The sequence below is a fragment of the Chelatococcus sp. YT9 genome (assembly GCF_018398315.1).
Lineage (GTDB): Bacteria > Pseudomonadota > Alphaproteobacteria > Rhizobiales > Beijerinckiaceae > Chelatococcus.
Window position 1 is genome coordinate 1,285,292 of the sequence record NZ_JAHBRW010000001.1, and the last position, 114,511, is coordinate 1,399,802.

Sequence of the window (114,511 nt, forward strand, 5' to 3'; positions counted from 1 at the left end):
GCGCAACAAATGCCGAGCGCGCCTGCGGCGAGCTGCCGCCGCGCTATCTCTGCTGACTTGTGTGACTTGGCATGGGGCCGCATGCCGACACCCGCCCGCCGGCACGTCTCCGCCAGCGTTGCGAGGTTGCGCTCAAAGATCGGCAGGTCGAGCACCGCGGCCGGGGTTTCAAGATTTGCGCGGCTCGCCCCAATCCCCAATTTCGGCGCGTTCAACGCCGCTGCACCCACGCTGTTCATCACGATTGTCGCTCCTGTCGGAGACGCCTTGTTGCGGCTGCGTCTACGGAGAGATCATCGTCGACGATGACCCCGTAGTCACGCAATGCCCCCTCACGGGTCACCTTGCCCTCGCGGATGTCGTCGAGGACGCGCGACGCTTCCCGCAGGAACGGATTGCCATAACCACCGCCGCCAGCGCCCGTGAGGCGAAAGACATCGCCGGCCTTAGCCGTGAAGCTCTCCATCGGCATGGTCGGCAGATTGTGTGTGGTGCCGTCCAGCCTGATCAGGAGGTGCTCGGACGAAGAGCCCGTACCGCCACCCTCGACGCCGTAGGGCGGATGCGCACGCCGATCCCCACGCAAGGTGAAGCGCGCGTCTGTGAGAAACTTGAAGCTGCGCACGAAGGCAAGGCCGCCTCGGAACTCGCCTGGCCCGCCGGAGTCCGGCACCAGGCCGTAATCGAGCACCTCGATCGGCATGTCCGTCTCGATCATCTCAACTGGCTGGTTCGAGAGATTGGCGGCGGGGTTCGAAATACCCTCGATGCCATCCTTGGTGGCGCGGGCACCCCAGGTCCCGACGACCATCTCATTGAGCACGAACGGCCGGCCTTGGTGTATGCCACCCGATGCGAGCAGATACGGCCCGCCTTCCGAGCCACCAATGGCGCGTTCGGGCACCACCTGCGCCAGCGCCTGCATGATCGCATCGAAGACACGATAGCCGACGACCCCGCGGGCGCCGCAGGCCGCGGGATAGCGCGGATTGACCAGACACCCTTCCGGCGCGTGCACGGTGATAGGCCTGAGATAACCCTCGCAATTGGGAATATCCTGCTGCGACAGGCAGCGAATGGCGCTGAAGGCCGCCGATTCGGGAAGCGAAATCGGACAGTTGATGCTGGCAGCCACCTGGTCAGCCGTGCCGGCAAAGTCGATGTCGATCGTATCATCGTTGACGGTGACGGTCGCCACGATGGGAAGCGGCGCCGGGTTCTCGCCCACGCCGTCAATATAGTCCGTCGCGCGATAGACGCCGTTCGGCAGATCGCGGATCGTCTCGCGCATCATTGCCTCGGCATGGTCATGAAGGGCCTCGATATAGCTGTCGAGTTGCGCTTGCCCGTAACGGGCAACGAGGGCTTTCAGTCCCTCCTCCGCCACGTTGCATGCGGCGATCTGCGCGCGGATATCTCCGAGCACCTCGACCGGCGAACGCGTGTTCGCCTCCAAGATGCCGAGGACGGCTTCATTTGGTTTGCCGGCTTCATAAAGCTTGAGCAGTGGAAGTCTCAACCCTTCCTGCTGAATCTCTGTGGCATAGATGGCTACACTCCCGGGTACAATTCCGCCGAGGTCGGTGTGATGAGCGACGGTCGCCGCGAAGCCGGCCAGCACGCCGTCGGCGAAGATCGGTTTGAGAATATAGACATCCGGGAGATGTTGCCCGCCCGACCCGTAGGGATCGTTGGCAATGAGCACATCGCCCTCCTTGAGCGAGGCGCCGAAACGCTCTCGCACGAACTGCATGATACGCGGGAATGAACAGAGCTGGATCGGCAGCGTAAGACCCTGCGCGATGACCCTGCCCTTCGCGTCGCAAAGGCCGGTCGAATAATCCATGATGTCGCGCACGACCGGGGAATAGGCGCTGCGCATGATGATCAGCGCCATCTCGTCAGCGGTGGAGGCGAGCGCGTTGCGGATGACCTCGAGGGTGATCGGGTCGATCGCGCAGGCAGCGCGCGCCCCGGCAGCGCTCATGTCAGCTTCGCTCATGCCGCGTCTCCACTGAGCGTGATGGCAATGTTGCCTGCCTCGTCGAGGCTCGCCGCCTGGCCCGGCCCGATGACACAGGTGCTGTCGTAGTCCTCGATCACGAAAGGTCCGCGCCGGGGCGTAGCGTCCAGGTCGCCGCGGCCGATGACCGCAACGGTCGCGGGTGTGCTCTCGGCGGCGAAGACGACGCTTCGATCGGCCCGCCGCAACGGCGTGTCAGGATGGAAATGCGGAGGCGGCGCGACGAGCGGCAGGCGCACGGTGAGGCGCGCATTGACGAGATGCACCTCATCACCTGCGGAGCGATGACCGTAGGTGCGCTCATGCTCGCGATGGAACAGCTCCCTCAGCTCATTCACGGCAAGTCGTTCAGCCGGCACGGTGAGCTCATAAGCTTGCCCGACGTAGCGCAGATCGGCGGCCCGATGAAACGTCGCGGCCGCCTGATCATAGCCTTCCAGCGTCATGATGCGGCGGGCGTCTGCCACGAGCTCGTCGAACAAGGCTGCAAGCGCCGCGTCATCGATCTCCCCCGGCCGATGTCGAGACGGCCGCACGAATTCCTGCTCCACATCGGAGCGCAGCAGCCCGAGCGCGCTGAACACACCGGCGCCGCGCGGAATGATGACGCGCCGGATCCCGAGCGCCATCGCAACCTCCGCTGCCACTACCGGCCCGTTACCTCCGAATGCCACAAGCGTCGACTGACGGGGATCTCGACCGCGATAAGTGGACACGGCTTTGACAGCCCGCGTCATGGTGGTGACCGCGAGGGTCAGAACACCACGCGCCGTGCGCGACAATTCCAGCCCGAGCGGTCTCGCGACCTGATCGTTCAGCGCCGCGCGTCCAGCCTCCGCCTGAAGCGGAAAGGTGCCACCCGCGAGCGCCTCATTATTGATGTAGCCAAGCGTGAGAAAGGCGTCAGTCAGCGTCGCCCGTGTGCCACCAAGCCCGTAGCAGACAGGCCCGGGATAGGCGCCGGCGCTCTGTGGGCCGACCGAGACCTGATTCATGCGGTCGATCGCAATAATGCTGCCGCCGCCGGCCCCGATCTCCGAGACATCGATGAACGGCATCTTGATGGGGTAGCCCCCGCCCTTGACGAGCTTGCTCGACAGATTGATGCCGGCGCCCACTTCGTATTCGGTTGTGCGCGCGGGCTGGCCGTCCTCCACCAATGCGGCCTTGGCCGTCGTGCCTCCCATGTCAAAACTGATGATGCTGGGTTCAGCTTGGCCCGGAAAGAGGCGGGCACAGGCGATGACGCCGGCAGCCGGCCCCGACTCCACGAGCGACGCGGCGCGCCGGACCGCCGATTCCAGCCGCATGATTCCGCCGCCGGAATGCATCATGTCCACCGCGCAGGTGACGCCGATAGAGGCGAGCCGCGCGGTCAGGGCGCTGGCGTAGTTGCGAACCACCGGGCCGATATAGGCATTCACGACAACCGTGCTGGTACGCTCGTATTCTCGAATCTCGGGAAGGATCTCCGATCCCCGGCAGATGTAGACATCCGGGCCGAGTTCGCGCCGGAGGATTTCCTCTGCCGCGATTTCGTGAGCGGGATTCGCGTAGGCATGCAGGAAGCTGATGGCAACCGCCTCAGCGCCGGCTTCGCGGAAGTGCCGCGCGGCGGCAACGACATCGTCCTCCGACAACGGCAGCCTCACGCCGCCGTCGGCGCTCAGTCGCTCGCGCACTTCAAGCCTGAGCCGCCGCGCCACGAGCGGTTTCGGCTTGTCATACTGAAGGTCATAGAGCACGGGGATGCGCAGCCGGCGCATCTCCAGCACGTCGCGGAAGCCGGCCGTCGTCAACAGGCCCGTGCAGGCGCCCTTGTATTCCAGGATCGCATTGGTCGCGACGGTCGTCGCGTGGACTATGCCGGTGATACGATCGGGCGTGGTCTGAAACTCCTCGACCAGCGCCTTGATCGCCATGGCGATACCACGACTATAATCGTCAGGCGTTGAGGGCACCTTGCGCGTTTCTATCAAACCATCGTTGCGCGCAACAACCACATCGGTGAACGTGCCGCCGATGTCGACGCCTATCCTATAACTATGTTGGGACATTGATGTCGTCTCGACATTCCATTGATCTGTATTCAGATGCGTTCAGCCAACCGACGGCTGGTAAAGATCTCAGGCTTCAAATCCGGCGATTTCTGCCGGCGAGTGCTTGCGCCAAGGCTTGAACCGGGAGCTCCGGAGCGACGTCCCGCAAGCCCCTTCGGCACAGCCGCAATCAGAAGCCGTGTGTAGTCGTGTTGCGGATTGTCCAGCACCTCACGGCATGCGCCCTGTTCCACGATGGCGCCATTGCGCATGACGATAAGCCGGCTACATAACGTGCGGACGAGCGCGAGGTCGTGGCTGATGAACACAAGCGTCAGGCCGAGCTCCCGCGTGAGCCGCGCCAGGAGATTGACGACCTGCGCCTGCAGCGAGACATCGAGCGCCGACACCGGCTCATCGGCAAAGAGGATGTCCGGCCGCATCGCGAGCGCCCGCGCGAGCCCGACGCGCTGTCGTTGGCCGCCGGACAGCTCGTGCGGCAAGCGTGGCGCAAGTTCCGCGCCCAGCCCGACCAGCGCGAGCAACTCATAAGCCTCCGCGGACCGCTCGTCGCGCGGCACACCCCGCAGAGCCAGGGTCTCGGTAAGGCAGAGCTCCACTGTCTTGCGCGGATTGAGCGCGCTGCTCGAATCCTGGAACGCCATCTGAACGCGCCGACGCCATGGCCCCGCATGGTCGCGCATCAGGTCGGCGAGGTTCTCACCGTCGAGCAGGATCTCGCCCGACGTCGGCGCAATCAGCCCGACCGCGAGGCTCGCCAGGGTCGATTTGCCCGATCCGCTCTCGCCAACGATGCCTACCACGTCGCCGCGATGAATATCCAACGACACATTGTCGAGCGCGACAAACGGCTTGGCGCGGGTGAGCACCCTGTCGATCAGGCCGCCGCGCGGATAGGATTTGGTCACGCCTCGAAGGGACAGAAGGGCCGCGCTCATTGCGGCCTCCAGCAGGCCAAGCGATGCGCGGTACCGGCCACCAGCGGCGGCATGTCCGTCGCGCACACAGCGTCGGGGTGCGGACAGCGCGGCTGGAAAGGACAGCCGGCCGACATGCGGCCGAGACGTGGTGGCGTCCCCTCGATGGTCGCGAGGGGTCCGACCGGTCCGTCGAGCCGCGGCACGCAGGAGCGCAGCAATCGGGTATAAGGATGGCGCGCGCCGAGCTCGATGGTTTCAACGGGCCCGTCCTCGACGACCTTGCCGCCATACATGACAACGACGCGGTCCACGATTTCCGACACGAGTTGCAGGTTGTGGGAGATGAAGACAACGGCGAGACCCAGATCCCGGCGCAGTTCCGCGATCAGGTCAACGATCTGCGCCTGCACCGTGACGTCAAGCGCCGTGGTGGGCTCATCCGCGATCAGAAGGCGTGGGCGGCAGGCGATCGCCATGGCGATCAGCGCGCGCTGGCGCATGCCACCCGAGAATTCATGGGGATAGGCATCGAGCCGCCGCACCGCATCACGAATGCCGACCCGTTCCAGCGCGTCGGCGGCCACTCTCCGCGCTTCGGTTTGTCCGACCCCACGATGGGCACGGACCACGTCCGTGATCTGCCGACCAATGGTGAGTGCCGGATTGAGCGAACTTTGCGGATCCTGGAAGACCATCGCCAGCTCCCGGCCGCGAAGGCTGCGCATCTCCGCCTCGCTCATCTCCGTCAGATCGCGGCCGTCGAACGTGATGCGCCCGCCGGTGATGCGGGCCGTACTGCCGAGCAGGCGCATCGCCGCTAGCATGCTGAGGCTCTTGCCGGAACCCGATTCACCGACGATGCCGACAGCCTCGCCGGGCGCCACCCTGAGATCCACCCCACGCACCGCCTCGATCACGCCCCCGCCGGCGGCACGGAAGCCGACACGCAAGCCTTCGATGGCAAGAAGCGGAGCGTTCATGGCAACCGCACTCATGCGACCAATGTCCTTGTTTCACTGCGCGGATCGAACAGATCGCGCACGGCGTCGCCCAGCAGGTTGAAGCCAACGACAGTGATTGATATCGCGAGCCCGGGAAAAACCGGCAGCCACCACTCACCGGAATAGATGGCGCTTCGAGCATCGGAAAGCATGGTGCCCCAGCTCGGGCTCGGCGGTTGAACGCCCAACCCCACGAAGCTAACAGATGCCTCGATGACGATGCCGATCGCGACGAGCAGCGTCGCCTGGACGATGATCGGCGACAGGCAGTTGGGCAGGATGTCGCCGAGCACGATTTCCCTGTGGCTTGCACCCTGGAGCAGACGCGCCTTGACGAAATCGGCGCGCACCACCCGTTGCGCCACCGCATAGGTGACCCGGCCAAACACAGGCGAAAAGAGAACTCCCACGAGCAGCACGATCTTCGCCTCGTTCGGCAGGGCGAGAGGCCCCAGGTGCAGGGGCCCCACCCCCAGGATGCCGACAATAGCGATGGCCCAGACGAGGAGCGGGATGGCCGCGATGCCATCGATGATGCGCATCACCAGCTGATCGCCCAGGCCGCCCTTATAAGCCGCGAACAGACCTGCGGACACGCCGATGAGGGCGCCGATGAGGACCGCCCCAATTCCCACGGTGAGCGAAGCGCGGGCACCATAGATGATGCGACTGAGGACATCCCGCCCCGCCTGATCCGTGCCCAGCCAATGCACGGCGTCCGGCGGCGTCAGCCTGTCCTCCAGGATCACCTCCACAGGATCGAACGGCGCGATCAGGGGCGCGAGCAGCGCGCTGCCAAGCATCAGCGCCACGAAAGCGGCGCCGAGCCAACCCGTCCAATCCACGCTGCGCAGGGCCAGGGACCAGCGGTTCATGCCGCGCTCCTCTGGCGCGGATCCAGCGTGCGGTTGACGAGGTCTGCAGCAAGATTGGCCATGACGAAGATGACCGTGAACAGGAAGACGATGCCCTGCAGCAGCAGGAAATCGCGCTGCGAGATCGCGTTCAGCAGCGCCCGCGACAGCCCGGGGATGTTGAACACCTGCTCGATGATCAAAGCCCAGCCGAACATGTAGCCGAAGGAAAGCGCAGCCAGATTGATGACCGGCGGCAACGCGTTGACGAGCGCATAAGCGACAACTTTCCACGCCGGCAGGCCCATGGCGCGCGCCGTGCGCACATAGTCTCCTCGCAACGCCTCCTGCAGGCTTGCCTGCGTCATGCGAGCAAGAACCGCGACATAGTAAACCGCCAGCGAGACAGCGGGCATCAGAATGGTCTGGAGGTGCAACATCAAGCCTGCGGAAGGCGGCGCATAGCCACCCGGGGGTAGCAGGCGCAGATCCACCGCGATGAAGCGTATAAGGATGATCCCCAGCCAGAACGCCGGGATCGACAAGCCGACGACGGCCCCCAGCCGCGCCAGCCTGTCGAACACACCCCCCGGTTGCAAGGCTGCCGCGATGCCAATGGCGAGGCCGAAGACCACTGCGATAACAAAGGCAAAAAGAACGATCGACAACGTAACCGGAAGTGAGGCCATGATTTCCCCCGCCACATCCCGCCCCGTGACGAACGATTTTCCGAAGTCTCCATGCGTGAAAACGTCGTTAAGCCAGGCGCCGTACTGGACCAGAACGGGCCTATCAAGGCCGTGGCTCTGCTCGAACTGGGCGATTTGCTGCACGGTGGCGTCCGTTCCCAGGACGACCCGGGCGGGGGAGCCCGGACCGGATCGCGTCAGGATAAACAACGCCAGCCCTACGAACAGCAACGTGCCAATAGAAGAGACTATTCGGCCGGCGATCAGGCGGAACATGGGTCCAGACCGCGTTTAAACTTTGGTCTCGCCGACATACATCGTCAAACCCTGGTTGACCTTGAAGTCTTTCACCCGGTCGCGCCAGAGATTCGATGCGTGCACGTAACCGAGCACGCCGATTGGCGCATCACGCGCGACGATAGACTGGATCTTGCCATAGATCTCCTTGAGCTTGGCCTGCTCCGTTTCGGCGAAGGCGGCTGCGAGCAGCCCGGTAAGTTCCGGGTTGTCATAGCCCGTGCTCTTTGACAGCACCTGACCTGGCGTCAGCGTCACCTGCACGATATAGCTCGCCTCGCCCGGCGACATGAAGACCTGCAGCGCCATCTGATGCTCACCGCGCGCGATCTGCTGGATGAGCACTGAGAATTCATAGACCTTCAGGTTGACCTTGATTCCAATTTTGGCGAGCTGCGACTGTACGAAGATCGCTGCGTCCTTGGTATCGAGCAGGTAAGGCTCGGCCTGGATGCTGAGATCAACCTCAGCGCCGTTCGGATACTTGGATTTCGCGAGAAATTCCTTGGCACGATCAAGGTTATACCCAAGCTCCTTGTCGGCCTCCGCGTTGTACCACCAGCCACGCGGCGGCGCCGGGACGGAGGTTGGATCAAGGAGCCCGTAGTAAACCTTGTCGCCGATGACCTTGCGATCCAGCGCAGCCGAAATCGCCTTGCGGAAATTTACATCGTCGAGCGGCGGCTTGAGATTGTTCGTGAACATGAGCAGCGCACCGCCCAAGGTGGGCCGTGAGGCGCCGGTGACGCCGGGCATATCCTTGAGCTTGCTGAACTCACGTGGTGGGGGCGCGCTGATGATATCCACCTGCCCCGTCAGGAGATAGGCGACACGCGTCGCATCCTCCTGGATCATCTTGACGACGAGCCGGTCCCAATGTGGCAGCCCCTTGCGCCAGTAATTCGGATTCTTCTTGAAGCTGATGTAGTCGTTCGGCTTCCACTCCTCGAAAATGCCGAAACCTGTTCCGACGCCGGCCGGCCGCGACTTGAAATAATCGTCGCCATGCTCCTTGCGCGATCCCGCCGGGAAAATCCCCATATACTTCGTCAGGAAGTAGAGCCAGGGCCCGTAGGGCTCGCTGAGCTCAAACTGCACCTTGTCCGGCGCAAGCGCCGTCACCTTGGCGATACGTGTGAAAAGCGAACGCCGCGCGGCCTTGTTCTCCGGATCGAGCAGATAATCGAAACTGTATTTCACGTCCTCGGCTGTCATCTTCTTGCCGTTCTGGAACGTGACGTCATCGCGCAGTTCGAAGACGTAGGTCTTCTTGTCAGCGGAAATCGTCGGCAGCGCCTTCGCGAGCTGCGGCTTCAGCACACCATCGACATCATACTCGACCAGGTTCTCGAAGACCGTCTGGCCGAGCACCATGGCGTCATGATTGAGCTGGTTGATCGGATCCATCGTGATCGGATTGCTCGGCAACACGATCGTCAGCGTCTTGCCCTCGTTGGGCTGCGCATGGAGCAAGCTGGCCGGGAGGAAGGAGGCCAGGGCACCCGCGGCGCCGCCGGCAAGCAAGCGGCGGCGGTCAGTCTGAAAACGATCCATCGAAGTCCCCCTCATTCTTGGACGCTGCCGCGCGGGACAGGAAAGCGCGGCAGATCAGGCGAGCGTAGCACCAAGAGCCGCTCGAATTAAAATAAGAAGCCTTGGCCACTTGATTGCATTTCGCTATCATCTTGGGTGTCGACCCATGTCGGCAGCAATAGGTCTCTACCGTCCCATGCGCTACACTTTCGGTCAGGCCGAAGCCTTCTATTGGGTTGCCCGTCTCGGTGGCTTCCGCGCGGCGGCGGCGCATCTCAACCTCTCCCAGCCGACGGTAAGCCTGCGGGTGAAAGAGCTCGAGCGCATTCTCGGCGGTGATCTTTTCGATCGCTCCCTGTATCGCCCGGTGCCGACCTCACTGGGCGCCAGCATCTACAGCGACGTGGAGCGCATGCTCGCCCACGCGGAGCTCGTGCAACGCCGCTCGAGAGAGGACATGCCCGGCCACGGCCTCCTGCGCATCGGCGCCGCCGATTCATTTGCGGCGCGCATCCTTCCGGATCTCCTGGCGGCGCTCGCGGCCCGCCACCCGAGCCTGCAGGTCGACGTGACCGTTGATTTCAGTACACGGCTGGAGCAGCTCCTGCTCGACCGGGCTATCGATATCGCCTTCCTGTCGCAGCCGCGCGCTCACGAGAAGATCGTGATTACCCCGCTGTGGCAGATCGATCTCGTCTGGGTGATCGGACGAAATTTGGCCTTCGATGGCGATATCGCCACGCCGGAGAAGCTTGTTGGGCTGCCCATCTTTACCAACAGCCCACCTTCCGGGCTGTTCACCACCATACAGATGTGGTTCGGCACCCGCGGTCTGAAACCGCTGAGACTGAATACGTGTAATCCGCTGACGGTGATTGCGCGGCTGGCGAACGCCGGCACGGGCGCGGCCCTGCTGCCGCGGGAGATTCTCGGCTTTTCAGGCGAGGGGCTCGATCTCAGGGTGCTGGAAGCAGACCCGCCGGTCGCGGGCCATCACCTCTGTGCCATGTGGTGGGAAGCCGAGACTTCGGGCGAATATGCCTATTTGGCCGACATGGCCCGGCAGATCGCGCTACGCAACTAGCGCGAGCCACAAGACAGGGCGTGGGGCAGCTGCGCGTCGGCGCGTGTCCCGCCTCTCTCACATGAGCGTGGCGCGTCAATCCCGATCGGCGGTCCCCGGCTGCGCTCTTGCCCGACGCACCTGCGAGCAACCTCAGCAGTCCAGGCCGAAGCGGGATTACGAAGTCGGGCGCTGGTCGGCGGCAGCCTTGACGATCTTCTGGACCGTTCGGAAAGACATTCCGGATGTGCGCGCCAGCTTCCGAATCGACCAATTCGTTCCTGACGCATCGGAATCCCGGTGCGAGAAACGCAGGCTGACGACCTGCTCGACAGTGTCCGCGCCGAACTTCGGCAGCCGGCCGCGGCGTGGCTCCTTGATGCCATCGAGGCCCATCTCGGCATAGCGCTTCCGCCATTTTCCGACGGCCTGCTGAGAGAGCTTCATGGTTTCGCTGATGGCGTTGTTGCGGGCTCCAGCGGCCGCCAGGAGAATGCACTGCGCTCTCAGCCGTTCATCCGGCGAGGCAGTCTGCATCCATTGTTCGAGTTCAAGGCGGGCGGCTTCAGACAGCGTGATCGGCTGCGCCTTCATGACTTCCTCCGGTGCGGGGATCGCCTGCGGCGACCGGTGCGGCCTCAATCGGAAAGTCGACATGCACGGTAATGAAAAATAGGACCCGGCGCGTACGCCGGGTCCCGAATGGCAGCCATCCAAGGGGATGGAGGATCTCCGACCGATCAGCCAGTGAAGACCAGATCGTCCTGAGAGATACCCGTGACGCCTGTCAGCTCGACAACATCAACGATGTTAAAGTTGTAAGCGGTGACTGGACCAGCCGACTCCGTAGCAACCTGGGCAAGGCTGATGTGGAAGTCGCCGCCGGTATCGCGCCAGCCGATCAGGAAGGCATCGCCGACATCAACGTCGTTGTCTGCGATGATCGCCTGCATGCTGCCGATGTTTAGCGCTGAAGCAACTGCGTTGTGATTGGCGAACGTGCCGGTCACATCGATGAAGGAAGGCGTGGACACGAGGCTCCCCAAGTTGCTGAGCACGTTGTCGAGCGTCAGGAAGTCAGCCTGGATATAGTCTTCCGTGTCGAAAGCCGAGCCGACGACATCACCATGGGTGTTGACGAGATCGCCCGGGAGGTAGTTGTTCATCGCGCTGATGTCGATGACAATCTTGTCGTTACCATCGTAATTGAAGTCGGTAATGACGTTGTGCGAGACAGTCTGGCCGCCACTGTTCGTCTGGCCGACGTTGTTGAGATAAACCCAATCGTTCCCAGCGCCGAGCGTGATCGAGTTCTTCCCGGTCGTCGCGGTAACGATGTAGTCGTTGCCAGCGCCAGCATCAACGACGTTGTTGCCGGCACCTGTGAAGACGAAATCATTGCCCCCACCGGCGTCGATGTTGTCGTTGCCAGAGCCAGCTTTGATCCAGTCACCGGTAACTTGACCGATGTGGTCGTCATTATCACCGAAGCCGTCTGCGCCTTCATTGTTGAAGTTGTAGAAATTCTCCGGCTGGCTGCCGTCGACATGATCGTTGCCGACCGGGCCAAGGCTCACGAAGCTCTGCGAGACATCGCTAATCGATGCATAATCTTCAACGTCGTTGTCCGTTCCGATGAAGTTGACACCGCCCTTGTCGTTAAAGAAGTCAACATGGACCGTATCTTCGGTAAGGCCGGAATAGTCCTGGTTCTTGATCGCCTGATTGGCAAACGTGAACCAGTGACCGCCGTCACCGCGATCGCTTTCCTGCCAATCACCTTCTTCGAAGATGCCGGCGCCGGACGCGGTCAACGTGCCGAGGCTGGAGCCTTCCGAAAGGTTGTTAGCGAGGATCCAGGTGCCGACACCGACCGAGCCGCCATTGGCGATCGTGATCGTGGTCTTCTCGACATCGCCGGCGCCGAGGTACCAGAGGTTGGTCTCGGAGTCGTTCTCTGCGGACAGCGTGATCTCCGAGATCGTAGCGCCATTCGAAAGAACCGGGCTGCTCAGATCGCCAAGAGCATTGATGAGGTTGACGTTGGTCGTGGAGCCCTGCGCCGAAGAGAGATGGATCTCGTCGAGGTAACGGGCCGCATCAAACGGAGGCGGGTTCTGGAAGCCCAGAGCAAGACCCACACCAACGGAGTTGATGTAGATATCGCCGCTCGCCGTCGCATGGGCGTCAAAACGCTCCAGCGCGTCAACGTTGCGGATGTCGCGCAGCATGATGTCGCCGGTGTCCTTGGTCTCGAAGGACATGTCGGTAACAGCATTGGTGCCGCCGATATCGGCAAAACCGCCCATATAGTAGTAGGAGTCGGAATAGTCACCACCCGCCCATTGCGGATAGGCACCCTTATAACCGAGGATCAGGTCGCCCTTGCCGCTGTTCTCAACAGTCAGAACACGCGTCACCGGGTGAGCTGCGTCGGTGATGTCAAACTGCCAGGCGTCGCCCGAAAGATCAGGCTGCTGGTTATTGAAGTACGTGTCGAACTGGCCTTTCGACTCGAAGTGGAACTCGCCGGCGCGCTTCACGCCGAGAGCACCCGCGTCGTCATTGGCCTTGTTGTTCGCCCAGGTGACCTTCAGGTTGCTGTCGGAGACACCGGGAGCGTACTCGATAAGGTGATAGGCGTTGGCCTGCGTGCCGAACACGTTCAGGTTCGCCACCGTCGAGTCCATGTTGATCAACGCGAAGCGGTTGCTGCTCTCGTTGACATTCACGGTCTTGACGTCATCGACCTTGGCGAAGTTGAGCGTCGCATTGGCCTTGAACGTGAGGTCGAAGGTCTCGATCTCGGTGCTCGTCGGCGCGCGCGTGCCACCCGTGGTGAAGGTCGCATAGAGCGTGTCGTTGCCGCCGTTCCCATCGAACACGTCGCCGTTGGAGAGCGTGTCGCCGGTGTAGAGCTTGTCGTTGCCCGCGCCGAGCTTGACATTGATGTCAGTGGTCGAGTCGGAGATGTTCAGCGACAGGTTCGACTTGGCAGCCGAGGCGTCGATGCTGGTGAGGCCAGCGTCGAGGGCGTTCTTGATGCGGAAGTCGAGGCCGGCCGTGCCGCCGTCGATCGTCAGCTTCGTGGTGCCCTGGGAGTGGAACGAGTTGACGTCCGACGTGAAGCCCGCCGTGTCGTTGATGGTCAGCGCGACCGTCTCGATCTTGGCACCGGCGTCAGCCGTCAATTCGACATCGCCGCGAACTTCCTTGAGGCCGAGCTTCACAACCTTGCCGGCACCGACAGCCTGAGCGTCAAAGTCGAGCGTGGTGTGCAGCAGGCCGTTCGACGAGACATCGTCGTCGATGCTGTAGACGGTGTCCGAGCTCTGCAGATTGCTGAGCTTGGTGTCGACACGCAGCGTGTCGAGAGCGATCGCGTCGATCTCGGTCCAGCGGCGGGTGTCAACGGTGACCGGGCCCGTGCCAGCGGCGTCGCTGGTGCCGACCGTGATGAGGTCGACGTTCTTGATCGTCTGGCCGTCATAACCACCCGAGGTGAACTCGAGCTCGACCGAGCCGGAATTGCCGGTGATGATGTCGCCAGCCGTCAGCGTGCCCGTGCCACCACGAACGACGTCGCCGTCATGGATGTTGAGGATGTCGACGCCCGAGGTCAGCGGAATGGTCTCCGGCTCCGGCTGCGGCTCCGGCGGCAGGAAGTCCGGATTGAACAGCGTGCCGGTGTAGACGGGCTCGCCATCAGCAGCGGCCTCGAGGAAGCCGGCGATGTATTCCTGCGCCGCGTCGGTAAATTCCGGCGACTGTGAGAACGACAGGACGAGGCGGGCGAGAGCTTCCTCGCGGCCGACTTCCTGGGTCCACTGGCCAAGAGCGGCGGTCCAGAACTGCACGCCAGCAGGCTCACCTTCGCGGCCGAGCACGTTGACATACATCTTCGCGACGACAGCTGCGTCGGGAAGATTGTCATACTGGTCCTGGAACTCCTGGCTGACTGCGAAAGCGGTCGACAGATTGCCGAGCGTAAGCGTGCCGCCGACGTTCGCCTGCGTGTAGTTCTGCACCCAGAAGTCGAGACCAGCGCTGTCCGGCACGCGACCGAACACAGCCTGGTAGAGCTGAACGACGGGGTTAACGCTGCCGCGAGCGGCGGTGATCAGAACATCCTGCAGCTCCTGCACGGTGTCGTAAGAACCGGCAAGCGCATTCACTTGGGACTGGGTAGGCGTAACACGAAGAATTGCTTTGTAGTTGGCAGCAACTACTGCGGGATCAAGAGCCATGGACGGATCCTCTCGAGACACAAGGGGCAGGCCAGGCCGTAAGCCGAGGCATCTGCCGTAGCCGGGGGTATACAGCGTTCTTCATACCCATACAAGCCAATAGTAAGTGTTTTTTATATCCACTCGCACCTCGGCACGTTCCCTTAGCTCTCAAAATTTTCTTTTAAATCAATATGTTAAGTGTCGTTAACCGCAAGAATGCAACACTCAATTCTGATTTGTAAGAAAAATCATTACGTACGGCGTACAGCAAATATTGCACCGTGCGTGTAAGTGCAGTACCTTCACGCCAGGCTGGAAACGTCGCATTTTGAGGCGCGTCATGTATGGAAATCCACAAAGACTTGATGATTCGGACGTTCAGTCACTCAGGCGCGACGCGGGACGGTGGCTGAAGGAACGGCGCGAAGCCGTGGGCCTTTCACAGCGTGAATTGGCAGGCCTAGTGGGCACTCAGTATTATACGTTCATATCCCAACTCGAACTGGGGCGCGGCCGCATCCCTCCGGACCGCTATCGCGCTTGGTCCAAAGCGCTCAAGGTCGACTTGAAGCTTTTTGTGCAGACCATGCTCAAGTTCTACGATCCTGTGACCTACGACATTCTCTTTGAGAGCGAAGGCGCTTAGCCGCCTACCGACTCGCGCTTGGCTGGGCTGGCCATGGCAAGCAATCCCATTACCAATCTTTACTTCTTCAGACGCAAATCCAGGGACTGGACCCCACAGGACTTGGCGGATCTTGCGCGCCTCGAAGCCGCATTGCGGCGTTGCGGTCTCAATATCGAAACGGAGCATGGATGTTCCGATGAGGGAGACCCGTGGTTCATTTTCACAAGCGTCGACACGGAAGACCCGATTATCCATATCGCGTATATCGATGGGGTCTTTGTCATCGCGAGTGGTTTCGGCGAGGCCCTGCAGGATCGCGCGCTCGGGGCAGTCGTTGAAAGCTTCCTCACGCGGCATGTGTCTCGCTTGCCGGTGGCGCAGGCTTGCGACAGCAACTCAAATATAGTCGCGCATCCCGCCGCGCTACTACCAGGGGTTGTTGCCCCGCTCTTTGTGAACAACCTGAGCGACAATCTCAACAATTCCTATAGCACTGGCGTGCCGATTGCGGCGACAAGCAAGCACGCCTGGGTTGCGACAGCTGCCTCGCGCTTGAAGGATAAGGGGTCTTTCCCAGCCGCGACTGTTGTTCTGGCCGCACTCGCCGCTGCGCTCCACCAGCGTGGGCATCTTGACGGGGCCGGCATCGCGCTGCCTCCTGCCGAGCCCGTGGTCCATGATTCGTCGTTCCCCGCCGTTGACGTGGCGATGTCCGAGGTGAGCGATCGCCCCGCGGCTCTCAAGACAGATCTGGCGGAAGCAGATGCGGGCTCGGGGAGTGCGCGGCAGGCCAATCCTTCCAGAACGTCGTCCGGCGCGCTGGAGGCAGCTGATCATCGTGGCGGGAGTGCCGACGATAAAGCCCCAGTGGCGATTGCAACGGATGTTAGCGGCGTCGTCAGCAAGGTCGTGGCGGCCGGCGAAGCGAGCTTGGCGATCGCAAGTGATTCGGTGCCGGAAGTTCATGCCGGTACTGATGATATCAGTGACGCGATAAAGCAGGCGATCGATCAGATGCTTGCTGGTGGCCGTGGCAGTAACGGTGCGCCCGAGGCTGAGCCGAGGGTGCAGCTCGCCAGCCTCGCCGTCACGAGCGACGATTTGCCAGCTCATATGGTGGCCGATGATAGCACGCCCGATTCCGCTGGATGGGACATCACTGCCGCTCGCCAGAGCACCACTTCCCAAAATGCCGACTATACCGGCTCAATCGGCCGGGCGGCCGTCATTCCGCCAACGTCCCCCGATGACGCGACGCCGTCGGTGCCCGACCGCTCGATGGGATCGTCGTCCATTGATGCCCCCACCCCACCGCCATCTACCCTCGTGCCACCTTCTCCATCAAAGCCGGCAACCGCAGCCGACAAGCGTGTATCAAATGACTTGGCGATTCGCCTCGTCGAAGACTTTATGGATAGCAATCGCAACGTCCATATCAACGATGGCGCAGGAAAATCCTATATCGGAGGGGCGGGTAACGTAGTCTATTCCACCTCAGATTATACCCCCGTCGACGGCAAGACCTTTGTGATCGAAACACTGGCCGCCGAGGACGGCTCCCACATCACATTGATCGGCTACCTGAGTCCAGACCTCTGGCTCGCCACCTGAGCGTGTCTCTTCTCTTTAGTTCAGTTCGAAACTAAGTATAGGCGCCTGTCGAGGGGCCTGTCTCATAATTCCATTCATCTTTGCCGCAGCCACCGGCGGAGGCTAGGGAGAACGCGGAGTGAATGCGAGAAAAGGGAAATACTGTCGAAAACGGTCAAGGCCAAACTTGCGCCGACATGGATATGAAACATTTGCGTGAGATCAGCGGGCTCAGTCGAAGTTTCATTAAGGTCCAATCATGCGGCTCTCCGCACCATTATGCCCGGCTGATTGCTGTTGCTCACGCCGCCGGCGTCCGGCCGAGAGAATGCAAGTGCCGACAACGGAGGCGACTTTTCTGACAGCATCGCAGTAACGGGAGATCTCTCGCGCTGAATTGCAATCGCACCCGCCATTGTCGGGAGAGCAATTGATTCACGGCCAAATAGGCCACCGCGAATCTAGACCGACTTCGCCCCGTTTCAAGCTTGCCGGAAGCTGCCCGCGGCATTGTTCAAGCCGCGCCGGATGGCTGCCGCGATTGTTCCGGAGTATCGAGGTAACGTCATCTTTCTGTCTGCTCAGCGCCGATATGGCTGACTATCCACCTGAAACGTAGCGCATCATCAAAGCTTGAATTTTCCGAACACACGAACGCAACAGTTGAACCCTATGATAAGCTCTTCCACGGCTTATAATTTTGGAAAATTCGGTATGCGTCGCGTAGCTTCATTATTGAGGAGAGTATGAACTATCTTCACCTGAAGTCTGCGGGCAAGCAGGATCTTACCGATCTACTATGGCTTGAGAAGGTGTTGAATAAAGTCGGACCTCGATTCGAAATATCGTCGTCGGTCAGCGAAGATGGAAGCGAGTGGGTCGCCGTTATCGATGCGGAGTATGCGGAAACGATCGTCCATATCGCTTGGATCGATGGTGTTGCGCTCGTTGCATCATCTCCACTGAGGGCCGCAAGCAGCGGTCCTCGCCTCCGTCCTCTCTTGAGGAACGCGCTTGAAGAAAACGGCATTAATGCAAGGATCTAGACCCTTTCATCAACGCACACCCGAAGCGAAGCGATACGGCTTCCACACTGGTGCAGCATCCGCCTGCTCAGCAAGTGTCGCGGGTGCGCTTCCAGGCAGTACGGAGCGTGCGTCCAGCGGCGTTTCGGCGTCCTCAACGCGTCGTTCCATCCTATCGCGCGACACCAGCCACGAATAAGAGCAGCGTCTGGTTGCCGGCAAATAAATACCCAGCACTTGCCAACGGTATGTAAAAATAATACACCCTTGGGTGCAAGGCTACCCCGATGAATTGCCTGGTACAAACTCGTGCAAATGAAAGCCCATCATTCGCGCGCCATGGCGGTCGCGCCAAACGCATCCTCTACATCCGAAGCTAGGCAAATGTGTAGATCGCCCGGCATTGCCACGCTTGATGACCTCGTAGAGACGGTGCCCTGCAGGAAGTGTTCTATTTCGGTAACAATTGAAGGTGGTGTGGTCAGTTTATCAAAAGGTGAGTGCTGCATCTGGACACATCTTTTCCTGCGTGACGGAGGCCTCCCAGGATCTTTGTCGCGCACCTGTCCGATTGTAGAGCTCTTGAGAAAGCTCGAACTGGCCAAGAACAAGATATCGTTTTGAAGGGCGCAGTGTCTTCGCGCTAGGCCGTAGCGAGAATTCAACACGCACGTCACGCGAAATGGGATTGATCGCCGAGCGTCGCTGCGCGCCAGATGGCAAAGCCTTCCTGGCGCTGAAGTTGTTGCGCTCTGCTGTCGAACGAGGAGCGCGGGCGTGTCGCCAGGCGCTGCGGGGAACCGTGCGTTGGAGAACGCGGCCGATCCTACTTAGGATGAGACCGCGCGCCGGTGCTGCGCATGGGATTGGAGCGTAGATTGATGTCACAGGCGGGGATTATGGGTGGGGGTAAGAAGGCTCCGACGGCGCTGAACGCGGCGATCCGCGCGACGCGACCCGCGTTTGTGACGGCGATCATTTTCTCGTTTTTCATCAATCTTCTGGGTTTGACGGGTTCGTTGTACATGATGCAGGTCTATGACCGCGTCCTGTCGAGCCGGAACCTGACGACACTTGTTGTCCTGACGATCCTGATCGCGATTTTGTATCTTGTTTCGGCCTCGCTGGAGAGCCTCAGGACGCGCCTTCTGGTGCGCGCGGGTGTCCGGTTTGACGAGGAGGTGAACGCGGATGCGTTCAATGCGGTGCAGCGGGCCTCGCTGCGCCAGCCCGGTCCTGGCCATGTGCAGGCCCTGCGCGACGTCGACAGCATCCGGGAGTTCTTCACGGGCCAGGGGCTGATCACCTTCTGCGACGTGCCGTGGGTGCCGATCTACATCATCGCGGCAACGCTGCTGCATCCCTGGTACGGGATCCTGGCGATCATCACGGCCTTGATCTCGGCGGCGCTGGCCTTTGCGAACGACCGTGCGACGCGGCCGGTGCTCGACCAGGCGACGAAGGCCAATATCACGGCGCAGAACCAAGCGCTGACCACCTTCCGCAATGCGGAGGTGCTGCAGGCGATGGGGATGGTGGGACGGCTGCGCGAGAAGTGGGTGAAGCACCACTACGACGCGCTTGGCCACCAGGCGCAGGCCTCCGACCGGGCCGGCGGGCTGATGGCGGGCATCAAGTTCAACCGCGCCTTCATGCAGAGCCTGATCCTGGGGGTCGGAGCCTATCTCGCCATCAAGCGGGAGATCTCGCCGGGCATGATGATCGCGGCCTCGATCATCGTGGGGCGCTGCGTGCAGCCGATCGAGATGGCGATCAGCAACTGGAAGTCGCTGATCAACATGCGCTCGGCCTATGAGCGCGTGCAGGGCCTGTTGCGGGCGCTGCCGGCGCCGGGCGCGCGCATGCGTCTGCCGGATCCGAAGGGTGACATCTCGGTCGAGAACCTGATCGTGCGGGTGCCGACGCGGGACGTGCCGGTGCTGAAGGGCATCTCCTTCGCGGTGCCGGCGGGCACGGTGCTGGGTGTCATCGGGCCGAGCGCTGCGGGCAAGTCGAGCCTGGCGCGGGCGCTCGTCGGGGTGTGGCCGGCGGCAGCGGGCTGTGTGCGGCTCGACGGATCGGACCTGACCCATTGGGATCCCGAGCAGCTCGGGCGCTTCCTCGGCTATCTGCCGCAGGACGTGGAGCTGTTCTCCGGCTCCATCGCCGAGAACATCGCGCGCTTCGGCGACATGGACGAGGCGGGGATCGTGGGGGCGGCGCAGCTGGCCGGCGTGCATGAGATGATCCAGCGCCTGCCGGACGGCTACAACACGCAGATCGGCGAAGGCGGGCAGGCCCTGTCGGGCGGCCAGCGCCAGCGCGTGGGACTGGCGCGGGCCCTTTACGGGTCGCCGCCGATCCTGGTGCTGGACGAGCCGAATGCGAGCCTCGACGCGGCCGGCGAGCAGGCGCTGATGACGGCGATCCGCCAGCTGAAGGCGGCCGGGCGCACGGTGATCCTGATCAGCCACAAGACCAATTCCCTGGCCTTGTGCGATTCCATCCTGGTGCTGGCGGAAGGTGGCGTGCAGGCCTTCGGGCCGCGCGACGAGGTGCTGGCCAAGGTGCTCGGGCCGCGCATCGTCGGGCCGCAGGGCGCAGGGCCGGCGACCGCCGCCCCCGGCCAGCCGGGCATCGCCGCGGCCGCCGCGCCGGGTTGAGCAAGCCTGGCCTCCAAAGGGGCCTCGCGTGACCTCAAGCGGCCGCCCAATGACCCCCGAGGGGGCTAACACCGATGTGATCGGAGCCGGCGGCTCTCCTGTGGCGAGCGGCGGCGCCGGTGTTTATGTTCGCTGGCCCGGTTGCCGCGTGGTCCGGACAGCGCTTGTCCCTGTTGTTCCTCCGGCTTGGTCCGGAGTCTGGTCTGTGACGCTGGAGCGTGGTTGATGTCCGAGCAGAAGATCCCCCCGGTGCAGAAGGCTCCTGTGCAGAAAGCGCCTGTGCAGGCCGAGACAGGGCAGGCCCCAAACCAGCCCGCCCCCAACCCGCCCGCATCGAGCCAGTCCCTGTTCGCACAGCCCGTTGCGGGTCACCATTCGCGGGTGGCCGTGTCAGCCCCCGGCGGCGTCCCGGCCGGCGCCGACGGCGAGAGCACGCGCTTTCCGCGGCCGCTGACCTTCGGCAGACCCATTCCGCCAAACCAGCCCCCTCAAAGCCAGGCCAGCATGGGCCAGCCCACCATGGGCCAACCCATGTCGGGCCAGCCCACCCCTCCCCTTCCGGCCGGAGCGCGACCCGCCGGCCCCGCGGCGACAGCCGCCGCGCCGGAAGACGTTTCGGGAGCGAGGTTCGAGGGCGAAACAGCGGGGTCCACCCCCTTCGCCGCCATCACGCCGGCGAAGGTGCCGGCCCATGAGGCCATCCAGGGCCAGCCTCTGCAGAACAAGGCCATGCAGGACAAAACCGGACGCAAGCTGCCCTTCCTCGAAAAGGCCATCGATGCCGCCCTCAGCCTGGGCAAGAGCAAGCGCGACAAGGCGGAAGGCGGCAGCGACGGCACCGGCTCCCCGGGCAAGCCCGACAGCGACTTCCGCCGCATCGCGCTGACCGGCTATGCCATCATCATCTTCACCTTCGGCGTCATGGGCGGCTGGGCCGCGCTCGCCAATATCGACGCCGGCGTCGTGGCGCCGGGTGTCATCTCCGTGGAGAGTAAGCGCCAGGTCGTGCAGCACCTGGAAGGCGGCATCATCAAGGAGATCAAGGTCCGCGAGGGCCAGAAGGTCGAGGAGGGCGACCTCCTGTTCCGCCTCGAGGACACCACCGCGCTCGCCAACCGCGACGCGGTGCGCAACCAGGTGTATGCGGGCCTGGCGCTCGAGGCCCGCCTCGTCGCCGAGCGCGACGACGCCCCGGCGATCACCTTCCCCGCCCTCCTCGTCGACCATCCCGACGATCCGGTGGTCAAGCGGGTCATCGCCGACGAGACCGCCCAGTTCACCGACCGGCGCGCCTCCATCACCGGCCAGCTCAACATCATCAACGGTCGCGTCGACCAGCTCAAGGCCGAGATCGACGGCCTCGACCGTGAGCGCAAATCCGCCGAGCAGCAGCTCTACTTCATCAACGACGAGCTCGTCGGCATCCGCGACCTCGCCCTCAAGGGTCTCGTCCCGAAGTCGCGCCAGTCGGCGCTGGAGCGTGAGAAGGCCCGCCTCGACGGCGTCGTCGGCCGCAACCTCGCCGATGCCGCCAAGGCCCAGAACAATATCGGCGAGATGAACCTGCAGGCGACCCAGACCCGCCAGAAGTTCATCGAGGAGGTCGGCGCCCAGCTCCTCGACATCCGCCAGAAGCTCGGCGACATGCGCGAGAAGCTCAACGTCACCGAGGATGTCCTGCGCCGCACCGAAATCCGCGCGCCACGCGCCGGCGAAGCCCAGAACATCAATCAGCGCATCTTCACCGTCGGCGCCGTCGTACGCCCCGGCGACACCCTCGTCGAGATCGTTCCCCAGGACGAGCTCGTCATCGAGGCCCGCGTCCAGGTCACCGATATCGACAATCTCAGGACGGAAACATCAACGGAAGTCCGCTTCCCGGCCTTCCACTCGCGCACCACGCCGCTCATCCTCGGCACCCTGCGCAACGTCTCCCGCGACCGCCTCGTCGACGAGCAGACCCGCGAGCCCTACTACCTCGCCCTCATCTCCGTCGCCGATACCGATATCCCCTCCGAGCTCAAGGGACGCCTCAGACCCGGTATGCCCGCCGAAATCATCTTCAATACAGGCGAGCGGACCGTCATGAGCTACCTCATGAGACCCCTCACAGACGCCATGTCCGGCGCCTTCAGGGAACACTGAAACCACCCAAAACAAACCAAAAAACGGCGCGGACCATCACACCTTCTTGCGGCCGCGCGCCCGAGACCCTTTGCCCGGCTGGGGAGGCAGCTCTTCCGCCGGTGGCTGAGCGTCCGCCTCGCTCTGCTCCAGACGCTTCTGAAGCCGCGCGACTTCGAGCGTCTTCTCGCCCAGCAAGCGCTGAAGCTCGCGGATCTCCTCCTGGAGTCCATGGGTATCGAGGAGCGATGACTTCGCGGATGCGCCGGCCTTGGCACGTGCGCCGGTGGGAAAAAGCAGGTCGTAGAGAAAAGGATTGTAATATTTTATAATATTGAGTGCGAACTCATGTGGATCGACCTTGAGCGCCTTACTCCAGACTAAATACTTTTCCGGGGGAATGCGTCCCTTGCCGATTTCCACCTGAGAAATAAATGTATAAAAGTCGATGTCGATGAGCTTAGCCAAGTCGCGCTGCGACAAGCCTGCATCCTCACGCAGGCGCCGCAACCACACTCCTCCTTGTTGGCGCGCCTTCTTGGTCTTCTCATCAAGCTGAATTCTACCCACCATAATGGCCGCTACATCCTAATTGGTTTTGTGGTGCCTGATTCGCTGGAAATTCAGAAATCCACATATCCCTCGATTCACTGTGTCGTGCCCGCGCGCATTAGTCCATAGTCCAACCGACGCAAGCTCGACAGAGATTATTGCGTTTTCACACCTGGAAATCCGGAAGCGGCCCAATTGCCAGGCGAGCGCCACGCGTTCCGCTCGAAATCGACAAGCCTCGCGCCAACCGCTGACATCACAGCACCTCATGGGGAGGTGTAGCGGCAACAGCCATCCTGATCGACCGTCAGATTATCACGTTATTGTAGGCCACCGGGCTTTGGTAAGCGAGGGCTGGAGACAGTCCGGCATCAACCGGACCACGCCCCAGGAGGGGTTTCCTGCAATGCAGAGAGCCCACCGCGGATGAGTTGAGCCGCCGCCTCGCCCGCATCCTCCATATAGGATGGATCGCGGTGGAGAAGGACCACGGAAAAGGCCCCGTCGAGCAGCAGGATGATCTGGCGCGCGAGCGGCCTTGCCTGTTCCCCGATGCCTTCGGCGACGAGCGTCGCGCAGAACCAGTCTTCCACTCGTTTTTTGTGAGCCCGGCCAATCGCCAGAGCGGGGTGCCCGGGCAGATTGACGAGTTCGACGGACGTACGCAGGAAACCGCATCCCTTCCACTTGGGGTGTCGCGCAGAACGGGCGAGATTGCGGAATATTCCCTCGACCTTCTGGGCAACATCGCCGTCGGCTTCTGCGAACCAGCGCTTGAAGATGACGAGGTTGGGCTGATCGCGGATTTCCAGATAGGCCGCGATCAGGTCGTCCTTGCTGCGAAAATGATAATAGAGGGTGCGCTTGGTCACCGCGGCCTTTTCCGCGACCGCGTCGACGCTCACAGCACGAACGCCCTCGGCGTGGAACAGCTTTGCGGCCGCATCAATGATGCGCTCTCGCGTGGGTCGGTTTTCTCGGGTCATGCCAATGTATACCGACCAGTGAATATACACACCACCCGCGATTTCTTATTGTCTCCCCATGGATGAAGCCGCCGCCCCCGAAACGACATCAGTAAGCACTGCACTTCCGCTTGCTGGTGCAAAGGCCGTCACCATCCCCTGCCGCGACGGCCTGAGGCTCGGCGGTCACTTCTGGTCGGCGTCGACCACACCCTTGGCCAGCGTCGTCATCAATCCGGCAACGGGAGTTCAGGCGCGCTATTACCACCGCTATGCGTCGTTCCTGGCGAACCGGGGCTTCGACGTCCTCACCTTTGATTATCGCGGGATCGGCGCATCGCGTCCGGACAGGCTGCGCGGCAGCGGTTATCGTTGGCGAGACTGGGGCGAAAAGGACTGCGATGCGGCCTTGCGCTTCATGCATGAGCGCGCGCGCGGCGCGCCCTTGCGCGTTGTGGGCCACAGCATCGGCGGCTTCCTGCCGGGGCTGGCGGAAAGCGCCTCACTGATAGACAGGCTGCTGACCGTTGGCGCCCAATATGCCTGGTGGGGAGATTATGCCGCGCGCCGACGGCTCGGCCTTTTCCTCAAGTGGCATGTCGCCATGCCTGCCGTCACGGCTTTCCAAGGCTATTTCCCAGGCCGCAGGCTCGGTTGGCTGGAGGATCTGCCCGCAGGCGTGGCCAACGAATGGAGCTTTCGCGGGCCCCGCTTCGAACGCAGCCATCCCCGCAGCGACAGGAAAGCGGTGCTCGCCCGGATGGCCGCCGTGAAAGCGCCGATCCTCGCCGTGTCGGTCTCAGATGACGAACTCGGCACCCTGGCCGCGGTTCGGCGCACGCTTGGCTACTACACCGGAGCGCCGCGGACGCTGGTGTCACTGACACCCGACGACTTCGGGCGAGAGACCATTGGTCACTTCAGGCTGTTCCATGACAGCCACGCTGGCGATTTCTGGATCGATACGATGCTCTGGCTCAGGGATGGCGTGAATCCGTGGCCGCGGAAGGTGGTTGGCCTCTAGCGACCTCACCCTGGCTGATCCTGGAGGTTGGCCGAGATCATTTCCGATCCGAAGTTCAAAACAGGCTGGGCTGACGCACGGCCTTGCGCTTTCTCCCCAGATCTTCTCCGCTCGCCGTCAGCTCCACGGCGTTGCGAGGCACTTTTATCGCCCGAGTGCCCAGTCACTCGCCTCAGCGCTGCTTTCGGCCGCGCCGGGAGCCCGTTCGCAAAGAGCTCCCCGGCACCCATCGCCGAACATGTCGGGATGCGGGCTGCTCGCCGCAGGACCCGGCCGACACATCGCCTTCCGGAACGCGATGGGCGATGCGGCAGGTCAACCCGCGCGTCTCGCCCGAGCCAGGACCAGCGATGACGATCAGGGGCCTGATTGTCTGGGCGGCGCGCCTCTGGTCGGAGTCGAGGCCGGCCAGAACGCCCGTCTCGCCGGAGGAGACAGCACCGGAAGCCGCCCCGTAGGCCGGCATTGGCGGTGCTGAGATCCTGGCTGCGGCTATTCAGAAGCCTGAGCTTTCCTTGGCCGGGCTCGGCGCTGAGCCGGGACATCGTCGAGGAGAAAGCGGCTACCCACGTTTGTGCCGATCTCACCTTCGTCGAAAAGCTTGATGACGCCATACTCGCCGTCATAGCCGGCAGTGCGGGTGACCTTGCCGGCGCGCAATCGGGTCACCGCCTCGCCCAGAACCGGGTGGACCTTTGCGACGTCCTCGACCGGAAGGTCATCGAGCACGGACAGCTCCGCACCGAGCGCTGCGATGATCCTGTCATAGGCGCCCACCACCTTCTTTGACGCGACGCCGCTGCCGACGATTTCCGACAGGATTTCCGGCAGCGGCACGAGGCTCGACGCCTTGCCAGCCGTCTCGGGAACGACCTCGCCTTCCTCGCGGTCAGCGAGCGCCTCGACGCGATGGGCCACGCCGACTGTGACGGATCGGCCGCAGACGGGGCAACGACCGCCGAGCTTGATCGTCTCCTTGGGATCGAGCCGCACGCCGCAAGCGCGGTGGCCGTCCATGTGATATTTGCCTTCCTCCGGAAAGAACTCGACCGTACCGACATAGCCCTCGCCGGATTCCAGCGCGCGGCGTATGGCAAAATAGTCCGGCGCGCAGGAAAAACGCGTCGCCTCTCGCCCAAGCTTGCCGGGCGAATGCGCGTCCGAATTGGAAATCAGGCGGAAGCGGTCCAGGGAGGAGATGCGCCAGTTCATCTCCGGATCGGACGAGAGCCCGGTTTCGACCGCGAAAATGTGTTGGCTGAGGTCGCCGTAGCATGCGTCGATCGAGTCGAAGCCGGACTGCGAGCCCATCGCCGCGAACCACGGTGTCCAGATATGCGCCGGCACCAGGTAGGAATTCCCCCCTGACTCCAGCGTCACCTCCAGGAGGTCGCGCGAGTCGAGGCCGAGTATCGGCCGTCCGTCCGACGCGATGTTGCCGATCCGGGCGAGGCGTGCGGCCAATCTGTCGGCCGAATCGATATCAGCGACATAAATGAGGTGATGGACCTTCCGCGTCTTTTCGTCCTTCTTGTAGATAGTCGAAATTTCCGTGCAGAGCATGAAGGAAACCGGCTGACGGCAAACCGGTGGCAGGGTCTCGAAAAGGGCAGCTTCGATCTCGGGCTTCAGCCGGAAAAGCCCATTGCCTTCCGGCAGGAGCTTATCCTTGATCTCCGCGAGCCATGCCGGATGCACACAGTCACCGGTGCCGACAACCCTGATGCCCTTGCGCGCCGCCCACCAGAACAGATGTTCCAGATCAAGATCGCGACTGGTCGCGCGAGAATATTTTGAATGGATATGCAGGTCGGCGTGGAAGATCATTACACCCGGTCGATTGTCTTGCGCACATGAGGCGTGGAGTCGTTCGTCGACACTAGCGACTGCAAGAGCGTTTCTCCAGCGCTGAGCCACGGCCCTCGCGAGAAGGCCGCACGCCTCCCCAAAACGATCTGGGCAAACAGCGCCGGCCGACAGGCCGGATGGCGCTGTGACGCCTCGCCGGTCTTTACAAGATTGACACTTCCGCACGCAACGATTGACATCAGTTTTCACATTAACACGTTGATTTACAATAATTTCTTGCCTCTCGGAGGCGCGCTGTCAATCTATATACAAACCTCCAAGAGGACGAGGAGACAGCCGTGTTGGACCAAATTCGTCAAGATCGCCCCCGTTTCGCATCCGGCCGGGGCCTTGAGACGGTGAGCGCCGCCGGAACGGGCGCGCGCCCGCGCAAACGCTATTCCGAGCTGAAGGCGGAGGCTCTCTCCCGCTATCCCTCAGGCGTGGGCCCCGGCGGGATCACGGTGGATGACATCGTGCAGCTTCGCTTGCAGAACACCTTCGACACCCATCTCGACATCGCCCGCGCCATGGCCACGGTCGTCCGCCGCGATATGGCGCTGTATGACGAGGATACTTCCCAGTTCACCCAGTCACTCGGTTGCTGGTCCGGGTTTCATGCACAGCAGATGATCAAGGCGGTCAAGCGGCTGCGCGGCACCGCACGTGGCGCCTATGTCTATCTGTCGGGGTGGATGGTCGCGGGTTTGCGCAATCGCTTTGGCCATCTGCCCGATCAGTCGATGCATGAAAAGACGGCGGTCGCCGACCTGATCGAGGAAATCTATGTCTCCTTGCGGCAGGCCGATGAAGTGGCATTGAACGATCTATTCCGCGCACTCAAGGCGGCGCGCGCCGCCGGCGATGCCGAGGCGGAGACAGAGGTAATCGCAGCGATCGACGGCTTCGAGACCCATGTGGTGCCGATCATCGCCGATATCGACGCGGGCTTTGGCAACGAGCACGCAACCTATCTGCTCGCGAAGGAGCTCATCAAGGCCGGGGCCTGTTGTCTGCAGATCGAGAACCAAGTCTCCGACGCGAAGCAATGCGGTCATCAGGACGGGAAGGTCACCGTCCCCCGAGAGGATTTCATCGAGAAGCTTCGGGCTTGCCGCCTCGCCTTCGAGGAACTCGGCGTCACCGATGGCATCGTCGTAGCCCGTACGGATAGCCTCGGAGCAGGGCTGACCCAGAAGATTCCTGTCAGCCAACGGCCCGGCGATCTGGCTGCCGAATATACGAAATGGCTCAGGACGGAGCCGGTGACCGAGGAAAAGCCCCTGCGCGAGGGCGAGGTGGCGCTGTGGCAGGGAGGCCAGCTGGTGCGGCCCGAGCGGCTTGCCAACGGCCTCTTCCAGTTCCGCGAAGGTTCGGGACGGGCGCGTGTCATCGAGGACTGCATTGCCTTCATCAATGACGGCGGCGCGGATCTTCTTTGGATCGAGACCGACACACCGAATGTCTCCGAAATCGCGTCGATCGTGGCCGAGATCCGCAAAGCGGCGCCGGGGGCAAAGCTCGCCTACAACAACTCGCCGTCGTTCAACTGGACCTTGAACATCCGCAAGCAGGTGCGGTCGGAGTGGCTGGCCGCGGGGCGGATCAGCGCCGATACCTATCCGGAGGGGAACGCCCTGATGAAGGCCGAGCTGGACGACACCGAACTTGGTCGTGAGGCTGATGCCCGGCTCGCCGGTTTCCAGGCCGACATCGCAGCTGAAGCCGGGGTGTTCCACAATCTGATCACCCTGCCGACATTCCACCTCACCGCCAAGAGCGTCGACGAACTCGCCCAGGGTTACTTCGGCGCGGACCGAATGAAGGCTTACGTCAACACGGTGCAGCGTGAGGAAATCCGGCGCGGCATCTCGGCCGTGAAGCATCAGCACGAAGTGGGTTCTGATCTCGGCGACAGCTTCAAGGAAATGGTCGCGGGCGAGCGCGCCCTGAAGGCGGGCGGCCACGCCAACACCATGAACCAGTTCGCGGCGGCCTGAACGGCCGCGCCAGCGCTGCGAAGCGCGACGGAACACAAGGCGTCTCCAGATGACGAAAGTTTGGAGACCCGTCTTGAGCTCCGCCCGAACCTCCGTCCGTAGCCATCCCAGTGACCAGGAGACTTATGATGACCTCCTATGAAAGACCAAAGCAGATCATTGGATATTGTCTCGAACCGCTTGACCTGGATGAGAATGATCCAGCGACGCGGGAGACGGTCAGCCGGCTCGTGCATGTGATCCGCACGTTGCAGCTCGCGCTCGGCCCAAGGGGCCCTGTCTCCGTCGATTTCTCGAAGATGCCCACACTCGTCATCAACGAAGCCGCCCATGGGGATGGGGTCTAAGATCACATCATTGCGCGAATCCCTTCCCTCTTGGGGAGGGATCTCGCTAATTCAATATTTTATCAAATCCATTGACGCTCCATATTTTATCAAATATTCAACTCCCAAGGCTGCTCAAGCGGCTCAGGGAGGATTTCACATGTTCAACAAGCCGGCTCTCAAGGGAGCCATTGCGTTGGCGGCATTCGCCTGCGTGGCGTGGCCACACATGGCATCGGCCCAGAATTCGGCCCAAGTCCCGGCCAAGGGTTCGGCCAACGAGGCGGCGACGGAGTTGGTCCTGGCGCAGGGCGCGGACCCTTTGGGCTTCAATCCCACGCGCTTTTCCGCCCCCAACACATCCTATCTGCACCAGCTCTATGACACGCTTGTCGAAATCGGGCCTGATGGCCAGCCGCGTCCATCGCTCGCGGAAAGCTGGGAGCGTTCGGCGGACGGGCTGTCAGTCACCTTCAAGCTGCGTCCGGCGAAGTTCCATTCCGGCCGGCCCCTGACCGCCCAGGATGTGGTCTACAGCGTGCGTTATCACCTCGACCCCGCCAACGCCGCGAACCTCCTCGCGCGCCTCAGCGCGGTGAAGGATGTCGAGGCGCTCGATGACCGCACCGTCAAGCTCACCCTGTCGTCGCTGGCGCCGGGCCTTTACGATCTCCTGAGCGCGCTGTTCATCCTCGACGAAAAGGCTGTCGTGAACATGGCCCAGCAAGATGCCGGCAGTGGGCCGTTCATCATGAAGAGCTGGACCCCGGGGGTGTCCTACACCATGGAGCGCTTCGCCGACCACTGGAGCAACGATCGCACCAAGCCCGATCGCATCACCGTGCGTATCGTGCCGGACGACGCGGCCGGCGCCGCGCTGCTCCAGACGCGGGCCGTTGATGTCCTCTATACCGCCGGCCCCCTCGCGCTCGCCCAGTTGAAGGATGCCGCCGGCACCAAGATCGAGCGCATCAAGCGCGCGCCGCGCAGCCATTATCTCGCCCTCAACACGTCGCGCGCGCCGCTCGACAACAAGCTGGTGCGCCAAGCGATCTCCCATGCCATCAACCGCGATATGATCGCGTCGGTGGTCTACAACGATTTTGCCGCGCCGAGTTGCCAGCCCTGGGCCGAAAGCCACTGGGCCTATGCGCCGGCAGTCGACAAGCTCTGCGGCTATGATCTCGAGAAAGCCAAGGCCTTGATGAAAGAATCGGGCGTAGGGCCTTTCACCATGACGGTGAACACTTCCACTGATTCCTACGCGCCCGGCAGTGTCGATACGGCTCAGATCCTGAAAGAGGATCTGGCTGCACTCGGCATCACCCTGAACATCGCCACCTATGAACCTGCGAAGGCGCGTGAACTCATCCTCGGCGCCAATTTCGACATGCTGCTGCACAACTACATCGAAGGCGGCAACGATCCGCAGTTCATCATCCCGAGCGCGATCTACGGGCCGACCAAGGGGCGCACCAAGTTCACCAGCCCCGCCTTCGAGGCGCTGGTGGAGAAGGCAGGCAAAACGCTGGATCTGAACGAACGCAAGGCGATCTATGCCGATATTTCTAAGCTCATCGCCGATGAAGCCTTCATGCTGCCGTTCGCCCATGAGTTCCGGCCCATCCCGATGATCGACGCCGTCAAGAACTTCGAGATGGATGGCTCCGGCTTCTCGCAGTTGCAGCAGGTCGACGTCACGCGCTGACATCCCCCGCACGCGTCGACGACCGTTCATCCCGGCATCGCGGATCATTCATGTTCGGCTTCATCCTGAAACGGCTTCTTCAGGCCATTCCCGTCCTGCTCATCACGTCGTTGCTCATCTTCGTCGGCATGCGGCTGTCTCCCGGAGACCCCGCGACCATGCTGGCGGGCAACGATGCGACCGCCGAGACGATCGCGGCCGTCAGAAGCCGGCTTGGGCTCGATGAGAGCTATGCCACGCAATATGTGAAGTGGCTCGGGGCATTGCTCATGGGGGATCTCGGCCGATCCATGGTCAGCGGGCTGCCGGTGTCGCGCATCATGGGCGAGCGTATCGCGCCGACGCTCGAACTGGCGTTCGGCGGTCTCCTCGCGAGCCTCGTGCTGGGCGGCTTGCTTGGCACCCTTGCGGGCCTGCGTCCAGACTCTCTGTTTGACCGGCTGATCTCTGCGGTTGCGGCGCTCGGGCTGGCGGCGCCAATGTTCTGGACGGGCATGCTGCTCGTCGCCGTCTTCGGCGTGTCTTTGAAATGGCTTCCACCCGCCGGGCGTGTGCCCTTTTCCCAAGGGGTCGGCGGGGCGCTCGCGAGCCTCGCCATGCCTGTGGCGACACTCGCCATCGCCAACGCACCAGTGATCATGCGCTTTCTGCGCGACAGCATCCAGGAAACGCGGCGCGCCGAATATGTGCGCGCCGCCCATGCCAAGGGACTGTCCAGGACTGTGGTGGCCCGCGATTATATCGTGCGCAACTCACTCATCCCGACCGTGACAGCCTCCGGCATTCTTCTTGGAAACCTCATCGGCGGCGCGGCCCTGGTCGAGATCGTCTTCTCCTGGCCGGGCATGGGTTCCCTGCTCGTCTCCGCCATGGGCAACCGCGACTATTCGGTCATCCAGGCGGTTCTGCTGATCGCCGTGTTTGGCTTTGTCTTCGCCAATCTCGTCGTTGACCTCCTCTACGGGCTTCTTAACCCGAGAATTCGCCATGCCCAGCATTGAGCAAAAGAGCCGGGGCAGGCGCGGTTTCCTGATCGCGGTCGCCTTTCTCATCATCGTCGGGGCCCTGGCGCTTCTGACACCCGCGCTGCCTTTCGCGCCCTACACCAAGATGTCGGCGGCGCGCCTCATGCCACCCTCGTTCGATGCCTGGTTCGGCACGGACCAGTTCGGTCGCGACATTTTCGTGCGAACCCTCTGGGGCTTGCAGGTCTCGCTGGTCATCGCGGGCGCGGCCGTCCTGACCTCGCTCGCGATCGGGGTTCCGCTCGGCCTCGCCGCCGCCTATTTCGGCCGCTGGAGCGACTCGGTCATCATGCGCGGACTTGATGCGCTGCTGGCGTTTCCCTCCCTGCTGCTCGCCATCGGCGTCGCGGCGATCATAGGTCCCGGCGCGGTCAGCGCGACGATCGCGCTCGGTATCGTCGGTGTGCCGCAGATGGCGCGGATTGCCCGTGGCGCGGCTCTCTCGGAACAGCAAGGACTTTATGTCGATGCGGCGCGGGTTGTTGGCGTCGGCCCCCTGGGGATCATGATGAGCCATCTTCTGCCCAACATCCTGGCCCCGGTCGTGGTGCAGGCGACGCTCTACTTCGCCATTGCCATTCTCACCGAATCCGGGCTGAGCTTCATCGGCCTCGGCGTACAAGTGCCGCGCCCATCCCTTGGCGCGATGCTGAGCGATTCCCGCGCCTATACTGTATCCGCCCCCTGGTACGCCTTGGCGCCGGGTCTCACGATCACCGCCGTCGTGCTCGCCTTGAATATCGCCGCGGATGGCCTGCGCACACGCCTGGATCCGCAGAGATGACGACCATGACCGCAGCAGCACAGGCTCGCCCCGTCTCGGCAGGCGCCTCGTTCGAGGTCGAAGGTCTCACCGTCCGATTTGGCGGCAAGACCGCCGTTGATAACGTATCCTTCCGTCTCGCCCCCGGCGAGGCGCTCGGCATCGTCGGAGAATCCGGCAGCGGAAAGAGCACGACAGCCATGGGCGCCGTGGGGCTGCTCGATCCGGAAACGGCCGAGGTCGAGACGCGTCATGTGCGCCTCGACGGTACGGATCTCGGCAAGCTGAACGGAAAGCAAGCCGGTGTGCTCGGCAGGCGGATCGGCGTCGTCTTTCAGAACCCCATGGTCGCCCTCAACCCGGTCCTGACCATCGAGCGTCAGCTCACGGACCACATGCGCCAACATCTGCGTCTCAACGCGCGGGCAGCGCGTGCGCGGGCTCTGCGCCTCCTCGGCGAGGTTGGCATCACCGACGCAGAGCGGCGACTATCCTTCTATCCTTTCCAGTTCTCCGGCGGCATGCTGCAGCGGATCACCATCGCCATGGCGCTCGCCTGCGATCCCGAACTCCTGATCGCGGACGAGCCGACGACAGCCCTTGACGCGACAGTGCAGGCCGAGGTGGTCGACCTCATCCTCTCAATTCGGCGCTCACGCGGTCTCAGCCTCATCTGGATCACCCATGATCTCGCGCTCCTGAACCTTATCGCGGATCGGGTGGCCGTGATGTACGCAGGGCGACTCGTGGAGGTCGGTCCGGCGGATGCGCTCCTTGATCATCCCTCGCATCCCTATGCCGCCGGGCTTCTGGCCAGTGTGCAGAGCCTTTGGATGGGCGAAGGCGTGGAGTTCCGCACCATAGAGGGGACGCCCCCCGCGAATGGACCGGACATGCCGGGTTGCGCCTTCGCCCCGCGCTGCCCCCGCGCGTTCGCGCGCTGCGCGACCCGGCCGCCAATGGCATCTGTTCCCGGCGCATCCGCGCATGACGTCGCCTGCTGGTTGTTCAACCCCGAGGTACCGGCATGAGCATGCTTCTCGAACTCGATGATGTCTCCGTGACATTGCGCGGGCCACGCCCTCATCCCTTCGCCGCGCCCACGCCAATCCGCGCGTTGCGCAAGGTGTCCCTCACCATGGTAGCGGGCGAGACCTTGGCTTTAGTGGGCGAATCCGGGTCCGGTAAAAGCACACTCGCGCGCGCCATCACGCGGCTCGTGCCGGCTGCGGGACAGGCGCGGTTTAATGGTATCGATATTCTGCGAGCCGACCGGGCTGGCATGCGCCGTGTACGACGCGGCCTGCAGATGGTCTTTCAGGACCCCTACTCCTCCCTCAATCGTCGGAAGCGAATCGCCGATATCCTGACCGAGCCCCTCAAAGTACACGGCGTTGGCAATAGTCAGGAACGGCACCGCCGCGTCGAGGCTCTGATCGCACAGGTGGGACTGAACACCGACATGCTGCAGCGCTTCCCCGCGGCGCTCTCCGGCGGTCAGCGCCAGCGCATCTCCATCGCGCGGGCTCTTGCCCTGCAGCCGCAACTGGTCATCTGCGATGAGGCCGTCTCCGCGCTGGACGTGTCTGTGCAGGCGCAGATCCTGAACCTGCTCGGCAACCTGAAACGCAGCTACGAACTCGCTTATCTCTTCATCACCCACGATCTCGGCGTGGTCAGACGCTTCGCCGATCGTATCGCGGTGATGCATGCGGGGCGGATCATCGAAGTGGCGCCAGCGGATGTTCTGTTCGCCCGCCCCTTGCATCCCTACACGCGCGCGCTGCTCTCGGCCGCGCCGCATCCGAACCGGGACCGGCCCGCGCCGCAGCGCATCGTCTTGCGCGGGGAGCCGGTCAGTCCGCTCACCGACCCGCCAGGCTGCCTGTTCGCCGGGCGTTGCCTGCATTTCCGCCCGGGGCTATGCGAAGCGAGCGATCCCGCCCTTGCCGCACATGGAACTGGGCATCAGGTCGCTTGCCACCGGGCACGGGGCGGCGTGCCAGCCTGGATCGCGGATGAGGCCACCGAAGGAGCGACACGATGACGATGGTTGCTACCGCGACCGCGGCAGCCGGCGGAGAGGATGATCGTCTGCTCAGTGAGACGATCGTCGCGCGGCTGGCGCAGCGCCTGCGCGAGGAAATCCTAAGCGGGGATCTTCCCTTCGGAACACGGCTCAAGCTGCGCGAACTGTCGGATCGCTTCGGCGTCAGCCAGATGCCGATCCGCGACGCGCTGGTGAAATTGAGTTCGGAGGGGCTCGTCGAATTGCAGCCCAACCGCGGTGCGGCCGTGCGCAAGATCGATCATCAATTCATCGAGAACATGTTCGATATCCGCATGATGCTCGAGGAGCTCCTGGTTCGGCGCGCCATCGAACGATCAAGCGATGCCGAACTCTCCAGCCTGCGCCCGCTCGCCGCTAAACATGCCGAAGTGGCGGCGAGCGGCGACTTTCGCGCCCTCATGGCTGCGAACCTCGCATTTCACGGACGCATCACCGAGTTGGCCCGCAACGCTGAGGCGGCACGTATTCTCGATCAAGGCTGGGAGCTCATCTACTCCCTGCGCGGGCAGACCGGATACGCTGAAGGACGCCTGGAAGAAATCATCAACGAACATAACCAGCTCGTCGTCGCCATCGAGGCCCGTGACGTCGAAACTGCCGGCCGTTTGGCCCGTCAGCACGTCCAGCGCTCGCGCGACGACGCGCTGTCGCGGTTCAAGCTTCGATAATGGCCGATAGGCCAGTCCATCAGCAGAGAGTAAGATCGTGAAGATCAAGGCAATCCGCAGCTTTCCCGTCCGCATTGGCGATCGCAATCAGCTCCTCGTCAAGGTGGAGACGGACGCCGGCATCCACGGCTGGGGCGAATCCGGCCTCGCCACGCGCGAGCGCGCCGTCATGGGCGTGATCGAGCACTACGAGAAATTTCTCATCGGGCAGGATGTCTTTGCCATCGGCGCGCTCTGGCAGGAGATGTACCGCAGCCAGTATTTCGAGGGCGGCCGCGTGCTGACGGCGGCCATTTCGGCCATCGACATCGCGCTGTACGACATAAAGGGCAAGGCGCTTGGCGTGCCGGTCTATGAATTGCTCGGCGGCCGGCATCGCCACCATGTGCCCACCTTCGCCTCATTGAAGGGCAGCACCCTCGATGTGGTGCTGGAGCGCGGCCGCGCGGTGCGCGATGCCGGCTGGACCTGCATTCGCCTGCTCGTCGATGTCGGCGCGCCGGGTGCGCGTTTCGAACCCTGGGAAGCCGTTGCGCGCTACGCCGAGTGGTTGCCACGCCTGCGTCAGGAGTTGGGTATCGGCGTATGCCTGGGCATTGACCTGCATCATCGGCTGACGGTGGCGGAGACCGCCGCTTTGTGCCAACGGATGCCGGCCGGCACGCTCGATTTCGTCGAGGAGCCGATACGCGACGAGGACCCGGCTTCCTATGCAGCTCTGCGCCGGCTGACCTCCGTGCCCTTTGCCGTCGGTGAGGAGTTCTCCTCGAAATGGCAGTTCTTGCCCTACGTGGAGCAGCGCTTGACAGAATATGCGAGGGTCGACGTCTGCAATGTCGGTGGCTTCACTGAGGCGATGAAGGTCGCCGGCTGGTGCGAGGCGCATTACATCGATCTAATGCCCCATAATCCTTTGGGCCCGATCTGTATCGCCGCGAGTCTGCATCTCGCCGCCGCCGTGCCGAATTTCGCATGGCTCGAGTGCCGCGAAAGCCCTGGCGAGGAATATCGCCGGTATGACAGCGGCATCTTCCGCAGCCGTCCGCAACTGGATGGCACGAGCTACCCGGTCCCCACCACGCCCGGGCTCGGGATCGAAATTGACGAGGAGGCTCTTGCGGGGGCTGGCGAATTCCAGTTTGTCGAAATGCCCCATCTGAAACGCGACGACGGCTCTCACACCAATTGGTAAGGTCCACGCGGGGGGATGGGACAATGCCAGCCCTCCGCACCCACGAGCGATCTTGGCGCCGTCGGCGCTGCTTGCCCGCTATCACCCTATACTCAAGTTCAATAGCTCCACATGTGTGGACCATTGCTGCCCTCTAGCGGGATTTCCTAGAACGAAGCTGCCCGCTTGCAAAGGACAGCCATGCCGACCGCCATACCCGCCTCCGGTAAGCGCTTGATCGATCGCGGCAGTCGCGCGCTCGTTCCTACAACGACGAACCGCGACGCTTCGGGACGAAGCCATCGAAATCCCGGGCCACTGCGCCATATTACAGCGGCATGTCCCCGCCTTGGAAGTAACAGGTATCGCGATAATAGCGAACCGAAGACCTTCTTCGTTTTTCATATTCATGAAATTCTCGAATAATCTTTTAGTTTCAGTTCGCATCATACCGACTTCCGGCGAATACTGAGCGCTGACCCGCGCCACCACGGGATCATGTGGAGCGTATGATCTTGGGTGTCACCCCGCCAAGTCGATGTTCAATATGTCGAGGAATCTACAGAGATCCGATTGGCGCCGACTTATTCGACGAAGTGTTTACCGCTCGGAGCTTGTGACGGGGGCCAGAAATGCGGTTATCAATGTGGCCGGCCTTGAGCGATACCCGATCGGGGCGCATGGTCTCATCGCAAGGCCCGACCGATTGCCTTGGACAGGCTCTAGTACCTTCCGTCACGGCCTGCACCACAAGCCGTGGGAACCTCGATCACCACAGTGAAGGATTGACCTCCATGCCAAGCGTTACGACTAAGGACGGCGTCGAAATTTTCTTCAAGGATTGGGGTCCGAAGGATGCTCAGCCCATCATGTTCCACCATGGATGGCCGCTGAGCTCCGATGACTGGGACGCGCAGATGCTGTTCTTTCTTGCCAAGGGCTATCGCGTCGTTGCTCATGACAGACGTGGTCACGGCCGCTCCACGCAGGTTTGGGATGGTCATGACATGGACCATTACGCCGCCGATGCCGCGGCAGTCGTTGAGCACCTTGATCTGAAGAACTCGGTTCACGTCGGCCATTCGACAGGCGGTGGGGAAGCGCTGCACTTCACGGTCCGGCACGGCAAAGGCCGCGTTGCCAAGCTCGTGCTCATCGGTGCCGTCCCTCCCCTCATGCTCAAGACAGACACCAATCCCGGCGGGCTGCCGATCGAAGTTTTCGACGGGTTCCGCAAAGCCTTGGCCGACAACCGCGCCCAGTTCTTCCTCGATGTTCCCGCCGGCCCGTTCTATGGTTTCAATCGCCCGGGCGCGAAGGTTTCCCAGGGGGTAATCGAGAACTGGTGGCGGCAGGGCATGGCCGGCAGTGCCAAGGCGCATTACGACGGCATCAAGGCCTTCTCCGAGACCGACTTTACGGACGATCTGAAGGCCGTCGAAGTTCCCACGTTGGTAATGCATGGCGACGATGACCAGATCGTTCCCTTCGCCGATTCCGCACCGCTCTCGGCCAAGCTCGTGAAGGGCGCCACTCTGAAGGTCTATCCCGGCTTTCCGCATGGGATGTGCACCACGCATGCCGATGTGATCAACGCGGATCTCCTGGCGTTCATCGCGCAGTAAGGCCCCAAAAAGCCCGTCCATCTGGCCGCCCCCTCCGCGCACCTCAGGGCTGATTACCTATTGGAACCGCGGCGCAGAGAGGCTCAATGGCTGGACCTCTGGCGAGGCCTTGGGGCCGGCGGCGCTCAGGGCTTCCCAGGTGGTTCGTCGCATTCGCATGTTCATGACGCGCGTCGAGCCGGACCGGATGCCACTGCCGGTGAATGCGCTGATTGGGAAGGCCATTCACCTCATTCAGAATGAACTCGGCGCCAATAGCGTCAGACTGACGACGGTTCTGGAGACTGACGGAGCCGCCATAGTGGGGGACAGGATCCTGCTTCAGCAGGTGATCATCAACCTGATGAACAACGCGATTCAGGCCATAGCCCCCGATAAGCGCGCCTTGTCTGTCCGCACGGCGATAAGTGACGAGACCGTGATCATCACCGTAACCGATAGCGGACCTGGCTTCTCGGAAGAGGCAGCGAAGAAGGCCTTTGAGCCCTTCTACACCACCAAGGCTGCCGGGATGGGCCGTGGCCTGGCCATGTGCAGAACCATTCTTGCGGTCCATGATGGCGATATCCGCGTCAAACCATCGGAGGCGCAAGCGGGCGGCGATGTCACGGTTCGCCTTCCCCTCAACGTCACGGCTCTTGCCGAAATACCCGTTCCGGTCGAGGCGTAAGTCAGTCGCGCGATTTCAGATGCTCTGACAAAGCGTCGATAAATAGCCGCACCTTGGTCGGGACCATGCGGCGGGTTGGATAGACGGCCCAGATCGACAACGGCTCGGGTTGAGCATCGGCGAGGGAGATCGCAACAAGCGCGCCGTCCTTCAAGTCCTTGAGCACATCCCAACGCGACAGGTTGGCGATGCCTAGTCCGCCGCGACACGCTTCATGGATGGCGTCGATCGAATTGGCCGTGAACCGCCCGAGCACCTGCACCCGCCGGGACGTATCCGCCGCGCGAAAGTCCCAGTGCGGGGACGCGCTGACCGTAAGGCATTCATGCCGTTGCAAACCTGCGAGTTCTGCCGGTACGCCGAAACGCTCGATATAGGCCGGAGACGCGACCAGGAGGCGAGGATTATCCGCCAAACGTTTCGCGATCAGGTTGCTGTCGGCGAGGTCGGCGATGCGCACGGCGAGGTCGATTCCCTGCGCGACCACATCAACAAGGCTGTCGGTCAACAGGAGATCGACCTTCACCTCTGGATTTGCGCTCATGAACTCCACGACAAGGGGAGCCACCACCTGTCGGCCAAAAGCCAGCGAGGCTGTGAGGCGGAGAAGTCCGCTCGCGCCGGCGGTCGTCCCGCGAAGGCTGGCCAATGCGGCTGCCTCCCCTTCGACGAGTGCCTGCGCATGAGGCAGAAAGGCCTGCCCTTCCGCTGTCAGCGACAGCGACCGGGTGGTCCGCTGGACCAGCCTGACGCCTAATTCGCGTTCGAGAGCCGCCAGGAGCCGTGTCGCTGTCATGGGCGGGATGCGCAGCCTTCGAGCTGCGCCAGCCAGGCTGCCCGCGGACGCCGTCTCGACCAGGACTGCAACTGCGGCGAGATCCATAATATCAAAAACCGATATGACCGTACATCACGGGAAGACACTATAACAAAGATCGCTGCAATTCTATCTTCCGTGCCAATTCAGCGGCCCGTGATATCCGCGCGGGATCGCGCGCCACAGCTCCGGATGCAGAAGCCTTGGTGCCGAGGAGACCAGCATGACCACTCAAGAGACAGTCCATAGCACAGCGTCCAGGGAGGAGCCCCGCCTTTCGGCTCCCGCGGGCTCCGGCACCATTTTCGCGATGGCCGCCGCAGCGGGATTGGCGGTCGCCAATATCTACTACAACCAGCCCATGCTGGCGCTCATCGAGCAGGACCTGCCCGGTGCCGCGAGCGCTGCGATCCCCACCGCAACACAACTCGGCTACGCCGTCGGCCTGTTTTTACTCGTACCGCTCGGCGATCTCGTGGAGCGTCGGCGTCTGATCGTCGTGCAGCTTGTCGTATTGGCAGCAGCATTGATTCTGGCGGCCGTTGCGCCGACTGCATCCCTCGTCGTCGCCGCTTCGTTCGCCGTCGGTCTGTCGTCGACGGTCGCACAGCAGATCGTGCCGCTCGCCGCCCATCTCGCGCCTGCTGACAAGCGCGGGGCAACGGTCGGCACCGTGATGGCGGGGCTGCTGACGGGCATCTTGCTCAGCCGCACCCTCGCCGGCTTTGTGGCGACCCACGGGGGCTGGCGTGAGATGTTCTGGCTGGCGGTGCCAATGGCGCTTGCCGCGGCTGCGCTGATGGCTGTGGTCCTCCCGCACAGCGTGCCCCCCGCCCGCATGACCTATCGTTCGCTGCTCCATTCGACTTTGCATCTATGGCTGGAATTTCCGGCCCTTCGGATCGCCGCGCTGAGTCAAGCAGCTTTGTTCGCCGCCTTCACGGCCTTCTGGACAATTCTCGCCTTCCGACTGGAAGAGCCACGATTCGGACTGGGTGCCGATATCGCGGGATTGTTCGGCCTGGTCGGCGCCGTCGGCATCCTGGCCGCGCCGCTCGCGGGGCGCTTCGCCGATAGAAGCGGGCCGCGTCCTGCCGTCATGCTGGGCGCCGTCGCGACCCTTGCATCCTGGGTCATCCTTGGCGCATGGGGCTCCATCGTCGGGCTCATCGCCGGGGTCATTCTGCTCGACTTCGGCATACAGACTGCCTTGGTTTCGAACCAGCACATCACCTTCTCGCTGCGGCCCAGCGCTCGGTCACGTCTGAACACCATCTTCATGGGCGCGATGTTTCTCGGCGGCGCCTTTGGCTCGGCCATTGCAACGGTGGCGTGGGACTATGGCGGATGGTCGGCCGTCAGCGCGTTGGGCCTGACGCTCAGTGCGCTCGCGACGATCCTGCAGGCGCCTGGCGGAAGGACACAGAACACGCCATAGGTAGGAGGCCGCGCCAGGCCGGAGAACACTGTCCGTCCGGAACATCGACGCTGGACCCGGGTTGAACCCGTCCCTATCCACCGAGAACGCCCCAATCTGCAGTGCTGAGCCTATACGAAGGTATGGCGCCGCCACACTCTTCAGATATGAGATCAAACCCACGGAGAATAGCGGAAATGCCAGGGGACGATATTCTGCATGTATGGACGGCATGCGAATAACCGTAGCAACGGTTTGAATGCTTCGCTGTTGATATAAATATTACATAACAACAGCTGCCGCCGCCCTAGAGATCATGCGATATCTACAGGCCAGGAGCTCCCGCTATGTCATTTCATGTCTTGCCGCTTCCTGAATCCCGCTCCAGCTATCCAGTTGATGATGGATACCGTACATCGGGGAGCCTGCCGGAGCATCAGCTGTCTTCAATGGAGGGCCTTTCGCTTGACGGGAGCGCTTCGCATTCACCCGCTTGGGAAAGAGGAGTCAATCTGGCGGCCCTTGGGTTGCAAATCGCCCTTCCCAAGGCGGAGGGCGCGTCCGGCGCTATGACCGTGCGCGCCAATAACCACATATCCGGCCAGGTTTCCCGGTCCGGGGCGCCCGTTGACGACATCCAATCCAGGACGACGGAGGTCATCACCGATCCGGTCATCAAGCAGATGTCGGAAGCGCTTGCCGCCCTTGCCCCGCGCGCCGACGAGCTCTCTAGCGTGACAGCGGACGCGTTGCGGCTGGCCATCGTCACACGCGTGCTGAGCCTTCGCCTCACAGTCCCGTCGCAACGCCTGGAGCATAGCGCGCGAAAGCCGCAGGCGGCAAAATCCGGTTTGCAGAAATGGCGCTTCAAGCGGGTTGCCGACTACGTCAGCGCCAATCTGGCGGAGCCGATTACGTTGGAGGATATGGCTTCCGTCGCTGGATTGAGCCGCATGCATTTCGCAGCACAGTTTCGCATCGCCACGGGCATCCGGCCGCATGACTTCCTCCTTCGCCAAAGAATCGGGCGCGCACAGGAATTGATGACGACCGCCGAGACCCCTTTGGTCGCGATCGCCCTTGATGTCGGCTTCCAGACGCAGGCCCATTTCACCAGCGCCTTCAAAAAGATCACCGGTGAGACGCCTCACCGGTGGCGCATGGCCGTACGACATCGAGGGCAACGCGGAGATGGCGGCGGTCTTCCTTGCGAAGCGCCATGTGGTCACGGACAGTTCGAAGGGGGGCAACGCCGGATACGCGCCAATGGGGTCGGGCCACTATGTTAAGGCCACCAGGCAATCTGTCCCGTGCCCCGGAGTTCTCCGGGAAAGCGGTAGCCCCATCCACCCGCCGAACCTGAAATCAGGGCTGGGGTTATAGCAAAGGAAGGATCTGGGCCGAAGTGATGGAATGAATGGTAGATCACCACCATCCCTGAACACATAGCTGATAGAGATAGCTGGCGGAGAGGGGGGGATTCGAACCCCCGATGGGCTTGCACCCATGCCGCATTTCGAGTGCGGTGCATTCAACCGCTCTGCCACCTCTCCGCGTCGGCGCGGCACTTATACGTCACAACGCCGCAAGATCAAGGGGCTCTTGTACATTTTGCACCGTCAACGCGTTGACATGCATGCCCGTGAGATGTATCGACCCTCATTCTGTGCGAAGTCTTTTCGCGCTCCGTACGTGTGCGCGGCTCCTTCAGTCTTTGAGGTCGCCGCGTGTGAGTACGGCAACATCTGCCAAAAAGCCGGCCTTGTGGCGATCGCCGCAAAGAGCCGGGAGGAACACGGGACAAGAACGATGTTCGCAGTTATCAAGACCGGCGGCAAACAGTACCGCGTCGCCGCCACCGACGTGATCACCATCGAGCGCCTTGCCGGCGAGCCTGGTGACATCATTGCCTTCAGCGACGTTCTGATGCTTGGCAATGGCGAGACGACCGAAGTGGGCGCGCCCTTCGTGGCCGGCGCCACCGTCGCTGGTGAGCTCGTGGAGCAGAGCCGTGGCGACAAGGTCATCGCCTTCAAGAAGCGTCGCCGGCAGAATTCAAAGCGCAAGCGCGGTCACCGCCAGGACCTGACCGTGGTGCGCATCACGGAGATTCTCACGGGTGGCGCCAAGCCGTCGGCGAAGGCCGCAGCAGCGAAGCCCGCGCCGAAAGCTAAGGCGCCAGAAGCCGCTCCCGCGGCTGGCGATCACAGCAATCTCTCGTTGATCGCGGGCATCGGCCCGACCATCGAGAAGAAGCTGCGCGCCGCAGGCATCACGAGCTGGGACGCGATTGCTGCCTGGACCGAGGCCGACGTCGAGAAGTATGATGCCGAGCTTGCCCTGCGCGGCCGCATTGCGCGCGATGAGTGGATCGAGCAGGCCAAGGAACTTCTGGCCGGCAAACCGCCCCGCGCGAAGATCGATCAGGCCGAGCTGAAGTCCGGCGAGGACGACTGAGCGGCGAGGTTCAACGAAGGTTTAGGTAGTAGCGTTCAGAGTTGCGAAAAAGCGCCTCGCGCTACGGACGATAAGTAATTCAGGAGTTTCATCATGGCTCACAAAAAGGCAGGCGGCTCGTCGCGCAACGGTCGTGACTCGGACGGCCGGCGTCTCGGCGTGAAGAAGTTCGGCGGCGAAAGCGTCGTTTCCGGCAACATCCTTATCCGTCAACGCGGCACCAAGGTGCACGCGGGCGCCAACGTCGGCATGGGCAAAGACCACACGCTCTTCGCGCTTTGCGCAGGCCGCGTCGACTTCACGAAACGTGCCGGACGAGCATTTGTATCGGTTGTACCCGCCCAACAGGCGGCAGAGTAAACGGCGCAGCTTAGACGAGGAGCTCCGCCGGCATCCCAGCGAACCGGCGGATCAAGAGGCTCCTGACGATAGCTTCGGATCCAAGCGACAGGGGAGATGGGATGACCATCTCCCCTTCGTCGTTTTTCGCCGTCGTTGCCAACACGAGCACACGGCCCTTTGGAACGGAGCGAACGATGTTCACCTGCGGCATCATCGAAGACGCCTTCGTCATCGAGACGGAACGGCTTGCCCTGCGCTCGCCGCGCCTCGCCGACGCAGCCGCCATCGCATGCTTGGCCGGTGATAAAGCCGTAGCAGAGATGACGGCTCAAATTCCGCATCCATATCCACCAGGGCTCGCAGAACAATTCGTCAGCATGGCGCGCGCGGGCAACGCGGCCGGGCAACATCTCGTGCTGGTCGCAGCCTTTAGGCACACGCCCGATGAGATCATCGGCGCGTTCGGCGTCGCGCCAGACCGGGAAGCATCATTGCCATCGGTGGGTTATTGGCTGGGTACCCCGTTCTGGGGCTTGGGGCTGGCGACGGAAGCGCTGCGCGGCCTCATCGATACTCTGTTCGCCCGCAGCGACAGCCGGGGACTTTCAGCAGCCGTCCGCGTGGTCAATCCGGCCTCCCGCCACGTGTTGGAGAAGTGCGGGTTCCATCACGACGGTGCGGGTTTCAGGGACTTTCCAGCCCGTGGCGGACGGCTTCCCGTCGATCTTTTCACGCTTGAGCGCGGCATCTGGGCGAGCCTCAAGCGGTGGGGACCGGCGGTCGTGGTTGAAGGCGTGCGGAACGACACAGCCCTAACGGCACCACTGGGATAAGGAGGCGAGGATGCTGGACAACGCGATCAAGACTCAACGCGCTCTTCTCCGCCCCATCGTCGCCGGGGATGCAAAAGCGCTGCATGCGGCTTTGTCATGGGCCGTGGTACGCCAGCTCAGCCAAGTCTCGTGGCCTCTGCCACTCCGGGACGTCGAGGATTTCGCTCGCAAGGCTGAAGAACAGACACGTGCCGGGATTAGCTTTCATCATGCAGTCGTCGTCGATGGAGTGCCCGCAGGCGTGATGTCGATCAGACCACAACACGGCGCGATGAATCTGGGTTACTGGCTCGCAGAGGCCCACTGGGGCAAGGGCTTGGCAACAGAAGCCGCCGCGGCTTACGTTTCCGGCTTCTTCGCCGGCTCCTCGGATGTGCATCTCACGTCCGGGGCGTTCAGTGACAACGAGGCATCGCTGCGCGTCCAGGAAAAGCTCGGCTTCGTGGTGGTGGGTGAAGGTCTCGTCGAATCACGGGCCTTAGGACAACATCGGCCCCATTCCGACACGATGCTTGGTCGGATACGCTGGCGTGAAAGCGCGATGGCGGCGTGAAAGAGCCGAGGTTCCCGGCCGTCACTTGTGGCGGCCGGGTTCCATCGTGTGGAGCGGGAGAGCCGGCTGGCTAGGCAGATTCTCCGGATGAGGCGCGGCGTGCGGCGAACAGTTGGCGTGGCGCTTAGAACAGCAGGATTGTGGAATCGGATCGGACCTCCTGCGCGGTCATGCCGATCAGGGTGAGCTCAGCTTCTCCTCCTCCATCGGAAGCGACAAGGTGCAGCGTCACCGAGCCGCCAAAGGCGGAGGTGTCCAGCATCTCGACATCCTCTGGCGCTCGCAGTCCGAAGCGCCTGAGGTCGATGACATTGCCCGACCCGCGCTTGAAATCTTGGATCACGTCATGTCCATCGCCCGGTGCAATGAAAAAGAGGTTCCTTCCCGTCCCCCCTGCGAGAAAATCCTTCCCCCGACCGCCCCAAAGCACGTCATCTCCCTCATTCCCTTCAAGGCAATCATCTCCGTCATACCCACTGATGCGATCATTGCCCGCCCCGCCGCGAAGGTGATTGGCGCAGTCATTACCCATTATCGTGTCATTCCCGCCCCCTCCGATTGTGGCCTCGATAAGGAAACGAGAGTCGTTTGAGGACGACATCGGTGTGCAGACGACTATCTGCTCGGACGCCTCTCCGTACTTCAAAGGGCGCGGCACGATGTGGCTCGCAGTGCCTGGGCGAAGATCGATGTTTAAATCCTGATTAAAGTTCGAAAAGTCGAAAGTATCCCACCCCCCATCATCCACGATTGTCTCGAAGACGTAGTTGCCGGATGCTTTATGACGATAGTAGCCATCGCGGAAACTGTGTCCCATCGCCGGATCCCAGGAATAGGAATTATCGGTACCGGACGTCGGGGAGCGACCGGGTTGGCCATAAAGCGTTTGAAGGGCCAACACATCCAGCGGCATGAAGCTTTGAGGATGCTCGTCTCGGCTGCAGCCCAAACTAGGGTGATCGCGGTAGTTATTATAGCTCATGACCGTGAAACGACTACTGTCGTGTTCCTGCGGAACACGCCCGAAGGGGCCTAGGTTATGGGGATGCTTGAGCCCCAAGGCATGGCCAATTTCGTGACGTATGGCGTGGTGCTCGAAGCTTCCCTCATCAGGCTCGCGATAGTCATCCGTAACCGGGAACCAGACGTCGCCAGCGCAATGGTGGGAAGTTGGCAAATAGGCGCAAGGATTTTCCACGCGACACTGGGCGATACGAATGATAGCCCGACCCGGATTCGCTTCGTACTCATAAAATCTGATGTCGATTATCTTCTCTATTTCACGAAAAAATTCACGCGTTTTTTCTTTGATTCCCTTATCTAGCTCACGAAAATTTTCAATGTAATCAACGGGATAAGTATCTCCATACTCCGATAGTGAGCTTGGAAAACTGTAAGTTATAATTTTTGAGCCCCATCTATATTCATGAATAAGTCCATCAATCGAGCGGTTGCCTGTCGGAATATTACTCGCTATACTCATTGCACTCCTCACAGCAGCATTGTATGCATTGTTCACTCTTGTCACGGATTCGCGCGCTGACAGCGCTGAAAGCCTGGCAAGTCATGCGTGAGTTTGGGTTCTGTGTGCACGAGCTCACATGTTGGGCGACCTAGACGCGTTGCAGCCTTCGCCGAGCTCCTGTAGGAACAGGGTTCGTCCCGCAGTGGGCGGGAGTGGTGTCATGAAGTTTCTCGATCAGGCCAAGGTCTATGTCCGTTCCGGTGATGGCGGCGCGGGATGCGTTTCCTTCCGCCGTGAAAAATTCATCGAATTCGGCGGCCCGAACGGCGGTGACGGCGGCCGCGGGGGCGATGTCGTCGTGGAGTGCACAGACGGGCTCAACACGCTGATCGACTATCGCTATCAGCAGCATTTCAAAGCGCGGCCCGGCATGCATGGCATGGGCAAGAACCGCAACGGTCCGCGCGGTGATGATGTGGTGCTCAAGGTTCCCCAGGGCACTGAAATCTATACGGAGGATGGCGAGACCCTGCTCGCCGACATGACCGAGGTGGGCCAGCGCGTCGTTCTGGCGCGCGGCGGCAATGGCGGCTTCGGCAACGCCTATTTCAAGTCATCCACCAACCAGGCGCCGCGCCATGCCAACCCCGGCCAGACCGGCACGGAGATGTGGATCTGGCTTCGGCTGAAGCTTATCGCCGATGCGGGCCTTGTCGGCCTGCCCAATGCGGGCAAATCGACATTTCTTGCGGCGGTGAGCGCCGCAAAGCCCAAGATCGCGGACTACCCCTTCACAACGCTGCATCCTGGCCTTGGCGTGGTCGGCGTGGATGGTCGGGAATTCGTGCTGGCCGACATTCCGGGCCTCATCGAGGGCGCCCACGAGGGGCATGGTCTTGGCGATCGCTTTCTCGGCCATGTCGAGCGCTGCCGGGTGCTGCTCCATCTCGTCGACGGCACGGGCGAGCACGCCGGCAAGGCCTACAAGACCGTGCGCGCGGAACTTGAGGCCTATGGCCACGGATTGAGCGAAAAGCCCGAGATTGTGGTGCTGACAAAGGCCGATTCGCTCGATGACCAGACGCGCAAAGATCAGGTTGCGCGCCTGAAGCGGGCTTCCAAGCGTACCCCTTATGTGATTTCAGCGGCTTCCGGCGCTGGCGTGCGCGACGTGCTGCGCGCAGTCATGGCAACGCTCGACGGGGTCGCCGCCGCGGAAGCCGAATCCGACGACGCACCCTGGCAACCGTGAGACGGCGACGGAGCGTAAACCCGGGTTGAAGCGAAGCATCCGGCGTCCATCCGGACGCCTCCGCCATCAATGATGAGGCGCCCGCCGCGCTTACCGCGCACGCACGCCAGCAATCAGCAATCCGCCAAGACCAAAAAAGCCGATGAGAACGGCAAGGCCCGCGGCCTGGCTGTTGAAGAGATAGGTGGCCGTGGCGACGAGGGTCGGCCCCAGAAACGACGTCACCTTGCCCGACAGGGCGAAGAGGCCGAAGAACTGTCCGGCCTGCCCTGGCGGCGCGAGACGAACGAGCAGGCTGCGGGAGGAGGCTTGTAGGGGTCCCGCGACGAGCCCGATGGCAAGGCCAAGCGCGACATAGACCTTTTCGGGGATATGGGCGTAGAGCCCCGCCCCCGGCGTCATGGGACCGGTCGGCCAGACGAAGAGGATATGGTCACGGCCGAGGGAGAGGATTCCGACGCAGCAGAGGACGAGGATCGCCAGCGCCCCGAGGATGACCCGCTTGCCCCCGATGGCATCGTCGAGGCGCCCGCCTATGAAGGCGCCGATCGTCCCCGTCAGGGTAAGCAGAATGCCGAAGACGCCGATTTCGATCATGCCCCACCCGAAGACGCCGGCGGCGTAAATGCCTCCGAAGGCAAAGAGCGCCACGAGACCGTCCTGGTAGATCATGTTTGCGAGGAGGAACCGGCCGATGTCCCCGAGGCTCCTTGCCTGGCGCACGGTCTCCCCCAAGGCATGGAAGCCTGCGCGCATGGCGACTTTGAGCGGAATGCCGCTGGGCTTCACATCTGGCGTCAAGGCCAGCATCGGCGTCACGAAGACGACAAACCACAGGGCTGTCAGGGGACCGACCAGGCGGTCACCGGCGAAAGTCGCGGGGTCGAGCCCGAAGAGCGGCGTCAGCCCGGCCAGCGTGCGGCCGGTCTCCGGCGACGCCGCGAAGAGGGCGAGCGTCAGGGCCAGTGATATCAATCCACCCACATAGCCCGTCGCCCAGCCGGCGCCGGACAGGCGGCCGATGCGTTCCGGCGGTACAAGATGCGGCATCATGGAATTGTTGAAGACGGTCGCAAACTCAGCGCCGATGGTCGCAATGGCGAAGGCGACCAGCGCCAGGGCGACCGCCCCCGGTACTCCCGGCGCCGCCCACCACAAGGCGGCAGAGCCGATGGCGAGCAGCAGGCCAAAGAGCACGATCCAGGGCTTCTTGGGACCTGTCGTGTCAGCGACCGCGCCGAGAAACGGGGAGGTCAAGGCGATCGCGAGCCCTGCAACGCCCGTCGCGTAGCCCCAGAGGGCCTGTCCACTCACCGGATCGGACGCGAGGCGTGCGGCAAAATAGGGCGCGAACACGAAGGTGGTGATCAGGGTGAAGAACGGCTGCGTGGCCCAGTCAAAGAAGATCCAGGCAACGACTGCGCGCTTGGGCGGATAGCCTGGCTCTGCCGTCTCGGCGGGAAGCGACTTATGCCGCGATTGGAGTGATGACAATGGCGCCTTGCAGGGTCAACGGCTGTGAAGAACGGCTTCGATCGGCAAGGTCTCCTGCCAGCCGTGGCGGACGAGCTCCGGATCGAGATGTTCTTCACACGGCTCGCCGATGCATAGATAGGCGATAAACGACCATGTGGGCGGCACGTCAAGGGCCGCCTTGACGCGTTCTGGATCGAGGATGGAAACCCAGCCCATGCCAAGCCCCTCGGCGCTGGCTGCGAGCCACAGCGTATGGATCGCCATCAGGGTGGAATAATGCAGCGTCTCCGGCATGGTTCGCCTGCCGAGGCCATATCCTGCCTCCGGCTTGTCTTCATTGAAGACAGCGAGATGCGCCGGCGCATCTCGCAGGCCGGCAAGTTTCAGCGTGGCATAGGATAAGGCACGATCGCCCGTGTAACTCTTCAGGGCGTCGGCATTGCAGCGCTCGAATTCGGCAATGATGGCATTCCGCCGCGCTGGCGTGACGACCTCGACGAAGCGCCACGGCTGACTGTTGCCGACCGAGGGGGCGAGCACCGCGAGATCGATGAGATGTCGCAGCATGCCCTCCGGCATGGGCGCGCCGGTGAAGCGGCGCACATCGCGCCGCCATGCCAGAAGCTCCTCCAGCTGTTTGCGAAAGGCCGGGCCGAATTCCGGCGGATCGACGGGCGGGCATGGTCGCGTTGTCATGGCTTCACGAGATCCCCTATGAGGCCGGCCGCGACCGTGAGACGTGACAGAGTGAGCCCCGACGCCGCAATGCTTTCCACGGTCGAGCGGATGCGCTCCACCTCCCCGCCCCGGGCTGTCGCCCAGCGGTGGACGGCCTCGCGGGCCGCCGCAGCGTCCCGCGCGGGGGCGCCTGTCGCGACTATGGCTGAGGTCAGGCGGCGGTGCGCACTGGCGATGCCGCCCAGCGCGCGGCCGAGCGCCAGCCGGTCGTAGTAGTCCGTCACCGACAACTCCCGCGCGGCCGCGGCGAGCTCACGGAGGCGGAAGCTGCTCTCCACCGCGAAGTGGATGGCGGCGACCTCGTCGGCGCCGCGGTCACTCGCTTGGGAAATACGCACGATGTCCGGTGCGGCTCCCAGTTCGGACAAGGCCGCGAGACGCCGTGCCAGGGGCGCGGGAATCCCCGCCTCCTCGAGGCTCACGCTGCGCGCTTCGAGCCCCTCGCGGGCATCCGCTGACAGAGCGAGTGGAAGCGCTGCCTCGACAGTCGCGATGCCGCGGCGGTAGCGCGCGACGATCTTCTGGATGCCCTCGGCATGGAAATCCGCGTTGCGGATGAACCAGGAGAGCCCATCGATCAGGAGGTCCTGCAGACCCGCATAGAGATCGAGCTGCATGGCCGCGTTGATGTCGTCAGCGGAATGGCCGATGCGCTCGTCCAGCGCGTCGATACCGGCATTCAGCTCGATGAGCCCGTAGGCGTCTCGCACCGCCGCATAGGCCGCAGCGATTGTCGGCGCATCCGCCCCTGTCTCATCCGCGAGGCGCGTGACGATCGTCGGCCCGCCTCGATTGATGATGGCATTGGCAAGCTGCGTCGCAATGATCTCCCGTCGCAGGCGATGCGCCGTCACCGCGTCCGGGAATCGCTCCCGCAAGGGCTTTGGCATATACCGCATCAGTTCGCCCGCAAGATACGGGTCATCCGGCACCGGGCTTTCGAGAATCGCGTCGTAGAGCGCGAGCTTGGCATAGGCGAGGATGACGGCGATCTCAGGACGCGTCAGGTTCTCACCGCGCTGCTGGCGCTGCGCAAGCGTCGCGTCGTCCGGCAAGAACTCTACGGCGCGGTCGAGACGCCCTTCCGCCTCCAACACCCGCATGAGCCGGCGCGCAAAGCCGAGTTCCTCTGTCCCCCGCCGCTCGGCGAGAGAAATAGCCAAGGTCTGCAGATAGTTGTTCGTCAGAACGAGCCGTGCGACCTCGTCGGTCATCTCAACGAGCAGGCTGTCGCGGCCGGCTTCATCGAGGCGTCCCTCCTTCACCGGCGGCGCCAGCGCAATCTTGATATTCACCTCGACGTCCGAGGAGTTGACGCCGGCCGAATTGTCGATTGCGTCAGTGTTGAGACGAACACCCGCCTCTGCCGCCTCGATACGCCCGCGCTGAGTCATCCCAAGGTTGGCACCCTCGCCGATCACTTTGGCTCGGACAGACCGACCGGTAATACGTATGGCGTCATTGTTGCGATCGCCGGCATCGGCATCGGTCTCCTCGCTGGCACGGATATAGGTGCCGATGCCGCCGAACCACAGGAGATCGACCGGCGCCTTGAGGATAGCGGTGATGACCTCCTGGGGTGAGGCGTGATCTTGCTCAAGGCCGATGGCAGCCTGAACAGCCGGCGAGAGTGGAATGGATTTGGCAGCGCGCGAGAAGACCCCGCCGCCTGTCGAAATCAACGTGGTGTCGTAGTCCTGCCAGCTCGATCGCGGCAAAGCGAACAGCCGCTGCCGTTCCGCGTAGCTCACGGCAGGATCGGGGTGCGGATCAAGGAAAATGTCGCGATGGTCGAAGGCGGCCACGAGCTTCAGTTTTTCCGACAGCAGCATACCGTTGCCGAACACGTCGCCCGACATGTCTCCGACGCCCGCCACCGTCACAGGCGTCGTCTGAATATCGATGTCGAGTTCGCGGAAATGCCGCTTCACCGCTTCCCAGCCGCCGCGGGCAGTGATGCCCATCTTCTTGTGGTCGTAACCGTGGCTGCCACCGGATGCGAAGGCATCGCCGAGCCAGAAGCCATGATCGGCCGAAATGCTGTTGGCAAGATCCGAGAAGGTGGCGGTGCCCTTGTCAGCGGCGACGACGAGATAGGGATCGTCGTCGTCATAGCGCACGGTCAGCGGCGGATGGACGATGGCCTCGCCTTCGCGATTGTCGGTGATATCGAGCATCGACGACACGAAAATGCGGTAGGCCTCGGCGCCCTCGGCCATGAAGGCTTGCCGGTCGCCCGGAGCCGGCAGGCGCTTGGGAAGAAATCCGCCTTTCGCGCCAACAGGCACGATGACGGCGTTCTTGACCTGCTGTGCCTTGACGAGACCGAGCACCTCAGTGCGGAAATCCTGCGCGCGGTCCGACCAGCGCAATCCGCCACGCGCCACCTTGCCAAAGCGCATATGGACACCGTCGACACGTGGCGAATGCACGAAGATCTCATACAAAGGCTTCGGCATCGGCAAGCCGTCGACCCTGGCGCAGGCATATTTGATAGCAATGGTGCGGCGCGGATTACCGTCCTTATCCACCTGGAAGAAGTTTGTGCGGATGGCTGCGTCGACCAGGTTGACGAAACGCCGCAGAATGCGGTCGTCGTCGAGGCTGGCCACTCCCTGGAGCAGTGCCTCCACACGCGTATGGATTTCAGCCTGGCGGGCCGATCGCGTCGCCTCGTCCAAGCGCGGATCGAAGCGGGCATAAAAGAGCGCCACGATCTCCGTGGCGATGGTGGCGTGGCGTGTGACGGCACCCGCAAGATAGCCGATGCTGAAATGCACGCCGATCTGACGCAGATAGATGGCGAGCGAACGCAGGAGGGAAACGTCGCGCCAGCCGAGCCCAGCCTCCAGCACGAGCGCGTTGAAGCCGTCCGATTCCGCCAAATCCCGGAAAAGCGCCATCAAGGCGGCTTCAATGGCGGGCTGCAGCGCGTCGACATCGATAACCCCGCCCGCAGCGCGCTCCAGCCGCATGTCGTGCAGCCAGACCCGCGCATCATCATTCACCCCGGCGGGGAAGATGCGGTGGGTGCGCTCGTTCACGACGCGAAAACCGAGATTCTCCAGCAAAGGCACCCGCTCGGACAACGGCATCGGGCGACCGCGCGAGAACACCTTAAGATTGGCGCTGGTGTCGTCCTCGCCCTGGCGGCGGTAGATATCCACCGCCCAAGGCCGCTCGACGCTCAGCTGCTCCAGGATATTGATATCCGTAAGGACGGCTTCGCCGCTGTAAAATTCCCGATAGGCCGCCCCGAAGGCGTCGCCATAGCGCTCTGCGAGCACACGACCGCGTCGGCCTCCGATCGCGGCTTCCAGCAATTCGCCGAGCGCGTCTCGCCAGGTCCGGACAATGGCACGAACGCCCGCTTCCAGGGCTTCCTGCCCGATTGCCGGGATCTTGCCCTCATGATGGCCGATGATGAAATGCGTGCGGGACAAGGGTCCTTCGGGATAGGCCGGGTAGGCGGCGGAGACATGACCGTCGAAGGTCCGCGCCAGAAATTCCCCGACCCGCCGACGCACCTCGGTATCGTAGCGATCCTTCGGGATATAGACGAGTACGGACACGAAGCGGTCGAAGGCGTCGCGGCGAGCGAGCACGCGCACGCGCGGCCGTTCCGTCAGCTTCAGGATTTCCAGGCAGTAGCGATAGAGTGTCTCGACATCCACCTGAAACAGCTCGTCACGCGGATAGTCCTCGAGCACGTACAGCAACGCGCGGCCGGAGTAGCTTGCCGGATCGAAACCGGCACGGGCGATGACCTGAGCCACCTTGTGGCGGAGATAGGGGACGTCCCGCGTCGTGCCCGTGTAGGCATCGGCGGTAAAGAGGCCGACAATGCGCAACTCGCCGTCGAGCCTGCCATCCATCGAGAACAGTTTCACGCCGATATAATCGAGGTAAGCCCGGCGATGGACGCGCGATTTGACATTGGCCTTGGTCACGATCAACGGCACGGGCTCAGCGAGGAAGGCCCGCATTTCCGGCGTCATGACGACCATTTCCCGGCCCCGACGCAGGATCCGGACGGAAGGGTCGCGCAGGATTCCAAGACCCGATCCCTCCACGGGATCGGCGCTCGTATCGCCTCCTGAGAAGCTGTATTCACGGATGCCGAGGATGGTGAAATTCCCATCGGCCAGCCATGAGAGGAAATCGCCGGCCTCCTCCACCGCCTCCGCCGGCATGCTCGCCGGGGAAGATCTGACCACATCGGTGGCTCCACGGAGCCGGTCGCGCATCGCGCTCCAGTCATCGGTCGCCTGCCGCACCTCCGCATAGGTCCGCGCCAATTCCCCGACGAGGGCTGTGCGCACGGCCTCATCATCGATGCGATCCAGATGAATGTGAATGAGGCTCTCGCGCGCAACGGACCTATCGGCCTCCGCGTCAGGAATGATCCTGGTAAGGCGGCCATCGGTGTCGCGCTCCACGGCGATGATGGGGTGCGCCACCAGCGCCAGCTCGGCCTCGAAGCCCTGGGCGATCAGAGCCGCAAGGGTGGAATCGAGCAGAAACGCCATGTTGTCGTTGACAACTTCGAGCAGCGTGATCTGGCGTTGCTGACCGTCTCCATTGATGTCGCGATCGATGAGCTTGACAGCCGGAGGATGGCCACGGCGCCTCGGCTCTGCGAGATGGGCGAAGGCGTCGGCCGTGAGGGCGGCGATCTCGTCAACCGCGTAACGCTCGAGATCCTCGGTCGCCGTCGCACCGAAGAGCTTGGCCACGAAACCCGGCGGAACCGTCGGCACCCGCTGGCGCAGCACCGTTTCGACCGAGGCGATCAGATGGACCTTCTGCCTGTCCGCCTCACCGCCGGAGACCTCTTCATAAGAACGAATTCCTTGCTGATCAGGCGTCTCTGGAGACGTTCCCGAAGCATCGGCTCTCTCGTGATTATGGGGCTTCACTCGGTCCGGCTTCGCCGACGGCATACCAGTCTCCCTAAATCCTACGCGTGGTTGCGCGTATTGATCGTTCGCGCTGTTGAAGGCTTAGTTCAAGGTTATGGATCAATCATGACCGCGAGGGGCCGATCGCGATGAATGGTCGTGGAATCGGGGCTTACCGCTTCTCCGCGCTTCCATGATCGCACTCCCTGTCTTGCACCGCATGGCGTCGTCACCGGCATCTCTCCCTGCGTCAGTGGAGGAGCGGCATCGTTGCAGTTGGAATGCACCTTAGCAGGAATCGCTTGCAAAGCTCTCAGTTCCAAACGGCCGCACTGCACATTTCGGTCGCGCTCGGTGCAGCCGCGAAGGCTTCGGCAGGGTTATTTGGCAGCTTCGACGAAAAGAACCATCGGTGCATGGGCATGCCAGCGCGCCAACCAGGGATTCTCCTCTGAGGCCTTGGCGTCGGGGCGCGGTTCTTCAATCTTCGTGATGCGAAAACCCGCTCCAGTCAAAGCGTTGATGTAATCTGAGAGCATCCGCGGAAAGCGGGGCACTTCAAACGGCAAGATGCTGTCTGTCGATGGCCGCTTGCTGAAGAGCCAGCGCTCGACAAATGGCGCCTGATCGAAATACCGGCCCACTCGCAGCCCAACGCAATTGCCGTCAGCATCCCTCTCCCATTGCGTCGCGGGCGTGATGAAACACGGGTGCAGCACGCTGAAGGACAGCAGACCGCCTGGCTTGAGAACGCGGTGCGCTTCTCTCATGGCTGCCGGCAGATCCGGACCATCCATGAGCGCCATCGTCGATAACGCCACATCGAAACTGGCCTCGCCGAACGAGGACAGATTGCAATAGGATATGACCTGGTAATCTATCCCCAACGGCGTGGCGGCCTCTCTTTGGCGGGCCATTTCGATGAAACGGGGGGACAGGTCCACACCTGTAACCTGGGCGCCGCGCGCGGCAAAAAGGCGTGTGTTGGAGCCTTCCCCGCATCCGAGATCGATGACCGATTGTCCCTTGAGATCAGGAACGAAGGCCAGATAAGCCGGCAGGGTATAGAGCTCGCGGTATCGATCGTAACCGCTCTGCACATCGTGGGTCCATTGATCGGCGTTTCGATCCCAGGCGGCTGCAACAACCGCTTCATCGATTGTGTGTTTGGTCATGTCGGCTCCATCTGGTGGGCTGGAGCAGCGCGGCGATCCGAGGGCTGGCGAGAACAAGCGCCGCGTCGGTCGCTTGGCGGGCCTATCATCGAGGCACATGCGGCTCCGATAGCTTTATAGGCATGTCGGGGCCTCGGATCACTGGACGCCTCGTCCCAAAGGTCGTGCAGGCCGCGCATTCGTCGTCACTTCTGCAACGATTTGCGCCAGCATAAGAAAAAGCCGGCGCTGAACGCCGGCTTTTTAGAAGTCAGGTACTCGTTACGCGTTGCCAAGTGGCCCGGCATTCCCCTGATACCGGGGGGCTGGGGGGCTGACGTATTCCGGCATCGGGAGATACCGAGCCACCAAGGCAACATGGAATTTATCGCCGGGCAGTTGGGCCGCCGCTGGGCCTCTCTGCGGCGGAAATGTGGATTTTGCGATTTCTCAAATGGCACCGGCGGTCGGCTGAAATCGCGCGCTGCGCCAGCAGGCGTCCGCTTCATCCAGCTCATGACGCTTGCATGACACGGCGAGGCGCCCCATCATGAAATGCAGTAGCGCGAGCCCTTTTCGCGTTCTCGGTACGGCGGCCGCCGTGGCCGCCGCTTCGGCGCTATGGCGTTCGTCAGGCGCGGAAGGCAGGAACAGGGTAACGGAATGAGCGAGGAGGGTAGCTCGGACATCGAGCCCAACCTGCCCGAGCCGTCGGCGTATCGCATCGAAGCGATCACAACGGCGGCGGACAACAAACCATCGCCAGGCCGCTTATCAGACCGGTCCGTCCTTCCCTTCACGGCAGCGCAAGGCCACCGCTCACCCGCTCCGGCCAATGCGGCGTTTTCCACCGCGTCCCAGCCGAGCGCGTTGCCGGTTGTCTCGTTCGACCGGCTCGAACTTCGGGAAATTCTCAACCTCTACGGGCGCAAGGTCGCGGCCGGCGAGTGGCGGGACTATGCCATCGACTGCCTGAAAGACCGTGCCGTATTCTCGGTATTCCGGCGCACATCGGAAGTGCCCATGTATCGGATCGAGAAAGACCCGAAGCTTGCGCGCCGGCAAGGAGCCTACAGCGTCATCGCGGCTTCGGGCTTGATTCTCAAACGCGGTCACGAACTCGCCCGGGTCATCAGCGTTCTCGACAGGCCCCTGCGCGTGGTTGGCTGATGGCGATCACAGTCGCAATCACCTACAAGGCACTCAGTGCAAGGACGCTAGGAGCAGACGGCTTCTGACGGGGCCTGCTTCACATTTCGAGGCATTGCTTGTGATCAGCCAATACCTCCGCAATGATCTGCCATGACGTTTCAGCCTGGTGGAGATTGGTACCGGACGCGGCAATAGTGACCAGAGCTTTCCATAGCGCCCAGCCCCGGGCGCGGCTCCATGTCGCCTCGTCGAGAGAAAGTGCCCCCCGAAAGATCTCGCGGCTTGCGCCGGAAAATAACGTCCACGCAATCACGAGATCACATGCGGGGTCGCCTACAGCCGAGCTGCCAAAATCGATGACAGCGCTAAGATTGCCATCCCGCACCAACAAGTTGCCACCCGACACGTCCCCATGAACCCAGACCGGCGGCCGCTCCCATCGCGATGCGAGCGCGCGAGCCCATACATCCTCCATCACGCTCGTATCGATTTTATTGTGAAGGATGGCCAGCGCCGCGTGAACCTCGCTCTCGTATTCGGCAAGCCGACCGCCGCGATGGAAATTGTGCTGTCCCGGCAGAGGCCCGTCACAGGCATCAATCCGATGAAGCGCACCGAGAAAGTCGGCGAGCGAGCGAGCAATGCGCGAGAGATCCGCGTGGAGGTCCGCCGCGGCGGGATCGCCGGGCAGCCACTGATAGATGGACCACGGCCACGGGTATTCCGCGCTTGGCTGGCCTCTGGCCACGGGTACCGGGATCGGCAATGGCAGGTCGGGGGCCAGCACGGGGAGCCAGCGATGCTCTTTCGCGACCTGCGCGACATAGCGAGCTGCACTGGGCAAACGAACGAGCATGGTACCGCCCAAACGGAAGGTGCGGTTATCCCAGCCTCCGGGCACGACTGGCGCGACCGCCAGATGGGCCAAACTGGGGAACTGCTCGGCGACAAGCCTACGAACCAAATCGGCATCGATCTCGATGGTCAAAACGCGCCCCAGTTTGGGCCCCTGTTGAGCAAGGATCGCCAAGAAACGTCAAAAAAAAGCCCCGGCGAACCGGGGCTTTTCGTGATCTCGTAGCTTGCTCAGCTGCTGCGCTGCTGACCAAAGAGCTGCATCAGCATGACGAACATGTTGATGAAGTCGAGGTAGAGCATCAACGCGCCGAGGACAGACTTGCGGGCGGCCGAGGCACCGTCGTCCATCTCGTAGTACATCTCCTTGATCCGCTGGGTATCCCAGGCGGTCAGGCCAGCGAAGACCAGCACGCCCGCAACCGAGATTGCGAACTGCAGGGCGCTCGACGCCAGGAAGATGTTAACCAGCGAGGCGATGATGACGCCGAACAGGCCCATGATCAGAAACGAGCCCATCGCCGACAGGTTACGCTTCGTCGTGTAGCCATAGAGGCTCAGCGCGCCGAAGGTCGCCGCGGTGATGAAGAACACCCGCGTGATCGACGCGTGGGTGTAAACGAGGAAGATCGACGACAGCGACAGGCCCACCAGCGCCGCGTAGGCGAAGAAGAGCAGGCGTGCGGTGGCGGGCTGCAGCCGCGCTATCCGGAAGCTCAGGAAGAAGACCAACGCCAGCGGGGCGAAGATCACCACCCACTTCAAAGGCGAGCCGAACAGCGCGACACCGACGCTTGTCAGCATCAGGCCATTGCTGAACTGACCGGCGGCGGCAGCCGGATCAGTGGTGACAGCCGCCATGTAGGTTCCGAGCGCCGCCAGACCGGTAATGGCCAAGCCCAGAACCATGTTGTTGTAGACACCGAGCATGAAGGCCCGCAGACCCTGGTCGAGCTCTGCGGTTCCGGCCCGGGCGACACCGCTGCCGTAGGCGTAGGTGTTGCGGTTCAGATCCGACATGATTCCCTCTCGAAACTCCAAAAATCGTTGTGCTGCGACATATTGGCAGCAGACGAAATATGGAACATCGCCGCCCGCGATACAAGGGCCGCTCACTCATTCCGTGCGCTCACGCAAGACATACGGCTCAACATGAACGTTTCGTAAAGATTAGAAGGGACCAAACGCCAGCCAGGAAGCGCCTTTTGCTACAGATCCCTCAAGTATGGCGCAGGCTTCTGGCCAAGTATTCTCCAGGTCCCGGCAAGCCCGATTCCTACGGCAACCACAACTGCAACGAGCGCTGCCAATATCGCGCTCATTGGCGACAAGTCAAAACTCAGCCTCATGATGCGCGTTATTATCGCCCATCCGGCAATGGAGCCCGCGATGAAGCCAAATATGGCCGTCGACAGGGCGATCACTCCATACTCGATTATATAGGCCGTCAGCAGATGCGCGCGGGTTGCGCCGATGGTCTTCAGCACAACCGCGTCATAGAGTCGTGCCTGATGCGACGCCGCCATCGCGCCCGCCAGGACCAGCACGCTCGCCGCGAGCGCGATTGAAGCTGCCGCCCGCACGGCGAGCGCCAGTTGGGACACCATGTCGTCCACCGCCTGCAGCGCGTCCCGTACACGCACGCTCGTCACCACGGGAAAAGTTTCCGCGGCCTTGCGCAGCAGCGCTGCCTCCCGCGTGATCAGAGCGTTGTCCGCGATCTCGCCGCGTGGCCAGCTCAGCGTCGCGAGGTCGGTGTGAGGGGCTCCCGCAAAGGTGTTCGGCGTGAAGACCATCACGAAATTGATGCCGAGCGAACGCCATTCCAGCTTGCGAAGATTGGCGATCCGCGCCTCGATGCGGCGGCCGAGCACATTGACGGTGACAACGTCTCCGATACTCAGACGGAGCTTCTCCGCGATCTCGCTCTCGAAGGAGACGAGCGGGGGACCGGCATAATCGGCGGGCCACCATTCCCCGGCAACGAGCTTCGAATTCTCGGGTACGGTCGCGGAATAGGTGATGCCGCGATCGCCGTCGAGCACCCACTGCACGTCCTCCGGAGCCTTGTAGCCGTCGGCGGGCTCGCCCTTCAGCGTCAACAGGCGTCCCCGCAACATCGGAACCTGCTCGATCTTGGCGTTGGGCGCCTCGTCCGTCAGAAACGTCCGGAACTCCTCAGCCTGGTTCCCGGGCACATCAAGGAAGAAAAAGCTCGGCGCCTGCGCGGGCAAGCTGCCCGTGAGCTGGTTACGCAGGTTTGTCTCGATGAGGGCGAGCGTCACGATCAGCGTGATTCCGAGCCCAAGGGACAACACCAGGGACGGTGTCGGCGCCGCCGGGCGGTGGACGTTAGCGATAGCCAGCCGCATCGCCGGCCGCTGCACCCGTGGCAGCGCGCGGGCGAGACGCATGAGCCCGCTCGCCACCAGTCGCAGCAGGAGGAAGACAGCGGCTGCGGCGGCAACGAACATCAGCGCGAGCCAGCGGTCGTAAGAGAAGACCACAGCAACGGTCACCAGAGCGGCTATGGCGAGGGCCAGGGCAACAACATAGCGACGCCGCGGCAGGCGGCGGTCGAGCTGCACGGCCGAACGGAACAAGGCCGTCACGGGCACATCATGGGCGCGGCCGAGGGGTAGCAGGGCAAAGACGAAGGCGGTGAGCAGCCCATAGAGGGCGGCCAGCGCCAGTTCCAGCGGAGCGAAACTTGGCTCAAGCGGCAGCGGAATAAGCGTACGCCCAACCGTCGAAAGCAGGAAGGGCACTGTCGCCCCCAGCGCCATGCCGATTGCGACGCCGATCAGCGCCATCAGCATAACCTGAATCAGATAGATGGCCACCACCTGGCCGCCCGGGGCGCCTATGCTCTTCAGCGTCGCGATCGACGGTCGCTTACGATCCACGAAGGCATTCACCGCATTCGCAACGCCGACACCGCCGACAAGCAACGCTGTCAGCCCGACGAGGGTGAGGAACTGGGTAAAGCGCTCGATCTCGCGGGCGAGGCGCGGCGCGGCCTCGAGGCGGCTGCGCATCTCCCAGCCGGTGTCGGGAAAAGCCTGCTTCACGGCGCTCTGAATCGTGGCGAGCGCCGCATCATCATCGGCGCCCGGCGGCAGCACGAGGCGATAAGTCCAGCGGACGAGGCTGCCAGGCTGCAGAAGCCCGGACGCCTTCAGCGCCTCCTGGGAGATCATGAGCCGCGGACCGAAGCCTACGCCTGCCACCACCTTGTCAGGCTCGGTGACAATCGCTGCCTTGAGGATGAGGGGCAAATGCCCCAGGGTTACGCGATCCCCGGCCTTCAGACCAAGCCGCGCGAGGAGCACCGGATCCGCGAACGCTCCGTAGGCTCCATCCGTCACACCGAGCGCCTCGCGCGGCAGGGGCGGGTCGGTTTCGAGTGCGCCCAGCGAGGGATAGCGACCATCAACGGCCTTGACCTCCACGAGGGCAGAGCCCTTGTCGCCCGCCACGACCATCGCGCGAAGCGTCGCGACGCTCGACAGGTCGCCACGCGCGGCAAGGAAGGCCTGCTCACTCTCCGTCGCCTCCCGCTGAACAAGCGAGTAGCTGAGGTCTCCGCCCAGGATGAGGCGGCCTTGGGAGGCCAGGCCATCCGTGAGGCTACGTCCAACGGAGCCCACCGCCGCGATCGCCGCGACGCCAAGGGCCACGCAGGCAAGGAAGATCCCGAAGCCACGCAGGCCGCCGCGCATCTCTCTCAGCGCCAGCCTGACGACGAGAGTGAGGCCGGCCCAGCCGGATCGATCAGCAACGAATCCCTGCACGGGGCTGCCTCTCAACGGTTGACGGATGCATGGTCCGCCTCAACCAGGCCGGACCGGAGATGCACAACGCGATCACAACGAGCCGCAAGGCTCGGATCATGGGTCACGAGCACGAGCGTCGCATGGCGATCCCGCTTCAACTCGAACAACAGCTCGACGATGCTGCTCCCCGTCGCCTCGTCGAGATTGCCCGTGGGTTCGTCTGCCACAAGGATCGGCGGATGGCCGACCGTCGCCCGGGCTATGGCGACGCGCTGCTGCTCGCCGCCCGACAACTGGGACGGATAGTGGCTGAGGCGATGGCCGAGTCCCACGCGCTCGAGCGAAGCCGCCGCCCGCTCGAAAGCATCGCGCCCAGCGGCCAGCTCGATCGGTAGGGCGACATTCTCCAGCGCCGTCATCGTAGGCACGAGATGGAAGGACTGGAAAACGATGCCGATGTTGCGGCCGCGGAAGCGCGCCAACGCATCCTCATCAAGGTTCCCGAGCTCCTGGCCCGCGACGATGACCGATCCCTTATCAGCACGTTCAAGGCCCGCCAGCGTCATCAAGAGCGTCGACTTGCCGGAGCCAGAAGGGCCAACCAGACCGATGGCCTCGCCGGGACGTACCGCCAGTGATATGCCTTTCAGAATATGCACGCGAGCAGCGGCATGACCGAGACTGAGGTGGACGTCCGCAAGCTGGATAGCCATATCGGTGGATGCGGTCGGCGCGGCGGCGTTGGCATGGAGTTGTCCTTGCGGCACAATCTGTCCCACCTTGGGCTGTGAAGCGGAAGACGTCAGCCTGTCCTGGAGAGCATTGTGAACAGTGCGCTGATCTGCTTCCACTGTAGGTTCCATACCTTCCGCTCCGCTTCTGCCCACCCGGTCATGCAACGTTCGTCCGCCTTACAGCAAAGGCCCACGCTGCCATCATCACAATCCATCCATCATATCGAGCCCGCCAAGCGCCGGACCATTCCGGACCGCTTCTGTGGGCCCGCGCAGGGTACGGAACGCGCAGGGCCTGTTCTGCCGAGCATACGCCACTGTTCAGACAGCCAACGTCATATGGGAGAGATCGCGTCGTGATCCAATGTTTGTCTCACCTGGCTTCCTCTTTTCGAGGTGTGACAACGCACCTGATAGCCCTCTCACTCGCGCTAACGCTGTGCTTTCCGTTGATGATTTTCCCCGCTCACGCCGCCGAACCGCCCAAGATCGTCGTCTTCGGCGACAGCCTCGTCGCGGGCTACGGCCTGCCAGCGAACCAGGCCCTTCCGCCCGTCCTGCAGGCGATGCTCGCGGAGAAGGGCGTCCGGGTGGAACTGGTGAATGCCGGCGTCTCGGGTGACACTGCCTCCGCTGGGCTCGCCCGGCTCGACTGGTCCATCCCGGACGACACGCAAGGGGTGATTCTCGAGCTCGGCGCCAACGACATGTTGCGCGGCATCGATCCCGCGGTGACGAAGGCTACCCTCGACAGCATCATCAAACGGCTGAAGGAGCGCAACATCCCCGTGCTGCTCGCGGGCATGCAGGCGGCTCCCAATCTCGGCGCCGACTATGTCCAGCGCTTCAATGCCATCTATCCGGAGCTTGCCAGGACGCATGGCCTGGCGCTTTATCCCTTTTTTCTCGAGGGGGTGGCTGGCAACACGTCGCTCAATCTTCCCGACGGACTTCATCCGACAGCCGAAGGCGTGCGGCGTATCGCGACGGCGATGTTGCCGACCGTCGAACAGTTCATCGCCTCTCTTCCCAAACGCTGACGGCAACTTGCCTGCGGCCCTTTCCACACTGAGATCAGCAACACGGGGACATCGCCCTTCCATGCGCTACACCAAACTCGGCCGCACCGGCCTCGACGTCAGCCGGATCTGTCTCGGCACGATGACCTTCGGCGACCAGAACACGAAGGCCGAAGGTTTCGCCCAGATGGACTATGCCGTCGAACGGGGCGTAAATTTCTTCGATACAGCCGAGCTTTATTCGGTGCCGCCGAAGCCGGAGACACAAGGCTCAACCGAGCGCATCGTCGGGGACTGGCTCTTGGAACGCGGGCAGCGCGACAAGATCATCCTTGCCACCAAGATCGTAGGACGCACCCCCAACACCTGGTTCCGGGAGGGCGGCCTACCCGGGGAACTGAACCGGGCCCAGATCCAGGAGGCGGTCGATAAAAGCCTCAAGCGCCTGAAGACGGACTATATCGATCTTTACCAGCTGCATTGGCCTGATCGCGCAGTCAGCCAATTCGGCTCCAACCCCACGATTTTCAAGGAAATGAGTGGGCCCGAGAATCCGATCCCCGAAATACTCGATGCCCTCAACGACATTGTCAAAGCTGGCAAGGTGCGCTTCATCGGCCTCTCCAACGAGAGCCCGTGGGGCGCAATGAGCTTCCTTCACGCCGCGGAGACGGGCGACAAGCCGCGCGTGCAATCAATCCAGAATGCGTATTCGCTGGTCAACCGCACCTTCGAGATTGGTCTCGCGGAAATCGCGCTGCGGGAGAACACGGGCCTTCTCGCCTATTCACCGCTGGCGCAGGGTTACCTCACCGGCAAATACCAGAACGGCGCCCTGCCCAAGGGAAGCCGAAAGCAGCTTTACAACCGGCTGCAGCGCTACGAGACCCCCGGCGCGCAGGCGGCGTTCGACGCTTATCTTGGCCTCGCCGCCACAAGCGGCCTCGATCCCGCACAAATGGCGCTGGCTTTCGTGCTGTCCCGGCCCTTCGTGACCGCCGCCATTGTTGGCGCGAGCAACCTCGAGCAACTCAAGATCAATATCGATGCCATCGACCTTTCACTGACGGAGGAAGTCGAACAGCAGATCAACAACATCCACCTGCTGCACCAGAACCCCTGCCCCTAAGCTCAATCGACATTCACGCCCGATAGGGCTCCGGCGGCGGGCGCTGATCCCTCCCCTCCAGGGGAGGGTGGCGCCGCAGGCGCCGGGTGGGGCCGACATGATGGTGCCGCGAGAAAATAGCAACAGCAACTTGGCCAACGAGGCATCGTCCCGGCCTGGTGCCCCCACCCGACCTCGCTGACGCGAGGCCACCCTCCCCTTGGAGGGGAGGGATCGGCGCCGACGAGAACGGAACACCCTTGAGGAGATGACCATGCCGCGCTTGTTTTCCGCCCTCTCCATCCCGGAGGATGTCGCCAGCGCACTGTCACTCCTGCGTGGCGGGCTGCCAGGGGCGCGCTGGATGGAACCCGACGACTATCACATCACGTTGCGCTTCATCGGCGATATCGACGATGCCATGGCCCGTGACATCGACGAAACCCTGGCGGAAATCCACCGCCGTCCGTTCGATGTCACCATCGAGGGTCTCGACAGCTTCGGCGGCGCCCGCCCGCGTGCAATCATCGCCCGGGCGGCGCCCACCGCGCCCTTGATGGAGTTGCAGGCGGACCACGAACGCCGCTGCCGTCGCGCGGGCCTCGACCCCGAAACCCGGAAATTCACGCCCCATGTCACTTTGGCGCGGCTGCGCGATGCCTCGCCACTTGATGTCGCGGATTATCTTTCGACCCGCAGCGCACCCCAGTCCATCACCTTCCCGGTCGATCATTTCGTGCTCATGTCGGCGCGCGCCTCGGTTGGGGGCGGGCCGTATATCACCGAGGCGGTCTATCCGCTGCTGTGACGATCCGCTCATCGCGCGCGGCGGTTAGCCGCCCCCGTCACGGAGCGCTCTCGGCGGTTGCTCCGGCGGTTCGTCTTTGGCCACGCTTGCACCTTCCCCCTACTGACCCCATGTTTCAGGGCGATGTGGCTGCGGGCCTGGGTGCCCGCCACCGGGAAGGATGCATAAGGCAATGGCTGCTGGCGATTTCGCTGGTTCCGGTTTCGGACATAGGCTCACGCCGGAAGAAATGGCCGAGATCCGGCGCCGGGCCAGGGCGGAGGACGGAGATGCCGAGGTGCGCGTCAAGCGTGGCTTCTGGCCTGCCCTGAAGCGGGTGGCGCGCAACGTGCCATTCGCGAACGACCTCGTCGCCGCCTATTACTGCGCGCTCGATCCCAAGACGCCACGCCGCGTGAAGGTGGTGCTCTACGGCGCGTTGGCTTATTTCATCCTGCCCTTGGACTCGGTTCCGGACATCATTCCGCTGCTAGGCTATGGCGATGACATGGCGCTTCTCGCGGCAGCAATCACGGGCGTTGCCACATCGATCACCGATGATCATCGCCGGCGTGCTCACGAAACTTTGTCCGAGATGGACATCTAGGCGGCAAAAGCCATTAACGTTCGCGCGTTACGCATCGCCCGTTCAGGGAAAATTATGCCTGAGTTTCTATATCATGGTACAGAATATATCATGGTACAGAATACGGTTAAGGGAACGCGCCCGCTTTTCCTGCGGGCTGCGGGGAGTAACATGCGTTCATGATTCGGCATCTCTCCTTCCAGCCCCTTCGGGGCTTCTTCATGGTCACCCTGCTCTTGTGTGGTTACGGAGCAGCGACGACCAGCGCGACGGCGCAAGGCGCGGGCGGCCAGAGCCAGGCGGTTCTTCTCGCCTCCTCAGGTGACTGGGGCGCCTATGCCTCAGGCCAGGGACGCAACAAGGTGTGCTATGCACTGTCGCAGCCCAAGAGCCGCCTGCCTCAGGGCTTGAATCGCGATCCGGCCTATCTGTTCATTTCTACGCGGCCGGCTGAGAATGTCCGCAACGAGATCAGTCTCGTGATGGGCTTTCCGACGAAGGAGGGCGCAGAGGCCACGGCGACCGTGGGTGATGCGAAATTTGCCCTCGTAACCAAAGACAGCAACGCCTGGGTCAAGAATCCCGCCGAGGAAGCCCGCGTGCTCGCCGCCTTCCGCGCCGGCGCCAAGCTCATCGTGAAGTCGCAATCGCGCCGCGGCAGCAACCTCACGGATGAGTATTCGCTGGCTGGCTTCACCCAGGCGCTGGAGCGCGCCGCTGCAGAATGCAAGAAATAGCGAATCCTTTATTCGCCTCCAGATTGATTCCCGGTTCTAATGACGGCGCCCGTGTGGCGCCGTTTGCATGTATCGAACAATCGAGGAAGAAGCCTTGTCGCGTATGAAAGCCGTACTCTGCGCCCTCGCCGTGACCGCGACCTTCACGAGCCACGCCCTTGCGGACGTTCCCGGCCCCGATTGGCTCCCGATGGAGCAAGTCATCGCGAAATTGAAGGCGACCGGCTACAGCGCCATACATGCCCTCGAAGCCGACGATGGCCGCTGGGAAGGTGAAGGCATGAAGAACGGCCAGGTAATGGATTTTGCTGTCGATCCGCGCTCCGGTGCCCTGCTGTACGAGAGGCTCGACGGATAGCGGAAATGCGGAAACGGCATGGCCGTGCCGTCTCGACCGTGCTATAGCGGCGCATTCTGCATTCCTTGGAGCGCATGTCACCGCGGCGCACGCGACATCGCAGCTCCGGATGGACCACAACCCACATGCACGGTTCCATGACGCGTTGCCGTCCCGGTTTCGTGCATCGTTATATGAGATGACCATCGATGGCCGAGGTTTCGCTCGACTTTGCCAGACGCAACAGCGCCTCCGTGGCGGCCGTCGCGCATGCGCCTGTCGGCGCCGCCCAGTCCGTCGATGAACGGGCGCCTTCACTGCTCGGCGCGACGCGCGGGGAATTGAGAACAGCCCTGTCGTCGATCGGCGTGCCCGATCGCGACCTCAAGATGCGGACAGCCCAGCTCTGGAGCTGGATCTACCAGCGTGGCGTCACCGATTTCGGGGCCATGACAACGATCAGCAAAGACCTGCGCGCGAGGCTTGGGGATGCGTTCACGCTCGACCGTCCTGAAGTCGTCACCGAGCAGGTGTCACGCGACGGCACACGGAAATGGTTGATGCGTATGGCGCCCGTCGCCGCTCACGAAAAGGTGAAAGGCGTCGGCCCTGAGATCGAATGCGTCTACATCCCGGAGGCGGACCGGGCAACGCTTTGCATCTCGAGCCAAGTGGGCTGCACCCTGAACTGTTCCTTCTGCCACACTGGAACGCAGAAGCTGGTGCGCAATCTCACCGCCGCTGAAATTGTCGCGCAGCTCGTGGTTGCTCGCGATCGCTTGGGCGACTGGCCCGGCCAGTCGCCGCCGCCAGGCGCGCGTGAACAGGGCCTCCTGCCCGGCGACGGCAGCCGTTTCGTCACCAACATCGTCCTGATGGGCATGGGCGAGCCGCTTTATAACTTCGACAATGTCCGTGATGCCATGGGCGTGGTCGCTGATGGCGACGGCCTGTCGCTCGGTAAGCGCCGCATTACTCTGTCGACCTCCGGCGTTGTCCCGATGATCCCTCGAGCCGGCGAGGAAATCGGTTCAATGCTCGCTATCTCGCTCCATGCGGTGCGGGATGACCTGCGCAATACGCTCGTTCCGCTGAACAAGAAATATCCGATCGCCGAGCTTCTGGACGCCTGCCGCAACTACCCCGGCGTCTCGAATGCCCGCCGAATCACGTTCGAATATGTGATGCTAAAGGGGATCAACGACAGCCCGGCCGACGCGCGCGAGCTCGTGCGTCTCCTCAAGGGCATCCCGGCCAAGATCAACCTCATCCCATTCAATCCCTGGCCAGGAACACAGTATGAGTGCTCGGACTGGGATACGATCGAGACATTCTCCGACATCGTGTTCAGGGCCGGTTACGCGAGCCCGGTGCGAACGCCGCGCGGCCGCGACATCCTGGCCGCCTGCGGCCAGTTGAAGAGCGAGACGGAAAAGCTTCGGGCGCGAGCGCGCCTGATGGCGGAGAGCGGCATCGGCGCCGAAGGCCTGTTCACGGCCGGAGACTGATCGATGCGCCTTCTCGCGCGCTTTATCCTTGTGCCGCTCGGTATCGGCTGCGCCGTGACCGCCGGCCTCATCTTCCTCATGCTTGCCGCCACATTCCAGCCCGCGCTCGCCCAGCTCTTCGCCGGGCTGAGCCTTGCGGGCCTGCTCGCTTTTTTCGATGCCCTGACGATGACCGGCGACGCCGAGGCGCCGCGCGGGGCGCTGCTGGCGCTCTGGATGCTGACGGTTGGTTTCGTCGCGCTGCCGCCCGCCGTCATCGCCTTCGTGGGCGAATTCGCCGGCTGGCGCTCCTTCGTCTGGTACTCCGGCGCCACTGCGCTTCTAACGGCAGCGCTACCCTGGATCGCGCGTGGTTCGACGGAGGGCACGCAAGGTGAGGCGGACATCACCCTCGTGCTGTTCCTGACCGGCGCGCTTGCAGGCCTGGTGTACTGGGCGACAGCCGGCCGTTCCGCGGGTCGCCAACCATGACGCCGGTGCGCCTGTTCTGGCGAGCATTCCGCCTTGCAACCACTTCATCTACACATCTGACGATCGGGGAAATCTGACCATGGGGTCACGCGCGCTCATCAGCGTTGTCGCTGTCGTGACGGCAGTGTGTTTTGGCGCGGCAACGGTTGTGTTCGCCAGGAACAGCGCCGCGGAGATCCCCATACGCGCAGAAAATGCAGTCGCCGCCTGGGGTAACGTCGAAAAGGAATTCAAGGCGCGCACGGCCGTGGCCCCGGCCATGGTTGCGCTCGCCATCCGCGTCGAGGCCAACGACCAGCTACGCGAGCGCATCGTGACCGCCGCCGAAGATGTCGAGGCACTATCGCCGGACCCCAGCACGCCCTATTCGCCCGACAAGCTGCGCGCTTTCATGGCGACTCAGGATGCCCTCTCGGATGCGCTCGGAGAGGTGCTGGATCTCGTCAACGCCCATCCGGCCGATGCCGCAGATCCCAAAGTCAAGGCGCTTCTGGCGCAATTGGCCGAGCACGAACAACGCATGGTCGTGGCGCGCAGCGACTATGTTCAAGGTGCGAAGGCATATAACGAAGAACTCGAGACGCTGCCGAACCGCTGGACGGTATCCTATTTCCATCCCGACGCGTCGCTGATGGTGGCAAGCTTCGACTTCAAGAAAAAGTAAGGAGCGCCCAAAGGCGCTCCCACAACATCCGTCAGTCTCGCTGAGCTATCAGCGGGCAAGCTTCTGCAGCTCGGCCAGAACGGCATCGCCCATCTCGCCGGTGCTGGCAGCATTGGTGCCCGGTCCCGCGATATCCCGCGTGCGCAGGCCGCTCCCCAGAACGTTGGCAACCGCCTTCTCCAGCAGATCCGCCTCCTCGACGAGATTGCAGGAATAGCGCAAGGCCATGGCGAAAGACCCGATCATGGCGATCGGATTGGCAAGGCTCTGGCCGGCGATATCGGGCGCGGAACCATGCACGGGCTCATACATCGCGCGCCGCTTGCCGGTCGCAGGGTCAACGGCGCCAAGGGCCGCGGAGGGCAACATGCCGAGCGAACCCGTCAACATCGCCGCCACATCCGAGAGAATGTCGCCGAACAGGTTGTCGGTGACGATGACGTCATACTGCTTGGGGTTGCGCACAAGCTGCATCGCGCAGTTGTCGGCGAGCACATGCTCCAGCGCGATGCCTGGATAGTCGCCATGCACGCGGGTGACGACCTCGTTCCACAGCACGCCGGACTTCATCACGTTGCGCTTCTCGGCTGAAGCCACCTTGTTGCGGCGCTTGCCGGCAAGGTCGAAAGCGATGCGGGCGATGCGGTCAATTTCGTGAGTCGTGTAGAGCTGGGTGTCCACGGCGCGCTTTTCGCCGTTCTCCAATGTCACGATCTCCTTCGGCTCGCCGAAATAGACGCCGCCGGTCAACTCACGCACGATGAGAATGTCGAGCCCCTCGACCAGCTCGCGCTTCAACGACGACGCGTCGGCCAGCGCGGGATAGCAGATGGCGGGGCGCAGATTGGCAAAAAGGCCGAGGTCCTTGCGGAGGCGCAGCAGGCCAGCCTCCGGGCGATGCTCGTAGGGAACCTTGTCCCATTTCGGCCCGCCGACGGCGCCGAACAACACCGCGTCGGACGCCATCGCAAGCCCCATCGCCTCGTCGGTGATGGCAACGCCGTTGGCGTCATAGGCAGAGCCGCCCACAAGGTGGCGCTCGGTTTCGAAACGATTGCCGCTTTCCTTGTCGAACCAGCGAACGAGCTTCTCCACTTCGCTCATGACTTCGGGACCGATCCCGTCGCCGGGCAGGAGGAGGAGATTGAAGGATGCCATGATGCCTCGCGAGACTACGCCGAGATGGATTGTGTCGGAGGTTTAAGACGTTCCGCGGGGACTTGGCAAGCATCGCACCTGACGACAATCGGATCCGGCAACAATCCGATCCATCAAGCGATTGGCATACAGGCTGATGAGAGGCTCCGTCAGAGGTCAACCCCGCCATAGGCGTGGTATTCCCCGATCACGGCCTCGGAATAACGAATGCCGAACACCAGGCCGGTAAAGACCTCGGCGACGAACTCCAGCGGATTGATCGTCGCGTAGCCGCTCACCTGCATCCCGATATGGGGCGCGACGAAGGCGTCCTGGACACCTTTTTAAATCTCCAGAACATATCCGGCCTGTGCGCCTCATGCAGGAAATGGCCAAACTCGTGCACGACAGCCGCGATCCCGCGTATCGCCTCCGAGGCACTGCGGCTCGGTACCGGCGCGAGCCCAGCTATCTGGCTCGTGATGCCGGCGTCCCGCAGCTGATCCGGAATGCCACGCTTGCCCTTGGAGCCTTCCCCGAAGATTGGGCTCTGGCCGGGGTAATGATCATTCACGTCAAAGATCTTGTCACCCACGAACATGGTGCGCTTGCCACCCGGCCCCTCCGGCCACCAGCAGGCCTCGCATGGGACGCGAGGATGCAACATCACGTTCAGCGGCGAGATGCGAGGGAGATGATCAGGCAATCGGTCGATGATGAAGCGAATGGCATTATGCACGCAGCCCATCTTGTCGTTGTGAAAACCTGCCATCCGGTTGAAGCTCGAATGAACGATCACTCCACCCATAAAGATATGACTCACATATGCGTTGAAATCCCCAATTTCTGCAACACTTCTACTATATGGCATGTCCCATCACGAAACTAAGATCGCAATTCGAATGCAATATTCATAAATACATCCATTTCAGAAACAACAACGGCGGGATGCCTCTTGGAGGCTCCCGCCGCATTTCAAGTCGCAAATGACGCCCCGGGCAGCCGGTGCGGGCCCCGCCCGATCAGAGCCAGGGATGCGTCTCTTTCGTCTTGGTCTCATAGCTGGAGATCGCGTCCCGCTTCTCCATGGTCAGGCCGACACCGTCAAGGCCATTGAGCATGCAGTGTTTGCGGAACGGGTCGAGGTCGAAAGTGATGCTGCCGCCGTCCGGGCCCTTGATGGTCTGGCTCTCCAGATCGACCGTGAGCGTGGCATTGGCGCCGCGGCGCGCATCGTCCATGAGCTTTTCGAGGTCTTCCGGAGAGACCTTGATCGGCAGGATGCCGTTCTGGAAGCAGTTGTTGTAGAAAATATCCGCGAAGGACGTCGAGATCACGCAGCGGATGCCGAAGTCCAGCAATGCCCAAGGCGCGTGCTCGCGCGAGGAGCCGCAGCCGAAGTTGTCGCCGGCTACAAGGATTTGCGCGTTGCGATAAGCCGGCTTGTTAAGGATGAAGTCCGGATTCTCGGAGCCGTCTTCCTTGAAGCGCATCTCCGCGAAGAGGCCGGCCCCGAGACCCGTGCGCTTGATCGTCTTCAGATACTGCTTCGGGATGATCATGTCGGTATCGACATTGACGATCTCCAGCGGCGCCGCGACCCCCGTCAGGGTTGTGAATTTATCCATCCGTCCAGTCCTTCCACCCAAATCCTCACGCAGCGGAGCCTCAGACTCCGCAGATTTCATCAACCGGCTTCCCGCTCGATCGCCTCGATATCCTCGTCAGACAAACCGAAATGATGCCCGATCTCATGCACGAGCACATGCGTCACGATCGCGCCGAGCGTCTCCTCATGCTCGGCCCAATAGTCGAGGATCGGCCGACGATAGAGGAAGACCATATTCGGCATCTGCCCGCTCAAAGGCCCCGCGCCCTGTTGCGCCAGACCATGTCCGCGGAACAGGCCAAGGAGATCGAAAGGACTTTCGAGGTCCATTTCCTCGATCGTCTCTTCATCGGGAAAATCCTCGATCGTCAGCACGACGCCACTGCATAATGTGCGAAATGCGTCAGGCAGTTGTGCCAGGGCACGCTCCGCCAGAATCTCGACATCGGCCAAGGTCGGAGCCATTCGCCTGCCCCAGGCAAGCGGCTGGTCGCCCGCAAGATTGTGCACCGATGCCACGCTGTCACTCTCCGTTCACAGAATAGTCCCGAAAAGCCGTCGCTCAGCTCCGCAGCTGCGTGAACAGCGACACCGCGAGGTAGATGACGATCACCAGCCCGATGGCCCGTCCGATCCGCCGTCCCCAGACTTCGATCGGATCACGACGTCCATCCGGCAAGACGGGCGCATCTGCCCCGGTCATGTGGCGAACGACACGGGCAACGCCGGAATCGGCAATCGCCTCGCTGTCACGGGAAACACGCTCCAGCGTTTCCTTCGCTTCCCGCTCCCGTTCGTCATCACCTTTCGTCATGACCCACCATCATGGCCCGCCACGGCCGTGCACCACTAGCGGTTAAGCCTCACCAGGAAATGCCTGGCTCAAGCCAGATCACATAGTTCTTCCAGGGCGCTGCCTCAGCTATGCGGTCATACAGCCGCTGCGCGCCGAGATTGTCGCGAGGAACCATCCAGCGCAATTGGATCCAGCCGCGCTTGCGCCCTTCGGCGACAATATCGTCGATCAACGCCCGGGCAATTCCCTGCCCCCGCGCTTCAGCGAGGACATAGAGATCGTCAATCTGCCCCGCGCGACGCCGGGAAATAGCCTCCGGCAGGTCGTAGTACAGAGCAAAGCCAACGAGCTTGCGATCTTCAGCCCTGCCACTGAAAGCGCCTCGGATGATGACGCCTGGCTCAGTCAGCAACCGTTCGACATAGGCGAGGTCTGGCTTGTCGCCGCTGTCCTCGCCATGGCTGAGGGCCTCGCCATAGGCCGTGATCAGGGGCAGCAGCGCGCGCCCATCAGCGGGCTCAAGTTCCCGCAGCACAAGGTCGGCTGCTGCCGTCATGGTGGCCGCGCCGGCGGGCGACGGCCGGTTCGCGGTCATCTCCAGTCCCGGATGTCGACAAAGCGTCCCGCAATCGCCGCCGCCGCCGCCATGGCTGGCGAAACGAGATGCGTGCGGCCCTTGAAACCCTGGCGCCCTTCGAAATTGCGGTTCGAGGTCGACGCGCAGCGCTCGCCCGGCTTCAGCTTGTCGGCGTTCATGGCAAGGCACATGGAGCAGCCCGGCTCGCGCCAGTCGAAGCCCGCTTCGCGGAAGATCACGTCCAGGCCTTCCTCCTCGGCCTGAAGCTTCACCAGACCCGAGCCCGGCACGACCATCGCGCTGACGCTCGGATGCACGGTCTTGCCCTGCACCATGGCGGCGGCAGCGCGCATGTCCTCGATACGGCCGTTGGTGCAGGAGCCGATGAACACACGATCCACCGTCACATCGGTCATTTTGGTACCGGGCTTCAGGCCGATATACTCGAGCGCACGCCACTTGGAGTTCCGCTTGTTCTCGTCCTGGATCTCGTCCGGATTGGGTACGACGCCAGTCACCGCGACGACATCCTCGGGACTTGTGCCCCAGGTCACGATCGGCGGCAGGCTGGCGGCGTCGAGCCGGATCTCGCTGTCGAAGACCGCCCCCTCATCCGTCCTGAGGCTGTTCCAGAAGCGGACGGCCTCGTCCCAGGCGGCGCCCGTCGGCGCCTTCGGGCGGCCCTTCAGATATTCGTAGGTCTTCTCATCCGGTGCGACGAGGCCGGCTCGGGCGCCGCCCTCGATCGACATGTTGCAGACCGTCATGCGGCCTTCCATGGACAGCGAGCGGATCGCCTCGCCGGCATATTCGATGACATGGCCGGTGCCGCCGGCCGTGCCGATCTCACCGATGATCGCCAGCACGATGTCCTTGGCGGTGACGCCGGGCGGCAGCTGGCCGTCCACCGTCACGCGCATGTTCTTGGCCTTTTTCTGGATCAGCGTCTGGGTGGCGAGCACGTGCTCCACCTCCGACGTGCCGATGCCATGGGCAAGCGCGCCGAAGGCGCCATGAGTCGAGGTGTGGCTGTCGCCACAGACGATCGTGGTGCCCGGCAGCGTGAAGCCCTGCTCCGGCCCGATGACGTGGACGATGCCTTGGCGGACGTCGCGCTCGTTATAGTACTCGACGCCGAAATCGCGAGCGTTCTCTGCCAACGCCGCCACCTGCGTCGCCGCCTCGGGATCGTCGATGCCCTTCGAGCGATCGCTTGTGGGAACGTTGTGGTCGACGACGGCGAGTGTCTTTTGGGGCGCACGCAGCTTGCGGCCCGCGACGCGCAGGCCCTCGAAGGCCTGGGGACTCGTCACCTCATGCACGAGGTGGCGGTCGATATAGAGCAGGCAGGTGCCGTCGGGCTGTTCGTCGACCAGGTGGTCGTCCCAAATCTTGTCGTAGAGAGTGCGAGGCTTCATGGCGTGATGATCTCAACTGCGGGATGGCTGTTCTTGGCGCCATCGATAACGGCCGCGCGCGCGGAGGATATCCACACGCGACATTTGAGCCGGCGGAGCCGGCGTCAGATCACCGTAAGTTGCGCGTTCGCGGCCGTGGTCAGGCGTCCGAAGAAACGTCCCGGCAGACGCGCGTGATCATGCAACGCAGCAAACTCGTGGGTCGTCACCACCGGTCGCGCCCTCAAGGCGCGCGACGAGGCCGGTAACAGCCGATCCTGTGGGCATTGCATGGTCATAATGTCTAGTTTTTAGCAGATCCAAAAAGATCCGACAATCAATACCGCGACAGAGGCAAAGAGAGGCGGCATCAATGCCGCGCACCCTAGCCGATCGTGGCTTCTGCGACGAGAACCCAAGAAAAAAGGCGGGAACCGCATGCCTTCCGCGCAATCCCAAAAGGATCGTCAGCGAAAAGACAGGCAGGCCCGCCTCGACACTCCGGCATGAGAGCCGGAATGGAATATGCGATTACTCGGCGGCGGTTGCCTCGGCGCCCTTGGTCTTCTGCGCGCGATCGGCGCGCTCGGCGATACGGGCGGACTTACCGCGACGGTCACGCAGGTAGTAGAGCTTGGCGCGACGCACCTTGCCGCGGCGGACGACCTTGATGGAATCGATGTTCGGCGAATAGAGCGGGAACACGCGCTCGACACCTTCGCCATAGGAAATCTTGCGGACAGTGAAGCTCTGGTTGATGCCACCGCCATCACGAGCGATGCAGACACCCTCATAGGCCTGGACGCGCGTGCGCTCGCCTTCCTTGACCTTCACGTTCACCTGCACAGTGTCGCCGGGCTCGAAATCGGGAAGCTCGCGGCCTTCGGTGAGCTTGGCGATCTGCTCTTTGTCAAGCGCTTCAATGATGTTCATCGGTTCAACTCCTGCCGAGACGCCCTCACGGGCGCCAGCGTTTCGGCGACGCTGTTTTGAATTGGGTGTCCGCAGCGAACCATACCGGCCACCGAGGATGGGGCGCTATACACCAGCCGAAGGGTCCTGTCGAGGAGCAAAGCGCCGCGCCAGCCGACCGGTGGCGCTGCAGCCGACGCCTTGATCCCGGTTTAGTCTCCTTCACCCGCCCCTCGCCCGAGGGAGGAGATCAGCGCCTCTGGCCAGTCGCGCGATGATGCAAAGGCGTCGCTCGCCCGCGAGCAAGCGGAAGAGTGGAAGAGCATTCAGCCTGTACGAGCCACATTCGCCTTCGACCTAATCTCTGTCGAGCAGATCCGGCCGGCGCTCCGCCGTCAAACGCTCCGCTTCCTGGCGTCGCCAGCGCGCGATGGCACCGTGATCGCCGGACAAAAGCACGTCCGGGATGGCACGCCCCTCCCATTCTCGCGGCCTTGTATACTGAGGATACTCGAGAAGCCCGTTCTCGAAGCTCTCTTCATCTCCAGACGCGTAGGCGCCCATCACGCCCGGCAACAGCCGCACGCAGGCATCGGTCAGCACCATGGCCGGAATCTCGCCGCCAGAAAGCACGTAGTCGCCGATGGAGACCTCGGTTAGACCGCGCCCTGCGATCACACGCTCGTCGACGCCCTCGAAGCGGCCACAGACGATCACGAGCCCCGGGCCCGTCGCAAGCCGGCGCGCGTCCGCCTGCGAAAACGGGCGCCCGCGCGGGCTCATCAGCAAGCGCGGCCTAAGGTCGCCCTGTTCCGCCACCGCATCAATGGCGGAGGCCAGCACATCGGCCCTCAGGACCATACCCGGGCCGCCCCCAGCGGGGGTATCGTCCACCTTAGCGTGGCGGCCGATGCCATGCTCTCGGATCTGGCGCGCCTCGAGGCTCCAGAGCCCGCGCGACAGCGCATCCCCCGACAAGCTGGTGCCGAGCGGACCGGGAAACATCCCGGGGTAGAGGGTGAGAATCGTGGCGCGCCAAGTCATCGGCATCACGTCATCGGCATCAAGTTATCGGTCTCAATCGCGCGAGGATCGGCTGTCCTCATCGGGATCATCCGGCTCCACCGGATCGAAGAGGCCCTTGTCAGCCACCACAACATGCCCGTCTTTCACGGAAACGATGGGAACCGCGGCCTTGCTGAAGGGCACCATCGCCGTGACAGGGCTGTCGGCCTTGCGGACCTCGATGATGTCGCCCGCTCCAAAATTGTGGAAGCCGATGAGCGTTCCGAGGCGCGCGCCGTCCTCCGCAATGACGGCAAGGCCGATGAGATCGGCCTGGAGAAACTCTTCTTCCTCGAGATCGCTTGCGAGCCGCTCACGTGGAATATACAGGGCGACGCGGTTCAGCGCCTCGGCGGCGTCCCGGTTGTCGATACCCGCGACCCGTGCCACCAGCATGTCGCCCGCCGGGCCGGCAGCCGGGCGCACGTGGTTCAGCACGAAGCTGCGCGCGCCATCGGCGGTCTCAAGCGGCGAGTAGCCCTTGATGGCCTCAGGCTCACCTGTAAAGGACTTGAGCCGCACCTCGCCGCGGACACCATGCGCGCGGCCGAATTCACCCACGAGCACCAGCCCGGGACGCGGCTTTTCCCGCCCTTTCGGGGCGGGAGATCCATGCGCAATCGGCGGGCGCTTCTCGATCTCCACCCGCGGATGGGAGGAGCTCGGACGCGCCAGGGCCGGACGAGAGGGCTTTCTTGCCATTCAGGATCCTGCCCCTGCGTTGCGTGGCTTACGCCTCAGCAGTCTCGGCGCCAGCGGCAGCCGCGCGCTCAGCTGCACGCTCCTGGGCCTTCTTGCCCGGCGCAGCCTTCTTGGGGTTGTTGCGGGCAGGACGCTTGGCGACGCCGGCGGCATCGAGGAAGCGCAGCACGCGGTCGGTCGGCTGGGCCCCCTTGGCGAGCCAGGACTTGGCCTTCTCGACGTCGAGCACGACGCGAGCCGCGTCATCCTTCGGCTTCATCGGATCATACGCGCCGATCTTCTCGATGAAGCGGCCGTCACGCGGGGCGCGGGCGTCGGCCACCACGATGCGGTAGTAAGGACGCTTCTTGGCGCCGCCACGGGTCAGACGGATCTTCAGGGACATTAAAGACTACTCCTCAGGTCTAACGATAGGGGCGCCTCAGGCGCCCTGGTTCTGCCGGCTCTTGATGGTTTCGTGATGCCGGATCACTTCCTTGACGATGAAGTTCAAGAACTTCTCGGCGAAGTCTGGGTCGAGATTGGCGTCGGCGGCGAGGGCCCTCAAGCGCGCGATCTGTCTGGCCTCGCGGCTGGGATCGGCGGGCGGCAAGTCATGGGTTGCCTTGTACTCGCCGACCGCCTGGGTGCACTTGAAGCGCTCTGCCAGAAGATGCACCAGCGCCGCGTCAATATTGTCGATGCTGCCGCGCAAGCGCAGCAATTCGGGATGCGCGTCCATCACTTCTTCTTCCCCAATCCGGGAAACCCGCCGAGGCCGGGCAGTTTCGGCCCGAGGCCGGGAAGCCCCCCACCCATGCCGGGAAGCTTGGGACCACCCCCGAAACCGCCCGGCGGCAGGGCAGGCAAACCGCCACCGCCAAGCCCGCCGGGCAATTGCGATTTCATCTGCTCCAGCATCTCCGGCGTTACTTTGGAAGGATCGATGTTGGGCATGCCGCCGCCAAGCCCGAACATGTTGCCCAGTGCGCCCGCGATGCCCCCTCGGCCGCCCTTGCCTACGGATTTCATGACGTCAGCCATGGTCCGGTGCATCTTCAGCAGCTTGTTGACGTCCTCGACCTTGGTGCCGGAGCCGGCGGCGATGCGTTTCTTGCGGCTCGCCTTGAGGATGTCCGGATTGCGGCGCTCCTTCACCGTCATCGAATCAATGATGGCGGTCTGCCGCTTCACCACCTTGTCGTCGAGATTGGCGCTGGCGATCTGGGACTTCATCTTGGCGATGCCCGGCAGCATGCCAAGCAGGCCGCCCATGCCGCCGAGCTTTTCCATCTGCGCCAATTGATCACGCAGATCCTCCAGATCGAAGGATCCCTTGCGCATCTTCTCGGCCATGCGCTTGGCGCGATCGGCGTCGAAGCTCTCCGCCGCCTTCTCCACCAGCGAGACGATGTCGCCCATGCCGAGAATGCGGTTCGCAACGCGCGCTGGGTGAAAGTCCTCCAGCGCATCGACCTTCTCACCAGTGCCGACGAGCTTGATCGGCTTGCCAGTGACGGCGCGCATCGAGAGCGCCGCGCCGCCGCGGCCATCGCCGTCCATACGGGTCAGCACGATGCCCGTGAGCCCAAGCCGGCCATCGAAGGCCTTGGCCGTATTCACGGCATCCTGACCGGTGAGGCTATCGGCGACCAGCAGCACCTCGTGCGGCTGCGCGACGGCTTTCACCTCCGCCGCTTCCAGCATCAGCGCCTCGTCGAGGGTGACGCGGCCGGCGGTATCGAGCATCACCACGTCGAAGCCGCCGAGCCGTGCGGCCTCCATGGCGCGGCGGGCGATCTGCACCGCCGACTGGCCGGCGATGATTGGCAACGTCTCGACGCCGACCTGCTTGCCAAGCACGGCGAGCTGTTCCATGGCGGCAGGACGGCGCGTATCGAGCGAGGCCAGAAGGACGCGGCGCTTGGCCTTGTCGGTGAGGCGCTTGGCGATCTTCGCTGTCGTCGTGGTCTTGCCCGAGCCCTGCAGGCCGACCATCAGAATGCCGACGGGCGCCGGGGCCTCGAGATCGATGCTCTCGGCTTCCGCGCCAAGCATCGCCACCAGCTCGTCGTGAACGATCTTCACGACCATCTGGCCGGGGGTCACCGATTTGATGACCTCGGCGCCTACGGCGCGGCTGCGCACCTTGTCGATGAAGCTGCGTGCGACTTCCAGCGCGACGTCCGCCTCCAGCAGGGCGCGACGCACTTCCCTGAGGGCCGCATTCACGTCCTCCTCGGAGAGCGCACCGCGCTTCGTCAGCGCATTGAAAATGCCGGAAAGTTTATCGGAGAGATTGTCGAACAAAGCTCACTCCTCGACTTGTCCGGCCCGCGTCGCCCGACGGACGACCAGCGCGGCCTCGAAATGCTTGATGGCCGTCTCGAATTTGTCCCGGCATCCGGGATTGCAGAAGCCGACGACCGCCCCTTTGTAACGCGTGAGGCTGTCAGCCGCGATCGGCCGCCCAGACCATGGGCAGAGCTCATTGATCGCGTCCTCAATCCTCAATGGCGTGTCAGCCAATGCCATGTTCACTCCTGCGATGCCCGCCGCTGCACGTGGCCTTCAAGCGCGAACACGCCCGAGGGCGCACAGCGCTGTCGGACGTTGACCTCTGGCCTCTCGGACCAGTCGGCGGCTCTCGAACACGGCAAGGTTCGGGCAAATATCTGCGCCTTATGCGCCACGAGGCCTGACGAGTCAAGGTTTGCCGGGAGATCCACGCGTCTGCCGAAAGATCCGTGTTCCGCCACGGATGCTCGCCGCCCACCTGCGCTTCGCCAAGATCACGGCCTTGTCATGCCGATCGCACCGTTGCGACCCATGGAGAGGCATTCGTCGCGCAAGCCTTGTCGGCACAAAAAATTGAAGCTAGAACGGCGAATATTCCATAGGCGTACAAGTTATTGTGGCGTTTCTCGGAAGCGCCGGCGTGGCTCTTTTTCCAAAGATGGCTAAATTGAGACCAATTTTACATGAAATAGTATGGCGTGCGGTCAGCGTCACAGCAGAAGCGGCATTTCCGATCAATTGCCGTGAGATCTGCGATCGCCTCTAAGATTTGCCGCCATTACATTTGACCCATATTTCTATTTAAGTTAGATCGCGCCATGTATCGTGCACAAATGACCACGCTGGGGGGCGTCGAAATGGAAGCGTCGCAAAATTTTCACGCCTCCATTATTCTCAACATACATCGCGAAGCCGTTTTCCTAAAACGCACGCTCCTCTCGCTGGATGAGGCGCTTTCTGTAGCGCGCGACGATGGTCTAATCATCGAGCTTGTGGCAGTGCTCGACCGCAGCGACGATGCAACGCGCGCTGTTCTGATGGCGCATGATCTCAGCGGGTATGGCCACGTCGAGATCCTCGAGGTCGATAACGGCTCACTCGGCCTGTCGCGCAATGACGGCATTGCGCGAGCGCGCGGCGAATTTATTTTGACCGCGGACGCCGACGACCTCGTCTCGCCCAATTTCTTGAAAGCGACCATCCGGGCCGCGCGCGACGCGGGCCCCCGCTGCTTCCTGTTTCCGGAATATCTCTTCGCCTTCGGCGCGACCTATCACATCTGGGCCTACCGCGATCTCGCCACGGTGACGCCGTTCGCCTTCATCGACATGCACCCGTTCACATCGCGGTTGTGCGCGCATCGCGATGCCTTTGCGCACCTGCAGTACGCCGACGTCCGATTGTCGAAGGGCTATGCCTTCGAGGACTGGCACCTGAACAGCGCGGCACTCGCCGCAGGTTTTGACATGCGTATTGTTCCCGGCACGCTTCTGTTCTATCGCAAACGCCAGGGAAGCCTGCTCGATCGCGCGGAGACGATGTCGACATGCCAGATCCCGCCGAGCCCCCTGTTCGAGCCAAAGACATATCTCAAGGTCTGCGCCCCCTATTATGATCGTGTCGCGAAAGCACCGGGCGCCGGCAAACCGATAGATCCGCCATCGCGAGACCTCCTGGCACGGGATGACATCCGACGCGCAATCGACGCTGCCAACACCATCGAGCCTCTTATCTCGACATCGAAATACGAACATTGCGAGCTCGTCTCGAATTCCATGCAGGACCTATCGGCGGGCGTGGCCTACTACAAGGTTTGCCAAGCTATCGGCGACTCGGATTTCAGCGATGTGTTCCTGCTGCCCTTCATGCCACGCGGCGGCGCCGAGAAATATTTCCTCGAACTGCTCGAGGCGATGTACCAGAACGAACCGCTCTCCGACGCGCTGCTGATTTTCGGAGAAGATTGTGCCGGGCCGTCTTGGGAAGATCGCGTGCCTCCCAACGCAAGCATCGTTGACCTCGGCAGCCTCTGCGGCGGATTGCCGATCGACAAGCGCTGCCTCCTTACGCTCAAGCTCATCCAGTCCCGCACGCCGGACGCGCGCATCCATCTCCGTGATTCAACATTTACGGAGCGTTTTCTGAATGCATTCGGCCCAGTGATGGGTCAACATCAATGCTTCTACTATCATTTTTGCGAAACTGAAATTATTCAGGACGGTCGTAAGTTTATCTACTATTCGCCGCTAAATCTTATTGCAGAGAATATCGATACACTTTCAAAGATTATTTGTGACAGCCAGGCGATGATAGAGCGCGATCGCCACCGTATCGGCACTCAGACAGAAAAATGGGAATGCCTCTATGCACCGGTGCAGAGGCCAGCCGTGATCGTCCCGCGAACGCCAGAAGCCCAGTCCCGGATCCTCTGGGCATCGCGGCTGGATTCCGAGAAACGTCCAGATCTTCTACCATTAATTGCCGCACGCTTGCAGCGCAGCCTTCCCGATGCGCATATCCATGCTTTCGGCGGAGCGGTCTTCAACGGGTTCAATGCAACACAACTCAACGGATATAAGAATCTCACCTTCCACGGTCCGTATAACGGCTTCAACTCCCTGTCGCCGAATACATATCTTACGTTGATGTATACGAGCCATTATGATGGCGTTCCCAATACGATTCTTGAGGCTATGAGTCATGGGCTCACCGTCATCGCGTCTGATGTCGGCGGCATTGCGGAAGTCATTATAGACGGGAAGACGGGCATTCTGCTTCCTGCTCTATGGGACAATGATGCGATGGCCGATGCCTATGTGGAAGCCTTGCTTCGCCTCCATCGTGATCCCGCGCTTCTCCAGACGTTCAGCCAAGCCGCGATGGCATTGGTCGAACGACAACATTCCCACGCGGCATACCGTGCGCGCGTCGCCCAGCTGTTCGGCCAGAGGCCGCGTTACGACGCCCCACCCGATCCTGCCGTCACACCCAAGGTCCTTTGCCATGGCTGAGCGGATCAGCTTTTCTCCCGACACCATGCCCTACAATGCAATGCTTGCTGCCGAACATGTCGCGCGCTATCTGCTCGCAGCGTCGCTCTGCAACGGCAAACGCGTGCTCGATGTCGCCTGCGGCGAAGGCTACGGCGCGAGCTTTCTCCGAGCAAACGGAGCCGCCATGGTCGTCGGCGTCGATATCGCCCAGGAGGCGATTGAGGCAGCCAACACGCGTTTCGCATGTCCCGGCATCACGTTTGTGGCAGGCGATGCACTCTCTCCCGCGACTTTCGATGGGCATGGGCCGTTCGATCTCATCACCTGTTTTGAGACCATCGAGCATGTATCGGACGCGACGCGGTTACTGGAAAACCTTCGCGCCTTGCTGGCACCGGACGGCGCTATCATCATCAGCTGCCCCAATGACGCCATCGACGCGAGCCGTGGCGTCCACAACCCCTTCCATAAGAGGACCTACAGCCTCGACGAGTTTAAGGACACCACGGTTTCCGTCCTCGGTCCGGCATCGCAATGGCTCCTAGGCAGCCCGCTGACCGGCTTGTCCATCATCGACGAAGGTAATGCGCGCCTCGCCACGCGAGACACCGCGATGGACCTCAGCCTGAATTCGGAGGCGATTTCGCAAACACTTCTATTGCCGGCCCAGAAGGAGCACAGCGTCACGCCGGACAACGCGGCCTTCTTCGTTGGCGTCTGGAATGCAACGGTCGCTCCGGCCGAGGTCTGTGCGCCGTTGTCGCGGACTGCCTATATCGAGCCCTGGCTTGAGATCGAACGTCTAAAAAAGGCTGTTGCCGCGCAAGCCGCGGATAACGCCCATGATCGCGAGCTCGCTCGCTTGTCAGAGGAACGGGCCCGGGAGATCCGGCGCATTGCAGCCTTTGAGAAGGACACCCTTATCGCCGAAGTCACTGAGCTGCGGTATTTTCGCAACGTCGCGTACCAGTCCCGCGCCCATCGCATCGCTGCCGCCTATATCCGGCACGCGAGCGGCAACAGCTTCGTGGCACGAACGCTACGCATATTCCGTAATATTGCGGCTACCGGCGTTCGCAGCATGCGTAGGCTGGTGCGGTGAACGCGTAGAGCATTCAGCTTTCACACAAGCGACTATTTCGGCTGAACGTAGACATTGATCTCGAGTTCCGGGTCATCCGGATCCATCGTGCGGGATGGATATTCCTCGATAAAGGTGTCTTTCGCGACCATGTTCTTTGAATCGAGATAGGCGGTGATCGCCTCGTAGGTCGTATCGATTTCGTCGTAGGGTGCCTTGTGGACGAAGCGCAATGCGCGGCCTGACGGGGTTACCCCGGCCGTGATGCCGGGCGCGATCTCACCTCCGGCAGGCAGCGGCGCGGCCAGCGGGACCATAGCCTCGAAACGGAAATGGGTGTCGTCCGCCGACAGAAAGATGGCGAGGGGGCGCCCAGCCGGTTTCAGTCCTGCCTTTGCCAGCGCGTCCTGGATGCGGGCGAAGCTCTCTGTCAGGTTCTTGAAGCCATCGTCCCACGAACTCTCACCGCCCTTCAGAACAGCCGCCGGCTTCTCCGGGAGGGTCACATCCTCCGCATCCCCACTGTTGCCCGTTGAAGGCACGAGCGCGGGCAGTTCCTCGACAGCCCGTGGTGCGGCCTGGGAGCCCTCGGCGGGCGCCGGAGTGGCGGCGATCGGGGGCTGCGCCGCATCCTGGGCGAAAGCGCTGGGCGTCAGAACAGGGCCAACAGCAATCAGGACGACCATGACCAGCGCCGCGCCGCATAGCGCTCCGACCGGCCATGATGCACGGGATCTTTGGCCGCGAGCTTCGCGACGCGCGCCCGGACGAGGCACGGATCGACAAGGCACGTCCTGCAGGATTGCGAACTCTCCCAACGCCCGGCTCTCCCTCATTGCCTGGCTCCTCGCCACCGCCGCGAATCGCTACCTTTTCGCTGTCGCGACGATACGATTCTCGGCGTCGGTGAGCGAGAGATGCTTTAGGGGATGTTCATCGCGATTTGGTGCTTATTTGCGGCAAAGCACGCCATGGCGCACAAATAACTGAAACCCGTGACCTCTTTCACGGATTGGCACCCCCTCGCATTCAATTTAAAAGGCCCCCATCTTTCCAGACGTTTGCACAACCGGCTGAGACCATGAGCACGCTTGCCAACCACCCCTTCGCGAAGATGAACGGCATCGGCAACGAAATCGTCGTTCTCGACTTGCGCCACGCCGACCACGTCGTGACGCCAGCGGAGGCGCGTGCCATCGCCGGCGATGCGCGTTCTCATTTCGATCAGCTCATGGTGCTGCACGCTCCCGTTACCCCGGGCACCGATGCCTTCATGCGCATCTACAACACGGATGGCTCGGAATCGGCGGCCTGCGGCAACGGTACACGCTGCGTGGCATGGCACCTGATGCAGAAGGGCGACCGTGACAGCCTGACACTCGAGACCACCGCGGGCCTGCTGCCTTGCACCCGGGTGGATGCGCTCACCTTCACAGTCGATATGGGGACGCCACGCTTCGACTGGGACCAGATCCCGCTGGCGGAAGAGTTCCGCGATACCCGCGCGATCGAGCTGCAGATCGGACCCATTGACGCGCCCATCCTGCATTCGCCGTCCGCCGTGAACATGGGCAATCCCCATGCCATCTTCTGGGTAGATGACGTCAAGGCCTATGACCTTCCGGCGATCGGACCGCTGCTCGAGAACCACCCGATCTTTCCGGAGCGGGCCAATATCTCGCTCGCGGCGGTGAAGGACCGCCGTCATATCGATCTGTGGGTATGGGAGCGCGGAGCCGGCATTACGCGAGCCTGCGGGTCGGCCGCCTGTGCCGCGGCCGTTGCGGCCGCGCGCAAGAACCTCACCGATCGCGAGGTGGTTGTCAGCCTGCCCGGCGGTGACCTCACCATTACTTGGCGGGAAAGTGATGGTCACGTGCTGATGACGGGAGCTGTAGCCTTCGAGTGGGAAGACCGCCTCCCACCTCGACTCTTCGTAGGCGCGGCCTGATGGCAATCGACGTCGTCACCTTTGGCTGCAGACTCAATGCTTACGAATCGGAGGCGATGAAACGCCACGCCGATGCGGCCGGCGCCGACGACCTCGTCATCATCAACACCTGCGCCGTGACGGCCGAGGCCAGCCGGCAGGCCCGCCAGACCATCCGCAAACTGCGCCGCGAACGGCCGCAGGCGCGCATCGTCGTCACCGGCTGCGCCGCGCAGGTGGAGGCGGCGACCTTTTCCGCCATGGCCGAGGTCGACCACGTCATCGGCAACACTGAGAAGATGCAGGCCGGCACCTGGGCGGCTCTCGCCGGGGACGTACGCGCCGAGCGTACCCTCGTCAGCGACATCATGGCGGTGAAGGAAACCGCGAGCCATCTCGTCGACGGCTACGGCGGGCTGCCCCGCGCCTTCGTGCAGGTGCAGAACGGCTGCGACCACCGCTGCACCTTCTGCATCATTCCCTATGGCCGCGGCAATTCGCGCTCCGTCGCCATGGGCGCTGTCGTCGATCAGGTGCGACGGCTCACGGAGAACGGCTGCGGCGAGGTCGTCGTCACCGGCGTCGACATCACGAGCTACGGCCGCGACCTGCCGGGCACGCCGACGCTCGGCCGCCTCGTCAAGCAGATCCTCAAGCATGTGCCGGAGCTGCCGCGCCTGCGCATCTCGTCGATCGACTCCGTGGAAGCCGACGATGATCTGCTCGACGCGCTGGCGACGGAGCCGCGCCTCATGCCGCACCTGCATCTCTCGCTGCAGGCCGGCGACGACCTCATCCTGAAGCGCATGAAGCGCCGCCACCTGCGCAACGACGCCATCCGCTTCTGCGAGGATATCCGCAAGCTGAGGCCCGATGTGGTGTTCGGCGCCGACATCATCGCCGGCTTTCCGACAGAGACCGAGGACATGTTCGCGCGCTCGCTCGCCATCGTCGACGAATGCGACCTCACCCATCTCCACGTCTTTCCCTTCTCGCCGCGCCCCGGCACGCCGGCCGCGCGCATGCCGCAGGTCGATCGCGCGCTCGTCAAGGACCGCGCCCGCCGCCTGCGCGAGAAGGGCACGGAGGCGCTCGCCCGCCATCTCGCGCGCGAGGTCGGCCGTCAGGTGCCGGTGCTCACCGAAAATGCAGAGCTCGGCCGCACCGAGGGCTTCACACTGGTGCGCCTCGCCTCCGCAGCCATCCCCGGCCGCATCCTGGACGTCATCATCGCCGGCCACGACGGGCACGAGCTGCTGGCGGCTTGAAACGAGAACGTCCACGACGGGCAAAGGGAATTCCGGCCAAGATGCCGGGGATGGCACGAGGGAGCCAGCGCGTTGATCCCTCCCCTCAGGGGAGGGTGGCCTCGCGTCAGCGAGGTCGGGCGGGGCACGCGGCAGGAGACCGGGACCTCCGCGGCCAGCACGCATCCCCTTCTTCCAGTCAAGTCAGCGTCGGGTGGACCCCCGCCCGGCGCCTGCGGCGCCCCCCTCCCCTGAGGGGAGGGATGGCCCGTCGCGACTGACTTGGCGACACGGCGTTTCCGGCCACAAGCCAGAGCAATGATGTCGGTTCAGCCTGACTGACTGCCGTCTCTTCGTTCAAGCATCGCCAGCGTCTCTTGCATGGCCGCTGGCACGGGCGCCTCTACCGTGATCGGATCGCGTTTCGGATAAAGTGGGACTGTTACCGCGCGCGCATGCAAATGAAGACGCTGGCCGGCTCCGCCGCGCCCGTAGATACGGTCGCCCAGGATCGGCCAGCCCATGCTGGCACAATGAACCCGAAGCTGGTGAGTGCGGCCGGTCACGGGTTCGAGCGCGAGCCAGGTAAGGCCCTCGCCGCGGCCGAGAACCTGCCAGCGCGTCAGGGCCGGCAGGCCGGCGGGATCGACCTGCATCAGCCATCCCCGCGCGGGATCACGCGGGCTGAGCGCCAGCATGATCTCGCCGGCGTCGGCCTCCGGGCCGCCGACGACCACGGCCCAATAGGTCTTGGCCACCTTGTTCTCGGCGAACAGCCGGCTCAGCCGTTCCAGCGCCTTGCGATGACGCCCGAGGACAAGGCAGCCGGACGTGTCCCTGTCCAGGCGATGCGCCAGTTCCGGCCGGCGCGGCAGGCCGAAACGCAGGGCATCGAGGTGATCGGCGAGCGTCTCGCCGCCCTTCGCGTCGGGGTGGACCGGCAGCCCGGCCGGTTTGTCGATGACGAGCATGAGCCCGTCGCGGTAGAGAAGGCGCGTCAGAATATCCGACCCGCGGATATGGATATCCATCTTGGGGATATGGCCCTTCGGCCCGTCCTGTGTCATGCCCTCATCCTGCCGACGCGATGGAGCCGCTCTAGGCCTTGCGAGATCGAGCGGCAAGGCTCATGTGCAACGGGCCATCCAAAGGTGGCCGAGACAACGCAGTGTTTGAACGCATGATCGTTTCCGAAACGTCCGATGGGCTTTTCGGGATTGTGTCCGGAGATTGAAGGCGACGATGGCTGAGAACGAGAAGCGGACGATGCTGGACAGGCTGTTCGGCCGTCGCAGGGACAAGACCGAACCAGCCTCTTCAGAACAAGCCCCGCCCCAGTCACCACCTTCCGAGTCACCGCCGCCTCCGGCCGAACCCGTCGCGTCCCCACCGGAGGCACCGGCCATACCCGTGGCGGAGGCAGCTCCTGTGGTGCCAGCGGATGCCGCCGAGGCCGTGTCCGTCACCCCGCCCCCTGCCGAAGAAATTTCCCGATCGGTCGATGATGCTGGCGCGCCCCATGCCGCTCGGGTCGCGCCACCCGGACCACCGGAGCCGGAACCGGACTTGCCCGCCCCGTCCGCACAGAAGCCCCAGAGCTGGTGGCAGCGGCTGACGGCGGGCCTGAAACGCACCTCGTCGTCGATCGGCACGGGCATCACCGATCTCTTCACCAAGCGGAAGTTCGACGCCGCGACCCTGGAGGAACTCGAGGATATTCTCATCCAGGCCGACCTTGGGGTGACCATGGCGGCACGGGTCACGGAGGCTGTCGGCAAGGGCCGGCATGACCGTTCGATCGATCCGGAAGAGGTGAAGGGCGTGCTCGCCCGAGAGGTCGAGGCGGTGCTGGCGCCTGTCGCCAAGCCTCTCATCATCGCCGCAGACAGGAAGCCTTTCGTGATCCTGATGGTCGGCGTCAACGGCTCCGGCAAGACGACCACCATCGGCAAACTCGCCGCCAAATATCGCGCCGAGGGCCGCTCGGTGATGCTCGCGGCCGGCGACACCTTCCGCGCTGCGGCCGTCGAGCAGCTCAAGGTCTGGGGCACGCGCACGGGCGCCAACGTCGTGGCGCGTGACCAGGGCGCGGATGCGGCGGGCCTTGCCTTCGACGCCCTGCAGGCAGCCCGTGACGCGGGAACCGACGTGCTGATCGTCGATACCGCCGGCCGGTTGCAGAACAAGGCGGGCCTCATGGCGGAGCTTGAGAAGATCGTCCGCGTCATGCGCAAGCTCGATGCCGAGGCGCCGCATGCGGTGCTCCTCGTGCTCGATGCGACGACCGGCCAGAACGCGCTCAGCCAGGCCGAGATCTTCGGCAAGACCGCCGGCGTCACCGGCCTCGTCATGACCAAGCTCGACGGCACGGCGCGCGGCGGCATCCTCGTGGCGCTGGCCGACAAGACCGGCCTGCCGGTGCATTTCATCGGCGTCGGCGAGGGCGTGGACGATCTCGAACCCTTCACCGCGCGCGATTTCGCTCGGGCCATCGCGGGCCTGGACGCCTGACCGACCAGCCGCTCAGGCGGCCCGCGGCCCCAGCAGGATGACCGCCGCCCCGACGAGACAGATGGCGCCGCCAGCCAGATCCCAGCGGTCCGGGGCAACACCCTCGGCGCGCCACAGCCAGATCAGGGACATCACGATATAGATGCCGCCATAGGCCGCGTAGGCGCGCCCAGCCGCAGCCGCGTCGACCAGCGTGAGCAGATAGGCGAAAGCGGCCAGGGAGCCGAGGCCGGGGATGAGCCAGAGCACGCTCTGGCCAAGGCGCAGCCACGCCCAGAAGGCGAAGCAGCCGACAATCTCCGCGAGCGCGGCGAGACTATAGATCACCAGGGCAGGAATGGGCATCGGCAGGATCGGCTGACGGCGGGACTCAAAGGGTCCCGCCTTCGTGGCACCGGTTCTGGCCCAATGTCAAAGGGCGCGGCTCGTTGCCTCTAGGAAGCAAAGGGCGAAAGCCCCTCGACGACATGCGCGAGCTTGTCCGGATTGCGGACCACATAGATCGCCGTGATCCGTCCGTCGTCTATCGCGAGGGCGATCGTCTGGAGATGACCTTGACCGTCGACCGTAACGAAGCCGGGCAAGCCGTCGATGATGCAGCGCCTGAGCACGGTCGCCGGCTTGTAATCCTTCTTGCGACTGAGGCCCCAGAAGAAGCGGGATACCTTGTCCTGCCCGAAGATCGGATTGAACGTCGCGGTGACCTTCCCGCCACCGTCGCCATAGAGCACGACATCTTCGGCCAACAGCGCGTGAAGGGCGGCCATATCGCCGGTGGCGGAGGCGGCGAGGAAAGCCTCCGCCAGATCGCGGCCTTTCTCCGGCGAAACGGGAAAGCGCGGGCGCGCCGCCTGCACATGCGAGCGGGCCCTGCGTGCAAGCTGCCGGCAGGCTGCGGGATCGCGCTGAAGGGAGGCCGCAATTTCATCAAAGCCGACGCCGAAGACATCATGCAGGAGAAAGGCGGCGCGTTCGAGCGGCGACAACCGTTCCAGCGCCATCATCAGCACGGTGGTGATGTCGTCGCTGTCTTCCCCCTCGAGCGGATCGACCACGGGCTCCGGCAGCCAGGGCCCCACATAACTCTCCCGCTTCATCCGGGCCGACTTGAGCTGGTCGAGGCAGAGATTGGTGACGACACGGGACAGGAAGGCGGCCGGCTCGCGTATGGTGCCCGCGTCGGCGCGGTGGAGGCGAATGAACGCCTCCTGCACCATGTCCTCGGCCTCCGCGATGGATCCAAGCATGCGATAGGCAAGGCGGATCAGGCGTGGGCGCGCCGCCGAGAAGGCCTCCGTCAACATGGCATCCTGGTCGGGGCCGCGATCACTCACGATACGGTCACTCACGGTCTTGCCGCTTTGACACGGGATGGATGGCGCGGAAGCCAATGGCGAAACGATTCCATGCGTTGATCGTGACGATCATCAGCGTGAGCTTCACCTGCTCCTCCTCCGAGAATTCGCGCTTCAGCGCCTCATAGTCCTCATCGGGCGCATGGGTTTCCGAGACCAACGTCAAGGCCTCGGTCCAGGCGAGGGCGGCACGCTCCCGATCCGTATAGAGGGGCGATTCCCGCCAGGCGTCCAGCAAGTAGAGCCGCTCTTCCGTTTCACCTGCAGCGCGAGCGTCACGTGTGTGCATGTGGATGCAGAAGGCGCAGCCGTTGATCTGTGACGCCCGCGTTTTCACGAGCTCGAGCAGGCTGTGCTCAAGTCCGCTGCCGAACGCCCGCTTCTCCAGATCGAACATCGCGCTCATCGTATCAGGAGCGGCGGTATAGGGGTTCAATCTCGGCTTCATGTCTCACTCCGTTTCCGATTCTGGGAACATCTCGGTCACTTGACGAGCGAGTTCCCGGGAATGTGACATGCACCCGAAAAAATTCGGAGGAGGTGCTCCCGCGGTCGTGATAGGCGGCGCCAGCCACCGGAGTTGACGGCTTATGGCGGAACAGGCAGACATCATCTCATGACCAATACCAAGCGACAGCCGCTCAACCCGATGCTCAAGCTGGCCCTTGAGCTTGGGCCCCTCGTCCTGTTCTTTTTTGCGAACCAGCGCGAGGGCCTCTTCACGGCAACGGCCGTCTTCATGGTCGCGACAGCCATCGCGCTCGCTGTCCACTATGCGCTTGTCCGGCACCTGCCGATCATGCCGATCGTCTCGGGCATCGTGGTGCTGGTGTTCGGTGGCCTCACGCTCGTCCTCCACGACGAGCTCTTCATCAAGCTGAAGCCTACCATCGTGAACTGCCTGTTTGGCGGCATTCTCATTGGCGGATTGGCCTTCAACAAGCCGCTCCTCCCGATCGTCTTCGATAGCGTGTTTCATCTCGACGAGGAGGGATGGCGAAAGCTGACCTGGCGCTGGGGGCTGTTCTTCTTCTTCCTTGCGGTTTTGAACGAGGTGGTCTGGCGAACCCAGTCCACCGACTTCTGGGTGAACTTCAAGGTTTTCGCGACGATGCCGATCACCATCGTCTTCGCGCTGGCGCAGACTCCACTCATCATGCGCCATTCTCTGCCCGAGAAGGACCAGCCCGAGGCATAGGAGAGCTCGGCAGCCGCAGAGCACCCGGGTTCGGGTCAGGAGGCTTGGCTGGCGGGCTCGGCTCTGGCTGTCTCCCAGCCCCTCAGATCGGCGGGCGTGAACAGCTCGATGGGTTCGGCCCGGCCGCGCAGGGATTGCTCGCCGATATGGCGCCATCCGGATCGGTCGGCACGGGCAGCGGCGAGCGCTTCCTCTGACACGAGGAATGCGACCTGGTGGAGCTTCGTCGCCTGCTCGAGGCGGCAGGCAACGTTCACCGCATCGCCCAGCACCGTGAAGTCCAGGCGCATGTCGTTGCCGATGGCGCCGATGAACGCCTCTCCGCTATGCACGCCGATGCCGATGCGGATGGGATCGAACCCATTCCGGCCGCGTTCCAGGTTCCATTTGTCCATGCGGTCCAGAATGGCCCGCCCGCAGGCGAGCGCCCGCGCCGCGTCGTCCTCGCCGGGTTCCGGCATGCCGAAGACAAGGAAGGCGCCATCGCCGATGAACTTGTCGATGACGCCGCCATGCGCGGCCGCCGCAGCCATGACATGCTCACGAAACGTGCCGATCAGCTCCACCACCGCTGAGGGTGACAGGCTTTCCTCCATGGCGGTCGAGCCGCGGATGTCGACAAACATCAACGTCACAACGCTTCGGCGGCCGGCCTTAAGTTCGCTGATGCGCCCTTCGGCGAGCACCGGCGCGAGCTCCGCCGGCAAATAGCGGCCGAGATTGAGGCGGATCGTTGTTTCTTCCACCGCGCGCACCAGAAGCTTGCGGCCGCGCGCGGACGCAAGGATGAGAATGCCGCCAGTGAGAAGCAGAATGACAACGCGCGCGAAATTTGGCTGCCAGCCGAATTGGTCCTGGACCATGAGCTCAGGGGGGCGCGGGAACGTTACTTGCGCAGGCGCGGCGAAAATTCCCACAGCGATCAGCGATAGGACGAGCAGGACCGTCGTGTAGATCTGGACGCTCGGCCGCAGGCGCAATGCATTGCTCGCGAACACCAGCGGTAGGGCCGCAATGATCGGAAACGACAGGATATATTGGCCAGTCAGCCCGGTGACCCAGACGTTGAGCCAGATGTTGAAGGCAACGATGAACATGTCGATCGTTGCCGTGACAAAGCTCATCCACCAGCGCCAGAGACGGATGCGCACCAGCACGTAGCTCAAAAGGCCCGACAGGAACAACGTCAGCACAGTGAGCTGGGCATAGAAAACCTGGCGCTCGCCGATTGGCGAGAAATCGCTCTTGCGGTCGACAAACGCGATCGCGGCGAGAAGGACAATTCCCGTGATCATACGCACAAGGCTGGCCGTCCGCTCTGCGCTGAGTTCCGCGCTGAGCAGCAGGACGTCACTTTCCTTGGGAAGCTTGGGGGAACGCGCGATCATGGATGGCTGTGGTCCGGGGAGGGAACCTGCTGGTGCTGATGACCGCTCGTGAGGACCGGTCAGACGGATGGGAACGAATCGTCAGGGCGAAGCGGCCTTGTCGATCGCTGCCTTGATACTTGTTTGCAGCGCCTCGGGGGTTAACGGCCCGATATGTTTATGTTGAATCCGGCCGTCGCGGCTAACGATAAAGGTTTCAGGCACGCCATACACGCCCCAGTCGATGGAGGCGCGGCCAGCTGCATCCACGCCGACTGCCGTGAACGGATTGCCAAGCGCGCCGAGAAAACGCCGGGCATTCTCAGAATTGTCCTTGTAGTTGATGCCGACGACTTTGACGCGCGGATCCTGCGCCAGGCTCATCAGGAGCGGATGTTCCTCGCGACATGGTGCGCACCAGGAAGCCCAGATATTCACCACCGTCACCTGATTCGGGCCCGCCGCCAACAAGCTCTCATTGGTCAGCCCCGGGACAGGCTGGCCATCACGCACGAGCCCCTCGAGCGGCGGCAAGGAAAACGCCGGAACCGGACGGCCTATGAGCGCTGACGGGATGCGCGCCGGATCGCCGGCAAACAATCGCACCATGAACAGCACAGCCAGCGCCAGGAAAATGACAAGTGGCACCGCAAGCAGGATCCGACGCCGCCGCAGGGACCCGTCTTCAGGAGCGATCGCTCCGTCCGTTGTTGTGGGATCGCGCAGCACCACCCTCTTTGTCCTCGCCTGTATCCTGGTCCGCGGCACCCCGTGCCGATGATATGGTCCCGGCGGCGCCACCATTATCGCCGGCATGTCGCATGGCACTTGCACCCGGAGCGTGGCCGGACGATGGCATTCTGTTACGAGCCACCCCGCGCGCAGCCAAGGCGCCGAGTGCCCTGTTCCGCATCCGGCTGTCCAGGACGGCACGCGCCACGAGGCCCAACACGATCAGTGCAGCCGCCCCATAGGCAGCCAGCACGAAGCCGATATGTGGTGCACCGAGCGCAATCATTACCCGAGCCTCACGCCGGTCCGGCACCGGCGGACCCGGCGCCCAGCGGAAGGCGGCGCTCGGCCGAGGGATCAGCGGCCTTCAAGGTCAGGCTGCGAACCCGCCGCGCCAGAATCTCGCTGCGCATGCCGGACATGTGCAGCGTCAGGGCCAGCAGCGTGAGCCCGATCGCCATCACGAACAACGGCCACAGCATGCTGGCATCGATCGTGGCGCCATCCATGCGGATGACGGAAGCCGGCTGGTGCAGGGTGTTCCACCAATCCACCGAGAACTTGACGATGGGAATATTGACGAAGCCAACCAAGGTGAGAATGGCAACGGCACGCGCCGCCTGTCCGGGATCTTCGATGGCACGCCAGAGCGCGAGAATGCCGAGATAGATGAGGAAAAGGACGAGCACTGAGGTGAGGCGCGCATCCCATACCCACCAGGTACCCCACATGGGCTTGCCCCAGAGAGAGCCTGTGATGAGGCACAGCAACGTGAAGGCGGCCCCGATAGGCGCCGCCGCCTTCTGCGAGACATCCGCCAGCGGATGGCGCCACACCAGCGTTCCGAGCGCCGATGCGCTCATGATCGTGTAGAGCGCAAGCGCAAGCCAGGCAGCTGGTACGTGGATATACATGATGCGGACCGTCTCGCCCTGCTGATAGTCGGCCGGCGATGAAAACAGCGCGAGATAGAGCCCAGCGACGGTTACAAGCGCGCTCAAACCCGCCATCCAAGGCAGGATGCGGGCCGACAAGGCCATGAAGCGCGTGGGATTGGCGAGCCCCCATAGAAGGCTGGTCGGCATGGTGCTCCTCCGCATCATCGTGATGTAGCGGCCGACGGTGCCGCCCGCAACGGTCTCCTGCTATCCGCCGCCGCGTAACGCTGCCGCGGACGCGACGGCACCGGTCACGATCGCGACAAGGCTCAGCGCCGCGAGCACCAGGAAGGGTGTGAGGAACGGCACGGTCCCTCCAAGAGCCGCCTGCGCTGCAGAGACGCCAAAGATCAATGTAGGGATCATCAGGGGGAGGACGAGCACGGCCAGGATGAGGCCGCCGCGCGGCAGGCTCGCTGTCAGCGCCGCCCCGATACCGCCTATGAACGTGAGAGCCGGCGTACCGACCATCAGTGTCGCCATCACGGCCAGCATCGCATCTGGCTCCTGGGCAAGCAGCAGCCCGAATAACGGCGAGAGCAGCGCCAGCGGAAAGCCCGTCGTTAGCCAGTGTGCGAGACCCTTGACGACAACGGTGAGCTCAAGCGGCACCCGCGACATGCGCATGAGATCGAGGGAGCCATCCTCCTCATCGCCCTGAAATAGCCTGTCGAGGCCGATGAGGGTGGCGAGCACCGCCGCGATCCACAGAATGGCCGGGCCGATGCGACGCAGAAGATTGAGATCCGGCCCAAGCGCGAAGGGAATGAGCGTGACGAGCATCAGGAAGAACACCACCCCGAGTAGCCCGGAGCCGCCGACTCGCGCCGCAAGCTTCAAATCCCGGATGAGAAGAGCACCGAGAGCGGCCATCATGCGCCGAGCTCCCAAGCATCCCTGACGTCAGGATACGCGCCGGGGCCATCTCCGCCATCTTCCCTCATCCCAAGTGTGAGCTCCCTCCCGCCGTCGAGCCCAAGCGGAAGATGTGTAGCTGCAACGATGAGACCGCCGCGCGCCAGATGCCGCTGCATGAGATGGGCAAGATCGTTCTGTGCCGCGAGATCCAGCGCAGCGGTGGGCTCGTCGAGCAGCCATACGGGCCGATCGACCAGAATAAGTCGCGCCAATGCCACTCGCCGCCGCTGGCCCGCCGAGAGATATCCGACGGGAATATCGGAGACATGGACAAGGCCGAGATCATCAAGGGCCGCAGCTGCCTGCTGCGGCGTCGCCGGCGTCCCCAGCATGGCTGCGGCGAAGACCAGGTTCTCAGTCGCGGTCAGTGCCGTTTTCAGGCCGTCGCGATGACCGACCATGACCGCCTGTTCAGCGAGCGGCGCATCCTCCTCGGCGCGCTGCTCCGCGAAGTTGCGATTCCCGGCCAGGCGGATCGTGCCGGCGGCCGGCCTGAGCCGCCCGGCAAGCGTCGCGAGCAGCGTCGACTTCCCCGCGCCGTTAGGCCCCTTGACCACAAGCACCTCGCCACCGGGGATCGTGAGCGTCAGGTCCTCGACCAGCAGCCGTCCGGAACGGCGGCAGGAAAGACGATCGATCTCAAGGCGCAAGATGGCAAACCTCTGTGGCGGAGAGCGAGGGCGGAATGACAAGAAAGACTTCACGGACAGTTTAGAACGACTATGATTCGTCTAGCAGTCCGACACGAAACTCTCTATATAGAGCGCAGGCTGCGCCGCGCGCGTGACGCGCGGGGACCTGGGCACCCCCGGGGCGGCGCGCGCTGTTGCGCAACAGGCCGGCATTTCTGTCTCACCAGGACATCTGTGCCGTCCGTCCCCGAAGGATCACGCGATGACCAAATCCGTCGACAGCTTCTCCTCTCGCCGCACCATTGTCGCGGCTGGCAAGACTTACACCTACTACTCCCTGCCGGAAGCCGAAAAGAACGGCCTGGAGGGGATTTCCCGCCTGCCCTTCTCGATGAAGGTCCTCCTGGAGAACCTCTTGCGCTTCGAGGACGGCCGCTCCGTCACGAAGAAGGACATCATCGCCATCAAGGACTGGCTGGTGAACCGCGGCACGGCCGAGCGGGAGATCGCCTATCGCCCGTCGCGCGTGCTGATGCAGGACTTCACTGGCGTTCCAGCGGTCGTGGACCTCGCCGCCATGCGTGACGCCATGGTCAATCTCGGTGGGGATCCCAAGCGCATCAACCCGCTGGTGCCGGTCGACCTCGTGATCGACCACTCCGTGATCGTCAACTTCTTCGGCAACAATGCCGCCTTCGGCAAGAACGTCGAGGAAGAGTACAAGCAGAACCAGGAGCGCTACCGCTTCCTGAAATGGGGCCAGTCGGCCTTCGATAACTTCCGCGTCGTGCCCCCCGGCACCGGCATCTGCCACCAGGTCAACCTCGAGTACCTCGCGCAGACCGTTTGGACCAAGACCGAGGACGGCGAGACGGTCGCCTATCCCGACACCTGCGTTGGCACCGACAGCCACACCACCATGGTGAACGGCCTCGGCGTGCTCGGCTGGGGCGTGGGTGGCATCGAGGCCGAGGCGGCCATGCTCGGCCAGCCCGTTTCCATGCTCATACCCGAGGTCATAGGCTTCAAGCTCACCGGCAAGCTCAACGAGGGCATCACGGCGACCGACCTCGTGCTGACCGTCACCCAGATGTTGCGCAAGAAGGGTGTGGTAGGCAAGTTCGTCGAATTCTTCGGGGAAGGTCTCGACCATCTCTCGCTCGCCGATCGCGCCACAATTGGCAACATGGCGCCGGAATATGGTGCGACCTGCGGCTTCTTCCCCGTGGACAGCGAAACCATCGCCTATCTCGACGAAACCGGACGCACCGACGACCGCATCGCGCTGGTCGAGGCCTATTCCAAGGCGCAGGGGATGTGGCGCGAGGCAGGGACGCCGGATCCTGTTTTTTCCGATATCCTCGAGCTTGATATCGGCTCCGTGCTGCCCTCGCTCGCCGGCCCCAAGCGCCCGCAGGACCGTGTGCTGCTCTCCGGCACCAAGGAAGGCTTCCTCACCGCCCTTGAGGGCGAGTTCAAGAAGCCGGGCGAGGCGACCAAGCGCGTCGCCGTCGCCGACGCCGACTTCACGCTGGGCCATGGCGACGTCACCATCGCGGCCATTACGTCCTGCACAAATACATCCAACCCCAGCGTACTGATCGCGGCCGGGCTCCTTGCGCGCAACGCCGTGGCGCGCGGCCTCACGTCGAAGCCATGGGTGAAGACCTCGCTCGCGCCAGGATCGCAGGTCGTCGAGGGCTATCTCAACGCTTCGGGCCTGCAAACCGATCTCGACGCGCTCGGGTTCAATCTCGTCGGCTTCGGCTGCACCACCTGCATCGGCAACTCCGGTCCGCTGCCTGAAAACATCTCCGAGGCGATCAACAAGAACGACCTCGTCGCGGGCGCCGTCATCTCCGGCAACCGCAACTTCGAGGGCCGCGTGAACCCGGACGTGAAGGCGAACTACCTCGCTTCGCCGCCGCTGGTCGTCGCCTATGCCATCGCCGGCTCGCTGCAGATCGACCTGACGACCGAGCCGCTCGGCACAGGATCAGACGGGAAACCCGTCTATCTCAAGGACATCTGGCCCTCCAACCAGGAGATCGCCAAGTTCATCCGTGAGAACGTCACCAAGACGATGTTCCAGGAGAAATACGCGGACGTCTTCAAGGGCGACGAGAATTGGCAGAAGATCGCTGTACCAACCGGCGAGACCTATGCCTGGGATTCGGGGTCTACCTACGTGCAGAATCCGCCTTACTTCGAAGGCATGGAGATGAAACCCGAGCCGGTCACGGACATCGTGAAGGCACGGGTGATGGGTCTGTTCCTCGATTCGATCACGACGGACCACATCTCCCCGGCCGGCTCGATCAAGGAAGCGAGCCCTGCCGGCCACTATCTCCGCGATCACCAGGTGCGCCCGCAGGACTTCAACCAATACGGCACCCGCCGCGGCAACCATGAAGTCATGATGCGCGGCACCTTCGCCAATATCCGCATCAAGAATCAGATGCTCGGGGGCAAGGAGGGCGGCTTCACGAAGCACTGGCCCGACGGTGCCGAGATGCCCATCTACGACGCGGCCATGAAGTACAAGGCGGAGGGTGTTCCGCTGGTGGTGTTCGCCGGCAAGGAATACGGCACCGGCTCCTCCCGCGACTGGGCGGCCAAGGGAACCAAACTGCTCGGCATTCGCGCCGTCATTGCCCAGAGCTTCGAGCGCATCCACCGCTCAAACCTCGTTGGCATGGGCATCGTCCCGCTGGTGTTCCAGGGTGAGGATTCCTGGCAGACACTCGGCCTGCAGGGGGACGAGGTCGTCACGATTCGCGGCATCGAGGGTGATCTCAAGCCACGTCAGACTCTGGTTGCCGAGATCACAATGAGCGATGGCTCGGTGAAGAATGTGCCGTTGACCTGCCGCATCGATACGCTCGACGAGCTGGATTATTTCCGCAACGGCGGCATCCTGCAGTATGTCCTGCGAAATCTCGCAGCCTGATGATGAATGAGGCGGCCGCAAGGCCGCCTCACCTTCCACCCGCAGCATGCTATCGAAGGTCCGCTTGGCGAAAACGGCGGCAGCGTCGATGGCGTGCGATGTCGCACAATCTGCGAATATGCGACGAAGATCGGTCACCGAACCGTCACCCGCGCTTGGACAAGAGCCGGCGCTCATGTATAGGGAAACGCATCAAGGCCCCGCGCACGCACCGCGTGCCTGGGCATTTTTTCTGTTGCGCCTTGCAAGGGTTGCACACTTCACGGACAGGAGAGCCAAGCGATGGCATCTACCTTCGAGACCGTCGCCGATATCATCGCCGAAACCGCTGATATTCCGCGTGACCAGATCACGCCGGAAAGCCACGCCATCGACGACCTCGGAATTGATTCGCTGGCCTTCCTCGATATCGCTTTCGCGATCGACAAGGCTTTCGGCATCAAGTTGCCTCTTGAGACCTGGACGCAGGAGGTCAATGACGGGAAGGTCCCGGCCGATCAGTATTTCGTTCTGAAGAACCTTTGCGCCCGCATCGACGATCTCGTGGCGGCGAAAACCGCGTGATGCGTCCCGACAACGGGCCTTCGAACCCGTCCGGGCTTGACGAAACGACAGGCGCCGGCCTTCCCGGCGTAGCTGTCCGGCTCCGGTAGCTCACCGTATGCGCCTTGAATACTTTCAGATGATCGACCGCGTCGTCGCTTTCGACGAAGCGTCTTTGCGACTCGAGGCCCGCTCGACCGTTCCCGCGGAGAGCCCGGTTTTTGAAGGCCATTTTCCCGGTCATCCCCTGATGCCCGGCGTCCTTCTGACCGAGACGATGGCTCAGGCATCCGGCTATCTCATTCTCGGCCTCTGCCGCTTCTCCCATATGCCGTTTCTCTGCGGCGTCGAGAAAGCGAAATTCCGCACTTTCGTCGGCCCTGGCGCGCCGCTCGACATCACGGCCACCCGCATTCACGAGGGCTCCGGCTACGCCGTGACAAAGGCGCGCATTGCCTCAGGTGGCAAGGCCATCTGTGATGCAGAGTTGATGTTCCGCACGATGCCGTTTCCCGACGGCCTGGGAGCCCGCATGCGCGAACAGGCAGCGTCCCTTGGCCTCGAAGTGAAGGAAGCGCAGAATGACGCGTGAGGTCTGGATCACCGGCCTCGGGCTCGTCTCCAACCTGGGCGAAGGTGCGAAAGCCCATCTCGCCATTTTCGACGGAGACGCGAGCCCGGTCATTGACAGCGAGCGTTTCGCTCCGTTTTCCGTTCATCCGGCCGTTCCGCTGGAGCTGGACCGGCAGATTCCCAAGAAGGCCGACCAGCGGCAGATGGAGCCCTGGCAACGCCTCGGAGTTTATGCCGCAGGCCTCGCGCTTGAAGATGCGGGCCTCAAGGGCGACGCGGAAAAGCTTGCAGCCATGCAGCTGATCGTCGCGGCAGGCGGCGGCGAGCGCGACTATGCGGTCGACGGCCAGATCCTCACCGGACTGCGCACGGCCGAGAAGCCTGGCGTGTTCCTCAACGAACGCCTGATGGGCGACATCCGGCCGACCTTGTTCCTCGCCCAGCTGTCCAACCTTCTGGCCGGCAATATCTCCATCGTCCATGGCGTCACCGGCGCCACGCGCACCTTCATGGGCGAGGAGCAGTCCGGCGTCGACGCCTTGCGCATCGCCCACGCGCGCATCGCGGCGGGACAGGGCGATACCTTCCTTGTCGGTGGGGCTTACAACGCCGAGCGGCCGGATGTTCTGCTGATCTACGAAATGGGGCAGCTTCTATGGAAGAAGCCCTATGCGTCGGTCTGGGACCGGCCCGGCGAGGGTGGCGGCTTCATCCCCGGCAGCGCCGCCGGCTTCCTGGTGCTGGAGGCGCGGGAAACCGCCGAGGCGCGGGGCGCAACCCCGGTTGCGACGTTGCAGGCTGTCGCGGCCGACCAGGTGACACGCGGCATTGGCGCGGTGGGCGCCAGCGTGGAGAATCTGTGGCAGCAAGCAGCGAGCGAGTTCAAGCCAACGGGGGGCGCCATTCTCTCCGGCGCAACCGGTATAACCGGCATCACCGAGGAAGAGCGCGGCGCGCTGGCCAAGCTCATGCCGGGCACGACGGTGCATGCCATGGGTGATTTCATCGGTCACACGATCGAGGCACAGTTCCCCCTGAACGTGGCCATCGCGGCGGCAGCAATCCGCGACAGCTATCTCAGGCAGGCCGCGGTCACCAGCGTCGGTCACATGCGCGGCGAAGGCTTGGCCTTCCTGACGTCGGTCTGAGGCGGGAGCACGATGGCACAGCAACACCGCGATAGTCACGGACGGCCGATCGTTGCCGTCACCGGCATGGGCGTCGTCACCTCGCTCGGCGCCGGCAAGGAAGAGAACTGGGCCGCCCTGACGGCCGGCCGTTCCGGCATCCACACGATCAGCCGCTTCCCGATCGAAGGCCTGCGCACAACCATCGCGGGCACGGTCGATTTCATTCCCGTCGAGCCGTTCTGCGCGCCGTTGCTGTCGGAGCAACTCGCCACGCTCGCCGCCGAGGAGGCCGTGAGCCAGGCTGCGATCGGCGCCGCCGGGGATTTTCCCGGCAGCCTTTTCATTGCTGTGCCGCCCGTCGAAATGGAATGGCCCCAGCGCGAGGCGTTGGCCAAGGCCTCCGGCCAGGTGGGCGACATCACCTATGCCGATTTGCTCAAGGCCGCTGGTTCCGGCGATTTCAGGGACTGGCACAACCTCTTCTTGTTCGGAACGGTCGCGGACCGCATCCGTGAGCGCTTCGGCACCAAGGGCTCGCCGATCTCGTTGTCAACGGCCTGTTCCTCCGGCGCGACGGCCATTCAGCTCGGCGTCGAGGCGATCCGTCGCGGTGAGAGCCAGGCCGTGCTCGCCATCGGCACCGATGGCTCGGTGCACGCGGAGGCGTTGATCCGCTTCTCGCTGCTCTCGGCCCTGTCGACCCAGAACGAGCCGGCCGAAGAGGCCGCCAAGCCCTTCTCCAAGAACCGCGACGGTTTCGTCATGGGCGAAGGCGCGGCGGCGCTCGTGCTTGAGGACTATGACCACGCGATCGCGCGCGGCGCGACCATTCTCGGCATCGTGGCGGGCGTCGGCGAGAAGGGCGATGGTTTTCACCGCACCCGCTCCAGCCCGGGCGGCGCGCCGATCATCGCCGCGATCCGCGATGCCATCGCCGACGCGGGGCTGACGCCCGACGATGTCGACTATATCAACGCTCACGGCACGGCGACACCCGAGAACGACAAGATGGAGGCCCTCGGCCTGACGACCGTGCTCGGCGAGCGCATGGCGCAGGTGCCGATCTCATCCAATAAGTCGATGATCGGCCACACCCTGACGGCGGCGGGCGCGATCGAGGCTGTGGTGTCGCTGATGACCATCGCCAATGGCCGGCTGCCGCCGACGATCAATTATCGCGTGCCTGATCCCGCGATCCCGCTCGATGTGGTGCCCAATGAGGCGCGTGATGCGCAGGTGACGCGTGTTCTCTCCAATTCCTTCGGCTTCGGTGGGCAGAACACCTGTCTGTTGTTCACTGCCGAACCGGTGACCTGACGCAGATACGATGACAGCCGCCGTCGAACCACAACGCATTCTCGTCACCGGCGGAGCTAAGGGCGTCGGCGCTGCCATCGTGCGGACACTCGCTGCCACCGGCTATTCCATCGATTTCACCTATCGCAGTTCCGGCGATGCCGCTCACGCACTGGCGCGTGAGCTCGCGGACACCCATGGCGTGGCCATCAATGCGCTGGCGCTCGACTTGGCCGACACGGCCGCGATCGAGGCCTTCTGCGCGGCTCAGGAAGACACTGCCTATTACGGGCTCGTGCACAATGCGGGCCAGCCCTATGATGCCCTGACCGCCGTGATGGCGCAGGACAAGGCCGAGGCGGCCATGCAGGTCAATTTCTGGTCCGTGACACGGCTCGTGAAGACCTTCATCCGGCCGATGATCCGCGCCCGCGCTGGCCGCATCGCCGTGATCGGCTCTGTGACCGCGCTTCAGGCGAATGCCGGTAACGCCGCTTATGCCGCTTCCAAGGGCGCGCTGCTCAGCTATCTCAGGACGCTCGCGATCGAGAGCGCCAAGCGCGGAGTCACGGCGAACTACATCGCGCCCGGTTTCATCGACACGGATATGATGACCCCCTATGCCGCCTATCGCGCGCAGATGGAAAAGCAGATTCCGGCCGGCCGCTTCGCGGCACCGGATGAGATCGCGGGTCTTGTCGCGTTCCTGATGAGCCCGCCGGCCGCCTATGTCACCGGCGCTGTCATTCCGATCGACGGCGGCTTGACAGCCCAGCTTGGTGTCCACCGCTGAGCCCTAATCCGGGCGGTGCCGGTTGATGCAGGCGGTGTGCCCTGCTACGGATCGCGTCACTCAAAAATCAGGTAGATTGTGACGATGCATTCCATGCGCGCCCTGCAGCTTTTTGGTGACCGTGACCTGCGACTGGAAGAGGTAGCTGCGCCGCCGCCTCCCGGCCCGGGTGAGGTCCAGGTGCGTGTTCACGCCGTGGGCCTCAACCACATCGATGTCTGGGGCTTTCGCGGAATGGCCTTCGCCAAGCGCAAGCTGCCGCTCGCCGTCGGGGCGGAGGCCTCCGGCGCCGTCGTCGCGGTGGGCGAAGACGTGACCCATGTGGATGTCGGGGATCGCGTCGCCATGTATGGCGCGATGACCTGCGGCCATTGCAAGGCCTGCCGGGAGGGTCGCGACAACCTCTGTGAGAATGTCGGCGGCGTTCTCGGTTTCCACATCGATGGCTTTGCCCGCGATTTCGTCAACATGCCTCAACGGCTTCTCGTCAAGATCCCCGATGGGGTGAGCTTTCAGGAGGCAGCCTGCGCGCCGGTCGCCTTCGGCACTGTGCAGCACATGCTCTTCGACAACGCCAAGCTCGAACCCGGCGAGACCATCCTCGTCCACGCCGGCGGATCTGGCATCGGCACGGCGGCTATCAAGATGGCCAAGGCCATCGGCTGCCACGTCATCACTACCGTCGGTGACGACGACAAGGGCGCCAAGGCCAAGCTGCTCGGCGCCGACCATGTGATCAACTACCGCACCGACCGTTTCGAGGGTGTGGTGCGCAAGCTCACCGGCCGCAAGGGCGTCGACGTAGTGTTCGAGCATGTCGGCGTCGACACCTGGAACGGCTCGCTGCTCTGCCTGAAGCGCGGCGGCCGCCTGGTGACCTGCGGCTCGACCTCCGGCGTGTCGACCACGATGAACCTGATGCAGCTCTTCCAGCAGCAGTACAAGATCTTCGGGTCCTTCGGCTGCACGCTGCGCAACATCGAGCAGTCGCTGCACAAGATGGCGACCGGCATCACACCCGTGATCGACACCGTCTTCGATGTCGTCGACTACGCCCAGGGCCTGGAGCGGCTCGAAAGCCGCAAGGTCTTCGGCAAGGTCATCGTGACTTTGTAACGCGGTCCATGCTCTTGACCCGGCAGCCTGCTTCGGGGAAGTAGGCAGGCAAGAGTTGGTTGGACGGCGCATGCGTCCTGCCGCGTAATGGCTTGGAGCAGGACGACTTTGACAGCACGACGTCAGACCTCGCTTGGCGGGATCGTTCGGCGATTGGCCTCGCGGGTCGCGGAAGTGACGATGATCGGGCTGGTCCGCGCTGTCTTCGCATTGTTCCGCGCGCTGGGTCCGGACCGCTCGAGCGCGTTGGGCGGCGCCGTCGCCCGGGCCATCGGCCCCCTGCTGCCGGCCCACCGCACGGCGATGACCAATCTGCGCGCGGCCTTTCCCGACAAGAGCGAGGCGGAACGGCGCGCGATCGCGCGGAGCGCCTGGGACAATCTCGGCCGCACCGGCGCGGAATATGCTCACCTTTCGGTCCTGTTCGACTACGATCACGACAACCCGCAGCTTGATGCGCGGGTGGAAGTGGACGGCATCGAGCACTTCATGGCGCTGCGTGACGATGGCAAACCGGGGATCATCTTCTCGGCCCACCTCGGCAACTGGGAGCTGCCGGCGATCTGCGCGGCACGCTATGGACTGGCGGCAACTGCGGTTTTTCGGGCGCCCAACGATCCCGGCATCGCCCATGTGGTGCATGAGGTACGCAGCCAGACGATGGGCGGGCTTGAAGCTGCGCGCCAAGGGGCTGCCTTCGCGATGGCCCGTGTGCTGGAAGACGGGGGGCATCTCGGAATGTTGGTCGACCAGCATTTCACGCGCGGCGTGACCGTGCCGTTCTTCGGGCGGCCCGCGCGGACCAACCCGATCCTTGGCAAATTCGCGCGCCGGTTCGACTGCCCGGTCCACGGGGTCCGCGTGCAGCGACTGCCGGGAGGGCGCTTTCGCCTGCAACTGACGCCTCCGCTCGATCTGCCGCGCGACAGCGAGGGGCTCATCGATGTGGAAGGCGCGATGGCCGCCATGACGGCCGTCGTCGAGACGTGGGTGCGAGAGGATCCCGGCCAATGGCTGTGGATGCATCGCCGCTGGCGCCCGCCTGTCGCTGCGCTCAAGGCAACGTGACTATCGCCAGCGGCAAATTTGCGTTTGAGTGATGGTGGAAACAGCCTCCATGACAAAAAGATTTGCCCTCTTACCCACCCTTGCCAGCCTGATGGCGCTCTCTTTCCCGGCCCTGGCAGGGAATGCGCCTCGTGGTGTCGTCGAACTCTTCACCAGCCAGGGGTGTTCCTCCTGTCCTCCGGCTGATGCGCTGTTGCGGGAGCTCGCGAAGGACACGAGCATCGTGGCAATCAGCCTTCCCGTCACCTATTGGGATTACCTGGGCTGGAAGGATACGCTCGCCGAAAAAGCCTTCAGCAAACGACAGCGCGCCTATGCCGAGACGCGCGGTGATGGCCAGATCTATACGCCGCAAGCGGTGATCAACGGATCGCGGCATGCGCTCGGATCGGACCGCAAGAGCATCGAAGCCGCCATCGCGAACAAGGGCGAAGGTGAGAAGGGCAATATAGACAAGAGCCTTGCCAAGATTGCGCTGACCGTACCGCTCGATGTCGCCGACAATGCCGGGACGCTCAGGATATCAGTGCCGCAGGGCCAGACCGGTCAAACCGCTGCGCTATGGTTGCTGGCGGTCTCCCGCAGCCACAACGTAGCCATTGGACGCGGTGAGAACACGGGGCGCAACGTCGTCTACACGAATGTCGTGAGGCGCATCACCAAGCTCGGAGACTGGTCCGGACAAGCGATGACGGTGGATGTTTCACCGGAGACGGCCAGGCCGCCGGGCACCGACGGATACGTCGTCCTGCTGCAGGCAGTTGACAACGGCCGCCCGAGCGTGATTCTCGGCGCGGCCAAAAGCGACGGTCTTTAGCGACCAGGGGGGCGGCGCGCCTCCTCCTCGCGGGGTCGTTCCAGTGCGGATCCCGCAACCATGATGACGTTTCTGCCGTCCACCCCGATCATCCTGACGTACACGCTCGCCTGCATCGTGCTGTTCGTGACGCCAGGGCCTGACATGAGCTTGATGCTCGCCAAGACCCTGTCAGGCGGCCGTCGCCAGGGCTTCGCGGCCCTGTTCGGCACCACGGCGGGCTGCTGCGTCCAGACCATGCTTGCCGCACTCGGCGTCTCCGCGCTGCTCGCCGCATCCGTCACCGCCTTCACTATCCTAAAGGTGGTCGGTGCGTTGTATCTTCTGTGGCTCGCGTTCGAAGCGATCCGCCACGGGTCCGCGCTGAGCGTGGACGCGAAGCGGGCGGCCAAGCCGACCCCTTTGTGGCGGACCGCGCTCGTCGGGCTTGGCATCAATCTCACCAACCCGAAGGTCGTTCTGTTCTTTGTGACGTTCCTCCCACAGTTCGTCGAGGCGACCGACCCCCATGCCTCGGGCAAGCTGTGGTTCCTGGGGCTCTACTTCGTTGTGGTGGCCACGCCCCTGTCGGTCGCGCTGGTCCTGGCTGCGGACAAGGTGGTCGGAGCCCTGAAGCGGCGCCCCCGGGTCATGCGAACGATCGATTATGGCTTTGCCAGCCTGTTCGGCGCGTTCGCCCTCAAGATGCTGACCGTGCAGGCGCGTTAAGACGATCGACCTTCAGTGAAGGTCCCGCGCTGTGATCCGTAAGCACTGATGAAGCCCGTCTAACTGCCAGCATATAAAAAAGCCTGTCCCGAACAGACAGGCTTTCACACGCACGTGAAATCGGGGCTGGAGGAACAGCGGACACGCTTCCGGCGGAATCAGCGAGCAGACGGGTCTGCCAGCGGCGGCGTCAGATACACCTTGGGAAACGGGTTGCGCCCCGCGCCGATGCGCGGCGGCAGCGCTTCATACTGGGGCTGCGCGGCGAGCGTGGGCGCCGGGGTGCTGAGAATGGTGCCAGCGGTAACATAGCCCGAGAGCGAGCCGACCGGCACGACCGTGCCGGGATCGAGGAAGCTGCGCGGCTGGACGCGGATGGTCCGCGGCTGGCGGCTTTGGGCCTCGGCTGCGGCCGATACGACGAGACCCGTCGCGAGTGTGATTGCCGTCAAGGCGAGTGCCTGGGAGCGCATGGGTTACATCCTGCGGTTCATTTGAACGTGCAGATATTATCTTATACACCGCGATGCAATCCAAAGACGAATATTGTTCACACGCCTTGGAAAACGTCACATTAACGTTGACGCGGCTTCCAGCCTGAACGGACATTCGCGGTTGTTGCCAGCAGAATGCCGCAGGCAACGGCAAGAAGCCCGACGAGCAGATTCCAGGTCACCGCCTCGTCGAGAACAAAAGCCGCAAGAAGGCCGGCAACCACTGGATTGAGCGTCACCGTGACGACAACCCGGGTGGGCGTGGTCCGCGCAAGCGCAAAGGCCCAGAGAATGAACATGAAGGCACCGCATACCACGCCGAGGTACACGAGTGTCCAGATCCGTGAGGTGGATGCTTGCAGAAGCCCGGTGCGGATGTCCGGAGCCGGCAGGACGGAATAGATGAGAAAGAGCGCCAGCACCCCTGCGCCCATGCCGACCGCGCAGAACGACAACGTGCCGGAACGCCTCACATAAGCGCGCGACCAAACCGTATAGAGGGCCATCGCCAAAGCAGCGCCCACCATGAGGAGATCGCCTCGCCACGCGCCGGCTGGAGCGCCGGGCAGGCCAGACAGAAGCGAAACCGCAACGCCCGCAGTTGCGACCAGCACCCCTGCCGTCTTGCGGGGTGTGAGCGGCTCAACCTTCAGGAGCGCACTCACCGCCATCGTGAGGAGCGGCGCCGTCGCCAATGCAAGAGCAGCGCGAGCCGCCGTCGTGTAGACGACCGAGAAGTTGAAGAGAATTGGAAAGAGGCAGAAGAACAGAACGCCCAGCGCCATGACCGCTGGCCAGTCCTGCGGCGGCGGCCAACGCTCGCGGTGCAAGATGGCAACCGGGAGCAACACGGCGAAGCCGACGCCGAAACGGATTATCCCGAGCATGAACGCGCCAACATCCGCCGCGGTGTGGCGGGACGCAACGATCGCTGTCCCGCCGAGAGCGCTCGAGAGAAGCGCCGCTCCAACGCCCGTAGCCTCTTTCACTCGTATGCCCCCGGCAACCCTTAAAGTCATGAGCGGCAAAGAGCCGCCTGACTCATGAACCATCACTTCTTTTGGCCCTGGAGGGAACGAGCGTCCAGATAAATCGTGAAATGGGCTCCGAAGGCGTCTCGGCGGGCAGCCGAAAGCCGCGGCCCCCTATTCGGCTGCCTGGATATTGACCGTGCTGACAGCAAGCTTTGTCAGCTTTTTATCTGTTGCCTTTTCTTCATCAAGATTCTGCTGGAGTACCTTCGCGCAGTCGTCACGACCCAGTTCCTTCGCCCAAGCCACGAGCGTGCCATAACGTGTCATCTCATAATGTTCGACAGCTTGGCCCGCCGCGATCAAGGCCGCGTCAAGAACGCGCGGATCATCGACATCCCCGGCGATTTCCTCGGTCTCCTCGATGATTCCGTCGATCGCCGGACACTCCACGGCCTTTGCCTTCGCACCGTGCATGCGGAAGACTTCCTCGACACGGGCGATATGGTTCTTTGTTTCACCAAGGTGGGTTTCGAACCCCTTCTTAAGTTCAGCATTGCTCGCCTTCTTCACCATATCCGGCAAAGCTTTAGCGATTTTCTTTTCAGCGTAGTAAATGTCCTGCAGCGTATGGACAAACAGATCGTCCATCGACTTGATGTCCTTCGCGAATAAACTCATCATATCCTCCATGTATTGGCAATCGACAAGCTCGAGCTGCTAATGCTGCGGCAAGGCTTATTTAAGAGCTCGAGCGAATAACGCTCGCACGAAAGGCCTGTTCCGAATTAATTTCAACCGACAGAGATTGAATACTGCTCGGCTCACGTTGCGCCCGCAGCGGGTGCCGTGATGACATTCGATCCATGGGATCCTCGCCCGAGTGTCGCCGACATTCCCTTCCGGGATCTGCACGCGTGGCGCGCAAACGATTGCTGCGCCTGTCCGGGATGAGGCCACCCTTTTCATGGAACTACGCGTCTTTCTCGTCGACATTCGTTCGACGTCCTTGCAGAATGGACGAGTCGAGCAATGGCGAGGCAGGTATTCCGTCAGACATGCCGCGAACAGGCGAATAGACCTGAGGCGGCTTGACCGTTGAATGCAACGGATCTGGAGGGGGAGGAATGGCGCGTACCATCAATCGCGTGCTTATCACAGGCGCGGCCGGCCGCATCGGTGGGATGTTGCGGACGGCGCTCAAGGGGCGATATCAGCGCCTTATCTTGTCTGACATCATTCCACTGAAGGACGTTCAACCCCACGAGGAAGCCATCGTGTGCGACCTCAAGGACGGCGACGCCATCAGGCGCGCTTGCGGCGGCGTCGACGCCATCGTCCATTGCGGTGGCAACCCCCGCGAAAGCCCCTGGCCGGAGATCCTGGAGCCGAACATCATCGGCTCGATCAATGTTTGGGAAGCCGCGCGCCAGGAGGGTGTCGACCGCATCGTCTATGCGAGCTCGAACCACGCAATTGCCTTCACGCGGCGCAGCGAGACGCTGGACCATCGCGGCGCGCACAGACCTGACTGCCGCTATGGACTCTCCAAGGCCTTCATGGAGGATCTCGCTTTCCTCTACGCCTATAAATACGGAGTGCGCGGCTTCGGCATGCGCATCGGCTCCTTCACGCCGACCCCCACGGACGCACGCGCTCTTTCGACCTGGATATCCCACCGCGATATGGCGCAGCTGGTGCAAGTTGGCCTTACGGCCACCTACACAAACGAGATCGTCTTTGGCATCTCGCGCAACAAGCGAGCCTGGTGGGACAACAGCAACGCCTACCGGCTCGGCTACGATCCGCAGGACGAGTCGGAAGCCTATGCAGAGGAAGTCGGCCATATCCGGGGGGATGACCCGATCGCGGAAGAGTTCCAGGGATCCCGTTTCGTTTCAGCGGAATTCACTGCCGACCCCAACGATGTTCCTTGAGTTTTGCCCGAGGGGCAGACTGGACAGCCCGGCCGCCGTCGCGCGATGCAGGAGTGGACGATGTTTGTAGGCACACAGTTCAAGGCCCGCACGGATGACGACTTTCGGGTCATGGCGCAGCTGGGCGTCCGCCATGTCTGCGCCGATCCGCCAGGCATTCCGCATGACTGGACGCTTGATGATCTCAAGCGGCATCGCGCGCATATCGAGAGCTTCGGCCTCGTGCTCGACATGGTGGAACTTCCCCTGAAATCCCATCCGATCGAGGAGAGCCGCAGTCCGCATATTCTCCTCGGGAAGAGTCCGGAGCGAGACCGGGAGATCGATTCGATCTGCGCCTTGCTGGACCGCGTGGCGCGCGCCGGCATTCCCGCCGTCAAGTACAACATGAACATCATCGGCATTCCGCGCACCGCGCCGGAGGCCGGACGTGGCGGCTCCATCAACGAGGCCTTCCGCTGGGACAAGGCTGATCATGAAGCGGCACCCGGCCGTGCCGGCATCCTGCCGGAGGACGAGAACTGGGAACGGATCGATTATTTCCTTGCGCGTGTCGTACCCGTGGCCACCGCCGCGAAGGTGCGTCTCGCCTGCCATCCGCACGATCCCTATACCCCGCCGGGCTATCGTGGCGTGACGCGCGTGCTCGGCACGGTCGAGGGGCTGAAGCGCTTCGTGACGATGCATGAGAGCCCCTATCACGGCCTCAATTTCTGCCAGGGCACGGTGGGCGAGATGCTGGAAGACCCCGCGCGCGAAATCGGCGATGTCATCCGCTGGTTCGGCGAACGCGGCAAGCTCTTCAACGTGCATTTCCGCAATATCCGGGGTCGCCGCCTCGATTTCATGGAGACTTTCCCGGATGAGGGCGACATGGATATGGTCGCTGCGCTCAAGCTCTACGCCGATGTGGGCTACAAATACATGGTCATGCCGGATCATGCCCCGAAAGTCTCCGGGCCGGATCCGCAAGGCACGGCTTTCGCCTTCTGCTACGGCTATATCATCGGCGCCATGCAGGCGCTCGGGCTTGATCCTCATGGGCCTGAGGTAGCGCCGCGCGGGTGAAAGGTGGCCTGTTTTGGCCCATCACGTCATGGAGCCTCACATAAGGATTTCGAGCCATCGGAAAGATGGATCCCCTTCCCGGGCTGCTGCGCAGCCCGCCGAGAAGGGGATCCAGAGCGTCGCAACAACATCGCGATCCACGCGATGCGTCGCCTAAGCCGTTGCGTCAGATCGTGCCATTCCGGATTGGACCGCTCGATCAACCGGATCTTCCATGTCCGCTTCCATCCCTTGAGCTGCTTCTCGCGCGCAATCGCTTCGCTGATGTCTCGGAAGCGCTCGAAGTACACGAGGTGGAACACCCCGTATTTTTGTGTAAACCCAGGCACAGCCGCCGCACGATGTTGCTCGACACGGCGAAGAAGATCGCTCGTTACGCCGATATAGAGCGTTCCGTTCCTGCGGCTCGCGAGGATCTACACGGCATAGCGGTCATTCCATGGCGTCACAGCAACTGGATCCCCTTCCCGGCCGGCTTTGCCGGCCGCCGGGAATGACACTGGGAGCAGGATCAACGCGGCGAAAGCCCCTCACCCGCCGGTGCGCGTGAGCTTCGCCCGTCGCCTCAGGCGCGTCTGGAAATAGACATTCTCACTGACAGTGCCCGTCTCATAAGCCCAACCGTCTTCGGGCGGCATGTCAGCAACGTTGCGCCGGCTCGGGTAGCGCGCCACTTCCTCCTCGACGATATCAACACCGAGGCCGGGCGCGGTCGGTACTGGCAGGTGGCCATCCACAACCTTCAGCACGGGCGCGACGACCTCGTAACGGCCCGGCCAGTCGAACTCGACACGCTCCAGCATGAGCGCGTTGGGAATTGTCGCCATGACATGGAGGGCCGCGAATTCGGCCACCGGTCCGAGCGAACCGGAATGAGGCGCCATGGTGATGAAATGGCCCTCCGCCATGGCCGCCATTTTGCGCATCTGCGAGATGCCGCCGGCGCGGCCCGTGTCGGGCTGAATGACATCGACCAGATCCCGCTCGATATAGGGCCGGATGCCCCAGATGGTGCTGACACGCTCGCCGGCGGCGAGCGGGATATCCACGGAATCGCGTACGCGCGCCAAGGCGTCCAGGCTCTCGGGCGCTACCGGATCCTCGAAGAACAGGAGGTCGAGCGGTTCGAGAGCACGGCCGACGATGATCGCGTCCTGGGGCGTCATCCATGATGGGCCATGTGCATCGACCATCACGTCCACATCAGGCCCAACGGCCTCGCGTACCGCCGCGACGCTGTCGATATCGACGGCGCCGGTGAAACTCACCTTAACGCCGGTGTATCCACGCCCCATCAGGTCACGCGCGCGCTCCGGGGTCTTGGCATGGCCGTAGACACGGATGCGATCGCGGAAGCGGCCGCCGAGAAGGTTCCAGACAGGCTGGCCGAGCGCCTTGCCCTTGATGTCCCACAAGGCC

107 protein-coding genes and 1 tRNA gene (2 of these 108 cut by a window edge) are annotated in these 114,511 nt (G+C 63.0%); 53 read left to right on the plus strand and 55 right to left on the minus strand.

What is annotated here, in order from left to right; genetic code table 11:
• The 8 genes in view from KIO76_RS05805 to KIO76_RS05840 are tightly spaced (at most 32 nt apart) and all read right to left on the minus strand, a layout consistent with a single transcriptional unit that may run on beyond the window.
• Positions 1-239 carry the start of an alanine racemase gene (locus tag KIO76_RS05805; RefSeq protein WP_249729757.1) on the minus strand. It extends 925 nt beyond the left edge of the window, so 239 of the gene's 1,164 nt are visible here — the first part of the coding sequence; it begins with the start codon at positions 237-239; the stop codon falls past the left edge of the window.
• A complete protein-coding gene (locus tag KIO76_RS05810) occupies positions 239-2,002 on the minus strand; it encodes a hydantoinase B/oxoprolinase family protein (RefSeq protein ID WP_213321892.1) in 1,764 nt (587 codons plus the stop codon). The genes KIO76_RS05805 and KIO76_RS05810 overlap by 1 nt, the downstream gene beginning before the upstream one ends.
• Positions 1,999-4,080, minus strand: coding sequence for a hydantoinase/oxoprolinase family protein (locus tag KIO76_RS05815; protein ID WP_213321893.1), 2,082 nt, complete (start codon positions 4,078-4,080; stop codon positions 1,999-2,001). Before KIO76_RS05815 ends, KIO76_RS05810 begins: the two co-directional genes overlap by 4 nt.
• A gap of 32 nt (positions 4,081-4,112) precedes the next feature.
• Positions 4,113-5,021 (minus strand): ABC transporter ATP-binding protein, encoded by a 909-nt coding sequence (locus tag KIO76_RS05820; RefSeq protein ID WP_213321894.1) that lies wholly within the window; start codon positions 5,019-5,021, stop codon positions 4,113-4,115.
• Entirely contained in the window at positions 5,018-5,998 is a 981-nt protein-coding gene (locus KIO76_RS05825; protein ID WP_213321895.1) for an ABC transporter ATP-binding protein, read from the minus strand. The genes KIO76_RS05820 and KIO76_RS05825 overlap by 4 nt, the downstream gene beginning before the upstream one ends.
• On the minus strand, positions 5,995-6,879 hold the full coding sequence (locus tag KIO76_RS05830) for an ABC transporter permease (protein ID WP_213321896.1): 885 nt from the start codon (positions 6,877-6,879) through the stop codon (positions 5,995-5,997). Before KIO76_RS05830 ends, KIO76_RS05825 begins: the two co-directional genes overlap by 4 nt.
• Positions 6,876-7,823, minus strand: coding sequence for an ABC transporter permease (locus KIO76_RS05835; protein WP_213321897.1), 948 nt, complete (start codon positions 7,821-7,823; stop codon positions 6,876-6,878). Before KIO76_RS05835 ends, KIO76_RS05830 begins: the two co-directional genes overlap by 4 nt.
• A gap of 15 nt (positions 7,824-7,838) precedes the next feature.
• Positions 7,839-9,398, minus strand: coding sequence for an ABC transporter substrate-binding protein (locus KIO76_RS05840; RefSeq protein WP_213321898.1), 1,560 nt, complete (start codon positions 9,396-9,398; stop codon positions 7,839-7,841).
• Between the two features lie 145 nt (positions 9,399-9,543).
• On the opposite strand from KIO76_RS05840, the gene KIO76_RS05845 reads away from it, so the two are divergent.
• Positions 9,544-10,461 (plus strand): LysR family transcriptional regulator, encoded by a 918-nt coding sequence (locus tag KIO76_RS05845; protein WP_213321899.1) that lies wholly within the window; start codon positions 9,544-9,546, stop codon positions 10,459-10,461.
• 156 nt (positions 10,462-10,617) lie between these two features.
• Here KIO76_RS05845 and KIO76_RS05850 read toward each other — a convergent pair whose 3' ends face one another.
• Positions 10,618-11,034 (minus strand): helix-turn-helix domain-containing protein, encoded by a 417-nt coding sequence (locus KIO76_RS05850; RefSeq protein WP_213321900.1) that lies wholly within the window; start codon positions 11,032-11,034, stop codon positions 10,618-10,620.
• A gap of 146 nt (positions 11,035-11,180) precedes the next feature.
• Positions 11,181-14,687: a DUF4214 domain-containing protein gene (locus KIO76_RS05855; RefSeq protein WP_213321901.1), complete on the minus strand. Its 3,507-nt coding sequence runs from the start codon at positions 14,685-14,687 to the stop codon at positions 11,181-11,183.
• A 322-nt stretch (positions 14,688-15,009) separates the two neighbouring features.
• Between KIO76_RS05855 and KIO76_RS05860 the strand changes: the two genes are divergently transcribed.
• The 5 genes from KIO76_RS05860 (at position 15,010) to KIO76_RS05880 (ending at position 22,720) form a co-directional block, all read left to right on the plus strand.
• Complete coding sequence (locus KIO76_RS05860) at positions 15,010-15,315, plus strand: helix-turn-helix domain-containing protein (RefSeq protein WP_213321902.1); 306 nt, start codon at positions 15,010-15,012, stop codon at positions 15,313-15,315.
• A 33-nt stretch (positions 15,316-15,348) separates the two neighbouring features.
• Positions 15,349-16,908, plus strand: coding sequence for a prolipoprotein diacylglyceryl transferase (locus KIO76_RS05865; protein WP_213321903.1), 1,560 nt, complete (start codon positions 15,349-15,351; stop codon positions 16,906-16,908).
• A 725-nt stretch (positions 16,909-17,633) separates the two neighbouring features.
• Positions 17,634-17,933 (plus strand): hypothetical protein, encoded by a 300-nt coding sequence (locus tag KIO76_RS05870; RefSeq protein WP_213321904.1) that lies wholly within the window; start codon positions 17,634-17,636, stop codon positions 17,931-17,933.
• Positions 17,934-18,793: 860 nt separating this feature from the next.
• On the plus strand, positions 18,794-20,575 hold the full coding sequence (locus KIO76_RS05875; protein WP_249729758.1) for a type I secretion system permease/ATPase: 1,782 nt from the start codon (positions 18,794-18,796) through the stop codon (positions 20,573-20,575).
• A 504-nt stretch (positions 20,576-21,079) separates the two neighbouring features.
• Positions 21,080-22,720: an HlyD family type I secretion periplasmic adaptor subunit gene (locus KIO76_RS05880; RefSeq protein WP_213321906.1), complete on the plus strand. Its 1,641-nt coding sequence runs from the start codon at positions 21,080-21,082 to the stop codon at positions 22,718-22,720.
• A 36-nt stretch (positions 22,721-22,756) separates the two neighbouring features.
• Here the strand turns inward: KIO76_RS05880 and KIO76_RS05885 are convergent, their stop codons facing one another.
• Both KIO76_RS05885 and KIO76_RS05890 read right to left on the minus strand, forming a co-directional pair.
• Positions 22,757-23,272, minus strand: coding sequence for a helix-turn-helix domain-containing protein (locus KIO76_RS05885; RefSeq protein WP_213321907.1), 516 nt, complete (start codon positions 23,270-23,272; stop codon positions 22,757-22,759).
• Between the two features lie 350 nt (positions 23,273-23,622).
• The gene (locus KIO76_RS05890; RefSeq protein WP_213321908.1) at positions 23,623-24,237 is read right to left on the minus strand and encodes a TetR/AcrR family transcriptional regulator; all 615 of its coding nucleotides are present in this window, start codon (positions 24,235-24,237) and stop codon (positions 23,623-23,625) included.
• Positions 24,238-24,295: 58 nt separating this feature from the next.
• On the opposite strand from KIO76_RS05890, the gene KIO76_RS05895 reads away from it, so the two are divergent.
• The gene (locus KIO76_RS05895; RefSeq protein ID WP_213321909.1) at positions 24,296-25,240 is read left to right on the plus strand and encodes an alpha/beta hydrolase family protein; all 945 of its coding nucleotides are present in this window, start codon (positions 24,296-24,298) and stop codon (positions 25,238-25,240) included.
• A gap of 492 nt (positions 25,241-25,732) precedes the next feature.
• Here KIO76_RS05895 and KIO76_RS05900 read toward each other — a convergent pair whose 3' ends face one another.
• On the minus strand, positions 25,733-27,067 hold the full coding sequence (locus KIO76_RS05900) for an endonuclease Q family protein (RefSeq protein ID WP_213321910.1): 1,335 nt from the start codon (positions 27,065-27,067) through the stop codon (positions 25,733-25,735).
• A 428-nt stretch (positions 27,068-27,495) separates the two neighbouring features.
• Here KIO76_RS05900 and KIO76_RS05905 point away from each other — a divergent pair, with 428 nt between their 5' ends.
• The 11 genes from KIO76_RS05905 to KIO76_RS30875 all read left to right on the plus strand — a co-directional run bounded on the left by KIO76_RS05905 (position 27,496) and on the right by KIO76_RS30875 (position 39,115).
• Positions 27,496-29,088, plus strand: coding sequence for an isocitrate lyase (locus tag KIO76_RS05905; protein WP_249729759.1), 1,593 nt, complete (start codon positions 27,496-27,498; stop codon positions 29,086-29,088).
• Positions 29,089-29,216: 128 nt separating this feature from the next.
• A complete protein-coding gene (locus KIO76_RS05910) occupies positions 29,217-29,435 on the plus strand; it encodes a hypothetical protein (protein ID WP_213321911.1) in 219 nt (72 codons plus the stop codon).
• A 139-nt stretch (positions 29,436-29,574) separates the two neighbouring features.
• Positions 29,575-31,122, plus strand: coding sequence for an ABC transporter substrate-binding protein (locus KIO76_RS05915; protein ID WP_213321912.1), 1,548 nt, complete (start codon positions 29,575-29,577; stop codon positions 31,120-31,122).
• A gap of 50 nt (positions 31,123-31,172) precedes the next feature.
• Positions 31,173-32,123, plus strand: a complete 951-nt coding sequence (locus tag KIO76_RS05920; RefSeq protein ID WP_213321913.1) for an ABC transporter permease — start codon at positions 31,173-31,175, stop codon at positions 32,121-32,123.
• A complete protein-coding gene (locus tag KIO76_RS05925; RefSeq protein WP_213321914.1) occupies positions 32,110-32,931 on the plus strand; it encodes an ABC transporter permease in 822 nt (273 codons plus the stop codon). The genes KIO76_RS05920 and KIO76_RS05925 overlap by 14 nt, the downstream gene beginning before the upstream one ends.
• Positions 32,928-33,941, plus strand: a complete 1,014-nt coding sequence (locus KIO76_RS05930) for an ABC transporter ATP-binding protein (protein ID WP_213321915.1) — start codon at positions 32,928-32,930, stop codon at positions 33,939-33,941. The genes KIO76_RS05925 and KIO76_RS05930 overlap by 4 nt, the downstream gene beginning before the upstream one ends.
• Complete coding sequence (locus KIO76_RS05935) at positions 33,938-34,957, plus strand: ABC transporter ATP-binding protein (RefSeq protein ID WP_249729503.1); 1,020 nt, start codon at positions 33,938-33,940, stop codon at positions 34,955-34,957. The genes KIO76_RS05930 and KIO76_RS05935 overlap by 4 nt, the downstream gene beginning before the upstream one ends.
• Complete coding sequence (locus KIO76_RS05940; protein WP_213321916.1) at positions 34,954-35,649, plus strand: GntR family transcriptional regulator; 696 nt, start codon at positions 34,954-34,956, stop codon at positions 35,647-35,649. The genes KIO76_RS05935 and KIO76_RS05940 overlap by 4 nt, the downstream gene beginning before the upstream one ends.
• A 37-nt stretch (positions 35,650-35,686) precedes the next feature.
• On the plus strand, positions 35,687-36,841 hold the full coding sequence (locus KIO76_RS05945; protein ID WP_213321917.1) for a mandelate racemase/muconate lactonizing enzyme family protein: 1,155 nt from the start codon (positions 35,687-35,689) through the stop codon (positions 36,839-36,841).
• A gap of 773 nt (positions 36,842-37,614) precedes the next feature.
• Complete coding sequence (locus KIO76_RS05950; protein ID WP_213321918.1) at positions 37,615-38,445, plus strand: alpha/beta fold hydrolase; 831 nt, start codon at positions 37,615-37,617, stop codon at positions 38,443-38,445.
• Between the two features lie 139 nt (positions 38,446-38,584).
• Positions 38,585-39,115, plus strand: a complete 531-nt coding sequence (locus KIO76_RS30875; protein ID WP_213321919.1) for a sensor histidine kinase — start codon at positions 38,585-38,587, stop codon at positions 39,113-39,115.
• 1 nt (position 39,116) lies between these two features.
• Here KIO76_RS30875 and KIO76_RS05960 read toward each other — a convergent pair whose 3' ends face one another.
• Positions 39,117-39,998 carry a LysR family transcriptional regulator gene (locus KIO76_RS05960; RefSeq protein ID WP_213321920.1) on the minus strand — a complete coding sequence of 294 codons (882 nt, stop codon included), beginning with the start codon at positions 39,996-39,998 and terminating at the stop codon, positions 39,117-39,119.
• A 157-nt stretch (positions 39,999-40,155) separates the two neighbouring features.
• On the opposite strand from KIO76_RS05960, the gene KIO76_RS05965 reads away from it, so the two are divergent.
• Both KIO76_RS05965 and KIO76_RS05970 read left to right on the plus strand, forming a co-directional pair.
• Positions 40,156-41,370, plus strand: coding sequence for an MFS transporter (locus KIO76_RS05965; RefSeq protein WP_213321921.1), 1,215 nt, complete (start codon positions 40,156-40,158; stop codon positions 41,368-41,370).
• Between the two features lie 506 nt (positions 41,371-41,876).
• On the plus strand, positions 41,877-42,638 hold the full coding sequence (locus KIO76_RS05970) for a helix-turn-helix domain-containing protein (RefSeq protein WP_213321922.1): 762 nt from the start codon (positions 41,877-41,879) through the stop codon (positions 42,636-42,638).
• 174 nt (positions 42,639-42,812) lie between these two features.
• Here the strand turns inward: KIO76_RS05970 and KIO76_RS05975 are convergent.
• Positions 42,813-42,902, minus strand: a tRNA-Ser gene (locus tag KIO76_RS05975).
• A gap of 256 nt (positions 42,903-43,158) precedes the next feature.
• On the opposite strand from KIO76_RS05975, the gene KIO76_RS05980 reads away from it, so the two are divergent.
• From KIO76_RS05980 to KIO76_RS05995, 4 genes are all read left to right on the plus strand, one after another.
• The gene (locus tag KIO76_RS05980) at positions 43,159-43,806 is read left to right on the plus strand and encodes a 50S ribosomal protein L21 (protein WP_213321923.1); all 648 of its coding nucleotides are present in this window, start codon (positions 43,159-43,161) and stop codon (positions 43,804-43,806) included.
• A gap of 93 nt (positions 43,807-43,899) precedes the next feature.
• Positions 43,900-44,166: a 50S ribosomal protein L27 gene (rpmA, locus tag KIO76_RS05985; protein ID WP_213321924.1), complete on the plus strand. Its 267-nt coding sequence runs from the start codon at positions 43,900-43,902 to the stop codon at positions 44,164-44,166.
• A 101-nt stretch (positions 44,167-44,267) separates the two neighbouring features.
• Complete coding sequence (locus KIO76_RS05990) at positions 44,268-44,981, plus strand: GNAT family N-acetyltransferase (RefSeq protein WP_249729504.1); 714 nt, start codon at positions 44,268-44,270, stop codon at positions 44,979-44,981.
• A 10-nt stretch (positions 44,982-44,991) separates the two neighbouring features.
• On the plus strand, positions 44,992-45,534 hold the full coding sequence (locus KIO76_RS05995; protein WP_213321925.1) for a GNAT family N-acetyltransferase: 543 nt from the start codon (positions 44,992-44,994) through the stop codon (positions 45,532-45,534).
• Positions 45,535-45,658: 124 nt separating this feature from the next.
• On the opposite strand, the gene KIO76_RS06000 is transcribed toward KIO76_RS05995, so the two are convergent.
• The gene (locus KIO76_RS06000) at positions 45,659-47,017 is read right to left on the minus strand and encodes a M10 family metallopeptidase (protein WP_213321926.1); all 1,359 of its coding nucleotides are present in this window, start codon (positions 47,015-47,017) and stop codon (positions 45,659-45,661) included.
• Between the two features lie 202 nt (positions 47,018-47,219).
• On the opposite strand from KIO76_RS06000, the gene obgE reads away from it, so the two are divergent.
• Positions 47,220-48,251 (plus strand): GTPase ObgE, encoded by a 1,032-nt coding sequence (gene obgE / locus KIO76_RS06005; protein WP_213321927.1) that lies wholly within the window; start codon positions 47,220-47,222, stop codon positions 48,249-48,251.
• 90 nt (positions 48,252-48,341) lie between these two features.
• Here the strand turns inward: obgE and KIO76_RS06010 are convergent, their stop codons facing one another.
• From KIO76_RS06010 to KIO76_RS06025, 4 genes are all read right to left on the minus strand, one after another.
• Positions 48,342-49,745, minus strand: a complete 1,404-nt coding sequence (locus KIO76_RS06010; protein WP_213321928.1) for an MFS transporter — start codon at positions 49,743-49,745, stop codon at positions 48,342-48,344.
• A 15-nt stretch (positions 49,746-49,760) separates the two neighbouring features.
• A complete protein-coding gene (gene bluB / locus KIO76_RS06015) occupies positions 49,761-50,423 on the minus strand; it encodes a 5,6-dimethylbenzimidazole synthase (protein WP_213321929.1) in 663 nt (220 codons plus the stop codon).
• Complete coding sequence (locus KIO76_RS06020) at positions 50,420-55,408, minus strand: NAD-glutamate dehydrogenase (protein WP_213321930.1); 4,989 nt, start codon at positions 55,406-55,408, stop codon at positions 50,420-50,422. Before KIO76_RS06020 ends, bluB begins: the two co-directional genes overlap by 4 nt.
• Before the next feature lie 338 nt (positions 55,409-55,746).
• Entirely contained in the window at positions 55,747-56,541 is a 795-nt protein-coding gene (locus KIO76_RS06025; protein WP_213321931.1) for a class I SAM-dependent methyltransferase, read from the minus strand.
• 849 nt (positions 56,542-57,390) lie between these two features.
• On the opposite strand from KIO76_RS06025, the gene KIO76_RS06030 reads away from it, so the two are divergent.
• On the plus strand, positions 57,391-57,690 hold the full coding sequence (locus KIO76_RS06030; protein ID WP_249729762.1) for a DUF2794 domain-containing protein: 300 nt from the start codon (positions 57,391-57,393) through the stop codon (positions 57,688-57,690).
• 79 nt (positions 57,691-57,769) lie between these two features.
• On the opposite strand, the gene KIO76_RS06035 is transcribed toward KIO76_RS06030, so the two are convergent.
• The 4 genes from KIO76_RS06035 to KIO76_RS06050 form a co-directional block, all read right to left on the minus strand.
• Positions 57,770-58,660: an aminoglycoside phosphotransferase family protein gene (locus KIO76_RS06035; RefSeq protein WP_213321932.1), complete on the minus strand. Its 891-nt coding sequence runs from the start codon at positions 58,658-58,660 to the stop codon at positions 57,770-57,772.
• Between the two features lie 98 nt (positions 58,661-58,758).
• Positions 58,759-59,547 (minus strand): Bax inhibitor-1/YccA family protein, encoded by a 789-nt coding sequence (locus KIO76_RS06040; protein ID WP_213321933.1) that lies wholly within the window; start codon positions 59,545-59,547, stop codon positions 58,759-58,761.
• 188 nt (positions 59,548-59,735) lie between these two features.
• Positions 59,736-62,321, minus strand: a complete 2,586-nt coding sequence (locus KIO76_RS06045) for an ABC transporter permease (RefSeq protein WP_291976682.1) — start codon at positions 62,319-62,321, stop codon at positions 59,736-59,738.
• 11 nt (positions 62,322-62,332) lie between these two features.
• Complete coding sequence (locus KIO76_RS06050) at positions 62,333-63,016, minus strand: ABC transporter ATP-binding protein (protein WP_249729764.1); 684 nt, start codon at positions 63,014-63,016, stop codon at positions 62,333-62,335.
• Between the two features lie 473 nt (positions 63,017-63,489).
• On the opposite strand from KIO76_RS06050, the gene KIO76_RS06055 reads away from it, so the two are divergent.
• The 9 genes from KIO76_RS06055 to KIO76_RS06095 all read left to right on the plus strand — a co-directional run bounded on the left by KIO76_RS06055 (position 63,490) and on the right by KIO76_RS06095 (position 70,254).
• Positions 63,490-64,077 carry an arylesterase gene (locus KIO76_RS06055; protein ID WP_213325060.1) on the plus strand — a complete coding sequence of 196 codons (588 nt, stop codon included), beginning with the start codon at positions 63,490-63,492 and terminating at the stop codon, positions 64,075-64,077.
• 61 nt (positions 64,078-64,138) lie between these two features.
• Complete coding sequence (locus tag KIO76_RS06060) at positions 64,139-65,185, plus strand: aldo/keto reductase (protein WP_213321935.1); 1,047 nt, start codon at positions 64,139-64,141, stop codon at positions 65,183-65,185.
• Between the two features lie 253 nt (positions 65,186-65,438).
• Complete coding sequence (thpR, locus tag KIO76_RS06065; protein ID WP_213321936.1) at positions 65,439-65,972, plus strand: RNA 2',3'-cyclic phosphodiesterase; 534 nt, start codon at positions 65,439-65,441, stop codon at positions 65,970-65,972.
• A 172-nt stretch (positions 65,973-66,144) separates the two neighbouring features.
• The gene (locus tag KIO76_RS06070) at positions 66,145-66,558 is read left to right on the plus strand and encodes a YkvA family protein (protein WP_249729505.1); all 414 of its coding nucleotides are present in this window, start codon (positions 66,145-66,147) and stop codon (positions 66,556-66,558) included.
• A gap of 158 nt (positions 66,559-66,716) precedes the next feature.
• A complete protein-coding gene (locus KIO76_RS06075) occupies positions 66,717-67,274 on the plus strand; it encodes an invasion associated locus B family protein (protein ID WP_249729506.1) in 558 nt (185 codons plus the stop codon).
• Between the two features lie 103 nt (positions 67,275-67,377).
• The gene (locus KIO76_RS06080) at positions 67,378-67,632 is read left to right on the plus strand and encodes a PepSY domain-containing protein (RefSeq protein ID WP_213325066.1); all 255 of its coding nucleotides are present in this window, start codon (positions 67,378-67,380) and stop codon (positions 67,630-67,632) included.
• A 188-nt stretch (positions 67,633-67,820) separates the two neighbouring features.
• Positions 67,821-69,119: a dual-specificity RNA methyltransferase RlmN gene (gene rlmN, locus KIO76_RS06085; protein ID WP_213321937.1), complete on the plus strand. Its 1,299-nt coding sequence runs from the start codon at positions 67,821-67,823 to the stop codon at positions 69,117-69,119.
• Between the two features lie 3 nt (positions 69,120-69,122).
• The gene (locus tag KIO76_RS06090) at positions 69,123-69,590 is read left to right on the plus strand and encodes a hypothetical protein (protein ID WP_213321938.1); all 468 of its coding nucleotides are present in this window, start codon (positions 69,123-69,125) and stop codon (positions 69,588-69,590) included.
• 79 nt (positions 69,591-69,669) lie between these two features.
• Positions 69,670-70,254, plus strand: a complete 585-nt coding sequence (locus KIO76_RS06095) for a LemA family protein (RefSeq protein WP_213321939.1) — start codon at positions 69,670-69,672, stop codon at positions 70,252-70,254.
• A gap of 48 nt (positions 70,255-70,302) precedes the next feature.
• Here the strand turns inward: KIO76_RS06095 and leuB are convergent, their stop codons facing one another.
• From leuB to KIO76_RS06165, 15 genes are all read right to left on the minus strand, one after another.
• Positions 70,303-71,412, minus strand: coding sequence for a 3-isopropylmalate dehydrogenase (leuB, locus tag KIO76_RS06100; RefSeq protein WP_213321940.1), 1,110 nt, complete (start codon positions 71,410-71,412; stop codon positions 70,303-70,305).
• Between the two features lie 149 nt (positions 71,413-71,561).
• A complete protein-coding gene (locus tag KIO76_RS31320) occupies positions 71,562-71,690 on the minus strand; it encodes a hypothetical protein (RefSeq protein ID WP_283771412.1) in 129 nt (42 codons plus the stop codon).
• A complete protein-coding gene (locus KIO76_RS06105) occupies positions 71,687-72,214 on the minus strand; it encodes a hypothetical protein (RefSeq protein ID WP_213321941.1) in 528 nt (175 codons plus the stop codon). The genes KIO76_RS31320 and KIO76_RS06105 overlap by 4 nt, the downstream gene beginning before the upstream one ends.
• Before the next feature lie 199 nt (positions 72,215-72,413).
• Positions 72,414-73,019 carry a 3-isopropylmalate dehydratase small subunit gene (leuD, locus tag KIO76_RS06110; protein ID WP_213321942.1) on the minus strand — a complete coding sequence of 202 codons (606 nt, stop codon included), beginning with the start codon at positions 73,017-73,019 and terminating at the stop codon, positions 72,414-72,416.
• Positions 73,020-73,078: 59 nt separating this feature from the next.
• The gene (locus tag KIO76_RS06115) at positions 73,079-73,465 is read right to left on the minus strand and encodes a metallopeptidase family protein (protein WP_213325067.1); all 387 of its coding nucleotides are present in this window, start codon (positions 73,463-73,465) and stop codon (positions 73,079-73,081) included.
• A gap of 97 nt (positions 73,466-73,562) precedes the next feature.
• The gene (locus KIO76_RS06120) at positions 73,563-73,814 is read right to left on the minus strand and encodes a hypothetical protein (RefSeq protein WP_213321943.1); all 252 of its coding nucleotides are present in this window, start codon (positions 73,812-73,814) and stop codon (positions 73,563-73,565) included.
• 49 nt (positions 73,815-73,863) lie between these two features.
• Entirely contained in the window at positions 73,864-74,391 is a 528-nt protein-coding gene (locus tag KIO76_RS06125; protein WP_249729507.1) for a GNAT family N-acetyltransferase, read from the minus strand.
• Positions 74,388-75,791, minus strand: a complete 1,404-nt coding sequence (gene leuC, locus KIO76_RS06130) for a 3-isopropylmalate dehydratase large subunit (RefSeq protein WP_213321944.1) — start codon at positions 75,789-75,791, stop codon at positions 74,388-74,390. Before leuC ends, KIO76_RS06125 begins: the two co-directional genes overlap by 4 nt.
• A gap of 510 nt (positions 75,792-76,301) precedes the next feature.
• Entirely contained in the window at positions 76,302-76,703 is a 402-nt protein-coding gene (gene rplS / locus KIO76_RS06135; protein WP_213321945.1) for a 50S ribosomal protein L19, read from the minus strand.
• Positions 76,704-77,039: 336 nt separating this feature from the next.
• The gene (gene trmD / locus KIO76_RS06140; protein ID WP_213321946.1) at positions 77,040-77,732 is read right to left on the minus strand and encodes a tRNA (guanosine(37)-N1)-methyltransferase TrmD; all 693 of its coding nucleotides are present in this window, start codon (positions 77,730-77,732) and stop codon (positions 77,040-77,042) included.
• Between the two features lie 27 nt (positions 77,733-77,759).
• Entirely contained in the window at positions 77,760-78,449 is a 690-nt protein-coding gene (rimM, locus tag KIO76_RS06145) for a ribosome maturation factor RimM (RefSeq protein ID WP_213321947.1), read from the minus strand.
• 28 nt (positions 78,450-78,477) lie between these two features.
• Positions 78,478-78,834, minus strand: coding sequence for a 30S ribosomal protein S16 (gene rpsP, locus KIO76_RS06150; RefSeq protein ID WP_213321948.1), 357 nt, complete (start codon positions 78,832-78,834; stop codon positions 78,478-78,480).
• 36 nt (positions 78,835-78,870) lie between these two features.
• Entirely contained in the window at positions 78,871-79,170 is a 300-nt protein-coding gene (locus KIO76_RS06155) for a chorismate mutase (RefSeq protein ID WP_213321949.1), read from the minus strand.
• The gene (ffh, locus tag KIO76_RS06160) at positions 79,170-80,738 is read right to left on the minus strand and encodes a signal recognition particle protein (RefSeq protein WP_213321950.1); all 1,569 of its coding nucleotides are present in this window, start codon (positions 80,736-80,738) and stop codon (positions 79,170-79,172) included. The genes KIO76_RS06155 and ffh overlap by 1 nt, the downstream gene beginning before the upstream one ends.
• A 3-nt stretch (positions 80,739-80,741) precedes the next feature.
• A complete protein-coding gene (locus tag KIO76_RS06165) occupies positions 80,742-80,963 on the minus strand; it encodes an eL24 family ribosomal protein (RefSeq protein WP_213321951.1) in 222 nt (73 codons plus the stop codon).
• Positions 80,964-81,544: 581 nt separating this feature from the next.
• Between KIO76_RS06165 and KIO76_RS06170 the strand changes: the two genes are divergently transcribed.
• Together KIO76_RS06170 and KIO76_RS06175 are read left to right on the plus strand one after the other, a co-directional pair.
• The gene (locus KIO76_RS06170; RefSeq protein ID WP_213321952.1) at positions 81,545-83,737 is read left to right on the plus strand and encodes a glycosyltransferase; all 2,193 of its coding nucleotides are present in this window, start codon (positions 81,545-81,547) and stop codon (positions 83,735-83,737) included.
• Positions 83,730-84,821, plus strand: coding sequence for a class I SAM-dependent methyltransferase (locus KIO76_RS06175; protein WP_213321953.1), 1,092 nt, complete (start codon positions 83,730-83,732; stop codon positions 84,819-84,821). The genes KIO76_RS06170 and KIO76_RS06175 overlap by 8 nt, the downstream gene beginning before the upstream one ends.
• 32 nt (positions 84,822-84,853) lie before the next feature.
• Here the strand turns inward: KIO76_RS06175 and KIO76_RS06180 are convergent, their stop codons facing one another.
• Positions 84,854-85,486 carry a GyrI-like domain-containing protein gene (locus tag KIO76_RS06180; protein ID WP_213321954.1) on the minus strand — a complete coding sequence of 211 codons (633 nt, stop codon included), beginning with the start codon at positions 85,484-85,486 and terminating at the stop codon, positions 84,854-84,856.
• Positions 85,487-85,881: 395 nt separating this feature from the next.
• Between KIO76_RS06180 and dapF the strand changes: the two genes are divergently transcribed.
• A complete protein-coding gene (gene dapF / locus KIO76_RS06185) occupies positions 85,882-86,751 on the plus strand; it encodes a diaminopimelate epimerase (protein WP_213321955.1) in 870 nt (289 codons plus the stop codon).
• Positions 86,751-87,998, plus strand: coding sequence for a tRNA (N(6)-L-threonylcarbamoyladenosine(37)-C(2))-methylthiotransferase MtaB (mtaB, locus tag KIO76_RS06190; RefSeq protein ID WP_213321956.1), 1,248 nt, complete (start codon positions 86,751-86,753; stop codon positions 87,996-87,998). The genes dapF and mtaB overlap by 1 nt, the downstream gene beginning before the upstream one ends.
• 308 nt (positions 87,999-88,306) lie before the next feature.
• On the opposite strand, the gene KIO76_RS06195 is transcribed toward mtaB, so the two are convergent.
• Positions 88,307-89,008, minus strand: a complete 702-nt coding sequence (locus KIO76_RS06195) for an RluA family pseudouridine synthase (protein ID WP_213325069.1) — start codon at positions 89,006-89,008, stop codon at positions 88,307-88,309.
• A gap of 211 nt (positions 89,009-89,219) precedes the next feature.
• On the opposite strand from KIO76_RS06195, the gene ftsY reads away from it, so the two are divergent.
• A complete protein-coding gene (gene ftsY, locus KIO76_RS06200; RefSeq protein ID WP_213321957.1) occupies positions 89,220-90,488 on the plus strand; it encodes a signal recognition particle-docking protein FtsY in 1,269 nt (422 codons plus the stop codon).
• Positions 90,489-90,500: 12 nt separating this feature from the next.
• Here ftsY and KIO76_RS06205 read toward each other — a convergent pair whose 3' ends face one another.
• The 3 genes from KIO76_RS06205 to KIO76_RS06215 all read right to left on the minus strand — a co-directional run bounded on the left by KIO76_RS06205 (position 90,501) and on the right by KIO76_RS06215 (position 92,291).
• Positions 90,501-90,827: a YnfA family protein gene (locus KIO76_RS06205; RefSeq protein WP_213325070.1), complete on the minus strand. Its 327-nt coding sequence runs from the start codon at positions 90,825-90,827 to the stop codon at positions 90,501-90,503.
• A gap of 95 nt (positions 90,828-90,922) precedes the next feature.
• Positions 90,923-91,792 carry a sigma-70 family RNA polymerase sigma factor gene (locus tag KIO76_RS06210; protein WP_213325072.1) on the minus strand — a complete coding sequence of 290 codons (870 nt, stop codon included), beginning with the start codon at positions 91,790-91,792 and terminating at the stop codon, positions 90,923-90,925.
• 37 nt (positions 91,793-91,829) lie between these two features.
• Entirely contained in the window at positions 91,830-92,291 is a 462-nt protein-coding gene (locus KIO76_RS06215; protein WP_213321958.1) for a carboxymuconolactone decarboxylase family protein, read from the minus strand.
• Between the two features lie 168 nt (positions 92,292-92,459).
• On the opposite strand from KIO76_RS06215, the gene KIO76_RS06220 reads away from it, so the two are divergent.
• A complete protein-coding gene (locus tag KIO76_RS06220; RefSeq protein WP_213321959.1) occupies positions 92,460-93,041 on the plus strand; it encodes a septation protein A in 582 nt (193 codons plus the stop codon).
• 35 nt (positions 93,042-93,076) lie between these two features.
• On the opposite strand, the gene KIO76_RS06225 is transcribed toward KIO76_RS06220, so the two are convergent.
• From KIO76_RS06225 to ccmA, 6 genes are all read right to left on the minus strand, one after another.
• Positions 93,077-94,429 carry an adenylate/guanylate cyclase domain-containing protein gene (locus KIO76_RS06225; protein WP_213321960.1) on the minus strand — a complete coding sequence of 451 codons (1,353 nt, stop codon included), beginning with the start codon at positions 94,427-94,429 and terminating at the stop codon, positions 93,077-93,079.
• Positions 94,430-94,510: 81 nt separating this feature from the next.
• Complete coding sequence (locus tag KIO76_RS06230; RefSeq protein WP_291976681.1) at positions 94,511-95,056, minus strand: DsbE family thiol:disulfide interchange protein; 546 nt, start codon at positions 95,054-95,056, stop codon at positions 94,511-94,513.
• 37 nt (positions 95,057-95,093) lie between these two features.
• Positions 95,094-95,426: a heme exporter protein CcmD gene (locus KIO76_RS06235; RefSeq protein WP_249729509.1), complete on the minus strand. Its 333-nt coding sequence runs from the start codon at positions 95,424-95,426 to the stop codon at positions 95,094-95,096.
• Positions 95,427-95,436: 10 nt separating this feature from the next.
• A complete protein-coding gene (locus tag KIO76_RS06240) occupies positions 95,437-96,225 on the minus strand; it encodes a heme ABC transporter permease (RefSeq protein ID WP_213321961.1) in 789 nt (262 codons plus the stop codon).
• Positions 96,226-96,285: 60 nt separating this feature from the next.
• Positions 96,286-96,954 carry a heme exporter protein CcmB gene (gene ccmB, locus KIO76_RS06245; protein WP_213321962.1) on the minus strand — a complete coding sequence of 223 codons (669 nt, stop codon included), beginning with the start codon at positions 96,952-96,954 and terminating at the stop codon, positions 96,286-96,288.
• On the minus strand, positions 96,951-97,646 hold the full coding sequence (ccmA, locus tag KIO76_RS06250; protein ID WP_213321963.1) for a heme ABC exporter ATP-binding protein CcmA: 696 nt from the start codon (positions 97,644-97,646) through the stop codon (positions 96,951-96,953). Before ccmA ends, ccmB begins: the two co-directional genes overlap by 4 nt.
• A gap of 244 nt (positions 97,647-97,890) precedes the next feature.
• Between ccmA and acnA the strand changes: the two genes are divergently transcribed.
• The 10 genes from acnA to KIO76_RS06300 all read left to right on the plus strand — a co-directional run bounded on the left by acnA (position 97,891) and on the right by KIO76_RS06300 (position 108,622).
• Entirely contained in the window at positions 97,891-100,578 is a 2,688-nt protein-coding gene (acnA, locus tag KIO76_RS06255; RefSeq protein WP_213321964.1) for an aconitate hydratase AcnA, read from the plus strand.
• 282 nt (positions 100,579-100,860) lie between these two features.
• Complete coding sequence (locus KIO76_RS06260) at positions 100,861-101,142, plus strand: acyl carrier protein (RefSeq protein WP_110374860.1); 282 nt, start codon at positions 100,861-100,863, stop codon at positions 101,140-101,142.
• Between the two features lie 97 nt (positions 101,143-101,239).
• Positions 101,240-101,713 (plus strand): 3-hydroxyacyl-ACP dehydratase FabZ family protein, encoded by a 474-nt coding sequence (locus tag KIO76_RS06265; protein ID WP_213321965.1) that lies wholly within the window; start codon positions 101,240-101,242, stop codon positions 101,711-101,713.
• Complete coding sequence (locus KIO76_RS06270; protein ID WP_213321966.1) at positions 101,703-102,842, plus strand: beta-ketoacyl-ACP synthase; 1,140 nt, start codon at positions 101,703-101,705, stop codon at positions 102,840-102,842. Before KIO76_RS06265 ends, KIO76_RS06270 begins: the two co-directional genes overlap by 11 nt.
• Before the next feature lie 12 nt (positions 102,843-102,854).
• A complete protein-coding gene (locus tag KIO76_RS06275; RefSeq protein ID WP_213321967.1) occupies positions 102,855-104,141 on the plus strand; it encodes a beta-ketoacyl-ACP synthase in 1,287 nt (428 codons plus the stop codon).
• A gap of 10 nt (positions 104,142-104,151) precedes the next feature.
• The gene (locus tag KIO76_RS06280) at positions 104,152-104,913 is read left to right on the plus strand and encodes an SDR family oxidoreductase (RefSeq protein WP_213321968.1); all 762 of its coding nucleotides are present in this window, start codon (positions 104,152-104,154) and stop codon (positions 104,911-104,913) included.
• Positions 104,914-105,006: 93 nt separating this feature from the next.
• The gene (locus KIO76_RS06285; RefSeq protein WP_213321969.1) at positions 105,007-106,029 is read left to right on the plus strand and encodes a zinc-binding dehydrogenase; all 1,023 of its coding nucleotides are present in this window, start codon (positions 105,007-105,009) and stop codon (positions 106,027-106,029) included.
• A gap of 108 nt (positions 106,030-106,137) precedes the next feature.
• On the plus strand, positions 106,138-107,097 hold the full coding sequence (locus KIO76_RS06290; protein WP_283771414.1) for a lipid A biosynthesis lauroyl acyltransferase: 960 nt from the start codon (positions 106,138-106,140) through the stop codon (positions 107,095-107,097).
• 49 nt (positions 107,098-107,146) lie between these two features.
• On the plus strand, positions 107,147-107,914 hold the full coding sequence (locus tag KIO76_RS06295) for a DUF1223 domain-containing protein (RefSeq protein ID WP_213321971.1): 768 nt from the start codon (positions 107,147-107,149) through the stop codon (positions 107,912-107,914).
• A 63-nt stretch (positions 107,915-107,977) separates the two neighbouring features.
• Positions 107,978-108,622 (plus strand): LysE family translocator, encoded by a 645-nt coding sequence (locus tag KIO76_RS06300; protein ID WP_213325077.1) that lies wholly within the window; start codon positions 107,978-107,980, stop codon positions 108,620-108,622.
• A gap of 158 nt (positions 108,623-108,780) precedes the next feature.
• Here the strand turns inward: KIO76_RS06300 and KIO76_RS06305 are convergent, their stop codons facing one another.
• From KIO76_RS06305 to KIO76_RS06315, 3 genes are all read right to left on the minus strand, one after another.
• Positions 108,781-109,095 carry a hypothetical protein gene (locus KIO76_RS06305; protein ID WP_213325372.1) on the minus strand — a complete coding sequence of 105 codons (315 nt, stop codon included), beginning with the start codon at positions 109,093-109,095 and terminating at the stop codon, positions 108,781-108,783.
• 101 nt (positions 109,096-109,196) lie between these two features.
• Complete coding sequence (locus KIO76_RS06310) at positions 109,197-110,105, minus strand: DMT family transporter (protein ID WP_213321972.1); 909 nt, start codon at positions 110,103-110,105, stop codon at positions 109,197-109,199.
• A 156-nt stretch (positions 110,106-110,261) separates the two neighbouring features.
• A complete protein-coding gene (locus KIO76_RS06315) occupies positions 110,262-110,768 on the minus strand; it encodes a YciE/YciF ferroxidase family protein (RefSeq protein ID WP_213321973.1) in 507 nt (168 codons plus the stop codon).
• A 446-nt stretch (positions 110,769-111,214) separates the two neighbouring features.
• Here KIO76_RS06315 and KIO76_RS06320 point away from each other — a divergent pair, with 446 nt between their 5' ends.
• Both KIO76_RS06320 and KIO76_RS06325 read left to right on the plus strand, forming a co-directional pair.
• Positions 111,215-112,024: an NAD-dependent epimerase/dehydratase family protein gene (locus tag KIO76_RS06320; RefSeq protein WP_213321974.1), complete on the plus strand. Its 810-nt coding sequence runs from the start codon at positions 111,215-111,217 to the stop codon at positions 112,022-112,024.
• Between the two features lie 60 nt (positions 112,025-112,084).
• Entirely contained in the window at positions 112,085-113,092 is a 1,008-nt protein-coding gene (locus KIO76_RS06325) for a mannonate dehydratase (protein ID WP_213321975.1), read from the plus strand.
• Positions 113,093-113,118: 26 nt separating this feature from the next.
• On the opposite strand, the gene KIO76_RS31550 is transcribed toward KIO76_RS06325, so the two are convergent.
• Positions 113,119-113,508: a GIY-YIG nuclease family protein gene (locus tag KIO76_RS31550; protein WP_349629405.1), complete on the minus strand. Its 390-nt coding sequence runs from the start codon at positions 113,506-113,508 to the stop codon at positions 113,119-113,121.
• A 114-nt stretch (positions 113,509-113,622) separates the two neighbouring features.
• Positions 113,623-114,511 carry the 3' portion of a mandelate racemase/muconate lactonizing enzyme family protein gene (locus tag KIO76_RS06335; RefSeq protein ID WP_213321976.1) on the minus strand. It continues 341 nt past the right edge of the window, so 889 of the gene's 1,230 nt are visible here — the last part of the coding sequence; the start codon falls outside the window, past its right edge; it ends in the stop codon at positions 113,623-113,625.

What these genes read in the sequence shown, in the direction of transcription:
- thpR (WP_213321936.1), top strand. Translation starts at nt 65,439, where the DNA reads ATGCCGCGCTTGTTTTCCGCCCTCTCCATCCCGGAGGATGTCGCCAGC.
- KIO76_RS06280 (WP_213321968.1), top strand. Translation starts at nt 104,152, where the DNA reads ATGACAGCCGCCGTCGAACCACAACGCATTCTCGTCACCGGCGGAGCT.
- KIO76_RS05860 (WP_213321902.1), top strand. Translation starts at nt 15,010, where the DNA reads ATGTATGGAAATCCACAAAGACTTGATGATTCGGACGTTCAGTCACTC.
- ccmB (WP_213321962.1), bottom strand. Translation starts at nt 96,954, where the DNA reads ATGATGGCCGCTCTCGGTGCTCTTCTCATCCGGGATTTGAAGCTTGCG.
- KIO76_RS05810 (WP_213321892.1), bottom strand. Translation starts at nt 2,002, where the DNA reads ATGAGCGAAGCTGACATGAGCGCTGCCGGGGCGCGCGCTGCCTGCGCG.
- KIO76_RS06165 (WP_213321951.1), bottom strand. Translation starts at nt 80,963, where the DNA reads ATGGCATTGGCTGACACGCCATTGAGGATTGAGGACGCGATCAATGAG.
- KIO76_RS05875 (WP_249729758.1), top strand. Translation starts at nt 18,794, where the DNA reads ATGTCACAGGCGGGGATTATGGGTGGGGGTAAGAAGGCTCCGACGGCG.
- KIO76_RS06180 (WP_213321954.1), bottom strand. Translation starts at nt 85,486, where the DNA reads ATGGTCGTCCTGATTGCTGTTGGCCCTGTTCTGACGCCCAGCGCTTTC.
- KIO76_RS05865 (WP_213321903.1), top strand. Translation starts at nt 15,349, where the DNA reads ATGGCAAGCAATCCCATTACCAATCTTTACTTCTTCAGACGCAAATCC.
- KIO76_RS05990 (WP_249729504.1), top strand. Translation starts at nt 44,268, where the DNA reads ATGACCATCTCCCCTTCGTCGTTTTTCGCCGTCGTTGCCAACACGAGC.
- KIO76_RS05815 (WP_213321893.1), bottom strand. Translation starts at nt 4,080, where the DNA reads ATGTCCCAACATAGTTATAGGATAGGCGTCGACATCGGCGGCACGTTC.
- KIO76_RS06275 (WP_213321967.1), top strand. Translation starts at nt 102,855, where the DNA reads ATGGCACAGCAACACCGCGATAGTCACGGACGGCCGATCGTTGCCGTC.
- bluB (WP_213321929.1), bottom strand. Translation starts at nt 50,423, where the DNA reads ATGACAACGCGACCATGCCCGCCCGTCGATCCGCCGGAATTCGGCCCG.
- KIO76_RS06170 (WP_213321952.1), top strand. Translation starts at nt 81,545, where the DNA reads ATGTATCGTGCACAAATGACCACGCTGGGGGGCGTCGAAATGGAAGCG.
- KIO76_RS06235 (WP_249729509.1), bottom strand. Translation starts at nt 95,426, where the DNA reads ATGATTGCGCTCGGTGCACCACATATCGGCTTCGTGCTGGCTGCCTAT.
- KIO76_RS05855 (WP_213321901.1), bottom strand. Translation starts at nt 14,687, where the DNA reads ATGGCTCTTGATCCCGCAGTAGTTGCTGCCAACTACAAAGCAATTCTT.
- leuB (WP_213321940.1), bottom strand. Translation starts at nt 71,412, where the DNA reads ATGGCATCCTTCAATCTCCTCCTCCTGCCCGGCGACGGGATCGGTCCC.
- KIO76_RS06240 (WP_213321961.1), bottom strand. Translation starts at nt 96,225, where the DNA reads ATGCCGACCAGCCTTCTATGGGGGCTCGCCAATCCCACGCGCTTCATG.
- KIO76_RS05840 (WP_213321898.1), bottom strand. Translation starts at nt 9,398, where the DNA reads ATGGATCGTTTTCAGACTGACCGCCGCCGCTTGCTTGCCGGCGGCGCC.
- mtaB (WP_213321956.1), top strand. Translation starts at nt 86,751, where the DNA reads ATGGCAATCGACGTCGTCACCTTTGGCTGCAGACTCAATGCTTACGAA.
- KIO76_RS06120 (WP_213321943.1), bottom strand. Translation starts at nt 73,814, where the DNA reads ATGACGAAAGGTGATGACGAACGGGAGCGGGAAGCGAAGGAAACGCTG.
- KIO76_RS06020 (WP_213321930.1), bottom strand. Translation starts at nt 55,408, where the DNA reads ATGCCGTCGGCGAAGCCGGACCGAGTGAAGCCCCATAATCACGAGAGA.
- KIO76_RS05920 (WP_213321913.1), top strand. Translation starts at nt 31,173, where the DNA reads ATGTTCGGCTTCATCCTGAAACGGCTTCTTCAGGCCATTCCCGTCCTG.
- KIO76_RS05915 (WP_213321912.1), top strand. Translation starts at nt 29,575, where the DNA reads ATGTTCAACAAGCCGGCTCTCAAGGGAGCCATTGCGTTGGCGGCATTC.
- KIO76_RS06090 (WP_213321938.1), top strand. Translation starts at nt 69,123, where the DNA reads ATGCGCCTTCTCGCGCGCTTTATCCTTGTGCCGCTCGGTATCGGCTGC.
- KIO76_RS06270 (WP_213321966.1), top strand. Translation starts at nt 101,703, where the DNA reads ATGACGCGTGAGGTCTGGATCACCGGCCTCGGGCTCGTCTCCAACCTG.
- KIO76_RS05845 (WP_213321899.1), top strand. Translation starts at nt 9,544, where the DNA reads ATGTCGGCAGCAATAGGTCTCTACCGTCCCATGCGCTACACTTTCGGT.
- KIO76_RS05930 (WP_213321915.1), top strand. Translation starts at nt 32,928, where the DNA reads ATGACGACCATGACCGCAGCAGCACAGGCTCGCCCCGTCTCGGCAGGC.
- KIO76_RS05910 (WP_213321911.1), top strand. Translation starts at nt 29,217, where the DNA reads ATGACCTCCTATGAAAGACCAAAGCAGATCATTGGATATTGTCTCGAA.
- rlmN (WP_213321937.1), top strand. Translation starts at nt 67,821, where the DNA reads ATGGCCGAGGTTTCGCTCGACTTTGCCAGACGCAACAGCGCCTCCGTG.
- KIO76_RS06225 (WP_213321960.1), bottom strand. Translation starts at nt 94,429, where the DNA reads ATGATCGCGCGTTCCCCCAAGCTTCCCAAGGAAAGTGACGTCCTGCTG.
- KIO76_RS06220 (WP_213321959.1), top strand. Translation starts at nt 92,460, where the DNA reads ATGACCAATACCAAGCGACAGCCGCTCAACCCGATGCTCAAGCTGGCC.
- KIO76_RS06210 (WP_213325072.1), bottom strand. Translation starts at nt 91,792, where the DNA reads ATGTTGACGGAGGCCTTCTCGGCGGCGCGCCCACGCCTGATCCGCCTT.
- KIO76_RS06295 (WP_213321971.1), top strand. Translation starts at nt 107,147, where the DNA reads ATGACAAAAAGATTTGCCCTCTTACCCACCCTTGCCAGCCTGATGGCG.
- rplS (WP_213321945.1), bottom strand. Translation starts at nt 76,703, where the DNA reads ATGAACATCATTGAAGCGCTTGACAAAGAGCAGATCGCCAAGCTCACC.
- acnA (WP_213321964.1), top strand. Translation starts at nt 97,891, where the DNA reads ATGACCAAATCCGTCGACAGCTTCTCCTCTCGCCGCACCATTGTCGCG.
- KIO76_RS05960 (WP_213321920.1), bottom strand. Translation starts at nt 39,998, where the DNA reads ATGGATCTCGCCGCAGTTGCAGTCCTGGTCGAGACGGCGTCCGCGGGC.
- KIO76_RS05895 (WP_213321909.1), top strand. Translation starts at nt 24,296, where the DNA reads ATGGATGAAGCCGCCGCCCCCGAAACGACATCAGTAAGCACTGCACTT.
- KIO76_RS06315 (WP_213321973.1), bottom strand. Translation starts at nt 110,768, where the DNA reads ATGAGTTTATTCGCGAAGGACATCAAGTCGATGGACGATCTGTTTGTC.
- KIO76_RS05950 (WP_213321918.1), top strand. Translation starts at nt 37,615, where the DNA reads ATGCCAAGCGTTACGACTAAGGACGGCGTCGAAATTTTCTTCAAGGAT.
- KIO76_RS05980 (WP_213321923.1), top strand. Translation starts at nt 43,159, where the DNA reads ATGTTCGCAGTTATCAAGACCGGCGGCAAACAGTACCGCGTCGCCGCC.
- KIO76_RS06265 (WP_213321965.1), top strand. Translation starts at nt 101,240, where the DNA reads ATGCGCCTTGAATACTTTCAGATGATCGACCGCGTCGTCGCTTTCGAC.
- leuD (WP_213321942.1), bottom strand. Translation starts at nt 73,019, where the DNA reads ATGGATAAATTCACAACCCTGACGGGGGTCGCGGCGCCGCTGGAGATC.
- KIO76_RS05870 (WP_213321904.1), top strand. Translation starts at nt 17,634, where the DNA reads ATGAACTATCTTCACCTGAAGTCTGCGGGCAAGCAGGATCTTACCGAT.
- dapF (WP_213321955.1), top strand. Translation starts at nt 85,882, where the DNA reads ATGAGCACGCTTGCCAACCACCCCTTCGCGAAGATGAACGGCATCGGC.
- KIO76_RS05850 (WP_213321900.1), bottom strand. Translation starts at nt 11,034, where the DNA reads ATGAAGGCGCAGCCGATCACGCTGTCTGAAGCCGCCCGCCTTGAACTC.
- KIO76_RS05890 (WP_213321908.1), bottom strand. Translation starts at nt 24,237, where the DNA reads ATGACCCGAGAAAACCGACCCACGCGAGAGCGCATCATTGATGCGGCC.
- KIO76_RS06095 (WP_213321939.1), top strand. Translation starts at nt 69,670, where the DNA reads ATGGGGTCACGCGCGCTCATCAGCGTTGTCGCTGTCGTGACGGCAGTG.
- KIO76_RS06060 (WP_213321935.1), top strand. Translation starts at nt 64,139, where the DNA reads ATGCGCTACACCAAACTCGGCCGCACCGGCCTCGACGTCAGCCGGATC.
- KIO76_RS05995 (WP_213321925.1), top strand. Translation starts at nt 44,992, where the DNA reads ATGCTGGACAACGCGATCAAGACTCAACGCGCTCTTCTCCGCCCCATC.
- KIO76_RS06050 (WP_249729764.1), bottom strand. Translation starts at nt 63,016, where the DNA reads ATGGCTATCCAGCTTGCGGACGTCCACCTCAGTCTCGGTCATGCCGCT.
- KIO76_RS06260 (WP_110374860.1), top strand. Translation starts at nt 100,861, where the DNA reads ATGGCATCTACCTTCGAGACCGTCGCCGATATCATCGCCGAAACCGCT.
- rpmA (WP_213321924.1), top strand. Translation starts at nt 43,900, where the DNA reads ATGGCTCACAAAAAGGCAGGCGGCTCGTCGCGCAACGGTCGTGACTCG.
- KIO76_RS05835 (WP_213321897.1), bottom strand. Translation starts at nt 7,823, where the DNA reads ATGTTCCGCCTGATCGCCGGCCGAATAGTCTCTTCTATTGGCACGTTG.
- KIO76_RS05900 (WP_213321910.1), bottom strand. Translation starts at nt 27,067, where the DNA reads ATGATCTTCCACGCCGACCTGCATATCCATTCAAAATATTCTCGCGCG.
- KIO76_RS06025 (WP_213321931.1), bottom strand. Translation starts at nt 56,541, where the DNA reads ATGACCAAACACACAATCGATGAAGCGGTTGTTGCAGCCGCCTGGGAT.
- KIO76_RS05925 (WP_213321914.1), top strand. Translation starts at nt 32,110, where the DNA reads ATGCCCAGCATTGAGCAAAAGAGCCGGGGCAGGCGCGGTTTCCTGATC.
- KIO76_RS05820 (WP_213321894.1), bottom strand. Translation starts at nt 5,021, where the DNA reads ATGAGCGCGGCCCTTCTGTCCCTTCGAGGCGTGACCAAATCCTATCCG.
- KIO76_RS06320 (WP_213321974.1), top strand. Translation starts at nt 111,215, where the DNA reads ATGGCGCGTACCATCAATCGCGTGCTTATCACAGGCGCGGCCGGCCGC.
- KIO76_RS06215 (WP_213321958.1), bottom strand. Translation starts at nt 92,291, where the DNA reads ATGAAGCCGAGATTGAACCCCTATACCGCCGCTCCTGATACGATGAGC.
- KIO76_RS06305 (WP_213325372.1), bottom strand. Translation starts at nt 109,095, where the DNA reads ATGCGCTCCCAGGCACTCGCCTTGACGGCAATCACACTCGCGACGGGT.
- KIO76_RS05965 (WP_213321921.1), top strand. Translation starts at nt 40,156, where the DNA reads ATGACCACTCAAGAGACAGTCCATAGCACAGCGTCCAGGGAGGAGCCC.
- ftsY (WP_213321957.1), top strand. Translation starts at nt 89,220, where the DNA reads ATGGCTGAGAACGAGAAGCGGACGATGCTGGACAGGCTGTTCGGCCGT.
- KIO76_RS05935 (WP_249729503.1), top strand. Translation starts at nt 33,938, where the DNA reads ATGAGCATGCTTCTCGAACTCGATGATGTCTCCGTGACATTGCGCGGG.
- KIO76_RS06195 (WP_213325069.1), bottom strand. Translation starts at nt 89,008, where the DNA reads ATGGATATCCATATCCGCGGGTCGGATATTCTGACGCGCCTTCTCTAC.
- KIO76_RS05880 (WP_213321906.1), top strand. Translation starts at nt 21,080, where the DNA reads ATGGGCCAGCCCACCATGGGCCAACCCATGTCGGGCCAGCCCACCCCT.
- KIO76_RS06125 (WP_249729507.1), bottom strand. Translation starts at nt 74,391, where the DNA reads ATGACCGCGAACCGGCCGTCGCCCGCCGGCGCGGCCACCATGACGGCA.
- KIO76_RS06155 (WP_213321949.1), bottom strand. Translation starts at nt 79,170, where the DNA reads ATGGACGCGCATCCCGAATTGCTGCGCTTGCGCGGCAGCATCGACAAT.
- KIO76_RS06300 (WP_213325077.1), top strand. Translation starts at nt 107,978, where the DNA reads ATGACGTTTCTGCCGTCCACCCCGATCATCCTGACGTACACGCTCGCC.
- KIO76_RS06000 (WP_213321926.1), bottom strand. Translation starts at nt 47,017, where the DNA reads ATGAGTATAGCGAGTAATATTCCGACAGGCAACCGCTCGATTGATGGA.
- KIO76_RS06325 (WP_213321975.1), top strand. Translation starts at nt 112,085, where the DNA reads ATGTTTGTAGGCACACAGTTCAAGGCCCGCACGGATGACGACTTTCGG.
- KIO76_RS06075 (WP_249729506.1), top strand. Translation starts at nt 66,717, where the DNA reads ATGATTCGGCATCTCTCCTTCCAGCCCCTTCGGGGCTTCTTCATGGTC.
- KIO76_RS06175 (WP_213321953.1), top strand. Translation starts at nt 83,730, where the DNA reads ATGGCTGAGCGGATCAGCTTTTCTCCCGACACCATGCCCTACAATGCA.
- obgE (WP_213321927.1), top strand. Translation starts at nt 47,220, where the DNA reads ATGAAGTTTCTCGATCAGGCCAAGGTCTATGTCCGTTCCGGTGATGGC.
- KIO76_RS06115 (WP_213325067.1), bottom strand. Translation starts at nt 73,465, where the DNA reads ATGGCTCCGACCTTGGCCGATGTCGAGATTCTGGCGGAGCGTGCCCTG.
- KIO76_RS06040 (WP_213321933.1), bottom strand. Translation starts at nt 59,547, where the DNA reads ATGTCGGATCTGAACCGCAACACCTACGCCTACGGCAGCGGTGTCGCC.
- leuC (WP_213321944.1), bottom strand. Translation starts at nt 75,791, where the DNA reads ATGAAGCCTCGCACTCTCTACGACAAGATTTGGGACGACCACCTGGTC.
- rimM (WP_213321947.1), bottom strand. Translation starts at nt 78,449, where the DNA reads ATGGCAAGAAAGCCCTCTCGTCCGGCCCTGGCGCGTCCGAGCTCCTCC.
- KIO76_RS05885 (WP_213321907.1), bottom strand. Translation starts at nt 23,272, where the DNA reads ATGGTGGGTAGAATTCAGCTTGATGAGAAGACCAAGAAGGCGCGCCAA.
- KIO76_RS05825 (WP_213321895.1), bottom strand. Translation starts at nt 5,998, where the DNA reads ATGAGTGCGGTTGCCATGAACGCTCCGCTTCTTGCCATCGAAGGCTTG.
- KIO76_RS06285 (WP_213321969.1), top strand. Translation starts at nt 105,007, where the DNA reads ATGCGCGCCCTGCAGCTTTTTGGTGACCGTGACCTGCGACTGGAAGAG.
- rpsP (WP_213321948.1), bottom strand. Translation starts at nt 78,834, where the DNA reads ATGTCCCTGAAGATCCGTCTGACCCGTGGCGGCGCCAAGAAGCGTCCT.
- KIO76_RS06055 (WP_213325060.1), top strand. Translation starts at nt 63,490, where the DNA reads ATGATTTTCCCCGCTCACGCCGCCGAACCGCCCAAGATCGTCGTCTTC.
- KIO76_RS06070 (WP_249729505.1), top strand. Translation starts at nt 66,145, where the DNA reads ATGGCTGCTGGCGATTTCGCTGGTTCCGGTTTCGGACATAGGCTCACG.
- KIO76_RS05940 (WP_213321916.1), top strand. Translation starts at nt 34,954, where the DNA reads ATGACGATGGTTGCTACCGCGACCGCGGCAGCCGGCGGAGAGGATGAT.
- trmD (WP_213321946.1), bottom strand. Translation starts at nt 77,732, where the DNA reads ATGCCGATGACTTGGCGCGCCACGATTCTCACCCTCTACCCCGGGATG.
- KIO76_RS05830 (WP_213321896.1), bottom strand. Translation starts at nt 6,879, where the DNA reads ATGAACCGCTGGTCCCTGGCCCTGCGCAGCGTGGATTGGACGGGTTGG.
- KIO76_RS06080 (WP_213325066.1), top strand. Translation starts at nt 67,378, where the DNA reads ATGAAAGCCGTACTCTGCGCCCTCGCCGTGACCGCGACCTTCACGAGC.